This is a genomic window from Rufibacter hautae (assembly GCF_008271695.1).
In the GTDB taxonomy this organism is placed as follows: Bacteria; Bacteroidota; Bacteroidia; order Cytophagales; family Hymenobacteraceae; genus Nibribacter; species Nibribacter hautae.
Map to the genome: position 1 here is coordinate 576,714 of NZ_VKKY01000002.1, position 115,343 is coordinate 692,056.

Here is a 115,343-nt window from a genome sequence, read left to right on the forward strand (position 1 = left end):
CATTGTGAAAATCAGGTCCGGAAACCAGAATATCAAATGGGAGGTAACCACCCAAACCAATTTTGGGGTTGACCTAGCCATGCTGAACAACCGGTTGAATGTGACCCTAGACTACTTCAATAAGGACACCGAAGACATGTTGATTGATCGGCCTTATATAGCCATCATTGGCGAAGGTGGGTACATGGCCTACAATGGTGCCTCCATGAATAACAAAGGGTTTGAAAGCATCATTAACTGGCGCAGCAGCATTGGTAGCGATTTCAACTATGACATTACCCTCACCGGTTCTGTCTACAAAAACAGGATCACCTCTTTGCCAGAAGACATCTTGTATACCTGGGGTGGCGGTAACGGGCTTGATCAAAGCATTGTAGGCCAACCAATAGGATCCTGGATGGGATATAAAACCAATGGCCTATACCGCACCGAGGCAGACTTGAACGATGAAATAGACCAGCCAGGCAAGGGCTTGGGCCGGATCCGCTATGTAGACATCAACGGAGACAAGGTGATTGACAACAAGGATAGAACCTGGTTGGGTACTGACCTTCCTAAGTTCACCGGCGGCTTGAATCTGGGCATGAACTACAAATCTTTTGATGCCTCCATCTTCTTTACCGGCATGGTAAGAGATGCCTGGAACAACGCCAGGTTCTACACAGATTTCTTCCAGCTTTGGACCGGAAACCATGGCACCAGATTGCTTGATGCCTGGAACCCAGAAGAGAACTTTGACTCAGACATTCCAGCCTTGACTGCGGTGAACCTGAATGATGAAGGGCGTGGGTCAGAATACTTCATTGAAAACGGCTCCTACCTTAAATTGAAGAACCTGGTGGTAGGATATACTTTACCTGCCACAATTTCAGGGAAAATTCGGGTGAAAACGCTAAGAGCTTATCTACAGGCCCAAGACTTGTTCACCCTGACGAAATACACCGGCGCAGATCCTGAGACCCTGGGGTATCCTTACCCAATTCCGCGCACGGTCACTTTTGGGGTAAATGTTGGTTTCTAAGCATTTCAAACAATCCAAAGACTACTATCATGAAATATAACTGCATAATCATAGCATTACTTCTTGTCTTCACTTCCTGCTCAGATGATTTCCTGGAGTCAAAGCCCAAGGGAACGCTAAGTGAGGACATCCTGAAGTCACCCAATGGGGTAGAAGCGCTTTGTACGGCTGCCTACTCGGCTTTGGCCGGCCCAGAAGGGTCAGATGCTGCTTTCTTATCGCCTACCTCTAACTGGATTTATGGCGAGGTACGGGCCGAGACCGCATATAAAGGGGGAGGCGGGATTGGGGATATAGGGGAATACCATGCCTTTGAGACTTTTACCGGTGTTTTCGCCAACAACGGGTTATTAGACCGGAAATGGTACCACCTATACATCAGCGTGCAACGCGCCAACAGCGCCATCAGGGTGCTGAATGCCATGACTGATGAGCAGTTTCCTTTGAGAAATGTAAGGCTGGGCGAGATGAGATTTCTCCGGGCCCATTATTACTTTGAGCTGAGCCGCCTGTTCAACAAGATCCCTTACTTTGATGAAAATGTTCCCACTGAAGAACACATCAACATCAAGAATGATGAGTTCACCCGCGACCAGATCTTGGAAAAGATTGCAAGTGAATTTGCCGCGGCCGCAGCGGTCTTGCCACTTACCCAAACTGAAAAAGGAAGAGCCAATAAGTATGCTGCCCTGGCTTACCAGGCCAAAGCAACCTTATACCGCGCCTATAAGCAGGACGAAAACCACAACGTCATCAGTGTAGACCAAGGTTTGATGAGCCAGGTGGTGAGTCTTTGCGACCAGGTTGCCCAAGGCGGATATGATTTATTGCCCGATTTTCAGCAGTTATCTATGGTGGAGCACGAAAACGGAATCGAGTCAATTTTCTCTATTCAGTACTCCATCGGCGACGGAACCACCAACGGACGCATTAACTGGAGCAACCTGTTGAATGCCCCTAAAGGTCCTGCCTATAACGGGGATGGTTTTTACCAACCTAGCCAAAATCTGGTGAACTCTTATAAGACAGATGCTAATGGTTTGCCACAACTGCAAACCTACAACAACACCGATCTGGTGACGGTACAGGATGCCTTCCAGACTTCAGTTGATCCCCGCCTGGACTTTACCGTGGGCCGCTTGGGAATCCGCTGGAAAAACTTTACCGGTGGCCCATACAATGAATCCTGGGTGCGTGAACCAGCAACTTATGGCTACTACAGCACCAAGAAGTTCCTAGTGTCGCCGGAGTCGCCTTACATGGTGAAAGGCTGGCCTTGGGGAGGATCGGCGCTTAACCATCAGATCATCCGCTACGCCGATGTTTTGCTTTGGAAAGCCGAGGCGCTGATTGAACTAGGACGGGAAATGGAAGCAGTGCCTTTGATTAACCGAGTGCGGGAAAGAGCCAAGAACAGCAAGTATGTTCTCGCCTGGAATAATGCTGGCCCAACAGATTACGCTGCCAACTACAAAATTGAGCCTTATCAGCCCGGCACCAACGTGAACTGGACACAGGATTTCGCCCGCCAAGCCCTCCGGTTTGAGCGCAAGTTGGAGCTGGCCATGGAAGGGGAGCGCTTCTTTGACCTGGTACGGTGGGGAATCGCGGAGCAGGTGCTGAACACTGAATACTTTGCGCAGGAAAAAGATGTGAGAACTTACCTGCAAAACGCCCGCTTTGTGAAAGGCCGTGATGAGTACTTCCCAATCCCGCAGGCCCAGATCAACTTCTCTGCCGGCCTCTACACCCAGAATCCCGGGTATTAATCAGCCATCTTTGAAATCGGGCAGAAGACGTTTTCTGCCCGATTTATCAAAAAGACCCTTACATCAGCTTGATATCCTTTTCACAGGAAATACTGCAAAAATGGGAGTTTAGCTTTTGAGGGGTAACCAAAGCAGCCGTCTCTTTAGGGGCTTGGTTCCTCTCAGGGGCAAAGCACTTACTGATTTGCGTTTTGAGAATTTTTATTCAGAAATGCTTTAAAACCAAGATATAAATGGGCAATCTCAAAGGATTAGTTGCTACGTGCCTTTTAGGGATCAGTGCCACTGTTGGCTTCGGGCAGAAAGCGGCTCCTGAGGTGTATAAGGAGCCTTACCGGCCCCAGTACCATTTCAGCCCGGCCAAAGGATGGATTGGCGACCCCTGCGGTTTTATGTACTACCAAAACAAATACCACATGTTTTGGTGGGGCAAGGTCACCTCAGAAGATCTGGTGCACTACAAAGAGGAATCGCCCAAAGTAATGAAAGGCGACAGCGGAGGGATTGCCTACTTCACCGGCTCGGCCTTGGTAGACAAAGATAACACCGCCGGCTTCGGACCTAACACCCAGATAGCGGTCTACACCCTCTTCAATGAAAAGACGAAGAACCAATCACAGGGTATTTCCTTCAGCAAGGACGGCAAAACCTTCCAATACTATGAGGGGAACCCGGTGCTGGATATCGGCAGTACCGAGTTCCGCGACCCCACGGTGTTCTGGCATGCGCCTACCTCCAAGTGGGTGATGGTGGTGGCGAAAGCCCTGGAAAAGAAAATAAAGTTTTACTCCTCTCCTGACTTGAAGAAGTGGACCTGGCTTAGTGATTTCGGGCCGAAAGGAGCCCAGGAAAAAGCTTGGGAATGCCCGGATATTTTCCAGCTTTCGGTAGACGGAAATCCGGATAAAAAGAAATGGGTGATGGTGGTGTCCATTGACTGGGCCAGAGAGCAATACTTCATGGGCGATTTTGACGGGACCAACTTCACCCTGGACAAAGACCATCCGGAACATCCGCTTTATGTAGACCAGGGACTTGATTTTTACGCCTCCCGCACCTTCATGGATTTTGACAATACCCTCAAGACCACAACTTCTTTGGGGTGGGTAGCCACCTGGGATTACGCGCCCTTGGCTCCCACCAGTTGGGGGAAAGGCTTTTGGTCCATCCCCCGAGACCTGGAATTGAAAACTTTCCCGGAAGGAGTGCGCCTGGTGCAGAAGCCCATCAAAAACTTGGAGACGCTCAGAGAATCGCAGGTTTCTTTCAAGCAGAAACTGAGCAAAGGAACCGAAGCCCTGAAGAAATTTGCCCCCACGGAGAATGTGTATGAACTGGACGCTACCTTCTCCACGGAGGTAGAGAATACGGTTGGGTTCAACCTTTGCGTGGGCAGCGGCAGGAAAGTGGCCGTGAGGTATGACACCAGAACGCAGCTTTTGACCATTGACCGCACCAACTGTTCTGATGTTCCCATTGAGAAATTTGCCCGGACCACTTCCGCCAAAGTAACGCCAGTCAAGGGCAAAGTCAGGATGCATTTTTACGTGGATAAATCCAGTATTGAGCTTTTTACCAACGAAGGGAAAGAAGTCTTCACCCTGCTTACTTACCCCGCAGACACGCAGACCGGAATAGAAACTTTTGCAGAAAAGGACGGAACCAAACTTGAGTTGACGGCTTACAAACTAAAATCCATTTGGAACAACAGCAAGCTATGAGGCCATGCTCTCCTGCTAAATAGCGAACTCAAAATTCCAGAATCAAAGCCTAAAATGCATCGGTAGTTCGTTTCTACCCTCTTTCAACAAAAACAGCCTAAAAACATGAGTAATAGAAGCATTACATCCTTGACCTTACGAGTGCTGCCGCTGGTTTCCGTTTTAGGCCTCTTTTCGGCAAATTTGGTTCAAAACAGCGAGAAGGACCTCACCGCTTTTTGGGCCTTTGATGAAGGAAAAGGCAAAGTAACCCAGGACGCCAAGGCACCACAGAAAGATAGCATCCATTACATTTTCAACCAGGCCAAATTCAAGCCCAGCAGTGATCCTTTGTGGCGGAAAAGCGGGATAGCAGGAGGGGCGCTCTTATTTGATGGGTACTCTACCTGGATAGAAAGACCGGAAACCTCCTTCAAAACTCCCACCAATGCCATTACGGTTAGTGTGTGGGTGGCCCCGCGCTTCTTTGAACATGGTCAGGAGGAAAAACTATCGGCCATCGTAAACCAGCAAAACAAAGAGAAGAAGGAAGGTTTTGCCTTGGGCATGTACCGCCACGGACGCATTTCCTTTCAGGTAGGCACGGGCCAGGATTGGTTGGAAGTGTGGGAGGAGAAAAACCTGCTGCCCAGAAATACTTGGTCTCATGTGGTAGGTACCTATGACGCCAAAACCGGCCTTGCCGCTTTATACCTGAACGGGAAGAAAGTAGCCGAAAAAAGCTTGGCGAAGGACGCTGGGGAGAAGTTGATTAAACCTTCTTCCGAGAAGCTGCTAATTGGCAAACACAACCAGAATGTGAAACTCGCCCGGTACTTTGACCTGAATATGTTCAATGGGCTCATGGATGAGCTAAAGATTTATGGCAGAGCTTTGTCTCCGGCAGATGTCCAGAAATCTTACCTAGCGTACCTAAAGCCGCATGGCATGAAAGTTCCTATGATAAAGCCTCAGGATATCAACCTGAATTCCGAGGAACTTGCCGGGGATAGGCACCGGCCGCAGTTTCATGCCATGCCGCCGGCCCATTGGATGAATGAGCCCCATGCCCCTTTTTATTATAAAGGCAATTACCATCTGTTTTATCAACAAAATCCTTTGGGTCCTTACTGGGGGCAAATTCACTGGGGGCATTGGGTAAGCCCGGACCTGGTGCACTGGAAAGCCTTGCCTCCCGCCTTGTACGCCGAGAACGACACCTTGTCGCCGGACGGTATTTGGTCCGGGAGCGCCAGCTATGACGAGAAGGGGGACCCGGTTTTGTTCTTCACGGCCGCCAATGACAAAGCCTCGCCCAACCAGCGGGTAGCCATGGCCAAGCCCAAAGATATCAAAGACCCTTTGCTGGTGGAATGGCAGAAATACCCCAAACCCCTGATCACCCAGAAGAAAGGCATAGGCCTATTCGGGGAATTCAGAGATCCGTTTGTATGGCGTGATGAAACTGATAAAAAATGGTATTTGCTCAATGGCTCCGGCTTGCCCGGCAACGGAGGCACTGCTTTGCTATACAGTTCCAAAGACCAGGTAAACTGGGAATACCACGGACCTTTCTACAGCTTTAACTATCAGCAGAATCCACACCTGGGACCCATCTGGGAGTTGCCCGTTTTCCTGCCCATCGGGAAGTATCCGAACGGAGAGAAGAAGTACATCTTCCTGGTGAGCCCCGTTGGCAAGGGAGCCGATGTAGAGGTGTATTACTGGCTGGGCCGATTTGATAAAGCCCAGTTCAGATTTGTGCCGGACCAGGAGGCGCCGCAGCTAGTAGATTTAGGAGATTTCCATTTCACCGGCCCCAGCGGCATGGTTGACCCTAAAACCGGACGGGCGATAGTCTTCACCATCGCCCAGGGCAACCGGAATTCGCAGGACGAACATGCCGCCGGTTGGGCACATAACGCGGGCTTACCCGCCCATTTGTCTTTGCATGATAATGGAAGGTTAAGAGTAGAACCCATTGAGGAGTTAAAGTCCCTACGGAAGAAAGAACTCGTAAACTTCACCGGCAAAAAATTATCTGAGGCGAATCAGTTGCTCGCTAATGTGAAAGGCCCCATGATGGAAATTGAGGTGGAGATCAATCCGCTGCAGGCCCAGAAATTCGGGATGAAAGTAGGCTGCTCTCCTAACGGGGAAGAAGAGACCCTGATCTACTATGATAAAACAACGGGTAAACTCATGGCTGATCGGACCAAAACCAGCAAGACCAGAAAACAGGGATTGGAAGGCGGAAAGCTGGACATCGGGAAGGAGAATCTGAAGCTCCGCATCTACCTGGATCATTCCATGGTGGAAACCTACGCTAACTCCTACAACAGCCTCACCACCCGCATGTATCCTTCCCTGGAGGATGCTTTAGGCCTGAAAGTGTGGGCCGACCAAGATGTGATGATTGAGAAAATGCGGGTGTGGGAGTTGATGCCCATGACCGAGAACCCGGAACCTGACAAAGCTAAAGGCTTCTGATTTTTGCCTGCAACTTGCCATCTGAATCCATAGAACTAACGCACATGAAAACCAGTGTCTGGATAAGGTTCATTCTTGCTACATTCTTGCTGCAATGGCTGGCCTTATCGGCTTTTTCGCAGGGAGCCCTGAGTTATGTAGATCTGGTGAACCGCCTGCATGATTTGGAGTATCTGGCAACTCCTCCCCATAAAGACGAGAAATCGGGTAGTTTTTCCAGTTATGACCGAAGATCAAGGTATGATGCTGTCACCAACACCTATGAAGCCTGGGGGGCTAACGGCGATGGCTCAGGGTATATCAGAAAAGAAGGCAAGGACATAGTGGTGTTTGAGCAGGAAGGACCTGGGGTAATCTGGCGTTTTTGGAGCGCTTTGGCAAAAGAAGGCCATATCAAAATCTATATTGATAACCAGCCCGTACCCGTGGTGGACAAACCCTTCCGTGATCTTTTTGAAACTGTAGGGAATGAGGTTCCGCCTATGAACTACCCCAACCTTGTTATGACCTTGTCCAGGGGTAGAAATCATTACTTGCCTATTTCTTACAGTAAGCACTGCAAAATAGTGCTGTCAGAAAATTGGGGTGCCTATTATCATATAACTTATACATCTTTGCCTAAATCCACTACGATTCCCTCTTTTACAGGTACTTACACCAAGCAGGAGAACTTCGCCTTAGCACAGACAGACAGAACCTTAGGGTCGCGGGGGTATGAACGAAAACATTATGACAAGGAAGTAGTAGAGACCCGCCAGGTAAAGGCCACTCCCAACGCTGAAGTGCTCTTGAGGGAGGTGCAGGGAAATAAAGCGATATCCTATTTTAAGGTCAATTTTGATAATTTCCTCACAAAACAGGAAAAACAAAGTTTAATCAAAAACCTGTGGCTTAGCATCACCTGGGACAATGACAAGACGCCCTCCGTGTTAACTCCCTTAGGAGTTTTCTTTGGCACAGCACCAGAAGTATATTCTTATCGGTCCCTTCCGGTGGGCGTCATCAATACTTCTTTCTATTCCAACTGGTGGATGCCTTTTTCAAAATCCGCCAAGATCAAATTGATTAACAAAGGTAGTGTGCCTTATGATATAGGCTTCACCTTAGTCACGGTACCACTATCAGAATCCGCGGATAGCTTGATGCGCTTCCACGCAATCTGGCACCAGGGCCTGAACAGACAGGAACAGATCAGCACAATAAAACCGCAGGACGTTTTACTGGCAGATTTTGAAAAAGGCAACTATTCTGGCTGGGAAGTGTCTGGAAACGCCTTCGGGAAGAATCCTGTCAAAGGCACGCTGCCTAACCAAAGCCCGGTAAGTGATTTCAAAGGCTCTTACCTGGTGAACTCCTACCTGAATGGGGACTCTTCTATCGGCACCCTGACCTCCAGGAAATTCTCCATTAACAAACGATACATTAATTTCCTGATCGGCGGAGGCAGCCATTTGAATAAGACGGGCCTGCAATTGCTAGTGGATGGGAAGGTGGTACGCACCGCTACCGGAATGGAGTCAGAGCAGCTCTTTCCTGTCTCTTGGGATGTAGCGGAGTTCAAAGGGAAACAAGCCGTGCTTAAAATCATGGATCTTGAAACAGGAGGGTACGGGCATATCCTAGTAGATCAAATTACCTTAAGTGACCAGAACATCGCCCGCACCGATGGCCGCGCATTGGATTGGACTTTTCTGGATGTAAAAGGAAAAGGTCGGTTCTGCGGATTGACCTTGCATGTAGAGAACACTTGGGAAGAACCCAGGCAGGAAAGCGAAACCTGGTGGTACGGAAAATGGGATAAGAAAACCATTGACTGGTGGTGGGGCGAAGGGGATGAGAAATTTTTTGTGGACGGGGAAAAGTTTCCTTCCACCTACGGGACCGGGAGCGAGGATTACATTGGATATGCCTGGTCTGCAGAACCGCCGTTCCCCGTATTTGACAGCCCTTTTGCCAGCCAACCATTTACCGCCCTTACCGGAAACGGCCACACCATTGTGAACCGGTTCCACATAGCCGATAACGTTCCTTTCCAGAACTCCTTTGAAGGAAATCTGGAGAAGTATAAACTGAATAACTGGGGCAAAAACAATCGCTGCCTATTTGATGCGGTGGTGTACTGGTACCAGATGCCCTGAGAAAAAAGATGTATGACAAGTTCACAGCATCGGTTTTAAAGGCCGGTTTTGCCAAAACAGATCAAAAACACGCAATCAACAATAAACTAAACAAACCAAATGATATGAATCGCAAGCCCGCCTTTTACCTTTTAAGTGCGCTCCTCCTGGCCGGAGGAGCGAGTTGTAACCTCGGCAAGGAAGCAGAAACCAGAACAACCCAGGCGCAAGTTAATAAGGTGACGACCGAACAGCACCGGCCGCAGTTTCATTTCACGCCTCCTTCCAAATGGATGAACGATCCCAACGGCATGGTGTACCACAAAGGCGAATACCACCTGTTCTACCAGCACCACCCCGGCAGCACTACCTGGGGACCTATGCATTGGGGCCACGCCGTGAGCAAGGACATGGTAAATTGGGAGCACCTGCCCATCGCGCTCTACCCCGATGAACTGGGCACCATTTTTTCGGGCAGCGCCGTGGTGGACGTGAACAATACTTCTGGTTTAGGCACTAAGGAGAACCCGGCTATGGTGGCCATTTACACGTACCACAGCGAGAAACTGGAGAAGGCTGGCAGAAATGATTTCCAAACCCAAGGCATGGCTTACAGCCTGGACAACGGCCGCACTTGGAAGAAATACGAGCAGAACCCCGTGGTCAAGAACCCCGGCATCCGCGATTTTCGGGACCCGAAAGTCTCTTGGAACGAGAAAGCTGGCCAGTGGGTCATGACCCTGGCGGTTTTGGACCACATTGAATTTTACGGCTCTAAAAACCTGAAGGATTGGACCAAATTGAGCGAGTTCGGGAAGACGGCGGCGGCGCACGGCGGGGTGTGGGAGTGCCCGGATTTGTTTCCGCTTACGGTGAACGGTCAGCTGAAATATGTGTTGCTCGTGAGCCTGAACCCGGGCGGACCCAACAAAGGCTCGGCTACCCAATACTTCATCGGGGACTTTGACGGCAAGACCTTCAAAAGCGACAATCCGCTGGAAACCACATTCTGGCTGGATTACGGTACTGATAACTACGCCGGGGTTACCTGGGACAACGTACCTAAATCTGATGGCCGACGCCTGTTCCTGGGTTGGATGAGCAACTGGCTGTACGCGAACGAGGTGCCCACCGCTTCCTGGCGCAGCGCCACCACGGTACCCCGTGAACTCACCCTTCGGCAGACGAGCGAAGGCGTGAGATTGTTCAGTGCCCCGGTGAAAGAACTGCAGAAACTACGCGCCGGCACTACGTTTGTCAAAGCACAGGAAGTGAGCGGCACCCTGGACCTAAGCAATCGCTATAACCTGAATTCTCCTTTGCTGGAACTTGACCTGAATTTGGATGTAGCCCAAGCGCAGAACGTGGTCCTCCGGTTCTCCAACAACAAAGGCGAACACCTGGAGGTAGGCTACAACCCGGCGCAAAAAGAACTGTTCATTGATCGCACAAAGGCGGGCAAAACCGATTTCAAAGACACGTTCCCGGGCCGGCACACCGCGCCTTTGACGCTGGAGAACGGCAAATTGCGACTGCACCTGCTGCTGGATGTGGCTTCCATAGAGGTGTTCGCGAACGAGGGGAAAACCGTCATGACCGATATCTTCTTCCCCAACGAGGACTTCACCAAAGTGGAACTGGTGTCTACCGGAACCACCCGGTTACTAGATAGCAAGGTCTACAAACTCAAGCCCGCGAGCGGGAGCGAAACAGCCTCCACCAAGGTTTCTGACATCCGCTAAGCACCTACTTGGTAAATAATAGCCCCATCCAAAGCGCAAACTTTGGGTGGGGCTTTTTTTATTATACAAGACCAAATACGCAAGCTAAGCCTTTTGAATGGAAGAGCCGTAGCAGTAGAAACAAGTTAAGGCGCAGGGTGCCTGAAGTGGTTTAAGGCTGTTTTTGCAAAAAGGCCGCAGAAACAAACTGCCTTTGCGTTTCCCTTGAATTGAAGGCAGACCTTGTAAAAGATAACGCTCCCTTGCGTAAGTTTGCCTAAGGAGCCGTAAAGCGCTCTTATCCCTTTTACCGCCGATGTATGAAAAACAGATATAAAACGCTGACCCTGGCAACGCTCCTGTCCTGCAGCCTGCTTGGGCCCGCTTCGGTTACCGCCCAGACCAAAACTGATAAAGGAACCGACCTGGTGTATGTAGACAAGCAGGGAATTCTCCGCTGGAAAAAGAACAACCAGGAGGCCACCTTTTTCGGGGTGAATTACACGGTGCCGTTCGCGTACGGGTACCGCTCCGTGAAGGCCAGAAACGTTTCTCCCGAGCAAGCCATTGACCAGGATGTGTATCACCTGGCCCGCTTGGGTCTAGACGCCTTCAGGGTACACGTGTGGGATACCGAGATTACCGATACCTTGGGCAACCTGCAGAACAATGAGCACCTGCGTCTCTTTGATTACCTGGTGTTTAAGCTGAAAGAGCGCAACATCAGAATCATGCTCACGCCCATCGCTTTTTGGGGCAACGGCTACCCCGAGAAAGATGAGAACACGCCCGGCTTCTCCCGCCTGTACGGCAAGCAGAAAGCCCTGGTGAACGAGCATGCCTTCAAGGCGCAGGAGAACTACCTGAAACAGTTCCTGAACCACGTGAACCCCTACACCAAGCAGACGTACGGCGCAGACCCCAACATCATCGGGGCCGAGGTGAACAATGAGCCGCACCACTCCAGCCCCAAAGCCCGAACCACCGAGTACGTGAACCGCATGACGGCCGCTATCCGGGCCACGGGCTGGAACAAGCCGGTGTTTTACAACATCAGCGAATCGCCCACTTATGCAGACGCAGTGGCCAAGGCCCAGGTGGACGGCTTCAGCTTTCAGTGGTACCCCACCGGCTTGGTGGCTAACCGCACCTTGCAGGGCAATTACCTGCCCAACGTAGACCGCTACCACATCCCGTTTGACACCATCCCCGAGTTCAAGAACAAGGCCCTGATGGTTTATGAGTTCGATGCCGGCGACGTGTTGGGCTCTTACATGTACCCGGCCATGGCGCGGAGTTTCCGGGGTGCCGGGTTCCAGTGGGCGACCCAGTTCGCCTATGATCCGTTGGCCACCGCCTACGGCAATACCGAGTACCAGACGCATTACCTGAACCTGGCCTACACGCCTTCTAAAGCCATCAGTTTGATGATTGCGTCCAAGGTGTTTCACCAGGTGCCCTTGCGCAAGAACTACGGCTCTTACCCCGCCGACAGCGTTTTTGATGCCTTTCGGGTGAGTTACAAAGAGTCCTTGAGCGAGATGAATACCCCGCAGGCGTTCCTGTATTCCAACACCACGCGCACCAAACCCGTGAATGCCGCCAAACTGACGCAGGTGGCCGGCGTAGGAAGCTCACCGGTGGTGCAGTACAGCGGCTCCGGCGCGTATTTCCTGGACAAACTGGAAAAGGGCGTTTGGCGCCTGGAGGTAATGCCCGATGCCCTCCACATCCGCGACCCCTTCGCAAAAGCCTCGCCTAACAAAGAGGTGACGCGCATCCAGTGGCAAAACCAGTCTATGCAAATTACACTGCCGGAACTGGGCGAGACTTTCACCATTACCGCCGTGAACGAAGGAAACTCGTACAGCGCCACGGCCAAAGATGCTAGTTTTCAGGTGCAGCCCGGCGCCTATTTATTGACCAAAAAAGCAAAAAGCGGCGTAAAACGGGAAGCTGCCTTTGGGAACCTGTTGGTGAAGGAATTTGTGGCGCCGCAGCCGTTTGACACCAAGCTTTTTGTTAGCCATCAGCCTTTGAAGGAGGTATCGGCGGGCAGATCTTTCCCCATCACTGCGCAGGTGGTGGGCATATCACCCAACGCCAAAGTACAGGTGCAGCTCAACAACCAGGCCGCCGGATACAAAACCGTCCCGATGGAGAAATCAGGCGCGAACCAGTATAAGGCCGAGGTACCGGTAGAGTTGCTTTCTCCGGGTTTGGTCAATTACCGCATCATGGTACAAGACGGAAATCAGCACGTGACCTACCCGGGCGAATATGAGGGGGATCCCTGGGCCTGGGACTATTACCAGAACGAGGCTTACCAGACCTTTGTAGCCGCCGAGAACGGGGCGCTGTCGCTGTTCAACGCCACCACCGACCGGTCCATCTTCGTTTTCCCCAACCTCTGGAAAGCCGATGAGCGCCAACTGATCGCCGCCTCTGAGCCTGGGCAACTGATCCTGAAATTGTCTGCCAAGGACCTTCCGACAGAGAAGACCTTTGGCTTCCAGCAATTCATCGGGGACAAACTGAAGGGGAGGGAAACCGAGCTGGCAGACTTTAAGAAACTGGTCATCAGGATCAGAAGTGGCAACGCAACGCCGGCGCCCGTGAAAGTGAGCTTGATCACCGCCAATGCTTCGGCGTTTGCAACTACGGTCAACGTGGGCAATACTTTCAAGGACATCGAGATTCCGCTGAACGCATTGAAACCGGCTGCCATGATTCTGCTGCCGCGGCCTTACCCGGGTTTCCAGCCGTTCTCGTTCCAATCGGCCAAACCAGAGGCTTTCAGCCTTCAGCAGGCGGAGAAACTGGAGATTTCTCTGAGCCAGGACGCGAAAGCCGCAGCCGGTCAGGTCAGCAGTTTTGAGGTAGAGGCAGTGTGGTTGGAGAAGAAGTAGGCTCCGGAATTTAATTCAAACCAGATTATAGGCGCGCTTCTGATTTCGGCTTACTTTTACCAAAGTAGCTTGAAATCAGAAGCGCTTTTCTGTGCGCCTGATCAGGCTTAACCCTCACTTTGAAAGCGAACGAACCATGCACCATCGGCTTCCCTTGATTACCGCGGTGGCCTGCTTCCTGGGACTTCTGAGTCCGCAGGATACCCAGGCCCAAACTACCCCCACCTTCACCCGGCAAGACACCTTGCGCGGCTCCATCACCCCGGAGCGGGCCTGGTGGGATTTGGTTCATTATGACCTGCGCATGAACGTGAATCCGCAGGACAGCACCCTAAAAGGCGTGAACCTGGTGCGCTACAAAGTGCTGAAGGCGCAGCAAACCATGCAGATAGATTTGCAGCCGCCCATGCGCATTGAACAGGTGGTGCAGAACGGCCAGAAATTAGCGGTGAAACAAGAGGGCAACGCTTGGTTTATCCAGTTGGCGGCGAAGCAGGTGCCCGGTACTATGCAGACCGTGGAGGTTTCTTACAGCGGCAAACCCCAGGTGAGCACCAACCCGCCGTGGAGTGGGGGCGTGACCTGGAAGAAAGACGCGGCCGGCAAACCGTTCATCGCTACTTCCTGCCAGGGCGATGGCGCCAGCCTGTGGTGGCCCTGCAAAGACCACATGTACGATGAACCAGACAGCATGATGATCAGGGTAGCGGTGCCGCAGAACCTGATGGATGTCTCCAACGGGCGCCTCCGGAAGGTGGACCAGAACCAGGACGGGACCAAGACTTTCCATTGGGCCGTGACCAACCCCATCAACAACTACGGCGTGAATGTGAACATCGCCGACTATGTGCACTTCTCAGAAACCTACGCCGGCGAGAAAGGCCAACTGGACTGCACCTACTATGTCTTGCGCGAAAACCTGGACAAAGCCAAAGCGCAGTTCAAGCAAGTGCCCCAAATGCTGAAAGCCTTTGAGCATTGGTTCGGGCCGTACCCGTTCTATGAAGATGGCTTTAAACTAGTGGAAGTGCCGTATCTGGGCATGGAGCACCAAAGCTCGGTGACTTACGGGAACAAGTACCAGAACGGCTACCTGGGCCGCGACCTGAGCGGCACCGGCTGGGGCTTGAAGTTCGATTTCATCATTGTGCACGAAAGCGGCCATGAGTGGTTCGCGAACAACATCACCTACAAAGACATCGCGGATATGTGGATCCACGAGAGCTTCACCAATTACTCCGAGAACCTTTTTGTGGAGTACTTCCACGGCAAGAAAGCGGGGAGTGAATACGTGATCGGTACCCGGAAGGGAATCAGGAATGACCGGCCCATCATCGGGAAATATGATGTGAATTTCGGCGGCTCCGGGGATATGTACCCCAAGGGTGGCAACATGCTGCACACCCTGCGGCAGGTGGTGAACGATGACGCTAAATGGCGGAACATCCTGCGCGGCCTCAATAAGGAATTCTACCACCAAACTGTGACCACCCAGCAGATAGAAAATTACCTGAGCAAGCAAACCGGCAAAGACCTGAAAGCCTTTTTCAACCAGTACCTGCGTGATGTGCGCATCCCTGAACTGGAGTACCGGATGGAAGGGAGCACCCTGGCTTACCGCTGGAACAATGCCGTGCCGGGTTTCAACCTGCCCCTGAAAGTGACGGTAGCCGGAAAAGAAACCTGGCTGCAGCCCGTGGCTTCTACCTGGAAAAAAACGAAGCTCGCTGCCGGTGCCTCAGACATTACCGTGGACCCTAATTTCTACGTGACCCAGAAAAAGGCACAGTAAACGCTCTCCGCTCGCTAGAGAGGAAGCTCACCTAAGAACCTATTCCCAAAGCCCCGCCTTAAGGCCGTTTTCATAAAATCGGCCTTAAGGCGGGGCTTCCTTTGTAAACAAGAGAAAGAAGCTGGGCAGGAAGTCAAAAGATTGAACATGAGGCTTTGTAACCCGTACCTCTATGCAGCCTCATCACTCTATGAGCTTTTAACCTGATTTCTAATGGACATGCATTATATCCGCCGCGGCGAGGGAAAACCTTTGTTACTCATCCATGGCGTAGGCGGCAGTTCCCGCTCCTGGGATCTGATGATAGACGGCCTGGCCGATGCTGGTCGGGAGGTGATTGCGGTGGATTTGCCGGGCCATGGCGCCACGCCGCCCTTGCCGGGCGAAGTGTCCATCAGCACCTTAGCCGATGCGGTTACGTCGTTTTTGGAAAGCCAAAACTTGCTGGGGATTGATGCCGTGGGTAGTTCTATGGGTGCCCGCCTGGTGCTGGAACTGGCCCGACGCGGCGGAGTGCTGGGAGCGGTGGTGTCGCTGAACCCTGGCGGATTCTGGAGAGGCTGGGAAAAGCCGGTCTTCTATTACTCGGTGGCTTCCTCAAAGCGGTTGCTGCAACTCTTGCAACCGGTGTTACCCGCTTTGGCGGGAAGTTCTGTGGGGAGAACGCTGCTGCTGTCCCAGTTTTCGGCCCATCCCTGGAATTTGCCCTCAAAACTGGTGCTGGAAGAACTGCGTACGATGGCCACTTCGCCCTCTTTTGACGAGTTGCTGTACAACCTGGCCTACGGCGAAGCCCAAAAGGGAGCGCCGCGCGGCACCATTTCATCCCCGCTAGTGATTGGGTGGGGACGCCAGGACCGGGTGTGCTTTCCACAGCAGGCTTCCCGGGCGCTGGCCCTTTTCCCTGATGCCAGCCTTCATTGGTTTTCTAGATGCGGGCATTTCCCCCAGTGGGATTCACCGGAAGAAGCCGTTCAACTGGTCCTCACCGTCACCAGCGGCATCAACTATGAACCATTGCTCTCCGCGGAGATGAATACACCAATCACAACCACATCTACAAATTGGGCGGCTATTCTGGGCATTGGCTTGGCGGCAGCGGTAGGTACCTATTTGCTGGCTCGTCCTAAAATGAATTAAGGCTTCTGAATAGATTTCCAATAAAAAAGTCCTCTGAAAAGGCAGGGTAGTTCCCAGCATCTTCAGAGGACTTTTGCTTTCTGCCTCACCCAAACCCGGTTACAGGCTTGGATGATACCTCACTATTACTCAACTCCGCCTTTACGAGTGGGTTTGGTTTGGGGAGGCCAGATGCCGGGCTGACCGGTTCTCTGGTTTGCTGGCAATATACTTCTCTCGCGGGAGGTGGTGGTGGGATCTTCGCTGGCCATGTAGGCTAAAATAGCGGTAAGAATGGCGTTGCTACGCACATCGTCAAACACGATCTTGTCATAGGTGTCGCGGTTGGTGTGCCAGGTGTAGGTGCCGTACGACCAGCTCAGAGAACTCAGGGAGAAGGCAGGGGCACCGGCGGCCACAAACGAGGAGTGGTCAGAGCCGCCTCCGGCTGGGGAGCCCGGGAAGTTTGTTTGAATGTGCGTCCGGATGTTTTCGGGCACAGGCGCAAGCCAGCGGTTGAGGTACTCATACGAGTGCAGGAACCCTGAGCCCGCTAAGTTAGCCACACGGCCGGTGCCGTTGTCCTGGTTGAATACCGCCTGTATTTTGCTTATAATTTCGGGATGGTCTTCCACAAAGGCGCGGGAGCCGTTCAGGCCTTGTTCTTCACTTCCCCAATGACCCACCAAAATGGTTCTTTTAGGGTTGGGGTAGATCTTCTTGAGGATGCGCATGGCCTCCATCATCACCAGGGTGCCGGTACCGTTATCCGTGGCGCCGGTGCCGCCGTCCCAGGAGTCAAAGTGCGCCGAGAGGATCACGTACTCATCTGGTTTTTGGGTGCCTTTCATCTCCGCGATGGTGTTGAACGTAGGCACCATGCCGCGCTCTTTTGACTCGGCCTGCACCTGTATTTTAGGCTTCTGCCCAGAGGCGGTCAGGCGGTACAGCATTCCATAGTCTTCCAGCGCGATGTCTACCGTAGGGATTTTCTTCGTATAGGCACTGAAGATCTTGTTCACGCCAAATCCGCTGGACCAGTTAGACATCACCACACCTGCGGCGCCGGCTTTTTCCAAAGCAACGGGCAAAGTGCGGGTGGTATAGCCCATCTTGGTCATCTTCGAGCGCCAAGCTTCGGTCTGGGCGGTGCGCTCGGCTTTCATTTTCTCAAAGCTTTCCTTTGTGGCGAATTCCTGCCAGTTGTAGTCGGGGCGGCCGGTGGGTTGCGGCATGGAGATGAGCACGAATTTGCCTTTCACGTTGGGCAGCCATTTCTGGAAAGCCACAGAATCAGTCACGGTCTCGGGGAGGGTGATGGTCTCGGCGGTTACGCCTTTGCCTTTGGTGGTGGGGCTCCAGGCCAGTTGCATGCCTTCCAGCGACTTCACCCGCGGGTACACCATGTCAAGGTGGGAAACGCCTCTTTGCCAGCCGCGCCACTCGCCCCATTTCTCGTTTCGTGCCTCAATGCCCCAGCCTTTGTACTTGGCCACGGCCCAGTCGTTGGCCTGCTGCATCTGCGGCGTGCCTACCAGGCGCGGACCTATCTGGTCCATCAACTCGTGGGCCAGGGTTTCCAGTTGGGAGTTTTGGGTGGCTTCTTTTACAATGCTTTCTACCACCGGGTTCTGGGTCTGGGCAAAGCCAACCTGGGCCGTAAAGAGGAAAGATAGGAAAAGAAGCTTGGGCGTACTTCGTTTGTAGCCCGAGCGGGGAGGGGTAAGGAGTTGTATCATGCCCCTAATTTAACCACGCAGAGAACAACTGAAAGGGATGAAAATAAAATAACCCGTCGGTTTTCTGTTTAGGGGCTGTTTTCAGTAAATCAGCCCCTAAACAGAGAGGCTTATTCCAGTACGAAATCCTCAGACTGAGGAAGGCTCATGAACTTTTGGGCCAGGTCCTCGGGCAGGGCAGCCAGTTTGCGTTTGGCCAGATCCATCCAGGCACCTTCCACGTTGATGATGGCCGCCTTCACACCATCGCCGCGGTACAATTCATGGCGGATGCTCCAGCGAGACCCATCGGCGCGGGACTTGGTCAGAACCGTTTCAATCTTGATGTGGTCATTCATGCCTACCTCGCGCAGGTACTGCAACTCCTCCCGGAATAAGATGGGACCCAGTTTCAGGTGCTGGAAAACCTTGAAATCCAATCCCAGGCTGTCTAACATAGAGATGCGGGCCTGGGCGGCGAAATCGGCGTAGGCCGAGTGGCGAAGGTGCATGTTGGCGTCTACCTGCGCCCAGATCACGTGCCCTTCATATACAATGCTCATAGTTTTTATTTTTGGTGGTGTGCGATAATCGGATAATTACGCTATGGCCTTTTCATCGGCTGGAATTGACGTATAGGGCAAATTAAATTTTTTGTTTTATCCCGATGGGAAAAGATACTTGATTAAGGAAATATCCAGCCTTGTTTGAAGAAGGAAGCGCCCATTCATCCTGCCGGATGACGACGTTACAGGGTAACGTCGCTACATATCTGGTCCTGTAGCGACGTTACCCTGTAACGTCGTACGCATTCCTGAAGCAAGCCCTAAACAAGTTCAATGAAAAGGATTAGGCAGTCCATAGGCCGGTCATAAAATCGTTCCCAAACTTTATTTCTCAAAATGCGGCAGGCTATTCTGGTGCTGGGATATGAAATCTGCAAATAATCTCTAGCTTTGAATATCATGCAATTTACATCTGGTCTGACACTGAAGGGGTTATCATGGGGAAGGGAAAAAAGCTGCCAGAGAGATGTAGCAGAATGTAAATAATTTCATTTTTATATATCCCTTTGACCCTAATTTGAGTAAAATAGCTCTAAAATGACCCTTCCATGCAACAATCGTCTTCTGCATCTCCGCATCTTCTGGAAATAGCCTGGGAAGCGTGTAACCAAGTAGGTGGTATCTACACGGTGATCCGCTCCAAAGTACCCGCCATGATTGAGTATTGGGGTGATCAGTATTGCCTTATTGGTCCCTTTTTTCCGCAACAGGCCGCCCACGAGTTTGAACCCTCTGATGATTACTCAGATGTGTACGGGCAGGCGGTGCTGGAACTGCGGGCACAAGGCGTGGAATGTTACTATGGCAATTGGCTGGTAACCGGCCGACCAAGGATTGTCCTGATTAATCCGTTCAGCGCCTTTGGGCAATTGGGGGAGATCAAACACCTGCTGTGGGAAGACCATAAAATACCCACCTCCAACGAGGATCTCCTGAACCAGGTACTGGCTTTCGGGCAATTGGTGAAGCGCTTTATCTCTTTGCTGTCTGGCAAGACCCAGGTGGTAGCTCACTTCCACGAGTGGATGGTAGGCTCGGCCATTCCGGATCTGCGCCGCGAGCAGGTTCCGGTGAAGATTGTGTTCACCACGCACGCCACGCTGCTGGGCCGCTACCTGGCCATGAACGACCCTAACTTCTATGACCAGCTCACCTCCGTTGATTGGCAGCATGAGGCAAGGCATTTCAACATAGAACCGGCGGTTTCCATAGAAAGGGCCGCAGCCCACGGGGCGCACGTGTTCACTACGGTAAGCGAGGTGACGGTGCGGGAGTGTATCTACCTCCTGGACCGGATTCCGGATACCGTGTTGCCCAACGGTTTGAACATCAGGCGTTTTACGGCCATGCACGAGTTCCAGAACCTGCATTTGACCTATAAGAAACGCATTCACCGGTTTGTGATGGGGCACTTCTTCCAGAGTTTCCCCTTTGACTTGGATAAGACCATCTACCTGTTTACCTCTGGCCGGTTTGAATATAGAAACAAAGGCTTTGACCTCACCCTGGAGGCTTTGGCGCGGCTGAACTACCGCATGAAACAGGCCAAAAGTGACATGACCGTGGTGATGTTCTTTGTGACTAAGCAGCCGTTCTACTCCATCAATCCGGGCGTGCTTCATTCCAAGGCCTTGATGGAAGAGATCCAGGAAACCTGCGAGGCCATCAAAGACCAGATTGGGGAGCGCCTCTTCTACGATGCCGCCGCCAGCTCAGACCATAAATTGCCGGAGCTCAACAACTACGTAGACGATTACTGGAAACTGCGTTACCGCCGTACCATCCAGTCCTGGAAAACGCACCAGTTGCCGCCGGTGGTTACCCATAACCTGGTCAATGACCAGTCTGACGAGATCCTGCATTTCCTGCGCAGCTCCAACCTGGTGAACAACGCCGATGACCGCGTGAAAATAGTGTACCACCCAGATTTCATTTCGCCTACGAACCCGCTGTTCGGGATGGAGTACGGGCAGTTTGTGCGCGGCTGTCACCTGGGTATCTTCCCCAGCTACTACGAGCCGTGGGGTTATACCCCGCTGGAGTGCGTAGCCAGCGGAATTCCGGCTGTGACAAGTGACTTGTCAGGCTTCGGGGATTACGTGAAGAAGAACGTGAAAAAGCACACCGACAAGGGTATTTACGTGGTAGACCGGCATGAGCGCAGCTTTGATGATTCTGCCGAGCAACTCACCCGTGACCTTTTCGATTTTGTGGAGATGAGCCGCCGAGAGCGTATCACCCAACGGAACAAAGTGGAAGGCTTGTCTGAGATGTTTGACTGGAAGAAACTGCTGGTGCATTATGAGCGCGCCTACCAACTTGCCCTGAGCACAAGCCAGGAATAGGTTTAGGTTCTTGCTGTATCACAGCATAAATTGCAAAAAAAGGAAGAGTCTGTTTTGAGGGTGTTTACTTAAAAACGCCCTCAAAACAGTCTCTTCCTTTTTGATTAGCTTTTATTGTTTTGTATTTGTAAAAGCCTAGTGAACATCAGAATAAGTATCAAAACTTACCCAAAAGCTGACTCAACTTATTAGTAGAGCAGATTAATTTACACCCTTATTTCTTTCCCGTTGCTGTGCCTTGCAGTTGCAATGTTTTGAAGTCTGATGGTACTTTCAACGACAGCAGGTTAGTGTCTGCGGTTACTTCCCACTCAATTTCCTGTCCGTCCACCAAAACGCTGGAAGTTGGAGCCGGTAACCCGTGGATGATGACGTTATAGTTTTGGTACCCATCTGTCCCTGCGCCAGTCCGTTCTTGGGCTACCGTGAAGACGCCATTTTCGGCGCTAGTTTGGAAGGTTTTGTTCAGGAAATTTCCTTCGGCGTAGCCGTACCCTTCGCCACCGTCTTCGTAGAGCTCACTCACGCAGGTTTGTTGGCTGTAGTACACATGCAAGGTCACTTCCGGAACTGCCAATTCGCCCACGTATTGCTGTACGGGATAGAGTGGAAGCACCGCCCCGGCTTTCACAAACATGGGTACTTTGGTTAAAGGCGCATCAACCCAGATCTCTCTTTTGCCAAGGGCCAATTCATCGGTCCAGAAGTTGTACCAGTGGCCTTGTGGCAGGTACATGATCCTGCCTTCTACGCCCGGTTGGGTGATGGGGCATACTACCAGATTATCGCCTAAGGAGAACTCGGCCATGCGGTGGTAGCACTCAGGGTCGTTTTGATCCAACAGGGCCAAGGGGCGCAGCATCGGGGTTCCGCGCGAGGTGTACTGCCAGAAGGTGGTATAGAGATAGGGGAGGAGTTGGTAGCGCAATTCAATGAACTTACGCGCCAGGGAGGTGTACGGCTCGCCAAACGACCAAGGCTCCTGATCGCCGTGGTCACCGGAGGAGTGGGTGCGGCAGAACGGATGGAAAATGCCCAGCTGAAGCCATCGGATGTAGAGTTCCCCGTCTGGCGTCTCAATAAACCCTCCGATATCGGAACCCACGAAGGACATACCTGAGATACTCAGGCGCTGGCATTGAATGTTGGCGAGCCACAGGTGATCCCAGGAGGCGATGTTGTCGCCGGTCCAGGCGGAGGCGTAGCGCTGCACCCCGGCGTAGCCCGAGCGGGTGATGGTGAAAGGCCGGTCTGGGTAAGAAAACTGTTTCACCCCGTGGTAGGTGGCGCGGGCCATCTGCATGCCGTAGATGTTGTGCGCTTTGCGATGACTGCCGGGTTCCCCGTCAAAGTCATGGCGCACGTCATTGGGGAAGGTGCCGATCTCAAAAACGGCCGGTTCGTTCATGTCATTCCAAACGCCTTTTACGCCCGTTTCTGCAATAAGGCCCTTAAACAGCCCGGCCCACCAGGTGCGCACCTCCTCGCGGGTAAAATCCGGGAAGTGGCATAGCCCAGGCCAGACGGTTCCTTTGTACAACGGGCCATCGGCGCGGCGGCAGAAATAGTCGTTCTCCACGCCTTCCTGGTACACGGGGTACTCATGGTCTACCTTAATGCCGGGGTCAATGATCACCACCATCTTGAAACCGTCTTCCTTCAGTTCCTGCACCAGGCGCTTGGGGTCAGGGAAGTGGGTAGGGCTCCAAGTGAAGCACCGGAAACCGTCCATGTAGTCAATGTCCAGGTACAGGGCATCGCAGGGAATCTTTCGGTCCCGGAAACCTTTGGCCAGGTTCTTCACCACCGATTCTGGGTAGTAGCTCCATTTGCACTGGTGGTACCCAAGGGCCCAAAGCGGCGGCAACTCGGGTGGACCGGTAAGCGTGGTGTACTTCTCCACTACCTGGGTAAGGGAAGGACCATAGATGAAGTAATATTCCATGGTTCCGCCCTGGGCCCAGAAACTGCTTACCGTCGAGCGCTCTTTCCCAAAGTCAAACGAGGTCCGGAAGGTGTTGTCAAAGAAGATGCCATAGGCCTGCTTGCGGTGCAAACCCATGAAAAAGTTGATGTTCTTGTAGAGCGGATCGGTGCCTTTCTTGTACCCGTACGTGTCTGACCCCCAGTTCTGGAAGCGCTTGTCGCGCAGGTTCATGTTATCGGGTTTGTCGCCCAGGCCATAGAAGAACTCGTTGGGCTGAATGACCTTGCTCATCTTTACAATGTCGCCGCCGTACTTTTTGTGTTCTTCCCAGTGGAAGCCTTTCTCGTCCTCGTTCAGCACGGTACCCGACTTGTCCAGGATACGGGTGGTAAGGCCCTGGTTGGAGACGGTGCAGATGAGGTCTTTGGTTGTGATCCGGAAATGGTCTGGCAGGGCCTTCACCTTCAGCTTTACCCCCGCGGGTTGGCGGTCTGGGTTGAGCGCATAGGAAAAATCACGGGAGAACTTCCCATCTGTTGTATATTTGAACCGTAGGATGTGGTTTGAGATGGCCTCCACCTTAAGTCCCACGCGATTGTCGCACATGAAAACCGCCGAGTTTTCAGTCGTTTCAACGTGCCGGATGGTCCCCGCGAAGTATTCTTCGCGCTTGGCCCCCAGATCGTTGACCATGTAATTTGTGTCTTGAATTGTACTATCCATGATGTGGATCAATGGCAAAAGAGTAAGTAAAAAAGGGTAATCCGTATAAATTCCGAAATCGGACCGCATAATTACGGAATGTTTCAGATTAATCGCGTTTTTTGAACAAACAGGGGCAAATAATTGTGGCCTTGTCTTGGTCTTGATGGTTGGTTGCTTATCTTTACAAGACACCTCCCCCCTGATTCTTAAATGAATTGAATAAAAATAATAATGAGAAAACTGCGTGTATTAATGTTAGGTTGGGAAGACCAGCCAATATTGAATGGAGGAGTGGGCAAAGCCTGTTTTCATTTGGCAGAGGCGTTAGCAAAACAAGTTGAGCTTACCATGATTGTTCCCCAGGCAGACCATTCGGCCCTGGACCATCATGCTGAGGTGGTTGGGCTTGATGAACTGAACCTGGCCGAAGTAAAGCAAGCCCCGGTAGCGAAGACTTTTGAAAGATTTGCTACTACTCACCGGGTTCCTGCCGCGCTTTTCCCTTATGAAGAGCCCGCCGGGCAAATAGAGCCCTCCATGGATGATGAAGACGCGGTAATCAACGCTTCCTCCGCTGATGTGGCGGCTCCTACTGTCGCAGAAGAGCCAGCCAAACCTGCTGTGGTTAATTTCCCCAATGGAAAACCCCAGATAAACGTTACCCAGGGTGCCCGCGGTACCCTAAACTTTGAGGTGATCCAGTTTGCGCGCTATGCCGCCAGATTGGCGTCCCATAAAGAGTTTGACGTAGTGTACGCCCATGATTGGATGACGTTCCTGGCCGGCATGGAGATCAAGATTCAGCGGAAAGTGCCTTTGATTGTGCATGTGCACAGCCTCTCTTTTGACCGTCAGGTGGGTGAGCCCCTTGGCTGGATCTATGAGCTGGAAACCAAAGCCATGAACGAGGCCGACATGATCTTGACGGTAAGCGAAAGAACCGCCAGAATGATCACCAAACGCTACGGTATCTCTGCCAAGAAAGTGCAGGTAGTGTACAACGGTGCCGATGTGGTGATTCCCGAGCCGGTGACGCCACTGGAGCGCAAGCAGGTGACGTTCCTGGGACGTCTGGTGGCACAAAAAGGCCCTCTTCAATTCCTGAAAGTAGCCAAACAGGTATTGAAGCAAGATCCCGAGGTAACGTTTGTGGTAGCTGGCCACGGTCCGCAACTGGAGGAAGCCAAGCAGATGGTGCGCCGGTTGGGCATTGAGGATTCTGTCACCTTCACCGGCTTCCTGGCTCCGGCCAAAGCCTCGGAACTGCTGAAGAATTCCACCGTGTTCCTGTTGCCTGCGTTGTCAGAGCCCTTCGGGTTGGCCGCTATTGAAGCAACCCTGGCCGGATTGCCGGTAGTAATCACGCACCAGACCGGTGCCGCCGAAGTGCTGCCGCAAGCCAGTGTAGCCGACTGCAACGATACCGCCGGCTTAGCCGAACTCGTCCTGAATCTGCTGCAGGATACAGAGCTGCGCAAAAAGCAGGTAGAAGCAAACCAAAAGGCTGTAAAACAACTTACCTGGGGTGTTACCGCCGATCAGGTAATGGAGAACCTGCACAGCGTTCTGGAACTTCAAGACGAAAGAAGAAGCATCGTTTAGGCGACGTTTTCTTCAAAACACACCTAAAACTGAAGATTTGAGAAGGACTCTTCTATAAAAGCAAAAAGGAAGGCCGGTACGATATGTCGTACCGGCCTTTCTTTTTTTAACGACGTTTACAGCCAAATTTTGGCTTTGGTTTTACATCTGCTTTTAGGCAAAAGAAAAAGCCCGGTGTAGTTTCAAGCCTGTTTTTATAAAATCAGCTTTAAACAACATCGGGCTTTTGTATTTCAAAAGGCTTTCTAAAGGGTGGTATTTTTTGGATAACGCTTTCTGCCTGCTTTCGCAAAAACAAGATTAAAACAATTCACCACACCTCAACTAGATTTACATGCCAGCTTCTATAATTTAATCTTCTCTTCTCATCACCAACGCAGTTCTGTTGGGGAGATAGATGCTCAGTCTTGGTCCGTATTTAGTTGGTTGAGTAAAATACCTAATGGTGGTGTCTACCCGGTCATGGCCGCCGGTTTCCGGGGTGTCGGAAGACAAGACTAGGCTGTAGCTGCCGCCTTCCGTTACCGGGAATCGGTAGTCTGGGATTGAGTTTTGGGTGTGGAAGTTGAACAGGAAAATCAAATCCCCCCGCTGAAAGATAATCACGTTGTTGTGGTTGTCTTGGTGCAGTTTCACAGGGGCGCCGTGCTCCATGAGCCTGTATTGTTGAGCCAGCGCCAGCATGTCTTTCTCAAACTGCCACATATGACGGTACCGAAGCTCAGTATTGTCAACCAAAGACCATTGCCGGCGGGCGTACTGGTAACTCCAGTTGTTGCCCAGCCTCGGGAAGTCCACCCATTCCGGGTGCCCAAACTCGTTGCCCATAAAGGTCAGGAACGCCTCGCCGCCCAAGGCCATGGTCAATAACCTGATCATTTTGTGCAAGGCTACGCCTCGGTCAATGACTGGGTTCTTGTCTATGGTACGCATGCTGAAATACATGTCTTTGTCCATAAGCCAGAAGGCCAGGGTCTTGTCACCCACCAAAGACTGGTCATGAGATTCTGCATAGGCTACCGTCTTCTCGCCCACGCGGCGGTTAGTGAGCTCGTGCCAGATCTCGTCCAGGTTCCATTCCTCGTCGCGTTTGTGCTTGAGGGTTTTGATCCAGTAATCCGGAATGCCCATGCCCAGGCGATAATCAAACCCGATTCCTCCGTCTTCCAAGGGACGGCAAAGGCCTGGCATTCCGCTCATGTCTTCGGCAATCAGGATCGCGCCCGGCACAAAGGTATGGGTCAGCTCGGAGGCTAGTTGCAGGTACAGGATGGCGTCTTCGTCTACGCTGCGGTCAAAATAGCGATCATAATGCCCAAAGGCCACGCCCTCCCCGTGGTGGTGGTAGAGCATAGAAGTGACGCCATCGTACCGGAAACCATCTATGTGGAATTCCTCCAGCCAATACCGCACGTTGGACAGGAGGAAACGACGCACCTCGGGCACGCCGTAGTTGAACAGTTTGGAATCCCAGCCCGGATGGTGACCGCGTGGACCGTGGTGAAAGTACTGCCCGCCGGAGCCGTCAAAATCGGCGAGGCCTTCAGCGATGTTCTTCACGGCGTGCGCGTGAATCAAATCCATCACCACGGCGATGCCCAAACGGTGCGCCTCGTTCACCAGATATTTCAGGTCCTCGGGTGTCCCGAACCGGGAAGTAGGGGCGAAGAAGTTTGACACGTGGTAGCCAAAGGAGCCGTAGTACGGGTGCTCCGCGAGAGCCATCAACTGCAGACAATTATAGCCGGTTTCCTTTACGCGGGGCAGGATGAGGTCCGCGAACTCACGATAGGTGCCTACGCCGTGCTTTTCCTGCGCCATGCCCACGTGGCACTCGTAAATGAGGGGCTGCGTGAGGTTGGTCACGTCAAAATCACCATCGGTCCAGGTGAAGGTTTCCTCGGGTGCCCAGTACTGGCCTGAGAAATCGTAGGTCTGCGGGTCCTGCACCGCCCTGAAAGTAAAGGGAGAAATTCGGTCCCGGGCCTGTCCGGTGGCACCCACCACATGTACTTTGAAGCGGTGGCCGTGCTGGACCTGTACTTTATCAGCCGGCAGGAAAACCTCCCAGATGCCATTTTCCAGTCGCTGCAGCGGATGCGCCGCACGGTCCCAAAAATTGAAGTCGCCAATAATAGAAAGGGCCTGTGCGGCCGGGGCCCACTCACGGTAGCGCCAGCCGTTGTTCTCCGGTTCATAGTGCAACCCCATCTGGTGGTGCCAGGTGCTGTACTCAATGAGAGACCCGTAGTATTTGTCTATGTTTTGCCGGTTAGTTTCATAACGGGCCATCCGCTGTTGGAGCTGCGGGGCGTAAGGTGTTAGCCAGCTATCTGATTGTACGAGAGGGAGTGTTGGGGTGACCTTAGGCATAGGAGCGGTTTTGGGAATGGGTTAAGTTACAATTCCTTAGGGTAAGGTGCAACTGTGGTGGTTGGTTAGTTCAGGTTGATGGAAAGTTGTTAAAAAATAAATAAGGTTCCGGTTAAAAATTGATAAATTCGCAAGGAAATCGATTTCGTAAGGCTGTGGCTTTACCTCACAAATTTTAAACTGCCTATCGCATGAAGACTACGTTTCGTTTGCTTGGCTTGTTGCTGGCGTTGCTGCTGGTACAAGTAGCCCAAGCGCAGGTGGTGACCGTGGCACCCGCCTTTCCGGTACACAATGAACCAGTCACCATCACCTTTGATGCTACAAAAGGTACCGGCGGGCTGGCCAATGTCACTGAGCCCATTTACGCCCATACGGGGGTGCTCACCAACCTGAGTACCTCTGACTCTGACTGGAAGTACGTGAAAGCGCCTTGGACCACCAATACCCCGGCCGCGCTCATGACGTCCATAGGGAACAACAAGTACCAGATCACCATCACCCCCAGAACCTACTACAACGTACCGGCCACCGAGGAGATCAAAGCCCTGGTGTTTGTCTTCCGGAACGGGAACGGCACCAAAGAAGGCAAAGACACTGGTGGCAAAGACATCAAAGTAGCCATCTACCAGGCTGGGTCCATCAACGTTTCGTTTACCCAACCCGCGGTAGGCCTGAACGGCTTGTTCGTGAATCAGAATGACTACATACAGGTTACCGGAGGCGCCTCTTCGGCGGCCAAGCTCTCGCTGTTTGTGAACGGGGTGAAAGTGAAAGAGGAAGCCTCGGCCACCACACTTTCCACGCAATTGACTGCGGCCACTCCCGGCGCAAACAAAGTGAAATTGGTGGCGGAGAGTGGTACCACCATGGCCGCTGATTCCTTTACTTTTGTGGTGCGCCAGGCCGCCCAGGCCCAGGCCTTACCCCCTAACGCCAAAGACGGGGTTACTTACCTAAGCTCTACCAGCGTGCTGTTGAACCTGTACGCACCTAATAAGCAGACCGTGTATGTAGTGGGTGATTTCAACAACTGGACAGTGGGTGCCACCCCCATGAAGCGCACGCCAGACGGAACCCGTTATTGGGTGCAGATTGACAACCTGGTGGCGGGCCGTGAGTACGCCTACCAGTACCTTATTGACGAAAGCATCAGGGTAGGGGACCCTTACACCCAGAAAACCCTAGACCCTAACGAGGACCGGTTTATCCCCGCAGAGACCTATCCCAACCTGAAGGCTTACCCTACCGGTAAAGCCACCGGTATGGTATCGGTTTTCCAGACAAACCAGACGGCGTATGCCTGGAAAGTAACCAACTTTGCCAAGCCCAAGAAAACGGACCTGGTGGTGTACGAGCTGCTGGTGCGGGACTTTATCCAAAAGCACGACTACAAAACCCTAGCTGATACCCTGAACTACCTGAAAAGGCTGGGCGTGAACGCCATTGAGTTGATGCCTATCCACGAGTATGAAGGCAACCTGAGCTGGGGCTATAACTCGGTGTACTACTTCGCGCCGGACAAGTATTACGGCCCTAAGGAGATGCTTAAGCGCTTCATTGACGAGGCCCACGCCCGCGGGATGGCCGTGATCCTGGACATCGCCCTGAACCACTCTTTCGGGCAGTCGCCTATGGTGCAGATGTACTACAACAGCGCCACCGGCAAGACCACGCCTGACAATCCCTGGTTTAACCCAGATCCGAAACACGAATTCAACGTGGGCCATGATTTCAACCACGAGAGTGAGGCCACGAAGTATTTTGTGGACCGGGTGACCGAGTTCTGGCTTCAGGAATACAAGGTAGACGGTTACCGGTTTGATTTATCCAAGGGTTTCACCCAGAAAAACACCTTGGGCAGCGTAAGCAACTGGGGACAGTTTGACCAAACCCGCATTGACCTGCTCAAACGCATGGCCAACCACATCTGGAGCGTAGACAACAGCACCTATGTGATTTTGGAGCATTTTGCCGATAATAGCGAAGAAACGATCCTGGCCAACGCCGGCATGATGCTGTGGGGTAACCTGCACGGGAACTACAAGCAGGCGATCTTGGGCTACACAGATAATTCAAACTTCAACTGGATCTCCTACAAGCAGCGCGGCTGGACCAGCCCTCACGTGGTGGGATACATGGAGAGCCACGATGAGGAGCGCCAGATGGTGGAAGCCCTGGCATTCGGCAATAGTTCCGGCTCCTACAGCGTGAAGAACCTGACCACCGCCTTGCAGCGGATGCAGTTGGCCGCGGCCTTCTTCTTCACCATTCCCGGACCTAAAATGATCTGGCAGTTCGGGGAGCTGGGCTACGATATTTCTATTAACCAGAACGGCCGAACCGGCGATAAACCCATCCTGTGGAATTACTACCAGGAGGCGGAGCGCAAAAAACTCTACAACGTGTACGCGGCCCTGATCAAGCTTAAGATCAGTGAACCGGCCTTTGAGTCTGGAAACTACACCCTGAACCTGGAAGGGGCCATGAAGACCATCCATATCCAGGACCAGGACATGAACGTGGCGGTGTTGGGTAACTTCGGGGTGACCTCCGGCACCATTGATCCTAGGTTCCAGAACACCGGTACCTGGTACGATTTTGTGACCGGCGAGGCTTTGACGGTTACCAACGTAAACCAGGCCCTCACGCTGCAACCCGGCGAGTACCGCGTCTACACCACCAAGCGGATTACCAGTTCCAGCATTCTCCTGGCATCCAAAGAAGACAAAGACTTTCTGGCCAAGCAGGTGGTGGCATACCCTAACCCCAACAGAACCGGTGAATTGAATGTACGGTACCACTTGGTTTCTGCTGCCGAGGTGTCTTTGCAGGTGTATGACCAAATGGGCCGTCTGATTTCCAGCCGATCCCTAGGCAAGCAAGCCGCAGGAAACCAGGCCATCAGCCAGAAACTGACCACCAGCACCGGAAACAAACTGGCCCCAGGTATCTACCACTTCAAACTCCTGACGGGTACTTCAGCGAAGACCATCCAGGTAGTGGTGCAGTAACCGATCATCCCTTGGGTTAAGTTATTATCCTAAAGCCATTAAGCCTCGGGGTGTTTCAAGGCTGTTTTACCCAAAACAGCCTTGAAACACCCCGAGGCTTTTACTTGAGAATCCAAAAGAAAAGGGCTGGCTCTGCTTTGTACAGCAGGGACAGCCCTTTTATGATTGTAAAATTTTTGAATCGAATATAAGGCTGATCTTATAGAAGCAGCATAGCCGGTTTGAGGCTTTCGCCTCACGGAAGCTGTAAACTTCCGACCATTTGAGGCCCAAGTTGAAAACTTGTACCAGGTTTGAATGTAGCTGAATCAGCCTTTGAATATAGATAGGTAAGCAACGCTTACTTTAGCACGTATTGAATGCCGCCCAGGAGATGCCGGAGGAAAAGCGGTTCCTGGTAGCTCTCATCGGTGTGGCCGCCGGCGGTGTAGAAAACCTTGCCGCCGTCAAAAGTGTGGTACCAGGCAATGGGATGGTTCGCTCCGTTTTTGCCTCCCTTGTAGGTGGTCTCGTCTAAGGTGGCCAGTACCTTGACATTTGGGTTGATGTTCTTGAAGTTGTACCACTCATCTCTTCTTTCCCATTTGTCTGGCAGAAAAGAGGTAGAGAGATGCGATTTATCCAGAACGTTGATCGTGGCTTTCTGGATCTCTGGGTGGCTGTCAAAATACGCACCTACCAACTGGTTGTACCAGGGCCACTGGTACTCGGTATCCGTCGCGGCGTGAACCCCAACAAAACCGCCGCCGGCTTTAATGAACTGTTCAAAGGCGGTTTGCTGGGCATCGTTCATCACATCCTGGGTGGTGCTCAGGAAAACCACTGCTTTGTACTTCTTCAGTGAATCTGCCGTGAAAATAGCGGCGTTCTTGGTGGTGTCTACCCCGAACCCGTTCTCCCGGCCCAGCTTCTGGATGGCGGCTAAACCCGCTGGGATGGACGTGTGGTAAAAGCCCGCTGTCTTATAGAAAACCAACACCGACGGGAGAGTAGGGCTACCGTTATGGCCGTTTTCAGATGAACAGTTGGTGAATAAAAAAGTGGACAAGAGGAGCAGCAGGTAAAGTTGTTTCATAGAGGGTTGGTTGTGTGTTCTTGGGTAGGAATGAACTACCTGATTTAGTTTTCTGATGAGCTATAATGCTACGGTTTTTAGGCCTTATTTACAAAAACAGGCCTAAAAACCGTAGCTAAAGGATTAAGGTGAAAAAGGATGAATTTACACCAAGCAGGACGCGCAAGAAGACCCAACCATAAGGATGATAATACTTAGGCTAGAAAGTGTTCTTGCTGAAAAAATGGAGTGAGCGGGTTTAATCCAAAGGCTGCATGATTAGGTGCAGGGACTGGTCTAATTCCGGAGAATTGGGCAAAGGTAGTTTGAAAACTTCCTCTATGACCGTTTTCACCTGGGCCGGATTGGCGAGCACCTGCTTCTCTGTGATTCCGTTCCGGTGATGGATGCTGAGTTCAGAATTCCGTAGCGCGTAACGGGAATCGGGAGTGGTTCTGGCAAACATCAGTCCATTCACAAACGGGGACCTGGGGTGGGTGGAAGTAAACCAATTGCTCACCTCATAATCGGGCGCAAACTGTTCCTGCAGACTGAAACGGTACATGGGTTTCCAGGTACCCTGCACCTTGGCCTGCAACACAAATTCATTTTCCTGAGGCACCAACTTGAAGGTCTCATGTGGGGTTTGCTGGTCTCCGGTCTCCAGGAGCCTTAACGGCGAAGTCAGGGTCAGTCCCCCGAAACCAACATCTGCGATGTAGTCTGCATCTTCCAGGTGCACCAGGAGCAGCATATGGGCGCGGGCGGTGGTAACGCCTACGGGTACGTTCCAGAGCACCCTGGCCGCCAGGCCTTTCACCTGAAAACCCAGCGCGCGCATGGCCTCGGCAAAGAGTTGGTTCTGCTCAAAGCAATAGCCTCCCCGGCCTTCCTCTACTATTTTGCGCTGCAGAGACTCAATATCCAGCGCTACAGGTTGCTTCAGGAAAGGGTTAAGGTTCTCAAAAGGTATAGAGATGGCGTGCTGAAAATGCAGTTGCTGCAACGTCTCTAAAGTCGGGGCGAGGGGTCCTGAATAGTTTATCCTGGCCAGGTAACGTTCCAGGTCCAGTCCGTCTTTCTTTATCTTGAAGAATGTCTTTTCCGGCGATACAAGTGCATTTGCTTTCATCTTCTTAGGTAATAAAGGGTTATAGGATAGGTTGGTAGGGCATGGGGCATAAGCCGCATACAAGTGATAGTTTTCAATCTAGGGAAGGTAGGGGATGATCTTTTTCTCCTTGGAGTGGCCAAGTAAATCAGGCCTGAGCGCGATAAATAATCTATAATGGAATAAGGGTATTTGACTATATGGATGTCTAAGATATAAATTAAATTGGAATAATTTTAATAAAACCTAAAAAATTATAAATCAGCGTTACACCTTTATCTGAATTGATTCCCTTTTACTTTCCAACTAAACCTGAATGGAAGGAGATGGCTTTAAAATCCTTCTATTAAGAGATAGTAGACCTGCTTATCCAAGATGAAAATCAAATGGCACAAAAGCAGGACAGTAACCAAAGGGCGTTTATAGAACTACCTTGGGAGGATTGGATCAGGCTACAATTAGAAGCCAAACCAGAAAAGTTGAATAAACCAAGGAAAGCGTTTTGTCCTATTCAGGTAAGTAGGAAAACCCCGTGGGGCAGTACTTATATCATCTTTTGCAAAGTGCACGTTCTTTAAGCGTCTTTTCTTAAAAAGGGCCGTAAAACAGGTGCGGCCATTTTTAAAAGCCGTTTGGCCAAGACGCAAAATAGTAGCACACAAACCGTTCTAACTCTTACCAATTATGAAAAAAGTATTTCTTTTCGTTGCCTTTCTTTCCTTCACCAGTTTGGCGGCACAGGCCCAGGGCTTTACACTAGGCCTGAAAGCGGGCATCAGTTCGTCAAATGTGGACCTTAAAAACCCAAGTGCCAATTTCACCCAGTTCAAGGAAGAAGGCAGCATCACCGGTTTCCATGCGGGCTTGTTCACCCGGTTCAATGTAGCGGGTTTCCTGCTGCAGCCCGAGGCAGTTTTGTCTTCCTCCGGCGGAAAATTCCAGGTGCCCAACCAAGATGGAACCGGTACCTCGGTGCAGGAAATAGGCTTCACCAACATAGACGTTCCCATTCTGGTAGGCTATAAACTGCTGTTTTTGCGGGCGTATGCGGGTCCGGTGGCCTCTGTGCTCATTAACAGTAAATCTGACGTACGGGACTACAAAGAATCTTTTGAGTCTGCCGATTGGGGCTACCAGATAGGAGCCGGCGTAGACATTTCTCGCCTCACCGCCGATGTGCGCTACGAGCGCCTGAAACGGGCTTACACAGACCCAAACAACGGCAACGTAGACTTCCGGAACCGCCAGGTGATATTGAGCCTCGGATACAAACTCATCGGTAAATAACCTTTGTGCTGATTTTACCCTAATGCAAAGTTCCTCCGTTTAGGACCCGTTTTTGGAAAACGGCCTCTAAACGGAGGAACTTTGTTTTTAACGTCAAGTCTGTGCTTTACTTTAAGCCTGCCATAGGCGCAATCGAGTGACTTTGATGTGAGGCAAACCCATCAACCAAATCGCTACTCCAGAACACAGCATTTTACGCCGTTTTTGGCCACCAGCTGCAGTACTTGGGAAGTGTTGAAAATAGGGCCTTCCACCCGCAGGATTCTGTCACAGTCCTCCAGGTCAAAGTTGATGCGGCAGCCGGGCAGGTGCCGCTCCAGAACCGCCACCAATCTGTTGGCCTTGGCAACCTCCTGCACATTGGTGGCAAACACCTCTACCATTCTGTTTTCCTGCTGAGTCATCATTTGGATGGGCTTTGATATTTGAAAGTATAAATAGTGATGGACAATGACAGGTTAGCTCTGCAGGAAACCTAATTGGTTAAGAACGCAGATTTGCCAGGTAAAGAGCCAGGTTGTCCATAGTACCCCCGAAGCCCTGCTTAATGGCTTCAAGGCTGGCTTCAAACGTCTGCACCTCTTCTGGGGTGGCATTCTGGGGCTTAGCCTGCAAGGTGAGAATGGTCTGGCCATTCTCCTCAGAAAAGGTCAAGATGTTGCGCAATTCCAGCGGCCAGGTTTGACTAAACGGAGCCCTGATGGTGTTCCCTTCCTCATCTGAAAAAGAGTTGACATACACCATGCGCTCCGGCGCCGATAACTCTTCGTAAACGAATTTACCCCACATTTTAGGACCATCGCCGGCTTGCATGCTGTAAAGGAACATTCCGCCGGGTTCAAGACTGAGTTCGGCCACTTCCAAATTCATACCTTTTGGTCCCCACCATTGGGTAAGGTGCTCTTGCTGCGTCCAGACTTGGTACACCAGTTCTTTAGGCGCCTCCAAGGTTTTGGTGATGACGAGGGTGGATTTTGCTGTCTGATCTGAGGTAGCTTCTGAGCTTGGGTTTTGCATGGTAAGGTCTGTAGGTTGCTGCGTTTCCATAGGTTAAACTGACTGAGGTAATTGGGCTATAAGGTAGTGGTTTCTGCTTCCTTCTTGAGGACTTGTTCCTGTTCCTCTTTTTTAAGGTCATGGTTCACCATCCACTTGATGTTGAATTGGTCGGTCAACATCCCGAAGTAAGCGCCCCAAAATGCCTTCTCAAAAGGTACCTCCACTTTCCCACCTTGGGCGAGAGCGTTGAATAGGGTGGTCGCTTCTTCCACGCTGGAAGTATCAAGGGAAAGGTGGAAGTTGTTGCCCATGGTCACAGAATGGCCCATTGACTCCAAGGCATCGGTGCCCATGAGAAGGGTTCCCTCGCCAATGGACAAGGCGATGTGCATGATCTTGTTTAGTTCATGAGCCGGGACTCTGCCCGCATCCGGTATGTCTCCAAATCGTTGCAGGGCTAGGAACTCGCCCCCGAAAACAGATTTGTAAAAGTTGAAGGCTTCTTCGGTGTTGCCGTTGAAGTTGAGGTAAGGGTGTAAAGTGACCATGTTGCTATTAGTTTGAGGTGAGTTGATCTTTTTCGAGTATTCCTTTGAGGCTGGTAAGGCTCGTTTCCAGGTCTTTGCCCAGCAAGGGGTCCATGACTACATGCATCAGGTTAAAAGGGTAGGCGTGGCCGCCCACCATGGCCCAGGTTACTTTGGTCTGATTCTGGGAGATCGCGGTGGTGGTGAAAGGCGTGCGGGCAATGTCCTCCATTGGTTTCTGGAACCTGATCTCAATGTCCACGCTTTCTCCGGGCACCAGGCCTTTAATTTCCTGTTCGCCTTTGCCTGCCTTCTCGTTTCCTTCCCAGGCATAGATAAACCCCACTGCTCCGTCTGTACCTCGGTAGCTTTTCTTCATCTGCGGGTCTTGCATGGCCCATTTGTTAAAGTGATCCTGGTTTTTGAGGTGACTTAAATAGCTGAAAACATGGTCTTTAGGCTGATTTATGACAATCTCGCGTTCAACGCGGTATTCGCGGGAAACGAACAGGGCGCACACCAGCAAAGCAGCAATAAATAGGGCTATACCTAGCAAAAGTTTCTTCAGGATATTCATAGGAAAGCGCTAAGGGTTAGTTAACCTGATTTTCTGATAGTTCCTTGATCTTGAGCAGCGCCACGTCCCAGGCCGCCGACATCATATCAAAATACTCTGGGGTCATGTCGCCCTCAATGGCGATTTGGGTGCCGCCGGCTTTCTCCAGTAATTTATAGGTCTCCAGGCCGCCCTGCACCGCTTTAGCATCCTCGCTTTGGGTATCTTCCTTCCCGTTCACCAAAAGGCCTTCGTACCTCACCGAGAGCACCTCATGGGGCGTATGCTGTACCACTTTCCCAATCATTCCGTTCTCAGAAGGGTCTTTGAACAGGACTTTGCTGCCCAGTTGCCAATCTGTCTCGGCGTAGGCTCCTTCACTGAAAGCCGCGTACCATTGCCTGATGTACTGGTCCTGCACCAATACATTCCATACTTTCTCTTTAGGGGCTTTGATGTCAATCTCTTTTTTGATGGTGGTCTTTTCCATGGCTTTTATCTGGTTAGGTATATAATCTATATAAGAGGAAGGAATCCTGATTTAGGTCTGCTTTCTAAAAAACTGATCTAAAGCGAGTTGCTAATATCATTTGTGTTAGCCAATTCCTTTAGCACAAACATACACACTACTGCTCTTTTTGCAGGTGGGCGAATGCGACATAAAGGGGGGTTGATTACGACAATAAAGCTTCTTACTTTAAGGCTATGAAGCACATCTCTATTCTTATTCCCGAAGGTGATATTAGCTTTAGCAATATCGAGGCGACCTATAAGATGTTCACCAAGGTCAATGAGGCTTTGGAGCGGACTGGCCAGGCTCCAATGTTCAGGGTGCAGCTGGTAGGGCTCACCCAGGATACCAGGGTCACGAACGGGTTATTCAGCATAAAACCAGAGTTGGTGGTGGAGGATACCGTGAAGACAGACCTGATCATCATCCCGGCGGTGCACGGCGACATGAAGGAAGTCATTGAGGAGAACAAGGACTTTGTACCCTGGATCATTAAACAGCACAAGAACGGCGCCGAGGTGGTGTCTCTCTGCATCGGGGCTTTCCTGCTGGCCTCTACCGGGCTATTGAAAGGGCGCAGTTGCACCACGCATTGGCTGGCCGTGGAGGAGTTCAAGCAGATGTTCCCGGATGTGAACCTGCTGCCCTACAAGATCATCACCGACGAAGGCGGCATTTACACCAGCGGCGGAGCCTATTCTTCGCTTAACCTCATTCTGTACCTGGTAGAGAAATTCGCGGGGCGCAACATGGCCGTACGCTCCTCCAAGATCTTTGAGATCGACATTGACCGCAACAGCCAATCTCCGTTCATCATCTTCCACGGGCAGAAAGAACACCACGACGAGCAAATCAGGAAAGTGCAGGAGTTTATTGAGCATAATTTCCAAAACAAGATCACTGTGGAGGAACTGGCTGAGATGTGTTTCCTGGGCCGCCGGAACTTTGAGCGCCGCTTCAAAAAAGCCACTTCCAACACGGTGGTGGAGTACATCCAGCGGGTGAAAGTAGAGGCCGCCAAGATGTGCCTAGAGACATCCCGTGAGAACGTGAACGAGGTCATGTACTCGGTGGGTTACTCCGATACCAAAGCCTTCAGAACCACCTTCAAAAAGATTACGGGCATCTCACCGCTGGAATACCGCAACAAGTACAACAAAGAAGCCGTGGAACTGGCCTGATCCATTTCCTGGAAGCTAAAGATCTAAACATGGGGTGAAATTCTACAATTACAACAAAAGCCTGATGGGTAAATAAACCGGAGGTTTGCTTCCGTTTTACCGCCCATCAGGCTTTCGCATTTGTTATAAGAAATAGTTTACTTGATCACGTCAGTCTGAGGTTTATCTAATTGAAAACCATGCTAAAATCAAGCAGGAGGTAAACCTTCTTTGTAGTACATATTGGCTCCCTTGGAGATTTTCGGCCCAGGAATAGCGCACCGTCTTCAAGGCAGGTACTTCGTCGCTCCATACGGTGACCTCATTGACTATAACCTGTGGAATGTAGGGCCGGATTTTGGGCCGGATTTCTAGAAAGTAGGCTCCAAATAGAAGCCTTTCTACCTAGGTAATCTGAAACTTACACCCGCGCTGAGGTAATAATTAGGGGCTTCTTCGTTCAGGGCCAGACCTGCGGAAACATCAAACTGAACATTATAGCGGGGAGAAAAAGTGACACCAGCATCGGTTGAGTGGCTCCATTTGCCTTTCTCTGGCTTCTCCCCAAAAAGTTCTGCGTACGTGCCCCACTTGTCTCCCAGGCCTGCCGCCAGAGAAAGGGTGTAAATTCCGGCCCCATGTGGCGTATCGCCGTCCCATTCATACCCTACATTGTAGCCCAAGGAAAAGGTGTTGGAAAGGGTATGCGCAAAAGACAGCCGGAAGTCTGGGGCCACGTAGGTGGGTTTAAACTCTGAGGATCCTGAAGGAAGGGTAAGGTGCCCAATGAAAGCGATCTCGGGAAGCAATCCTTTTTCCTCCGTGACAAAGATTTTGGTGCCAATGGAAAAAGCGTCCAAACCCCTGGCATCGCCGGCATCCGTCTCGTCTGGTCCGGTGCTCCGATGGTAACCGGCAATCAGCCTCAGTTCCAGTCGGTGCAGAATCCCGTACCGGAGAAGGGCAGTGGGGTACAGGTAATCCACGGATGTTTTTCCATTTTTGCGGTCTTTCTGGCGAAGTACCCCTAACTCAACCTGCAAGGTACCCAGAGGAACCACGTTGGAGGCCTCGGTTTGATCAGGCCGGTCTGTGCTAATGGGTCCCCCGTTAGAAAGGCTGTCCGGCGCCACTTGCGCAAAGCCATAGGTTGGAAGCAACACCAAAAGGCAACTGTAAAGGAGTTTCATAGAACCAAGATTTTTTCTCCCTAACTTACAGATAAACCTAATTAAATGTTTAGGTATGTCTAAAAATAAATGGAATAGGTGTTTTCCATCTTGGAGAACAAAACAAATCTAGGGTGCAAAAAATATAAAAGGCGCTTCCCCAGAGGTAGTCCCTACCAGGTTAAAGGAAGCCTGTCAAGCTTTGGGGTGAAAGCGCCTTTTCTGCCGATTTTTAAATCAATTTGGGTAAATTGCGGCTAAAACGTAAAAATAGTATGCATGCAAACTATTTTTTAATCATCTTCGTAATCTAAACCCATCATCTTGTTGTAGGCCTGCTGCAACTCTGAGAAGGCGTGGAGTTGGCCCGACTGCCGGCTCACCTGCATGCCTTTCTGGTACGCCTGTTTGGCAAGCTCCGGCTCCTCTAGCTGCAGATAGAGACTGGCCGCGTGATAGTAGGTACCTACGTACTCTGGATGTTCGGCCAGCAGTTTTTCGTAGAAGAAGCGCGCCTTCGTGGGGTCTGTAGGGCGGTATTCCGTCGCGATGGCGTACATGGTGAACGGATCGTTCGGATCTTCTTCGTAGAAGGCCAGGAGTTGCGTCAATCTGCTGTTGGTCGTTTCCATTTGATGAATTATTCTTTTAAATTGCCCACAAAATTAACTTAATTAAGCTAACCCTAAGTTAAATGAAGATCTTAGTTTGCATTAGCAACGTGCCTGATACCACCACCAAAATAACCTTTTCGCCTGACGGCAAAGCGTTTAACACGGCTGGTGTTCAGTTTGTCATAAACCCTTACGATGAATATGCCCTTACCCGCGCCATTGAGCTGAAAGAAGCCCAGGGCGGAACCGTGACGGTACTGAACGTAGGGGAAGCCGATACGGAGCCAAATATCCGGAAAGCTTTGGCCATTGGGGCCGATGACGCCATCAGAGTTAATTTGAAACCCACCGATGCTTTCCTGGTGGCCCAGCAGATTGCCCACTACGCCAAAGAAGGCGGATATGACCTTATCTTGATGGGCCGCGAGTCTATTGACTACAACGGTTTCCAGGTGCACGGCATGGTGGGCGAGCTGTTAGGCATCCCTACCATCGCGCCGGCCATTAAATTGGACGTGAACGGCTCTACCGCTACCTTGGAGCGTGAGATTGAAGGCGGTAAAGAGGTGATTGAAGCCGTGCTGCCTTTAGTGGTGACTGCCCAGCAGCCTATGACGGAGCCCCGCATCCCTAACATGCGCGGCATCATGACGGCCCGCACCAAGCCTTTGAAAGTAGTGGAGCCGGTAGGCCAGGATGCTAAAACCAGCGTCCAGAACTATGAGTTGCCGCCTGCCAAGTCTGGGGTGAAGATGATTTCTGCAGACAGTGCCGGTGACCTCATTAAATTATTGCGTAACGAAGCTAAAGTTCTATAAGCATGTCAGTATTAGTAGTGATTGAATGCGCGAACGGCGAAGTGAAGAAGTCTTCCCTGGAAGCAGCTTCGTACGGGAGCAAAGTAGCCTCCGCTTTGGGTACCTCGGCCACCGCCGTTGCCATTGGCGATGTGCAGGCAGATGCCCTTACCCGCCTGGGTGAGCAGGGAATCTCCAAAGTATTATTAGACAATGACACCCGCCTGCATGATTTTGTAGCGGCTGCCTATGTGAAAGTAATTGCCAAAGCCGCAGAAAGCGAAAACTCCACCGTGATTGTGCTGTCCAACTCCAACATCGGGGCTGCGATTGGGTCGCGCCTGGCGGTGAAACTGGGTGCCTCTTTGGCCACCAACGTGGTGTCTTTACCGCAGATCAACGGTTCTTCGTTCACGGTGCGCCGCGGCGTGTTCTCCGGAAAGGCATTCTCAGACGTGGAATTGATCTCAGATAAAAAAATTATCGCCGTTAAGAAAAATGCGCTGGACATTGAAACGGCATCAGGTGGCACCGCTACGGTAGAGAATTTCTCGGCTGACCTGGCCGATTCTGATTTCGCGACGGCTCCAAAAGAAACCATCCGCCAGTCAGGCGACATTCTTCTGACCGAGGCTGAGGTAGTGGTTTCGGGTGGAAGAGGCTTAAAAGGCCCTGAAAACTGGCATTTGGTAGAAGATCTGGCCAAAGCGCTGGGTGCCGCCACGGCCTGTTCCAAGCCCGTGGCCGATGTGGGTTGGAGACCTCACCATGAGCACGTGGGCCAGACCGGTATCACCGTAAGCCCTAACCTGTACATAGCAGTGGGCATCTCTGGTGCCATCCAACACCTGGCAGGGGTTAACTCTTCTAAAGTAATTGTCGTTATCAATAAAGACCCGGAGGCACCTTTCTTTAAAGCCGCAGATTACGGTATTGTGGGAGACGCTACTGAGGTTGTACCTAAATTGATAGAAGCCGCCAAAGCTTTAGACAAATAGAAGAGAAACTGTGAAGAAAATTGAGCTAGAGATTCTTGGTTTGTCCTCAAGCCAGTCGCAATCTGGATCTTTTGCCCTGGTTCTGGGCGAAAAGGAGGGAAGTCGCCGTTTGCCTATCATCATAGGCATGTTTGAGGCGCAGTCCATCGCCATCCAGATTGAAAAGATTAATCCTACCCGCCCGCTTACGCATGACTTGTTCAAGTCTTTTGCCCAGCAGATGGAAGTGAGCGTGCAGGAGATTATGATTTCGGATTTAAAGGAAGGGGTGTTCTTTTCCAAGATCGTGTGCACAGACGGCGAGAAGGAGTTTGAGCTGGACGCCCGCCCGTCAGACGCCATCGCCATTGGGCTGCGATTTGGGGTTCCTATCTACACCGTGGAATCTGTCCTTTCCGAGGCCGGTATCATTCTAAGTGATATGGAGGAAGACGAGGACGAAGAGGAAACCGATGAGATTCCAACTTCCGCTTCTACCACCGTATCCACGTCTGGTAGCGGGAAAAGTAACCTCAAGGAAGTATCGGTAGAAGAGCTGAACACCATGCTCAACGAGGCCCTTGAAAAAGAGGACTACGAACGCGCCGCTAAAATCCGCGATGAATTGAACAAAAGGAATTAAGCTTGTACCGCATAAAAAGAGAGCGTCTTAGGTTTTACCTAAGACGCTCTCTTTTTATAAATATATTATCCGGTTTATCGGCCTAAAAATTAACTCAGTAGTATCCAGGTGGGCTTCTATTCTATCTCTGGTTCAAGTTTTCAACTTGGACCTAATAATGACCTGAAGTTTGCAACTTCAGTGAAGCGCTAGCCTCAAAAAAGGCCTTGAAGTTTTTTTAAATGGGCCTAATGATTTTATCATGATTTTCTAAAATCAGACAAGAATCGAACTTGTCTGATTCAACTGTTTTTCTGGTAAAACATAGGAATTTCCAGATAGAGGAAAGCTAATCTGAATTTTCGTTTTAGGCCCGATTTGTTGTAAACAAGCCTGAAACAGATTACACTTGAATAGGAAAATTCTAGCGTTTCTCCTCGCGGCTTTGCTCGTCTTCCAGGCGTTCTTCGGCCTCAATTTGGTCCACTTTCTTGGCATCGCGCATCAGGCGGTTAGAGAAGATGAAGTCATTGAGCTCCTTCACGTTGGTGTCCATGATGGTGCTGCTGTGGCCTTCCCACAGTTTATGGCCTTTGTACAGGAACATTACATTGTCGCCGTATTCCAGAACGGAGTTCATGTCATGGGTTACCACAATGGTGGTGATGTTGTACTCCTGGGTGATCTCCTTGATCAACTCATCAATGGTGATGGCGGTGAGGGGGTCCAAGCCTGAGTTAGGTTCATCACAGAAAAGGTAGGTGCAGTTAGGCGCAATGGCCCGGGCAATGCCCACGCGTTTCTTCATCCCACCGCTCAACTCAGAGGGCATCTTGTTGCCGGCCTTTTCCAGACCCACCCGCTTCAGGCAGAACTGCACCCGGTCCAGACGGTCGCTTTTGCTCATGTCTGAGAGCATCCGCAGCGGGAACTCCACGTTCTCATTCACGGTCATGGAGTCAAACAAGGCGCTGCCTTGAAAAAGCATCCCAATCTTGCGCCTAATCTCCTGTTTTATATCCAGTTTGTTGTTCGCGAAGATGCGTCCGTCATAGGTGATGCTGCCCAGGTCTGGTTTCACCAGTCCAACAATGCATTTCAGGAGCACACTTTTCCCGGTACCGCTGGCGCCCAGCAGCATGTTCATTTTGCCAGACTCAAAGTTTCCGCTGATGCCGTTGAGCACCTTAACGCCGTTGAAGGTTTTATGGATGTTGTGGATTTCTATCATGTTGGTTCAACCTGAGGGGGTTGCCTTAAGTCAAAGTGTGCTTAGAGTAATAACTGCGCACAAACAAAATCGGCGATCAGAATGGCAATGACACTGTTGGTCACGGCTTTGGTACTGGCTCTTCCTACCTCCAAGGCGCCGCCTTCAGTAAAATATCCTTGGTAAGACGAGATGGCCGCCACCAGAAAGGCAAACACCACTGATTTGATCAACGCGAAGGTGATGTTGTACGCAATGAAATCTGACCGTAAACCAGTGATGTACTCCTGCCCAGACAAAGCGCCTGATAAACTTCCGGCCAGATACCCACCGAAAATGGAAAGGAACATGGCCGTGATCACCAACATAGGAAACACCAAAAACGCAGCCATAATCTTGGGCAACACCAGGTAAGAGGCGGAGTTGATGCCCATAACCTCCAAAGCGTCTACCTGTTCGGTGATGCGCATGGTGCCTAGACCGCCGGCAATACTGGAGCCTACTTTCCCGGCTAACACAATGGAGGTGATGGTAGGCGCCAGCTCCAGGATGGTCATCTCCCGTACCATGAACCCAATGGTGGACCTAGGGATCAAGGCATTGGTCAGGTTGTAGGAAATCTGCACGCAGGTCACCGCCCCAATAAAGGTAGAAACCACCGCCACAATGAAAACGGAGTCAATGCCAATCAAGATGGCTTCATCTATGGTTCTGTTGAACAGAATCCGGGGAGACTCACCTCTTTTGACAAGGCTGGATAAGAAGAGTAAAAATGCACCAAACGTTTTCATGCAGTTAGTTCAAAGAGGTCCATGCGGCACAACCGCATTAGGTGGTGTTTAGGCCAATCTTGGTTTCAAATGCCTATATTACGTTGAAAAAAGAAAAAACATCGTTCCCATGAAAAAATATATAGTGGTTACGGGCGGTACCAAGGGCATTGGGCGAGCCATTGTAGACCGTTTCGCGGCCGAAGGCTTCCATATCATCACCTGCTCGCGGCACCAGAGTGACTTGGAAAAACTCAAGTTGGAGATGGAGGAAAAGTACACCTTCTCCAAGGTATTCTTTGTGGCCGCCGATGTAAGCCAGCCAGGGGAGGTGCAGCGTTTCCTGGATTACATTCAGTCGCTGAAGGTGAAGGTAGATGTGCTGGTGAACAACGCCGGCTTCTTCATCCCGGGCAAGATCCATGAGGAGAGCGATACCGTGCTGCGTGAGATGATCAACACCAACCTGTACAGCGCTTATGACCTTACCAAAGGCTTGGTGACAGACATGATCCGGCGCCGCGATGGCCATATTTTCACCCTTTGCTCCACGGCCAGCATCATGGCTTACCCTAACGGCGGATCTTACTGCATCGCCAAACACGCCTTATATGGCATGACCAGGGTTTTGCGCGAAGAACTGAAGGAGCACAACATCAGGGTGACGGCGGTACTGCCGGGTGCCACCTACACCGCCAGTTGGGAAGGCGTGGATTTGCCAAAAGACCGGTTCATGAAACCAGAAGATGTGGCCAATGCCATCTGGAACGCCCACTATATCTCCAAACAGACCGTTATAGAGGAACTGCTGCTGCGGCCTCAGTTAGGCGATATCTAAGCCGTTACCTAAAAGAACATCATGGAAGAAAATGAATATCAGCCGGATTGGGAGGTCTATTTATGTCAGATTGAATCCAGGCCCGCCTTCATCGGGCTGGACCTGAACCTGAGCTCGGTGGCACCATTAGAAGAGCAGGATAAAGTCGTTGAAGTCACGGTGCCATTGCTTTCTGTGCGGGAAGATGGTTTTCCGGAAGACACGGAGTGGGAGGCCTTGGGTGAAATAGAGGACCTTTTAGCCGATATTTTTGAAACTGGCCTGGAAGCAGTTTTCGTGGGCAAAACCCTCAACGGAGGTTTCCGGAAATTCTACTTTTATGCCCGGGAGGTGCTGATGGTGGAGCATTACCTTACTGAGGTGGCGGAGAAATTCCCGCAGTACAGTTTTGAAGCCGAGACGTGGGAAGACCCAGAGTGGGAAACCTACCTGGAGTTCCTCTTCCCAGAGCCCGGGGATTTCCAGAAAATCCAGAACCTGAAAGTGCTCCGCAACCTGGAAGAAAATGGAGACAATCCGGAAGTAATCCGCCAAGTGGTACATTATCTTTATTTTCCAAACGAAGCCTCTCGTGAGAAGTACTGGCAGGAGATTGCTGCTAAAGGCTACGCAAAAGAAGAAGAACGTTTTGAGCCTGATTTAGCAGAAACGCCCTATAAACTGCGGATTTCTTTGGCTTCTAAAACCCAGGAAGAACCCATACATGACATGGTGCTGTATCTTTGGAGCCTGGCCCAGGAGTACGGAGCGGAGTATGACGGCTGGGAAACCTCCATTGAAAGAGGTGACACGACCACCTAAATCTAAGTACCCCTTTTTTGACCTTGAAATCAGAAAAGAGGGCAAAAGCAGAAGCATGCGACGGAGTGATCTATTATTTCACAATTTGGGCGAGGCCTTTATAGTTGGATCGCTTAAATTGAACAATTAGAAATAGGTAATTCTCTTTTGATTAAATTTGAGCAAATTCTAAGATATGGAACTAGAAGGAAAAGTAGTTGTGATCACCGGTGCCAGCAGTGGGATTGGTCTGGCTGCCGCCAAACTTTTGTTAGAGCAAGGAGCCACGGTGGTAAGCTGGAGCCGCTCGCGCCCTAAGATTTCGCACCCAGATTTCTATTTCTTTGAGTGCGATGTGCGCTTTGAGCACTCGGTCTTGACAGCCTACGAGCAGACCGTGGAGCGCCTTCGGCAGAATATCTCCGTGCTCATCAACAACGCCGGGCTGGGCATTCAGGGCGCCATTGACACCATGAGCCCCCGTGACTGGCAGACCATGATGGACACCAACGTGAACGGAATTTTCTACTGCACGCGCCTGGTACTTCCCCAGATGAAGAAACAGTTAGAAGGCCATATCATCAACATTTCCTCTATTGCCGGCTTAACGGGCATTGAGAACATGAGCGGCTACTGCGCCACCAAATTCGCGGTACGCGGCATCTCGCAGTCCCTTTTCAAGGAAGTGCGGCCGCACGGCATCAAGGTTACCTGTATCTACCCAGGCTCTACCGCCACCAGTTTCTTCGATGGGTTTGAGGGAACCGGCACCGCCCCTGAGAACATGATGCAGCCCGAAGACATTGCCTCTACCATTCTGCACGTGTTGCAGTCGCCGCCCAACTACCACCACGTGGATATTGAGGTGCGACCGCTCATGCCCAAGGGCCGTCCAGAGAAAAAGAAAGCCTAACCCGTACGCATGGGAATTGAAATAAAAGACCTGACCAAACTGTATGGGCCGCAGGCGGCCGTAGACCACGTCTCGTTTACGGTAAGCACGGGCGAGATTGTGGGGTTTTTGGGACCAAATGGCGCAGGCAAATCCACTACCATGAAAATAGCCACCTGTTACTTGCCGCCCAGCAGCGGCACAGTACTGGTGAACGGCCACGATGTGTTGGAAGAACCCAAAGAGGTGCGCCGCCAAGTTGGCTATCTGCCCGAGCATAACCCGCTGTACCTGGACATGTACGTGCGCGAGTACCTGCACTTTGTGGGTAAACTGCACGGCCTTAACGGCAGCTTGGTGAAAACCCGCACCGAGGAGATGATCAACCTTTGCGGCCTCACACGGGAACGGCACAAAAAGATAGGGGCCTTGTCTAAAGGATATCGGCAGCGGGTAGGGTTGGCGCAGGCGCTCATCCATGATCCGCAGGTGCTCATCTTGGATGAACCCACCACCGGTCTGGACCCGAACCAGATTGTGGAGATCAGGCAACTCATCAAGGAGGTAGGCCAGGCCAAAACGGTGCTATTCTCCACCCACATCATGCAGGAAGTGAGCGCGCTCTGTGACCGGGTCCTCATCATCAACCAAGGCAAATTGGTAGCCGACAGCCCGGTTGCTGACCTCCGGAACATGGGCCGCAAGGAAACCAGGATTCTGGCCGAGTTTGAAGCCGAGGTAGATGCCGCGCCGCTTTTGTCTTTGCCAGGAGTAGCGCGCGTGGAGCCCGCCGGACCTTTGAAATACCGCGTCATCGCTGATTCCAATACTGATCTTCGCTCTGCCATTTTCCGGCTGGCAGGGGAGAGAGGCTGGCCCTTGGTAGGACTACAGCAGGAAGAAAACTCCCTGGAGAAACTGTTCCAGGACCTGACCAAAAACGGTAAGTAGGCCTAACTGTTTTAGGCTCGTTTTCGAAAATAAGGATCAAAAACACTACGATTGGATTGCCTAAGAAATCCTTCTACAAAATAGAAACCCACTGCCGCCGTTTTGGGTTTGATTTCCTGAAAACAAGTAAAAAGTAAACTGTAACGGGGGATCCAAAATCCCTAATATTAACAAGGTTCTGATGCCGGTGTCTAGCTCCCGGCATCTTACAAGATATGTTCGCAATTCTTTCTAAAGAGTTTAACTCCTACCTTAATTCGCTCATTGGCTACATTGTCATCGGGGTGTTTCTGGTGGCCACCGGCCTGTTTATGTGGGTCTTTCCAGACAGCAGCGTGCTGGACTACGGCTACGCCGATCTGCAGAGCGTGTTCATGCTGGCCCCTTGGTTGTTTTTGTTCCTGATTCCGGCCATTACCATGCGGGCCTTCGCCGAGGAGCGGAAGGGCGGCACCATGGAACTGCTGCTCACCAAACCGCTTTCAGATACCCAACTGCTGCTGGGCAAGTACTTTGCCTGTCTGTTGCTGGCCTTGTTCGCGCTGCTGCCTTCTTTGCTGTACTACGTGAGCGTGTACCAACTGGGAGACCCAGTGGGAAATATCGATTCTGCGGCCGTGGCCGGTTCTTACCTGGGGTTGGTGTTTCTGGCAGCGGTGTTCGTGGCCATGGGAATATTCGCCTCGTCACTCACCGAGAACCAGATTGTTGCTTTTATTCTGGCGGTTTTCCTGTGTTATTTGGTGTACACCGGCTTTGACCTGCTGGCCTCCATTGACGCCTGGGGCACGGCTTCTTATTACATTGCGCAACTGGGTATTTCTTATCACTACAGCTCCATCAGCAAAGGTCTTATTGACTCGCGTGATGTATTGTATTTTCTAAGCGTGATCACCATCATGCTGTTGGGTACTAAATTGGTTTTGGAGAGCAGAAAATGGTAGAGCAAACGAACCCTGTCGCGCCAAAACAAGCTGTGGAAAGCCGCCGCCGCCATGATTGGACCTTCTTTTTGGTAGCCGTGGGCCTGCTGTTGGTTCTCAACTTTGTGGCCAGCAAATATTTCTTCCGGCTAGACCTCACCGAAGACAAACGCTATTCCATCTCAGACCAGACCAAGAACCTGCTGGGCAACCTGAAGGAACCCGTACAGGTGACGGTGTACCTGGAAGGCGAGTTTCCGGCCGGTTTTCGGAGGCTACAGAACAGCACCCGTGAGATGCTGGAAGAATTCCGCCTGTACTCAGACGGCAACGTGCAGTACCAGTTTGTGGACCCCAGCGCCAACACCAATGAGCAAGCCCGCAACCAGTTCTACATGCAATTGGCACAAAAAGGCTTACAGCCTACCAACCTGTTCGCCCAGGAAGGCGACAAGAAAGTAGAGAAGATTGTTTTTCCGGGGGCGTTGGTCTCGGCGGGTAAAAACGAAACAGCCGCGGTTCTCCTGAGAGGTAGCCAGGCAGCCCCACCCGAGGAACGTTTGAATCAATCCATTGAAGGACTGGAATACGAAATGGCTTCGGCCATCAGGAAAGTGGCGTCCGTCAGCGCTGGCAGGGTAGGCGTACTGCAAGGCCACGGGGAACTTTGGTTACCGCAGGCCGCCGACTTTTTGGGCACGCTTTCTGAATATTACACCGTAAACAGGGTAGACCTCTCGCAGGTACCGGATCTGAACAACTTCAATTTGGTGGTGCTCATGAAACCCACCAAGCCGTTCTCTGAACTGGACAAGTACAAGATGGACCAGTTTCTGATGAGAGGCGGAAAAATGCTGTTCATGCTGGACGGCGTGCGTGCCTCGCTGGACAGCATCAAAGAGAATGGCTTCCTGGCTTTCCCTTATGACTTGAACCTGCAGGATATGCTGTTCCGGTACGGCGTGCGGGTGAACCCGGATTTGGTGCAGGACCTGAACGCCAGCTTTATTCCTATGGTGACGGGCTACATGGGCAACCAGCCGCAGACGCAACTGGTGCCGTGGCGCTATTATCCCCTCATCAGCAATTTCAGCGAGTTGCCACTTACCCGTAACCTGGATGCGGTGCAGACCCGTTTCGTGAGTTCCCTGGATACCGTGAAAGCCGTGGGCATCAAAAAATCACCCTTGCTTTGGACCTCCCAATATTCCCGCAAGCGCGATTCACCGGTTTCTATTTCCCTGAACGATCCGCGGGTAGACCGTGATCCTAAATTGTTCAGCCAAAACGCCATTCCGGTAGGGTACTTATTAGAAGGAAAATTCCAGTCGGTCTTCAAGAACCGTCCGGTGCCGGCGGGTACCAACATTCCGTTCCAGGCCCAAGGCAAAGCTTCCCAGTTGGTGGTGTTCTCAGACGGGGACCTGGCCGCGAACGAAGTAGATCCGCGTAACGGCCGACCGCTGGAACTGGGCTATGACCGCTTCACGCGATCCCGCTTCGCGAACAAAGAACTCCTGAAAAACGTGGCTGATTACCTGCTGGATGAGAAAGGCCTCATTGAATTGCGTGGGAAAGAAATTAAACTGAGACCCCTGGACAAAGCCAAATTGCGCGACGAGAGAACCAAGTGGCAGGCCATCAATTTAGGCATTCCTTTGGCTTTGCTGCTTTTGTTTGGCGTAGCGAAGTTCTGGCTCCGGAAACGCAAGTATGCCCGCTAAGGTAGAAATCAAAGAAATACCCGCTGCTCAAACCTGGCACATCCGGCACGAGGTCATGTGGCCCGACAAGCCTTTGGCGTTCGTGCAATTGCCGGAAGATGAAACAGGCACCCACTTCGGACTTTATGTGGACCAGGAATTGATGTCAGTGATTTCTTTGTTTATAGAACATCAGCAGGCCCAATTCAGGAAGTTTGCCACCCTGACAGCATTTCAGAAACAGGGCTTCGGCCGGATGCTTTTGGAGCATGTTTTTGCCTTCGCCTCCGGTATGCAAATTACCACGGTCTGGTGCCACGCTCGTGCTTCTGCTGCAGGGTTTTACCTAAAGGCAGGAATGCGACCAGTAGTAGAGCCTTTCCTTAAGAACGGAATTGATTACGTGCGGATGGAAAAGGCCATGTGTAACTCTTAAGGGTTGCTAGTTGGTTTCCATTCTAGTAGCAACAGATTCCGCCTACAACACTATAGGTAAAAACCACTAGTAGGCTTCTAAAAAAGAACTCCCCGTTTCGGGCTGGTTTTTCTGAAAACCGGCCCGAAACGGGGAGTTTATATAATGGGTATTTTTTAACTTAGATCTAAGCCATTAAGGATTAGGTACTCTCACAGATGATTCTCGGACCACCAATAACGGCTCTAAGATAATCTTCTTAGGTTCTTCTAATACATCGGTACCGTTTGAACCGGCTGTCTTTTTGGCCATGGCTTCCAGAAACAAGGTAAAAGCTTCTTCTCCCATGCGGGCGGGCTGCTGATCAATGGTGGAAAGGCTGGGCGTAACGTAAGGGCTGAAAGACTCATTCCCAAAACCAATCATCCCTACTTGTTCCGGCATTTTCACCCCGGCCTGTTTCAGGTACTGCAATGCACCCAAAGCAGTAAAATCCACTGCCGCAAATATGGCATCCATTCCTTTGTTCCGGTTAATGAGACGCTCGGCACTGGCCCTGCCAGACTCAATAGAGTTGCGGCCATATTGGATCAGGTCATCGTCCACCGGAAGGTTGTAGGTTTTCAAGGCATCTACATATCCAATCAAGCGGTCATTGAAAATCTTTATATGCTGCGGTCCCGAAATATGGGCAATGCGGGTGTAACCCTGCTGGATAAGGTGCTCGGTAGCCATAAAGGCGCCTTTGTAGTCATCCACCACCACAGACGGGGAGTTCAGTTCCTCTTTTACCCGGTCAAAAAGCACCAGCGGTACTTTCCGCTTCTTCACATCATAGAAATGGTCCAGGTTTGGAGAGTCTTTGGCAATTGAGACAATAATGCCGTCTACACTGGTTTGCAGCAGGGTTTCAATCCCCTCCACCTCGTACTCGCCAGTTTCGTTAGATTGGAAAAGAAGAATGTTGTACCCATTGCTGCGGGCCAGCTTCTCTATCCCATGGACCACTCCCCCAAAAAAACCGATGTCTGAGCTAGGGATTACGATACCTATAATATTGGTGCGCCCCGACCGCAGAGAAGAAGCCAAACGGTTTTGCCGATAATTGAGGTTTTGGGCTGCCGCCCTGATCAGTTCCTTCGTGGCCGCACTAATAGAAGGGTGGTCATTCAATGCTTTTGAAACCGTTGAAGCGCTTGTATTTAGCTCTTTGGCAATGTCGTGTATGGTGGTTCTACTCATGGAGGTCTATCGATTTCGTAATTAGGGGAAGGACGCTTACATTGATATACCTAAACTTCAGAAGTGCATCTACTGCAAAGCTAATTAAACATCTGTTAAAATGACGCTTTAAAAAATCTATATTTTGAATAAACCTTCATTATTTGTTCGTAATTTTGGCAAAACGTTAAAAAAAATATTCCGTTTGAAGACCAAATAGTTTGAAATGCTGTAAAAAGTTGGTAAATCGGTAAGGAAATCGATTTCCCAATTTGGAAAAACATTTCAAGTCTTTGATTGTCAGTATAGTAAGTTTTTGCTGATTTTTTAAATAGTTGTCCAAACTACTTCATTTACCTAAATCCTTCATCTATGACTAATTTATTACCTGAAAAAAAGTTGGCCCCACAAGGCTGGCTTAGTTTATGGCAACTGAGGAAGGGTTCTTCCTTGTTGTTGCTGTTGTTAGCCTTTTTGTCTTTGGGCATAGGGCAGGCAGCGGCGCAGCAAAGAACCATTTCTGGTACAGTTACCGGTGACGGTACTTCTCCGTTGATTGGTGTGTCGGTTGTGCTGAAAGGTACCACTACTGCCACGGCTACTGATGTGAATGGAGCTTATTCAATTCCGGTAACCGAGAGCGCAGGTACTTTGGTGTTCTCTTATATTGGGTACATAACCCAGGAGGTACCTGTTGGCGCGCAGTCTACCTTAAATGTAAACCTGCTCACCGATGCTAAAGCCTTAGAAGAGGTAGTGGTAGTAGGTTACGGTACGCAGAACAAAAGAGACTTAACCGGGTCTGTTGCCTCTATTGATGAAAAAGACTTTAACGCAGGGCCGGTAACAAGCCCGCTGCAGCAGATTGCTGGTAGAGCCGCTGGGGTGAACATAAACCAGGTGGGTAGCGAACCGGGCCAGAATCCTAACATCCGGATCAGAGGGATCACTTCTTTGATTGGTGGTAATGACCCGTTGGTGGTTGTGGATGGTATCCAAGGTGACCTTGGGTTATTGAACCAAATCCCACCAAGTGAGATCAGCTCTATTGAAATCTTGAAAGATGCTTCTGCCACCGCCATCTACGGTTCAAGAGGTGCAGCCGGGGTTGTTTTGGTTACTACTAAAAAGGGTAGAGCCGGAGAAACCTCTGTTGAGTACAGTGGTGTAGGTTCTATGGATGTTATCGCCAAGAAATATGATATGCTGAATGCCTCTGAATACAGAGCAGCAGCTGAAGCAAGAGGAATTGAATTCAACGATTATGGTGGAAACACTAACTGGTTTGATGAAATTACCCGCCGCGGATATACCCAAACACATAATGTAGCTGTAGCTGGTGGTAGTGAAAACTTTACTTACAGAACTTCCTTAACTGGAATTTTGCAGCAAGGGATCATTAAGAATTCAAGCTATGATAATTACATCGGCCGTTTCCAAGGAACTCAGAAAGCATTAAAAGACAAACTTAGCTTGGATTTTAACCTTAACACATCTGTCAGAAGAAACGAGTATAATAATGGAAGCAGAGTAGGGGAGGCCACTAATCGCCGACCTACTGACCCCATCTATACAGATGAGCCTTTGTACAAAGACACCGGACCTTACTTTATTGACCCTAATAGTTTTGGTTACTTGAACCCTGTTGCTCGTACTTTGGAAATTACAGATGGCGATGTAACCAATAACCTGTTTGGAAGCTTGAGAGCTGAATACAGAATCATTGGAGGTTTGAGTGGTGGTGTATTTGGCTCTTGGAGAAGAACTTCTAGAGAAGGACAAGGCTATATTTCTGCCAGAACTACTGTGGAAGGTGCTCGTAACTTAGGTGAAGTTCCTGCCAACTTAACTGGTGAAGAGAGAGACAATTTCCTTAACAACCTACCAGATGGTATAGCTACTAGATTAACTAATAATTCAGACGAAAAGCTGTTTAATGCTTTTGTGAATTATAAATCAGATTTCGGCGATAATCACCTAGACTTCATTGGGGTTTATGAGTATCAGAAGCAGATCTATGATGGATACAGCGCCTCTGCCAGAGGTTTCTTGGTTGACTCTGATGACAACTTAAGTGCTTTGGCTTCGGCAGATCCTAACCTTTTCCAGCAAGGGAACATCAGTTCTTACAAAAACGACAGAATCCTTGCTTCTTTCCTGGGTAGAGCTAACTACTCTTTCAAAGACAGATACATTCTAAGCGGTAGCTTCAGGAGAGATGGTTCTTCTGTGTTTGGTGCAAACAACAAGTGGGCTAACTTCTTCGCCTTTTCTGGTGCCTGGAGAATCTCTGATGAGGCTTTCATGCGTGACCTTTCTGTTATCAATGACCTGAAACTGAGAGTAGGTTATGGCGAAACCGGTAACCAACAAGGTCTGGGACCATTGAACTCTGTACGTTTGGCCAACAACGCCGGTACAGCCTTCTTCGGGGGTACACTTATTCCTAACTTCTCTATCACGCAGAACGAGAACGCCGACTTGAGATGGGAAGTGAAAAAGATGTACAATGCCGGTCTTGATTTCGGTTTCTTTGGTGGCAGCAGACTTTCAGGTTCATTGGATTTCTATTATGGCAAAACCAGCGACCTGTTGTTTGACTACGCTGTTCCACAACCTCCATATCCTTTTGGATCTATCAAGGCTAACATTGGTGAGATCTTAAACAAAGGCGCTGAACTTGGTTTGTCTTATGCCTTAATTGACAAAGAAGATTTTGCTCTGAACCTGGCTGGTAACCTTACCACCAACAGAACTGAAGTAAAAGAACTGAGCGGATCATTGAACGGCATTCCGTTGACTACTAATTATGTGGTATGGGGATCAGGAGGTACCACAGGTGTGGGTTCAACCAACAACGCTATCTCTCACCTGATCATTGGCCAGCAATTGGGTACTTTCTACCTGTTCAAGCATGCCGGTATTGATGAAAATGGAAATCAAATCATTGATGACCTCAATGGCGATGGTTTGATCTCAGACGGAAACAGAGAAAACCCAGACCGTTACATAGCTGGTCAGGCTTTGCCAAAATTCACTTGGGCCTTCACGCCATCTGCCAGATACAAGAACTTTGACATGAACCTGGTGTTCAGAGGTGCCCACGGCCACAAGATTTTCAACGCCAGAAAAGCTACTTTGAGCACCTTGAGCCAATTGGGTCAGGTAAACGTGCTGAGAAGCTCTCTTGATCTTGGTTTGCAGAACCTGACGTATGCTACTGACCTTTGGTTAGAGGATGGAGATTTTGCTCGTCTTGAAAACCTTACTGTTGGCTACAATTTCAACAAAGCCAAGATGGGAGCCATCAAGAACCTGAGACTTTCTTTCACGGCCAATAACCTGTTTGTGATCACTGACTACACTGGTATTGACCCAGAGGTAAGCTCTACCGGAGGCAGCGGTTTTGGTATTGATTATGGTATCTATCCACGTACCCGCAATTTTGCTGTGGGAATCAATGCAACTTTCTAGAAACCTATGAATTCAACCGTCTTAACTTTTGTTAAGACATTATTGAGATAGAAACTCTAAGTATTCCTTATGAAAAAAATAATTTATTCACTTTTGATTACCGCCTCAGTGACCTACGTGGGTTGTACTGATTTAGAGGAAGGCACGTACGGTACTCAGGTGGCTGATGAATTCTACGCTACTGATGCGGGAATCAATGCTGCCCTGGCTAGTATCTATAATGAGGTAAGGGGAGACTGGAACGGTAAAGGGATTGCCGGCGCTGACAGAGGTTGGTATGACCTGAACGAGACTTCTACCGATGAAATGATTGTTCCTACCCGTGAAGACGGAGGCTGGAATGACAACGGTATCTGGCGTGCCATGTATCAGCACACCTGGACCGGATCTCAGGAGTTCATTGGCAATACTTGGAACTGGTTGTACAGAAGCGTATTCAAAGCTAACCTTGCAATTGAGTTATTAGAGAATGCCAATGCGGACCAGTCAAGAATTGCTGAGGCAAGGGTATTGAGAGCCTATTTCTACTATATGCTCATGGACGGATGGGGAAATATCCCTTTCTATACCCAAAACAACGTGACAGTAGACCAGATTCCTCAAACACCTCGTGCTGAAGTTTTCAACTTCATTGTAAAGGAGATTCAGGATAACGTTGAATTTCTGCCTACAACTAAAGGAGGTCAATTTTATGGCCGTTTCAACAAATGGGCTGCTTACGCATTATTGGCCAAAATTTATTTGAATGCTGAAGTTTACACTGGTACTCCACGTTGGACAGAAGCTATTGCTGCCTCAGACAAAATTATCAATGAAGGTGGGTTTACCTTAACTCCTAACTTGTATAACAATGCTGGTGCAAGTGCCGTGTTCGGTGACAGGTTGGATGACCAGGAAGTGATTTTGGCGGTATATGTAGACGCCCTGAGCGCTCCTCGTAACATCATTGGTATCCGCACCTTGCAGGGACCACATGGCAATGCCTTGTTTGGTTTCAGTACCTGGAATGGGGCAACTGTTCACCAGGACTTCTTAAACAAATACAGTACAGATGACTTGCGTAGAAAGCAATGGTTGGTAGGTCCGCAGCCCGGTGGTGTAACGTACACTTCCACGCTTTCTTCTATCAACAGTGCTGGTCAATCTGAAGGCGCCAGAAACGCTAAGTTCTTGCCGGTTCCTCCCTTTGAGCCAGGAAACAGCTCTTCAAATGACTTCCCGGTTTTCCGCTATGCTGATGTTCTGTTAACCAAAGCAGAAGCCTTGTTGAGAAGCGGTGGTTCTGAGGCTACGGCCAGAGAATTAGTGGATCAGGTAAGAAACCGGGCTGGTCTTCCAGACTTTGCAGGTACTTTAACCTTGAATGAAGTGTATGACGAGAGAGGTAGAGAGTTAGCATGGGAAGGTCACCGTCGTCAGGACATGATCCGTTTCGGGACTTTCACTGCGCCACGTGCCTTCAAGGCGGCAAGCGCCGACACTTACAAGCTATTCCCGATTCCGGCTGAAGCAATCACCAACAACCGTACTTTGGTTCAAAATCCTGGTTATTAATTATTAAGATGAGCTTTATGAAAAACTTTAAATTCATTTTTACAAGTCTCAGCTTTATTCTGAGTTTGTTTGTCTTAGGATGTAGCGAGGATGAGGTGGAGCCTTCCTTCACGGAACTCCGTAACCAAGCCTATGACCTGGTAGTGGTTTCAGATGCTAATGCCCATGTACCGGTATCTTTCACCGCTGCTGGTACAGACCTGGAGAGAGTGATTGTAGAAATCACCCAGAAGGGTTCGGCAACAGTAGTAGCCACCAATAGCCTCAACAAAATCACTGCTGAGAACCTGAACAGAGTAAACATGACGGTGCCTTTTCCAGGCAACAATGTTGCTCCTTCAGGAATGTACACCGTGAATTACAGAATGATTGCTAAAAACGGTGAGCAAAGCATGGGCACGTATGACATTAACGTGATCAACAATGTTGCTCCAGTTTTGTGTAATTACACCAGTAGCCTACCTAATGGTAAAACAGTTTGGATCAGGTTATATGTGCCAGAAGGCGAAACTCTGCCAGCAAATGACAACACCATCTACCTTACCGGTAGCTTTGGAGCCAGAGAAGGCGGCGCTGACTGGGATGGCGGTGGAGGACCACATAGATTTACCCGTTTGTCTGCTACTTGCTATGAAATAGCCATGCATTTGGTAAGTGGTGATAAATTTAAAATCACTCGTGGTAACTGGGACAAGCAAATGACCAATGCGACAGGTGCTGAGTACTCAGATTTCACTTACAATGGTGAATCTACCTTCTCTGCCACTGCGTTCAACTGGAAAGATTTGCCAGTGGTAACACCTACTTCAACGGCAGGTGAAATTCTGAACATACCGGCAGAAGCGGTGAAGGCTGGAATGCTTACCGTGGTAGCAAACCTGGATAACTCCATTGACGCCACCAGCGGAAACTATTACGTAGTTGAGAAAGGGGCTACCAATGTAGCTAATGGGTACAAAATGGTAGCCTTTGACAAAAAGCTAGCTGCGGCTGTTCCAAAGAAATCTGGTGTTGAATACGTAGTGGTGAAAGATGATGCTTCTGCTACTGGTAAAAACAGATATGGCTTTGTACAGTCTGCGGTTTGGGATGGCCAAACCAACCCTGCCAGAGTAACCATTGGAACCTTTGGACCAGCCGGATTTACCTTGGGGAACAAAATCGTGATTGTAGGTGGTGCCACTCCAGGTGACTGGGGAGTATCTGCAGGTCAGGATTTCACCAAAACCGGTGAAGGCAAATATTCCATCACCATTCCTCTGAAAGCAGATAGCGAATACTTGTTACTTCCAGAGTATAATCAGTGGGGAGATAAGTGGGCTTTCGGATCAGGAACTTCTGCCAAAGGTACATTTGATGTACAAGGCAACGGAGGTAACCTTTCAACCAAAGGATTGACTGCCGGAACCTACAAAATTGATGTTGATTTTACTACTGGTAACGGTACTTACACCCTTACTAAACAATAAGATAACTTATTGGTAAGCAGTCTTAAAGAGGTTATCTCAAATTCAAAAATGAGATAACCTCTTTTCTGTTTTACCATCAGCTACTTTCAGATTTATAGTTCGGGGCAAAGCAAACTGTTTTTAAGCCCTTTATCAGGAACCATGCCCAAAACAACTTGCCCCTCGCCCAAGGTAAAAATCTGGTAAATACCTTTTAAAACGAAACTGTACCAGATGACTCAAAATCTGGTTTAGCATGTATCTAAGTTTTTCTCTCTCTTTTCCCCCTTTTACCAAATGAAGTCTTTTTTTACTTTCCTTTTCGTCTTAGTAGCGCCGCTCTGCGGGCTGATGGCCCAGCAGGTGCAGCTTACGCTCAGGGTGGACATGAGCCAGCAAACCGTTTCTGCCGGTGGCGTGCACGTGGCAGGTAATTTCCAGGCCCTGGCAGGTTCAGGGGCTGACTGGAACCCGGCATCGTTGGCCCTTACGGATCCTGATAAAGACGGGATCTACGAGGTGCAGGTATCGCTTCCTACTGGCGGTTTGTTCCAATATAAGTTCATCAACGGTAATAGTTGGACCGGAGCCGAGATCGTGCCTGCCGAATGTGGGTTGAATGACGGCGCCGGAAACTACAACCGCACCATTGATGCCACCGCCAGTGTCTCCAGAACACCTGCCTATCTGTTTGGAACCTGCGAAACAAAAGAAGCGACCGTCCCATCCACTGATTACAGCACGTTTTGGTGGAATGATGCCGTTTTCTACGAGATCTTCGTGCGCAGTTTCTATGACAGCAACGGCGACGGAAAAGGCGACTTTAAGGGGCTAATCCAGAAGCTAGATTACCTAAATGACGGAGACCCCAACACCACCACAGATTTAGGCATCACCGGCATCTGGCTCATGCCCATGATGGAGTCTCCCAGCTACCACGGCTACGATGTAACGGATTACTACGCCACAGAATCTGACTACGGCACCATGGCCGATTTCGAGGCTTTCCTGGCTGCCGCCCATGCCCGGGGCATCAAAGTCATCATTGATTTTGTGATGAACCATACCTCAGAGCAGCATCCTTGGTTTACGCAGTCTAGCAGTAATACCACTAATGCGTACAGGAACTGGTATATCTGGTCAGATTCTAATCCTAGTTATTTAGGGCCCTGGGGGCAGGGCGTTTGGCATCAGAAAAACGGGAAGTATTATTACGGCATTTTCTACAGCGGCATGCCGGACCTGAACTGGAGCAACGCTCAACTGAAAAGCACCATGTGGGACATCACCCGCTTCTGGCTGAACAAAGGCGTGGATGGTTACCGCCTGGATGCCGTGAAGTACCTAGACGAAAATGGGCAGATGATGGAAAACACCCCAGAAACGTTCAACCTTCTACATGAATTCAACCAAGTCTACAAGGCCGCCAAACCAGACGCGTTTACGGTAGGGGAGGCCTGGTCCAATTCAGCGGCGGTGGTACCCTATGTGCAGAACAACCGCCTGGATGCGGCCTTTGAGTTTGACCTGGCGGGAGCTATCCTGTCTTCGGTGAGAGACAACAATCCGGCAGGGCTCCGCAGCCAGCTGAACCTGGTCAACCGGGTGTACCCAAAACTGCAGTACGCCACTTTCCTCACCAACCATGACCAGAACAGAATCATGGGAGAACTGGGCAGCAACGTGGCCCACATGAAGCAGGCGGCTTCCTTATACTTAACCATGCCCGGGGTTCCTTTCCTGTACTATGGAGAAGAAGTGGGCATGTTGGGCTCGGGTGTGGATGAAGACAAGCGCAAGCCCATGCAGTGGACGCCAGGTGCGAACGCGGGCTTCTCAACCGGATCTCCGTGGCGCAGCATCAACTCTAATTACGCGCAGTTCAACGTGCAAACCCAATCCTCCGATGTCAATTCTCTGTTAAGCCATTACCGCAAACTGATCCAAATTAGGAATGCGCAACCGGCCCTTAGAAAAGGCTATCACCAGGATATGACTTCTACCCAAGCATCGGTGCTGAGCTACGCCAGGGTGTTCGGGCAAGAAGCCGTTGTGGTGGTTTCCAACTTCGGAAGTGAAGCAGTGGCAAGCCCTACGCTGTCTTTGGCGGTATCGTCTCTGGCAGCCGGAAACTACCAGGTGCAGGAGTTATACGGGAACCGTGCCATGGGTACTGTAACAGTGAACCAGCAAGGGGCCATCAGCAACTGGACCTTAACTGGCAATTCTTTAGCGGCGGACCAAACCTGGGTTCTGCGCCTGACCTCGGCTACGGCCACGGGTATTGCCAAGGAGAAAGAGTTGAAGAACGTAAACCTGTTCCCCAATCCCACTACGGCTAAAGCCACCTTGTCTTTGCCCAATGAAGGAAAGCAACGGGCTCAAATATCGGTCTACGATGCAGCGGGTAAACTTCTTTCTACGGAGAACATCACGGGCACCAGCCACACTTTTGAGACCCAAACCTGGCCAAACGGCACCTACTTCATCAAGGTAAGCTCCAACGGCAAGGTATCTATGAAGCGTTTGGTAGTGACGCACTAAGCGTCAGGCTGTATCAGCCTTGCACCAACACCAAAAGAAAATGAATCACGGTCAGTGATTAAGAAAAGATTACTGTCAACTTGTTAACCCAATACCCCTAATGAAAAAAACATCCCTGACAAACCTGCTCCTCTCCGGTTCCCTGTTTTTCTCGGCCATGCTGCCTGCTCAGGAAGTTATGGCGCAGCAAACCAAAGCAAGCCAATGGCCCCGGGGCGTCACCTATGAGATCTTCGTGCAATCCTTCGCTGATTCCAACGGCGATGGCAAAGGCGATATCAAGGGCATGACGTCTAAGCTGGATTACCTGAAGGACCTGGGCGTGGAAGCTGTGTGGCTCATGCCCATCAACCCCTCGCCGTCTTACCATAAATACGATGTGACCGATTACTACGGCATCCATCCCGATTATGGCACCATGGCCGATTTCAAGGAGTTCATAAACCAGGCGCACAAGCGGAACATCAAAGTGGTGATGGACATGGTCTTGAATCACTCCTCTAACAAGCACCCCTGGTTTCTAGACGCGGCCAAAAACGAGAACAGCCCTTACCGCGATTACTTTGTCTGGACCCACAAGAACGATCCGCAAACCCAGAAAGAGGGGAAAACCACCGGAGCCGATTCTTACAATACCCAACACTGGCATAACGTAAACGGAAGCGATTACCTGTATTACGGCTACTTTTATTCAGGCATGCCCGATCTGAACTTCGATAGCCCCAAGCTGCGCGAAGAGGTGTTCAAGATTGGAAGGTTCTGGTTCACCGAGGTAGGCGTTGATGGCTTCCGCCTGGATGCTGCCCGCCACATTTTCCCCGATGAGCGTCCGCAGGACAACCACAACTGGTGGGTATATTTCCGGAACGAGATGAAGAAGGCGAACAAAGATGTGTACCTGGTAGGAGAGGTGTGGGCTCCGTCAGACATCGTGGCCCCTTACCTGAAAGGTTTGCCGGCCTTGTTCAACTTTGAGATGAGCTGGGACATTGCCAAAGCGCTAACCCAGGGACGAGGTGATTCACTGGCCATCAAGCACGCCCAGATCACCAACTTCTACAAGTCCGTTAACCCAGATTTCGTGGACGCCACTATCCTGAGCAACCACGACCAAAACCGGATCATGAGCACCCTGAACAACGACATGAACAAAGCCAAGATGGCCGCTTCGTTGTTATTGACGTTGCCGGGATCTCCTTACCTGTATTACGGCGAGGAAATCGGCATGAAAGGCAAGAAACCAGACGAGCAAATCAGGGAGCCTTTTCTGTGGGACGCCAAAGCCAAAGACAAGAGCCGTACTACCTGGATGAAGCCGGTGAATACCACCGATGAAACCGTACAATCTGTGGCTGCTCAGAAGAAGGACAAAAACTCTATCTACAACCACTACAAATCCCTGATCAGCTTGCGGAACAACAGCAAAGCCCTGACCTACGGAGATGTGCAAGCCATCCAACTTGGCCAACCCGGCATAAGCGCTTTCACCAGAAACCAGGAAAACGAATCTCTGCTGGTGGTGCACAACGTGACCAACGGTGAACTTACCGTTGATTTACCTGAGAATCTGCAAAACTACAGCAAGGTGTACTTCAAAACCAATGGTGCCAAGCAGCAGAAAAACACACTGGTGGTTCCCGCTTTCAGTAGTGTGATTCTGAAGAAATAACCGGTACAGGAATAAAGAAAACTGCCTCTGTTTCAGGGGCAGTTTTCTTAAAACAACCCTAAAACAGAAGCGCCCGGGGCATTGCCTCGGGCGCTTCTGTTTTAGGGTTAGTAGGTAAAATTAAGCCACTTTCTCATCATCTACGTCCCGCACTAAAAGCGTGAGGAAACCCGCTAGGATCATGGAGCAGCCGCCCACCACCAGCACGTAGATAGATTCTCCGTGGAAGATGTTCTTGTTGATGAAGTCCAGCATAGTACCCGCCACAATCTGCGGAATCACGATGAAGAAGTTGAATACGCCCATGTAATATCCCATTCGATTGGCCGGCAGGGAGCCCGCCAGGATGGAGTAAGGCATGGACAAGATACTGGCCCAGGCAATTCCAACGCCCACCATAGACAGAGCCAGGAAATTAGGGTCTTTAATGAAGTAAATGGAGATCAACCCTAATCCACCCAAGCACAGGCAGATCAAGTGGGTGACTCTTCTGTTGGTTCTTTTGGCCAGGACCGGAAGCAAAAGGGCAAATACCGCCGATACCCCGTTGTAAATCCCGAAGCAGAGACCTACCCAGTCAGCGCCTTCGTTGTACAGTTTGGAGGTGGCATCGGTGGCTCCGTAGATGTGCCGGGTTACGGCCGGGGTGGTGAAAATCCACATGGCGAACAAGCCAAACCAGGTGAAGAACTGCACCAGCGCCAACTGCGACATGGTTTTAGGCATTTTGAAAATCCCAAGGAACGTTTCCTTGAAGCCTTGCCCGAAGGTCATCTCCCGCTTCTCGCGCTCAAACTCCTCCATGTTTTCGGGCGGGTATTCCTTTGTTTTTACCACGGTCCATAGAACCGCCAGGAAGAACACCACGCCTCCGCAGTAGAAAGCCCACTTCACAGAGGGCGGAATCTCACCGGCAGGCGCCGTATTGGAGATGCCTACCCAGTTGTTGAAGATCCAAGGCAGGAGAGAAGCCACTACCGCACCCACCCCAATAAAGAAAGTCTGGGCAGCAAAACCCGCCGTGCGTTGGTCGCTGGGCAATAAGTCACCCACCAAAGCCCTGAACGGCTCCATGGAGATGTTGATGGAGGAATCCAGAATCCAGAGCATACCCACTGCCATCCAGAGAACCGAGGCATTGGGCATGATCAACAAAGAAAGCGAGGCCAGCAGAGCCCCAATCATGAAGAAAGGCTTGCGTCTACCAAAAACCGGGCTCCAGGTGCGGTCACTCAGGTACCCGATGACGGGCTGCACAAGCAAACCAGTTACGGGTGCCGCGAGCCAGTAAAGAGCAATCTCAGTACCGCCCAGCGTTTCAAAAATCCGGCTCACGTTGGCGTTCTGCAACGCGAACCCAAACTGGATTCCCAAAAAGCCGAAACTCATGTTCCAGATTTGCCAGAAATTCAGGCGGGGTTTGGCTTGCGCCTGTACTACTTGTGCCATGGGCAAAGGGTTAGATGTGAAAGTTTGTTTGTCTGTTTGGTCAATTCTGTTTCTGCCTCTGTTTTGAAAAACCAAGCCGAAAAGGAAAGAATTAAGCGTTAAACCAATGGATTGTTAAAACCTACAGGCCTGAATATACTGCATTTATTTCTTCTGCAACAGAAACATGTGGGCACTCATCGGCGCCAAAGTGATGCTGGTTTTCACCGAGGGTTGGAAGAACAGCGGAGGCATGTCGGTGAGCAGATCCTGCAGGATAAATGCGCCTTTGTCATCCAGATTCATGGCCGCCAATGCTGGTGGCGTTAGCGTTAAACCATAGTTAGTGCTTTGGCGGTTGAAGTTCACCAAAACCAAAATACGTTCCTGGGCAGTATGGCGCATATAGGCATACACCCCGGCCGGGGCAGCATTGGGTTCAGCCGTCAAGGCGTAGAATTTACCCTGGCGGATGGCTTCGCGGCTGGTGCTAATGTTAAGCAGTTTGGTGTAGAATGCCCGCAGGTCTTTTTGGTCTTGGGTGAGCTTTCCTCCGTCAAACTTGCCATTGTTCATCCAGGCCTGATGGGTTGGTACGCCCCAATAGTCAAAGATGGTGGTGCGGCCGTCTTCGCCCTGGAAACCCTCTTGGCCTTTCCCCGGCTCGCCTACTTCCTGCCCAAAATACACCATGACTGGACCAGAACCTAGGGTGGCGCTGAGGGTCATCCCGGGGATTCCGGCCAGGGGAGTGCCCGCGAACTCAGAAGAGGCGAGGCGCTGCTCGTCATGGTTTTCCAGGAACCGGAGCATGTGGTTAGAGATGCCTTGGCTTTCCTCGCGCCACACGTTGGTGATCTCCGCGGTGTTGCCCTGGCCTTTGTTTTCCATGAGGCGGCGGACGGCGTCATACAGACCCACTTTGTCATACAGGTAATCAAAATGCCCGGTCTGGATGTAGTTGCGGTATTCTTTAGGGTTGTAGATCTCGGCAATAAAGGTGATGCCGGGGTGCTTCTCCTTTACCTGCGGAATAGCCCAGGCCCAGAACTCCACAGGCACCATCTCGGCCATGTCGCAGCGGAAACCGTCCACGCCTTTGCCCGCCCAGAACAGCAGGATGTCCCGCATCTTAAGCCAGGTGTCTGGGGTGGGTGAGAAGTGCGTGGTACGGTTGTTCTGGATGTCTACCCCGTAGTTCAGTTTCACGGTCTCAAACCAATCGTTCTCGCTGGGCGCGGCGTTGAACACATCGTTGCCGGTAACCTTGGCTGGGTTCTCTTTGAAGGTGCCGTCTTCCTGCGGACCGCGGAACGTGCCGCTCAACGGGTTATAGGTTTTGGGTACCTGCAGCGCCTGGCCGGGTATGTAGTAGAAGTTGTTGCTGGCCTTGAACGTGACAGAGTTATCATCCTGTGCCCCAAAGTCTTGTACGCCGGATGGTTTGGCGTCTGAGGTGTAGAAACGGGCCACGTGGTTCGGGACGAAATCGATGAGCACCTTGAGGCCGTTGCCGTGGGTGCGAGCCACCAGCGCCTCAAATTCTTTCATCCGCTTGCGCACGTCCACCGCCAGATCGGGGTTCACGTCATAATAGTCCTTGATGGCGTAGGGCGAGCCCGCGCGACCTTTCACCACATCGGCGTCGTCTAAAGCCACTCCAAATTTGGTGTAATCCGTGAGGACGGCGTGCTCAAGGACCCCGGTGTACCACACGTGCGTGGCGCCTAGTTTCTTAATCTCCTGCAGGGCCTTGTCTGTGATGTCGTTGAACTTGCCCACGCCATTCTCCGGCAGGGTGCCGTAGGTTTTATTCGTGGTTTTCTTGTTCCCGAACAGGCGCGTCATCATCTGGTAAATCACCAGTTTGTTGTCCTTTACCTCCTCGTCGGTCGTATTAGGATCAGCCTTGGGAGCAGGGGTAGTGGTCACGGGTGCCGATGTTTTTGCGAGAGTTCCGGTAGGATTATGGACGGTGGAAGTACACGCGCTTGCCAGTGCCGCCAGCAGAAGAAAAGAAAACAGAGGCCGTTTATTAGGTTCTTGTATCACGGAATTAGGGTCGTGGATTAAGACTCATTTCTTGTAAATCGCGGGAATTCCTGTTTTAAGACTGTTCCCGCTAAAACAGGCCCAAAAGGGAAAGCCGCTCCAGCATGAACCGGAGCGGCTTTCTGGTTATACCAATTGGTGCGCGATCTCGGCTTTCGCGTTAGCGCCAATGGTCTGCGGTTGCTCAAACACGTTCAGGGTGATGGCCTCCGGCGAGGCGTTCTCGATGGAGACGTGCTCTTTGGTCACCTTTATGTTGAGCAAGTGCCCACGGAACCGGATCTTGAATGAATAAGAAGTCCAACCGGCAGGGATGAACGGATTGAAATGCAGTTGGTTATCGCGCACGCGCATGCCCCCGAAACCCTGCACTACAGACATCCAGGTACCGGCCATGGAAGTGATGTGGCAACCGTCCTCGGTGTCGTTGTTGTAGTCGTCCAAGTCAAGGCGGGCGGTGCGGAGATAGAACTCGTAAGCACGTTCCTCGTCGCCTAACTTGGCAGCCAGAATGGAGTGCACGCAAGGCGAAAGCGAGGATTCATGCACCGTGCGCGGCTCGTAGAAATCATAATTCCGGCGGATGGTCTCCAGGTCATAGCGGTCCTCAAAGAGATAGATGCCTTGCAGCACATCGGCCTGTTTGATGAACACCGAGCGCAGGATTCGGTCCCAGGACCATTTCTGGTTCAGCGGACGATCAGCGGGATCAAGGTCTTTCACCAGAGTCTGTTCTTTGTCTAAGAACCCATCCTGCTGCAGGAACACGCCCAGGTCTTTGTCCTCGGCGTAGTACATGTGGTCAATGACATGCTGCCACTTCTCGGTTTCCTGCGCCACCTCCAGGTTCATTTTATGCACCAATTCCTGAAAGCGAGCAGAATTTGCGTTCTGCACGTGCTGCAGGGCTTTAAGCGTGTACTCCAACGTCCAAGTGGCGATGGTGCTGGTGTACCAGTTATTGTTGACGTTGTTCTCGTACTCGTTGGGGCCGGTCACGCCCAGCATCACGTACTGGTTTTTCGCTGATGACCAGTTCACGCGCTGCGCCCAAAACCGGGAGATGCCCACCAGCACTTCCAGGCCGTACTCGGCCAGGTAGCTGTCATCGCCGGTGTAGCGGATGTAGTCATGGATGGCATGCGCGATGGCGCCGTTGCGGTGGATTTCCTCAAAGGTGATTTCCCACTCGTTGTGGCACTCCTCGCCGTTCATGGTCACCATCGGGTACAAGGCCGCGCCGCCGGTGAAACCCAATTTCTCCGCGTTCTCAATGGCTTTCTCCAGGTGCTTGTAGCGGTACACGAGCAGGTTGCGGGCAATCTGCGGATCGGCGGTGGCCAGGTAGAAGGGCAGGCAGTAGGCCTCAGTGTCCCAGTAGGTGGTTCCGCCGTATTTCTCGCCGGTAAAGCCCTTAGGCCCGATGTTCAGGCGCTCGTCCTCGCCGGTGTAGGTTTGGTTCAGTTGGAAGATGTTGAACCGGATGCCTTGCTGGGCAGACGCATCGCCCTCAATCTTGATGTCGCTTTCTTCCCATTTGGCGGCCCAGGCAGCCGCCTGTTCCTGCAGCATCTGCTCAAATCCTTTAGTTACAGCGCCCGCCAATACCTGTTTGGTGTTTTCCAGCAAGTCCTCCTTCGGGTGGTTCTCAGAAGAAAGGTTGGCGGCAAACTTATACAACACCGTCTCCTGGTTTTCAGAAACCGGCAGCTCAAAGGTGGAAGCCACGTATTTGGTGCGCTCCACCGGAGTAGCCTCAACGTTCACTTCCTGGCCATTCTGCGCCACAAAGAATTTCTGGCCGGTGCACACGTGGAAGAACGTTTTCTTGGTCTCCGCGATCACGTAGCCTTCGGTGGGTTGCGCCTCCTGCAGAATCTCGTTCCAAAATTTCTCGTCGTAGTTGGAGTCGGCGTTCTTGATGTCGGCGTCTACGTAGGGGGTGAGGGTGAGCGTACCGCTGAAGTTCAAAGGCGTGATGCTGTAGCGGATAGCGCCCACCTCATCGTCTACGATGCTGGTGAAACGTTTTGCCTCTACACGCACTTGCTTGCCGCTGGCCAACTGAGCCGTAAAGGTACGCTCCAGCCAGCCTTCGCGCATGTTCAGCTCGCGGCGGAAGTCCAGCACCTGGCAGTTGTTCAGGTCCAACGTCTCACCGTCTACCTGCACATCAATCCCGATCCAGTTGGCGGCGTTCAGCACCTTGGCGAAGTACTCTGGGTACCCGTTTTTCCACCAGCCCACGCGGGTTTTGTCGGGGTAGTATACGCCGGCCACGTAATTTCCCTGCAGCGTTTCGCCGGTGAAGGCCTCCTCAAAGTTGGCGCGCTGGCCCATGCGGCCGTTGCCCAAGCTGAATACGCTTTCAGAAATCTGGTTATAGTGGGGATGGAACCCCTCTTCAATGATGGACCACTCGTCAACGGTAAGATATTGTTTCATAATAGTTCGTATCAAGTATCAAGACTCACGTATCAGGACTAATTTTTTCTATTTTATGTATTTCTGTTTTGGAGCTAATTTCAGGAAATCAGCCCCAAATCACTTTTGATTCTCAGGTACTTCTATGTCCCCCATTAAAAGGGACAATCTGCTGGCTGGTTTGGTAGCTGATGTTTTCTGTTTTAGGCTTGTTAACTGAGAAACTGGCCTAAACCGCGGGGTTTCTGCTCCAGTTCGTGCAGCCGCGCTACCGACATCTCGGTTAAGTCTTTTACCACGATATCTGCTTGGGTGAGGACTTCGGGCTGCCCGACGCCCACGCACAGCATATGTCCGTTTTTGGCTGCTTCTACGCCCGCTACGGCGTCTTCAAACACCACGCATTCCTGCGGAAGAACTTCCAGGGCCTGGGCACCTTTCAAAAATACCTCGGGGTCTGGTTTGCCATGGATCACGTGCCTTCCGTCAATGATGGCATCAAAGTAGGGGAGCAGATTGGTGCGCTCCAGAATGAGTTGCGCGTTTTTGCTCGCTGAGCCCAGGGCGATTTTGATGCCTTCGGCTTTGAGGGCCTGCAGGAAATCCACCACGCCGGGCAGGATCTCGTCTGGGGTCATTTTGGCTACATCCTGCAGGTACTCGGTGTTTTTCTGCTCGCACAGGGCCAGCATTCTTTCCTGGTCCATGGTTTGGCCACCAATCTCCAGAATGATCTCCAGGGAACGCACCCGGCTTACGCCTTTGAGGCGCTCGTTGTCGTGCTCGGTGAAATCAATGCCTAGGGTTTGGGCCAGTTGGCGCCAGGCTTTGAAATGGTACACAGCGGTGTCTACCAGTACTCCGTCTAAATCAAAAAGGCAGGCTTTGATGGTGTTCATAGGTGTATGTCTGTTTTCCCCTTGGTTTTGGGAAATGAGGTTAAAAATGGGATTGCTATTGTAGTTCTAGTACGAGCGCCGTCTTTGCCGGTACCTTGATGGTCGCCAGGTTATTGAGGGAGGCATCGGTTAAAATATTCTTGCCTTTGGTGAAGCCGTTGAGGCGCTCAGCAAACCGCTCGGTTTTCATATCTGCTTCTTTGTCAGTAGTGTTGGTCGCGACCATCACCGTTTTGCTTCCATCATAGCGGAAGTATACGTACAGGCCTTCCTGAGGCACAAACTGCATGAGCTTGCCCGAGTGCAGGGCGGGGGTGTTCTTGCGGTACGTGGCCAGTTTCTTCACAAAGTTGAAGGCTTCGTTCTCGCGGGCGTTACGGCCAGCGGCGGTGAATTTGTTCTCCTTGTCGCCGGCAAATCCGCCGGGAAAATCGCGGCGCACCTCGGCGTCTGATGGGTCTTTGAAGTTCTTCATCAGGATTTCGGTGCCGTAATAGAGCGACGGGATACCGCGCGTGGTAAGCAGCCAGGTCAAGCCCATCTTGTACTTGTCAAAATCCTCGCCGATAACCGAGAAATACCGGTTCATGTCATGGTTGTCCAGGAAAGTGACCAGCTTCATGGGATCTTGGTAAACGGCATCCTGCGCCAGGGTCTGGTGCACTTTGCTGACGCCCTCGTCCCAGCCGAATTTCTGATTCAGGGCGTCGTTCATGGCGTTGAACAACACAAAGTCCAGGGTGCCGGGCTGGTTGCTCTTGAAGGGGAAGTTGATGGTATTGCGGGTAAAGCGCGACTGCGCGATGACGTTGTTCACCCAGGCTTCCCCGAAGATGTGGATGTTGGGGTACTCGTTTAGCAGCGCCTGGTTGCAGTCATTCATGAACTGGTCGTCATTGTACATGTAGGTGTCAATGCGCCAAGCGTCAATCCCGAAGTTCTCCACCGTCCAGATGGCATTTTGGATAAGGTATTTGGCTACCAAGGGGTTGTTCTGGTTCAGGTCGGGCATGAACGGGGTGAACCAGCCGTTCATCATTACGGTCCAGTCGGCTTTTGAACCGTTAGGGTCAATCAGGGGCTGGAACTTGTGCGAGGTGTTGGTGTATGCGGGAAACTGGTGCACCCAGTCTTTGGAGGGTTGGTCTTTGATAAACCAGTGGTTGATGCCCACGTGGTTGTAGACCGCATCTTGCACCACTTTAAGGCCTTTGGCGTGGGCCGCTTGCACAAACTTCCGGTACACCTCGTTGCCGCCCAGGCGCTTGTCTACCGCGTAATGATCGGTGAAGGCGTAACCGTGGTAGGCGCTGCGCATCTGGCCGCCTTCATCGGTGAGGGGTTGGTTGTTCTCAATGACCGGGTTCAGCCACAACGCCGTCACGCCTAAGTCCTGGAAGTAGTCTAAGTGGTTCTGGATTCCCTGGATATCGCCGCCGTGGCGCAGGAACGGGTTGTTGCGATCCGCCTTAGGGTCGGCCATGTCCTTGAATTGGTCGTTTTTGGGATCACCATTGGAGAAGCGGTCGGGCAGCACTAGGTAAATAAAATCGGCGGAAGTCACGCCCTGCGCTTTGGGTTCCTGGGTGCGGGCCTTCAGTTCATATTTGCGGGAGAGTTTTTGTTTGCCGTTCTGCCCCTTGATGGTAAAAGAACCCGGCTTAGCGGATGCTGCGATGGTAAGGTCCAGGAAAGCGTAGTTGGGGCTCTCCACCTTGTGTGTTTTCACCAATTCTACGCCAGGGTAATCGATTGAATAGCTATAGGTACCCGCTTGCGGACCGTACACGAGCAACTGTAGGTTCTGGTTTTTCATGCCCACCCACCAGTTGGTTGGGTCTACCCGGGTGATAGCGGCTTTCGGCTGAGCCTGGGCAGAGAAGGAAAGAAGTAAAACGCTTAGCAACGCAAGCCCTTTGGCAAATGCAAGGGAGAGGGAGGAGTGCTTCATTTTGTTCTTTATCAGGTGTATAGAGGCGCAGGTGAAATCGCCTTTGGCAATCCGACTACTTGGTTTCCTTTAGAAGGCAAGCCTAGGTTTTGCCTTTCGGCTTCTTCCTGTTTTAAGTGCCTTTTCAGAAAAACAAGTCTGAAATACGCCTCCGGCACTTAATCTTTCTGCGATTTTTCCAATCGAGCACAATACTAATCCTGTTCAAACACTTCTAGTCCAGCAAGAAAACCATTGCCTTGACGGTAAGTTCTTCCTGTTTTGGGCCAGAGCATGGTAGCTTTATAGGATAGTATTGTTAATATTGTAAAATCAGAGAGGTAAATCTACGCTTTTTTAATTAAGAAATCGATTTCCTAGATTTAAAAATGCCAATTATGAAAAAATCTACAGGCCTGAAACTTGGTCTGCTGCTGCCCCTCACGGCCTTGGTCTTTCGCGCTGAGGCTCAGGTGACTATTGAGATCAGGAAGGTGCCGGAAAAGACGCCCGCCACTGATACACTTTTCCTGGCCGGCAACCCAAACAACTGGAATCCGCGGAATCCGGCGTTTGCCTTCAAGAAAGCTGCCAACAACCGATTCTACCTCACCTTGCCCCAAGGCGAGGGCGAATTGGAATACAAGATCACACGTGGCAGTTGGGAAAAAGGAGAGACGCTGGCCAATGGGGCGGGCCGAGGCAATCGGGCCTACAAAGCCAAAGCTGGAAAGGATACGATACGCCTGGAAGTAGAGAACTGGCAGGACAATTTCGCCTCACCCGCCAAGGTGCACACCGCCGCCTCTAACGTGCAGGTTTTGAGCAATGAGTTCTGGATGCCGCAACTAAAAAAGTCTCGGCGCGTGTGGCTGTACCTGCCGCCTAATTACGCGACCTCGGGGAAGAAGTACCCCGTGCTTTACATGCATGACGGGCAGAACGTGTTTGACGCTTTCTACTCCTACAGCGGTGAGTGGGGCGTAGATGAATCCTTGAACGAGCTGTTCAAAACCCAGGGCAAAGAAGTAATTGTGGTAGCAGTGGATAACGGCGGCGAGGAGCGGATGAACGAGTACACGCCATGGCGCAACGCCAGGTACGGCGGCGGCAAAGGTGATGCTTACGTTGATTTCCTAGCCCAGACCTTGAAGCCTTACATAGACGCGCACTATCGCACCAAATCCGAAAAGGAGCATACCGGCGTGGCGGGCAGTTCTATGGGTGGGTTGATCTCGCTGTACGCAGCCCTCAAACATCCGGAAGTTTTTGGCAGGGCGGGCGTGTTTTCCCCGGCCTTCTGGGTTTCCCCTGAGTTTTATGAATATGCCGCCAAAACCAAAGTTGCCAAGGACCTGAAGGTGTACCTAGTGGCCGGCGCCAAAGAAAGCAAGGAGATGGTGCCTGACATGGCTCGTATGCGTGATCTTCTGGTGAAACAAGGGATGAAACCTTCGGCCTTTGTCTATGAAGTGCATGCAGACGGGGAGCACAAGGAGTCTTATTGGCAACGGGAGTTCCCTAAGGTCTTCTCCTGGCTGTTTGCGAAGTAAAAAGTAGGTAAATACGAAATACCCTCCTGTTTCTGGGCTCTTTCACTAAAACGAGCCTATAAACAGGAGGGTATTTTCATGAGATTTACTGCTGTTCGCCTCCGGTGGTGGTAGCAGAGGAGTCTGGCAAGTTCAATGAATCCAAGCCGCCGTCAACGCCTTCTACCATGTCCTCAGTGTTGGTAGTGCCGGTTTTCTCGGCCGGGGCTTTCTCGCTACAGGCCGTTAAGAGGCCGCCTGCCAGCGTAAGCGCCAGCAGGTTTGTGAAGATGGTCTTTTTCATAGGTGTATGTTTTAGGAACGTTTTTTCTAAATATTAGAAGTTTTAAATCTTTGTACGAATAATTAGGGTTTGGGTAGGAGCAGCGCATCGCCGAGGTTCATACGGAATTAAGGCCACTTTTCTCAGGTGTCTTAACGCTTTCATTCAGAGGTTTGTAGTTCTCATCGCTTTTCAAATCACGCATACTTACACCTTGATTACGAAGCTGAAGGTGGGCTAGAACCTTTAGGTAGATTCGGAGTTTATCTTACTATGGCAAAGCGACCCGGTATTTTCCCCACGTTCTTTATCTCTGGCTTTGAATGCTCCACTTTCCTGTGGAAGGACAAGAAACGCCGGAATCTCATCGCAGAAACGCAGCACGACAAGTTCGCTGATAAAGATTATGAGCTGCTGCGCCGTCTGGGGATTGCGGTATCACGCGAGGGTATTCCCTGGCCCATGGTGGACAAAGAAGGGGCATATGATTTCTCGCCCATTGACCCCATGATTGCGGCCATGCAGCAGCACAAGATCCTACCCATATGGGACCTCTGCCATTACGGCTACCCCGTTGACCTGGATCCTTTCACCGAGGCCTTCACCCAACGCTTTGCCGCTTATTGCCGGGCTGTCGCCGAATATGTGGTAGACAAACTGCCCGCCCCGTACTTCTTTACGCCCATCAACGAGATTACCTTCTTTTCTTTCTGCGCCGGGGAGTGGGGATGGGTAGCGCCTTATAAGAACACGAAGGAAGACCGCTTCAAACTGAGAGTGGCTCTCTGCAAAGCCGCCATTGCCGGCGTAAAGGTCATCAGGGAAGTGATCCCTGAGGCCCGGATGATTCATATTGATCCTTTGGTACAGGTGGTAGCGCCCAAAGACCGACCCGATCTGGTGGAGGCCGCCCGCCACGAAACTTATGTAGACACTTTCCTGGCCTGGGACATCATCTCCGGCAAAGAGCAGCCCGAACTTGGGGGTTCCCCCGAGATCCTGGACATAGTAGGCGCAAACAATTACTCCTTCGGGCAGATGGAGTACCGCGAGCAGGGACCGCACGCCGCCCTTCCCCCAGAGGATGACCGCATCAAACCGCTTTGCGAACTTATGCACTTGGTGTATGACCGCTACAAACGCCCTATGATCATCGGGGAAACCAGTGGCTTGAAAGACGGGCGGGAAGACTGGCTCCGCGATGTCATGGATGAGTCTTTAGCTGCCGTGGAAGCTGGCATAGACCTGCACGGCGTCTGCCTGTTCCCCGCCGTGGACATGCCTGACTGGCACACCGGCGAATGGCTGCACAACGGCATCTGCGACCTTGAGTTACACAACGATGAATTGAGGCGAGTAGAATGCGAGCCGTACATTCAGGAACTGCGCCGCTGGCAGAAAGAACTCAACCGCGTCACCCAACTGGACGAAGACCCCTTCAACGATCCCGTAGAACTGCAGGATGTCATAGACGCTGCCAAACGCCTGAAAAAGAAACCAGACAAGAACTGGCATTGAGCAGGAGAAACAAAACGTATCTCCTAAAGGTCTGGCGCTTCCTGGTAAGTCGATGTTCCTTTTAGCGCTGTTTCCCTGAAATCAAGCCAAAACTGGGAGGCATCAAAGATTCAGTTTTCGTTTGGGAGCTTCCTGGCTCTCCTTGCATTGGTTTTCAACAGAAAAGGCTGCCCTATACATGAGCAGCCTTTTCTGTTGGGCATTAAAGCTAACAGGTTACCGGCTCACCATCATGTGTTTAGAGGCGGCGATTTTTCCGTTGACAGTTAAGGTATAGATATAATGCCCGGTAGGTAAGTTACTGGTATTCATCTGTATTTTGCCTTCGGCTGGAGCTGGTATGGTTTTAAGCAGTTTCCCGGAATTTGCCTCGTAAACGTGAATCTGGGCCAGCGATCCCTCCGGGATTCGGTATCGGAAGGTAGTGGTTTGGTCCACGGGGTTGGGGTGGTTCTGCTCCAAAATGATGCCTGAACTTGTAGGGTCTAGAGGACTTTTTCCGCCAGTCCCCGAAGCGGATTCTAGTTGGGCTATCCTTTCTGAAAGGGTAGAAATAGTTTCCTGCTGTTCCTGAATGGCTTTTATGAGCAAAGGAATCAGCTCAGTGTAATTCACCGCTTTTATGGAGATGGTTTCCTTTTTGCCTTCCTGTTGGCTGATCTTAAGGACATTATCCTGCATGGATGGGGCTTCGGCTGGGGAGGGTAGTACTGGTACCTCCTCTGGCGGTAAAACTTTATGAGACGATTCCCGAACCAAATCTGGCAATACCTCTTCCACTTCCTGAGCTAGTAAACCGTAGTGGTTTCCTTTTGGAAGGTTTAGCTTTGCATACATGGCATCATCCCTGAATTCATACTTTTTAGGCTTCAGTTGGTTTATTAGAGTAAGGGCGTTTTCCACCTCCTGAACATTTTTTTTTATTTTTTGATCGCTGCTCTGGAAGGAACCGAAACTATAGATTTGCCCTTCAAAAACTGCCGCAAAAGTGCCGTTGGTAGTGGAGGCAAACAAGCCGGTGCCGTCTAATGAAGTGAAATAACCGCCATAACCTTCGAAACTCCTTCCATAAATCCCTGCCCCGGAGGAGCTTGAGCCGAAGACACCACTCCCGAATCTGGTAATGCCATACACACCATAGACAGTACCTGAACCATAGATGCCGGTGTGTTCGGATGTTGCATATACACCATAAGCGTTACCTGCTGCACTGACTCCCGTATGCCCTGCATAGGTACGTATTCCGGTGCCATTTTTCCCTGCTATGCTGAAAACGCCAGTTCCATAATCAATTATTGACTCGGCCTGGATAGCGTAGGCAGAACCTTTGGCAAGAATTCCATTCGTGTTAGATGACCCTATGACCTGCAATCTGTAGAAAGGCGTGAGTTCTGTGGTTCCGAAGGCTACGTTTCCGTTTACCAAAAGCCCATTATGGGGAGGCGTTTGGTTTAAGCCTATACTTACGCCTCCATTTTTGTGTATCAGAAACTTGGTAGAGCTATTGACTAATATCCGAAGCGGGTCTACGCTGGCAGGGCTGTTGACGTAAAATTTGGCATTCGGGGTAGCGGAGCCAATGCTGACTAACCCGGTGGCATTGATGCGCATTCGCTCTAGGTTGTTGGTGAAGAATCTAAGGTGCACCCCATTGGTGGTCCCTAATTTAGAGCTGCTGTTGGCATTGCTGTTCCCAGACAAGTTCCAAAAGGAAGTTGCCTCCTGGGCATGGCTTTCCCCCATCATGAAGGAAAGTAGAAGACAGGATAGTAGAATTCTCTTCATAGGTGAATGATAGAAAACCGAAAGTAAAAAGTGCCAGAGTAGGGGTAGGAAAGATGGTCCCGTGTTAATAACAGGAAACGGAGGGCCGGTATGAATATACTTTAGGTCTGATTTAACCAAAAAGGCACTTCAATGAAGCAATAAGTAAGATAAGGAGAGGACTTTGCTATAACCTGAAAGCCAAGATAGCAGCTAATGGAAGGAGTGTCAATACTGTAATGTAGGTATTTAAAAAGAGCCAGGTTTTGTTATAAAAGAGGTCTTTCATATTTCCCTGAATGCAATCCTCCGCTTTTTTGATTATTTATTCAAAAGATTAAAAAATTGGTGCCCACCTTCATTTTCCAAAAAACAAAAAGCCCGAAGGTGTTTCCCTCGGGCTTTTTGTTTTTGGAAAATAAAGTAGAGTTAGGCCACAGGCACGCGCTCCAGTTCTTTCCAGGCAAGGGCTGCTGCGCCCATTACCGCGGTATTGCTTAAGCCTAAGCCAGAAGGTAAAATTTTCACCTTGCCTTTGAAGATGCTCAGGAGGTTTTTCTCCATGTGGTACCGAACCGGGTCAAACAGGAACTCCTCGGCGCGGGTCAATCCACCGAAAAGGAAGATCGCCTCTGGGCTCAGGTGCGCCACGGTGTCGGCTAGTTTCATGCCCAGCACTTTACCGGTGTACTCAAAACAGTCAATCGCGATTTTGTCGCCGCGTTTGGCCGCCTGGGTGATCATCTCGGCGTTAAGGTCGTTGAAGCTTACGCCGCGCAGTTCGCTGTAATCAGTATAGTCAGCTAAGAATTTGTACACGGTGCGCTTAATACCGGTGGCAGAAACGTAGGTTTCCAAGCAGCCGCGACGTCCGCAACCGCACACGCGGCCGCTGCCTTTCACGTTCACCAGGGTGTGGCCCAACTCGCCGGCGTTACCGTCGTGGCCGTACACCAACTCGCCGTTCACCACAATACCGCTTCCCAAACCAGTACCCAGAGTCACTACCACAAAGTTCTTCATGTCTTTGGCACCGCCGTAGATCATCTCGCCAATGGCAGCCGCGTTGGCGTCATTGGTCAGGTAGATTGGAAGTTTGAAGTAAGAGTTGAGCAACTCTACCAACGGAACAGAACCGTGCCATTTAAGGTTGGGAGCGTTCTCGATGGTTCCTGTATAGAAGTTGCCATTAGGGGCGCCTACACCTACACCAATGACGTGGGCTTCGTCCTCAATTTTCTTGAATTTGGCTTGCACCTCGCTGTAGAGAATGCGCAGGAAATCATGTACGGTCTCTCCCTCAGTGGTAGGGAGCTCGCCTTGGGTTAAAATGATGCCATCGCGGTCAATGAACCCGAATTTGGTGTTCGTACCACCGATGTCAATGCCTAAAATTACGTCCTTCATGAGAGTTAGTAGAGATTGGTGCGGGTAAAGGGCACGAGGTACAAAAGGGTATTCGTGCGGTTAGTTTTCTAATGAGGTGGAAACTTAAGAATAAACCTTCATTTTGCCAAATATTCACCTGGACCAGCCAATTTTAGGTGGCCCGCACCAAGCTGCATCCTTTATTTTCGGAATAGGTCGCCAGAATACGCTGCTATCCTACTAAAATGCGTTTTGCGGCTTTCCTATTTTCTTGATCTTACTAGTGGGTTATGGTTCTGAAAGCCTTTTATCAATAGGTGTTGTTTTAGGTCAGTTTTCCTGAAAACAAGACTTAAGAGGAGAGGTGGTTTTTATGGTTTGTTATCGAAGAATCGGCAGTAATGCACTGGATCGACCACTTCTTCATAGCCTCCAGTCTCTTATTACCTGTACTATCATCGGGGGCTTTATCTAGTATTCATCTACGTGAGAAAGGCTATTTTCGCCGAAGCAAATAGAGGAGAAGTGCGCTGGTTTTCTAAGGTATTCTGTTTTAAGGCCGTTTTCTTAAAAGTGGCTCTTTTCGGGAAATCAGTTAAAAGGAAATCAGAATGAAAATACCAGCTCATCAATTATGGTTCACCAGGAGTGTCTTGCTGGCAAGAAAAGACATCGGCAAAATAGAAGCTGGGTTTTTGAGTTTTCTATTAAAAAAAGGGCCTGAAAATACAATTATGGAAAGGCACTTGCCTTATCAGCAATGCTCAGGGTGAGTCACATAACTTGGGTGAATAAATAATTAAACTACCTCTATATTTAAGGAGCAGAAGCTGGCAAAACCCGATTAAATTTGGTATTTTTGCATGTTAATAATCCACCGAAAACTCAATGAGTGACATCGAACAAAACAACATGACCGCCTATTCCGCAGACAGTATCCAGGTGCTTGAAGGCTTGGAGGCGGTGCGTAAACGGCCCGCCATGTACATCGGCGATATCGGCATCAAAGGTCTCCACCACCTGGTGTGGGAAGTGGTAGACAACTCCATAGATGAAGCCCTGGCCGGGCACTGTGACGAGATCAGCGTCACCATCCACACAGACAACTCTATTTCTGTTTCAGACAATGGCCGGGGTATTCCGGTTGACTTCCACCAGAAAGAAGGCCGCTCGGCCCTAGAGGTGGTAATGACCGTGCTGCACGCCGGCGGAAAGTTTGACAAAGATTCTTACAAAGTATCCGGTGGTCTGCACGGGGTAGGGGTTTCCTGCGTGAACGCCCTCTCCACAGACCTGCACGTGACGGTTCACCGCAACGGCAAGCTCTATGAGCAGCACTACAACATTGGGGTGCCGGCGTACCCGGTGCGCGAGATTGGCACCACTGACAAAAGAGGAACCACCGTTCACTTCCAGCCAGACGCCAGCATCTTCACCGTTACCGAATACAAATACGAAACGGTAGCCAGCCGCCTCCGCGAACTGGCTTTCTTGAACAAAGGGATCAGAATCAATTTGACTGACCTTAGAGAAGAAGTGACGCCGGGTGAATTCCTGGCGGAGTCTTTCTATTCTCAAGGCGGTCTGCGCGAGTTTGTGGCCTATATTGAGGAAACCAGGGTAAACCTGATTCCCGAGCCTATCTACGTAGAAAGTGAGAAAGGCGGTATTCCGGTGGAGATTGCGTTGAACTACAACACCTCTTATACTGAGAACATCTTCTCCTACGTGAACAACATCAACACCCACGAAGGTGGTACCCACGTAGCTGGTTTCCGCAGGGCGCTTACCCGTACCTTGAAAGCGTACGCAGAGCGTTCCGGCATGCTGGAGAAAGCCAAAGTGGAGATTCAAGGCGATGACTTCAGAGAAGGACTGACCGCAGTGATTTCTGTGAAAGTGCAGGAGCCGCAGTTTGAGGGCCAGACCAAAACCAAGCTGGGGAACTCAGACGTAATGGGCGCCGTGGATACGGTAGTAGGAGAGATTTTGAACCGTTTTCTGGAAGAGAACCCCAAAGAAGCGCGTATCATTATCCAGAAAGTGATTCTGGCGGCGCAGGCACGTCTGGCGGCCCGTAAGGCCCGCGAGATGGTGCAGCGGAAGAACGTGATGGGCGGCTCAGGCTTACCCGGTAAACTGGCCGACTGCTCTGACTCTGATCCTGAGAACTGCGAACTGTACCTGGTGGAGGGTGACTCTGCTGGTGGTTCTGCCAAGCAGGGCCGTGACCGTAAGTTCCAGGCCATCCTGCCGCTGCGCGGTAAGATCCTGAACGTGGAGAAAGCCCAGGAGCACCGCATCTACGAGAATGAAGAGATCAAGAACATGATCACCGCCCTGGGCGTGAGCTTCGGGACTCCGGAAGATGACAAGGCTCTGAACATGACCAAACTGCGTTACCACAAAGTCATCATCATGACGGATGCGGACGTGGACGGTTCCCACATCAGAACCCTGATCCTGACGTTCTTCTTCCGTTACATGCGTGACCTCATTGACAACGGCTACGTGTACATTGCGTTGCCACCGCTGTACCTGGTGAAGAAAGGCAAGGAAGAGCGTTACTGCTGGACCGAGCAAGACCGTATGGAGGCCATTGCTGAGCTGGGCAAAGGGAAAGACGAGAGTGTGGGCGTGCAGCGCTACAAAGGTTTGGGTGAGATGAACCCAGAGCAGCTGTGGGAAACCACCATGCGCCCAGATACCCGCAGCTTAAAGCAAGTGTCGGTGGAATCGGCCGCTGAAGCAGATCACCTGTTCTCCATGCTGATGGGCGACGAGGTGGCGCCACGCCGCGATTTTATTGAACGCAACGCCAAATACGCCAAAGTAGACGTTTAAGGCCTGGTTTTTGATATTGCAAAGGAAAGCCTGCTTTATGCAGGCTTTTCTGTTGCGGTTGGGCAGAGAAAGCCGTTAATTAGCAAGCACAGAGATTCACGTAGCTACACGCAAGTACGTATAAAGAAGCACAGAAAAGTAGAAGTTGACCACCTGGTATGAATTCAATCAAGGCATCGGAGCAAATCCGGAGAAGTAACTACATCAGCCGCGACCTTAGTTGGTTGCGTTTCAACTACAGGGTGTTGGATCTGGCAAGGAATGCCAACACCTCCCTGTTTGATAGAATGAAGTTTCTGGCCATCACCTCTTCCAACTTGGACGAGTTCTTCATGATTAGGGTGGGCAGCTTGTACAACTACATTGACTTCGGGAAAGAGCGCGTGGATTACTCTGGCCTGCGGGAGCTGCCCTTCCGGAAAAAGCTGCTGGACCTTGCCCACCGTTTTGTAGGGGACCAGTGCCAGACCTACGAGGAGATAAAGCATGACTTTGACAGGCACGGGTTCAACATCTGCAATGTGGAGGACCTCACCGAATCTGAGCAGACCAAAGCGGCTTCCTACTTCAAGAACACCATCTACCCGCTGCTCACGCCCATGGTGTATGACAGCTACCACGGGTTCCCGCTCATGATGAACCAATTGCTCATCTTTGCGGTGGTCACCCGTACCTCTGAGGAAGAAAAGCAGCAGAGCCGCACCACCTTTGTGCAGATCCCCGGGAATTTGACCCGTTTTTTTGAAATCTCGCGCAAAAACAAAATCATTTTCGTGCCCATTGAGGAGATCATCCGCTGGAACATGGACAAGCTCTTCAGGAACGTGGAGATAGAGTCGGTGAACCTGTTCCGGATCACGCGGAACGGTGATTTCACCTTGGAGGAAAGCGATGACATGGACCAGGATTTTGTGCAGGAGGTGAAGCAGAAGCTTAAAAACCGGAAGAAAGGCCGTGTGGTTCGCATGGAGGTGGAGCGCACTCCGTCTCCGTACGTGATGAAGATGCTGAAGGAAAGATGGTCCATAGACAACGGGAACATCTTCTCCATTGACCGCCTCATTGACCTCAAAGCCCTGTGGCAGATTATCCGGCATCCGCATTTTGCGAACAAGATCCAGCGTCCGCCTGCGCCGGTCCCCGCGCCCAGCTTGCCGCCTGGGGCCATGGACAACATTTTTGAGTACCTCAAGCACCATGATGTGCTGCTGCACCACCCGTACAACAGCATTGAACCCGTAGTGACCCTGCTGGAGAAGGCTGCCGAGGACCCATACGTGCTGGGAATCAAGCAGACCATCTACCGGTTAGCCGATAACTCGCGCGTGACTGCCGCCCTGCTCAAAGCCGCCGAGAACGGGAAACACGTCTCGGCGCTCCTGGAGGTAAAGGCCCGTTTTGACGAAGAGCGCAATCTGCGGGAAGGGGAGAAACTGGAGAAAGCCGGTTGCTTTGTGATCTACGGCATCAGCAAGTACAAGACGCACACCAAAATGCTTATGATCATCCGGAAGGAGGGCGAGAAGGTGACGCGTTACGTGCACATCGGCAGCGGGAACTACAACGAATCCACGAGCCGGACCTACACCGATATCAGTCTATTGACCACCGATGACGTGTACGGCCACGACGTGTCTGAATTCTTCAACGTAATCACCGGTCACTCTTACCCAGAGAACTACGAGTACCTGATCACGGCGCCCAAAGATATGCGCCAGCAGCTGATAGAATTGATCAGGCAAGAGGCCCGCAACGCCGAGCTTGGGTTATCGGCGGGAATCGTGGTCAAGATCAACTCGCTGGAGGACAAAGAGGTGATAGATGAGTTTTATGCCGCTTCGCAGGCCGGGGTACAGATCAGGCTCATCGTGCGCGGGATCTGCTGTCTGCGGCCAGGCCGCGAAGGCTTGAGCGAGAACATCCAGGTGAGTTCCATTGTGGGCGAGTACCTAGAGCACGCGCGTCTGTTCTACTTCCACAACAACGGCAATCCGCAGGTATTGGGCGGCAGCGCCGATATTATGGTGCGCAGTTTTGAGCGCCGCATTGAGGCCCTGTTCTACATTGTGCACGAAGACCTGAAACGCCAGGCCACGAACATCCTGCGCTACAACCTCATGGACAACCAGAACTCTTACATCATGCGCGAAGACGGTTCCTACATCAAGCGCCAACCCGCCGAGGATGAACCTGCCTTCAACATGCACCGCGCCTTCTTCCACCTCTCCACTGATGTGGAAGTGGAAACCTGCTTGTTTTAAATTTTTAGTATCTATAAAACAGAAGGGGCTGCCATTATGAAATGGCAGCCCCTTCTGTTTTATAGAAATGTTGATTTTGGTTCAAGGTTGCAGATTTAACTTTTGTAGAAGCCTTGCAATGTGCAACCCACCCCAACCCCTCCCAGGAGGGGAGTATCAGATAATGTAAGACTCAGACTAGAACCACTAAAAAGCCCGAACTCAGCCTTATGATGTTTCAAAAAAGCGTTTAGGAATTCCCCTCCTCGGAGGGGTAGGGGTGGGTTCCAATTATCAAAACAACAACATCACCTAATTTATAACCCGTTTCAAGCCTGTTTTCTAAAAATCAAGCTTAAAATGGTGTTGCGTGGCACCTTGGTGGCGTTCGTACAAAGACTGAAGCATGCCATCCTTCAGGCCTACTTGCGGGACCAGCATGGTGTCTAGGTTCGCCCAGTTCATGGCAGACAGGTAGATCTCGGCGGCTGGCACAATCACATCGGCGCGGTCTGCGTTGAGCAGGAGCACCTTAACGCGCTCTTCCATGGAGTAGCTGGAAATCTCCTGCACAATGGCCTCAATTTGGTCACGGTAAATGGGTTTGCCCGCCAGTTTGGCCATGTCATAGATCTTGTTGATGTTACCTCCTGTGCCAATGGCCAGGTGAACGTGGTGCATGCGCGCCTTCTCCGTCACCCAAGCTTGCATAGTCTGCCACATCTCCATGGATTCCTCGCCCTGCATGTGCCGGATAGAGCCTTGTTCAAAGGATTGGGAAGCCACCTTCATGCGGTTCACGTAGATGTTGAACTCTGTGGAGCCGCCGCCCACGTCAATGTGTAGGTAGTTGCGGTCGTCCAGTTGCTGTCTGATCACCATGTTGATGAGGTCGGCCTCGGTGGTGCCGTCTATGACCTGGATGTGCAGGCCTAGCTTGTCATGGATCTCATCAATGATTTCCTGGGCGTTGGCGGCAGAGCGCATGGCCGAGGTGGCACAAACCATGAAATCCTGCACCTCGTGCACCTGCATGATCAGGTAGAGGCCGTGCAGGAGCTTGATGAACTTCTCCGCTTTGGGTCTGGTGATGATGCCCTTGGCAAAAACGTCCTCGCCCAGCCGCATGGGGTACCGGATGTATTCCACCCGCTTGAAGAGGGTGTGGTCTTCAAACCGGAAGACGTTGGATATTTGGCATCTGACCGCGTTAGACCCTATATCTATGGCGGCCAGTTTTAGAAATGGTTCGGTGGCTTCTGACATATGATTGTAAACATAGGCCCAAAAGCCAAATTTTGTTACAATCTACTCAGGGTTTTTAGCATATTTATTTAAAAACAGGTAAAAACCATCCGCAGAAATCAGGGGTGAGACCAAGTGAAAAGCGGGGCAAAGGGGGCGGTGCCTGGGAGCAAAATTATGCTTCTGATGCATGTAGTTTAGAAAAAATGTGATACCTTAGCATAAGAACGGTCTCCAGACAGGAAGGCCGTTCTTCTTTTTTAACCATTGTACTAACCCATTAAAAATATGGCAACAGTATCTTACTACACCCCAGAAGGATTGCAGAAGCTCAAGGAAGAGTTACATGAACTGAAGACAAAAGGCCGGGCCGATGTGGCGCGCCAGTTGGCGGAAGCCCGTGACAAAGGGGACCTGAGTGAGAACGCTGAATATGACGCGGCCAAGGATGCGCAAGGGCACCTGGAGCTGAAGATATCCAAACTGGAGGAAGTATTGGGCAACGCCCGTCTCATTGACGAGTCTAACCTGGATCTTACCAAGGCGCTGATCCTTTCCAAAGTGAAGCTCAAGAACCTGAACAACAACATGGAGATGCTCTACACCCTGGTAGCCGAAGAAGAGGCCAATTTAGCAGCGGGCAAAATCTCCGTGAAATCACCCATCGGGAAAGGACTGCTGGGGAAATCGGTAGGGGAGATCGCCGAGATCACGGTGCCGGCCGGCAAGCTCCGTTTCGAGATTCTTGAGATTTCCCGTTAACCAAAACAGCTATGGAAACCATTTTCTCTAAGATCATCCGGGGCGAAATTCCTGCCTACAAGGTGCTAGAAGACGATCGTTTTCTGGCGTTTCTAGATGTTTTCCCGCTGGTGAAAGGCCACACGCTGGTCATCCCCAAAGAACCCGTGGACTACATCTTTGACATGGACCCCAATACCCTGGCCGACCTGCATAAGTTTGCCCAAAAGGTAGCCATCGGCTTAAAGAAAGCTGTTCCGTGCACCAAGGTAGGAGTGGCCGTAATAGGGTTGGAGGTTCCGCACGCCCATGTGCACCTGGTACCCATGAACCAAATCTCAGACATGAACTTCAGCAACCCCAAGCAGAAATTTGAGGCCGAGGAGATGGAGGAGATTGCCGGTAAAATCAGGCAGGCCCTAAAAACGGAGGCTGGAAGCTGATTGTAGACTCCCGCGAAGGTTTCAGCCGTTTAGAGGCTCTTTTCAAGGAAAGGGCCTCTAAACGGCTGATTCAATTATAAGGAATAGAAAACCTTACGATTACTTAGACATCCGATCTGGGTTTTCGGTGAGGAAGGCTTTCCAGGATTTTCCGCCGGCTTTTTGGTTTGCTCCTTGTGAGTAGTGGTGGCAGAGGGCCACGGCCAGGGCATCGGTGGCATCCAGGAATTTAGGGGCTTCCTTTATCTTGAGGATCTGCAGCAGCATGGCGGCCACCTGCTCTTTAGAGGCGTTCCCGTTGCCGGTCACAGATTGTTTTATTTTCTTTGGGGCGTATTCCACGTAGGGGATGTCGCGGGAGAGGGCGGCGGCGATGGCCACTCCCTGGGCGCGGCCCAACTTTAGCATGGACTGCACGTTAGTCCCGAAGAACGGCGCCTCAATGGCCATTTCGTCAGGGAGGTATTCGGTGATCAGCCGCAGGGTGCTGTCGTAAATCTTTTTCAGTTTCACGGCATGGTTAGCATAGCTTTTAAGCTGAAGCACGCCGTACTGGAGCACCGTTACCTTGGAGCCGTTCACTTCAATGAGGCCGTAGCCCATCACGTTGGTGCCCGGGTCTACGCCTAAGATTAATTTATTATTGGGAAGTACTGCGGTAGAATGAATCATGAAGTGCAAAATTACAAACAATCCGGCAAAGTGCTGGTATCGCGGCGTCTTTTGGTGGGGCTGGGCAAGCTGGTTGTTTTTGGGTTAACGCTTTACTACCTACGACAAGCCATTCTGGAAGCCAGTTCCCACAGTGTCCTCTCTTTCCAAACGCTTCGGCAGATCTGGGACACCAAGAGCACGGCCTTGTTCATCGCCGCCGTGTTGCTGCCAGTGAACTGGGGCGTGGAAGCCTCTAAATGGCAGTTTCTTTCCCGAAAATTCGAAAAGATTTCCTTTTTGGAAGCATACCGGGCCGTTCTAGTAGGGCTAACTTTGGGCTTTGTTACCCCCAACCGCATGGGAGACTACGCCGGCCGCATCCTGACCATGCACCGGAAAGACCGCGCCGATGCCATTGGGGCCATTCTATTGGGCCGCTTGTGCCAACTCTTCGCTACGGTGCTCATGGGTTCCGGGGCTATCGCTTTTTTCGTGTTCAAGTATTATGTGCCGTTGGCCTCGCCGGTGGGTGTTTCTGTGTTGTTGGCGCTGTTGCTGGTAAACAGTTGGGCGCTGGCTTTGCTGTTCAGTTTCCAGTGGGCCATCGGGTTGCTGGAGCGGGTAAGTTTTCTGCGGCGCTGGGTGCATTATTTCTCTGTCATCGGCACATACTCTTCCGCGGAACTGACCAAAACTTTGCTGATCTCGGGAGCGCGGTATCTGGTGTTCATGGGGCAGTTCATTGCATTGCTCTGGGCGTTTGGGGTGCATCTTTCGGTGGAAGAATACGTGTGGGGCGTTTCGGGCACGTTTTTGATGAAATCGGTGGTGCCGTCCATCAATGCGCTCGCGGATATTGGGATGCGGGAGCTGTCGGCGATGCACTTTTTTGGGCTGATGGGGCAGGATCCGTTGTTGGTGCTGGGCGCCAGCCTTTCTCTGTGGACCATGAACATCGCCCTTCCCAGCGTGGTGGGGCTCATCTTCGTGCTTCCGCTTAAACTCTCCAATTCCCGTTGATGCTGCTGGCATTTCTGTTGGTGGGCGCATACGCCGTGGTGATTCTCCGCTGCTGGTACGCCTGGAAGCAACTCCCGGAACCCCGTCTCTCCACCGACACTCCCCCGGCGTTTTTCTCCGTCATCATCCCCGTCCGGAACGAAGCCCAGAACATCATCTCGCTGCTGCAAGATCTGGAGCGGCAGCAATACCCTGCTTCCCATTACGAAGTCATTGTGGTGGACGACCTTTCAGAAGACGCCACTTCGGAGTTAGTGAGCCAATTCCAAGCGCAAACTAGGATGCCGCTGACCTTGTTGTTTTTAGCCGATTTTTCAGGAAAGAGGCAGAAAAAGGCCGCTGTCGAAACCGGGATTCAACACGCCAAAGGCGAGTGGATTGCCTGCACCGACGGCGATTGCCGGCTCTCGCCGCAGTGGCTGCAGACGTTTAACCAAATCAAGCAGGACCAAAGCCCTAAGATGATCAGTGGTCCCGTGGCGTATGCGCCCACGCAGACGTTGTGGCAGCAATTGCAGGCCTTGGAGTTCTCGGCGTTGATAGGAGTGGGGGCAGCCTCCATTGCGGTACAGAAACCCACCATGTGCAACGGCGCGAACCTGGCCTATGAAAAGGCGGCTTTCTATGAAGTGAATGGTTTTAAAGGGAATGAACAGGTGCCCTCCGGCGATGATGAGTTCTTGCTCCATAAAATACACCAGAAGTACCCGGGGCAGATCGCCTTCGCGAAGTCCTCTCAAGCTGTGGTGCAGACCCCCGCGGCGGCGACCATTACCCAGTTTTTGCACCAGCGGGTAAGGTGGGCCAGCAAGTGGAAACACTATGAATCTTTGTCTTCGCAGGCCTTGGCTTTGGTGGTGCTGGGAGCGAATGTAGCGGTGCTTGTAGTTTTACTTGGGGCGGTGTTTAATTACTGCTCATGGGGGTTGTTGGGCATCGTACTAACCACAAAAATCGTCCCAGATGCCTTACTTTTGCAACAGGTGCTAGGCTTATTTGGTAAAAAGCGATTACTTTCGCTGCTGTGGTTTCTCCAATTGGTGTACGTCCCTTATATTTTGATTACAGCTTTTCTGGGGCTGCGGGGAAAGTACCAATGGAAAGGCCGTGAACTGAGAACCGCATGACAGACCAGGAATTCAACATCATTGATGAGCTTTACTTTGTGACTTCTTTTGAGGCCTTGCTGCAGGAACTGAGAATGCCTGACCCAGAGTTGCGAGAGGCGCTGCGGGGGCTTATCAGTATGAACTATATCAAGTGCCTTTTCCCCGACCAGGATACCGAGGTTCCCTTTGACCCTGAACACTTTGCGCGCGAAGGGCACCACTACTTTTTCCTGGCTACCAAAGAGGGGCTGCTTACCCATAACTCCAGGTAAAAACAAATTCTGGTTTTGGCCTGTTTAGCTTAAACTGTGCCTAAAACCAAAGGCGCACCATACAACAGAGCCGCTGGCGTGTGTGGGGTGCGAGAAATCAGCGGCGAATAAAAATGAATCTACAGTCTTTGCGTTTAGTACTTGAGGCCGGTTGTTTCACCTGCGGCCAGGGTCCTGAAAGTAGAGGGACCGATAATGTCTAGAACAGATGTCTGAATTGAATTTTCCTACAGTTGAGCAGGAATTGAACCTGAAGAAGTTGGAACTGGCTGCCCTGTTGGAAATCACCAAGGCCATTAACAACAACCTTCCCGAGGAGGCGCTGTACAAAATCTACCATTTCACGTTACTCGCGCAGCTGAACATCCGGCGCTTGTCCCTTTTCCTGCTGGATGAGGAGTGGGAATGCAAAGTGAGTTTCGGTACGCAGCATAACTTCCGGGAAATGGAGTTGCCCCAGGAAATCACCGAGCTGCGGGAAATCACCTCTTTGGCCAAACTGGATATTGACCGCCGCTGGCACGACTTTGAAACCGTGATTCCCATTATGCACAACAACCGCATTCTGGCGTTTGTCATGATCGGGAACGTGAATGCTTACTATACCACGCTGGGGGCGTTGAGCTTTGTGCAGACCCTCAGCAACATCATTCTGGTGGCCATGGAGAACCGGCGCCTGGAGCGGCACCGCCTGACCCAGGAAGCCATGCGCAAGGAGATAGAGATTGCCCGCGAGGTGCAGAACATGCTCTTTCCAAAATCTTTGCCCAACAACCAGGATGTGGCCATCCACGCCACCTACATCCCGCATTCATCTATTGGGGGCGACTACTATGATTTCGTGCCGATTGACAAAAACCAGTTCCTTTTCTGCGTGGCCGATGTGTCGGGGAAAGGGGTACCGGCCTCGTTGCTGATGTCCAATTTTCAGGCGGGGCTGCGCACCATTCTGCGGCAGACCACCAACCTGAGTACCATTGTGAGCGAGCTGAACGACCTCATCTACCGCAACGCAATCGCCGAGAAGTTTATTACCTGTTTCCTGGCCATATATAACCGCACCACCCGAGAGCTTAGCTACGTGAATGCCGGCCACAACGCCTCCATTCTGCTCTACGAAGACAACACCTACCGTTTGCTGGAGGAAGGCTGCACCATGCTGGGCATTTTTGACGAGTTGCCGTTCTTGCCGGTGACCACCGTGCACGTGCCACACAATTCCCTGGTGCTTTGCTACACCGATGGCCTCACCGAGGTGTTCAACCAGGAGGAAGACGAGTTCGGGATTGAGAACACCATCAAAGTGCTGCAGAACTGCCGCTACGTGAGCTCCAAGAACATCCACCGGCAATTGCTGCAGGAAGTGAACACCTACAACAGCGGCACCTCTTTCAACGATGACATTACGCTGCTTTCCTGCCGGTTCAAGTAGCCTTTGTTGAGGGTTTTGATAACTTTATTGTTATTGGAAAGTCAAGGTGGGAAACCACAAACATGTTGTCGTTTTTGGATCTGTTTTCAGAAATCGGCCTTAAAGCAGATGTTTGCCTTTGGGCAACAGATGCAGTGATTTGGCTTTCCGAATTATTTTCAATTTTTAAATACTTAAGCTTTCGGGTACCGCTTACCTTTCAGGAATAAAACAGAAAATCTAAAGTTACCACGTGCTGCGCTTCTACAGAACTCCACCCGTATTGCCCTGGCTGTTCCCGAAGGTTTGGTGGAGGCGCCCCGTTACAGACAAAACCATTTTCCTCACCTTTGATGACGGCCCCATCCCGGTGGTAACACCCTTCGTGCTGGAGCAACTGGCTGCTTTCAACGCGAAGGCTACTTTCTTCTGCGTAGGCGAAAACCTGGAGCGCCACCCAGATGTAGCCGAGCAAGTTCTGGCCGAGGGACATGTACTTGCGAACCATACCCAGCAGCACGTAAAAGCCTGGCAATACATGCCGGCAGAGTACCTGCACCAGGTATCGCAGTGTCAGGCTGTTTTGGAGAAAATAGGCGCTAAACACACAAGTAAAAAACTGTTTCGGCCACCGCACGGCCAACTGACGTGGCGACATCTGCGTATGCTTGCACCAGAGTACCAGGTGGTCATGTGGAGCACGCTCACCTATGATTTTGATGCTTCGCTGGCGCCGGAGAAGTGCCTGGACAAAGCCATCTCCATCACCGGTCCGGGATCTGTGGTGGTGCTGCATGACAGCCTCAAGGCGGAGCGAAATCTGCGGTATGTTTTGCCCCGGTTCTTGCGCCACTTCTCTGAGCTGGGCTATTCTTTCAAAACCTTGTAACTGATGGTTTTTACCTTTGGGTTTCTGGCCGTCTACTTCCTCCTCTTTCTGGGGCTGCTTTGGCTATGGTGGCATAGGAAACCCAAGGCAGCGCCTCCGCTCAGCCATTTTCCTAAAGTAAGCATTCTTATTGCCGCCCGTAACGAGGAAGAACACATCATCGCGTGCCTGGAAGCCATTGATCGGCTCCGGTACCCCAAAGATAAACTGGAGGTGCTGGTGGGGGATGACCGCTCCACCGATAAAACCCGCCAATTGGTGCTGGGCTATCAACAGAGCCATCCGTACGTATCCTGCCACGGCATCATCCATGACCTGCAGGGCACCAAAGGCAAAGCCAACGTACTGGCGCAACTGGCGCATTTGGCTACCTCTGACCTCTACTTCATCACCGATGCCGACATTGAAGTACCCCCGCGCTGGGTGGAGAGCATGCTGCGGCATCTTACGTCCGAGACAGGCATTGTCACGGGCATTACCACCACCAAAAGCAAAGGTCTTTTCAACCGGTTACAGGCACTGGACTGGCTTTTTAATCTGGGGCTGATGCAGGTGGTAGCCGACAGGAACTTGCCGGTCTCCACCATGGGTAACAACATGCTGGTGACCCGTGAGGCGTATGAAGCAGTAGGAGGGTTTGAGTCCATTCCTTTTTCTATTACCGAGGATGTGCAGCTTTTCAAGCAGGTGCTGGCCAAAGGCTATAAAACCGCCAACGTCTATGAACCGGAGGTTTTGGCCATTTCGCAGCCTGCTCCCAATGTTCTTTCGCTGCTGCAGCAACGTCGCCGCTGGATGCGCGGATCGGTGCACCTGCCCTGGTACATGCTGCTGTTGTTTGTGATCCATTCTTCTTTTTACCCCGTGTGGCTGCCCTTGTTCACCCATACTTCTCTTGGGGTTTGGTTTTTAGTCTTCTTAGGGAAAGTAGTGTTGCAAAGTTTATTTGTGGATAGGTGCGTGACCTACATCGGCCGGAACATTAAATGGACGTATCTGCTCGTCCTGGAGATTTACCTGCTCCTTTCCACAGTGGTGTTGCTGGTGCTGTTCTTTCTGCCGTTCAAGATCAGGTGGAAGGGGCGGTTATATTAGACGTTAAGGCGCTTAGAATTGTGTAACTTTGCCGTTTTAGACCTGATTTGCTGAAAACAGGACTAAACCAGACCTCGAAGAATTCTTTTTCATGACCTACATAGATTCCCACGCGCACGTATTCTCTCCCGAGTTCGCCCAAGACCGGGAAGAAATGCTGCAGCGCGCCCAGGAGGCCCATATAGCGGAGGTGTACATGCCTAACATTGACCTCGGCTCCATAGAAACCATGCTCCAGATAGAGCAGCAGCACCCCTGGTGTCATTCCCTGATGGGCTTGCACCCGTGCCACGTTTTCCAGGATTACAGAGAAGTGCTTCAGCAGATGGAAAAGTGGTTTAAGAAACGATCTTTTAAAGGGGTAGGGGAGGCAGGCCTTGACTATTACTGGGACAAAACCTTTGTGCAAGAGCAGAAAGAAGCCTTGCGTATTCAGTGCGGTTGGGCCAAAAAGTATCAGATTCCCATTGTACTGCATACCCGCGATGCTTTCCAGGATACGCTGGAGATTATCCAGGAACAGCAAGACGGCACTTTGAGAGGAATTTTTCATTGTTTCTCCGGAACCGTGGATGAGGCGCAAGCAGCAGTAGACCAGAATTTTATGTTGGGCATAGGCGGTGTAAGTACTTTTAAGAACGGCGGCCTTGAACCGGTTTTGAAGGCAATTGATCTAAAACACTTAGTATTGGAAACAGACAGTCCGTATCTTGCGCCCGTACCCAAACGTGGCAAAAGAAACGAGCCCTCCTATCTTCCTTTTGTGGCGCATCGGGTTTCTGAAATCAAATCCATGACCCTAGATGAGGTAGCCGCGGGCACCACGGCCAACGCGCAACGCCTCTTTGCCAAATAGTATGAAGTTTTTAAAGGTAAATATCAATACGGCGGCTCCCCGTGATCCAGAGGCTTCCATTTTGCTTATTTACACCGGCGGTACCATAGGAATGGTCTCTGACAAAGATGACCAGCATTTAGTCCCTTTCGATTTCAGTGAAGTCATTCACCGGGTGCCTGAGATGCGCCAGTTCAAGGTAATGCTCACGGTCCTCAGCCTTGATCCGCCAATTGATTCTTCCAACATTGAGGTGGAGCATTGGGTAAAGCTGGCGCAGATCATCCAAGTGAATTACCAGGACTATGACGGGTTTGTGATTCTGCACGGGACTGATACCATGGCTTATAGCGCCTCGGCGTTGAGCTTTTTGCTGGAGAACCTAAGTAAACCGGTCATCTTTACTGGGGCCCAGGTACCCATTGGGCGGATGCGCACCGATGCCCGGCGTAACCTCATCACTGCCCTGGAAATTGCCTCAGCGCACCGCTCAGGTAAACCAGTGGTGCCAGAAGTGTCTATCTTTTTCAATACCCTTTTGTTGCGCGGAAACCGGTCTACCAAAGTGGAAAGCCGGCACTTCAACGCCTTTCACTCCGGTAAATACCCGCAGTTGGCCAAAGCCGGCATTGACATTGAATTCAACAAATCGGTTATTCTGCCGGCTCCGGTGGAACCGCTCAGGGTTTACCAGGAACTGGAAAGCAGGGTGGCGGTATTGAAGCTGTTCCCGGGCATCAACAAAGCACTGGTTGAGGCTATTCTAAAGGCTGAAGGATTACAGGGACTGGTATTAGAAACTTTCGGGGCTGGAAATGCGCCCACGTATCCCTGGTTCCTGAAACTTCTGCGCGAGGCCGTGGATCGGGGCATCACTATTTTGAATGTGTCGCAGTGCGAGGAAGGGGAGGTGCACCAAGGGCAATACGAAACAAGTTTCTACCTGAAGGAAATGGGCGTCATTGGTGGTTCAGATATCAGTACCGAGGCCGCCGTGACAAAACTCATGTTTGTGTTGGCCCAGGATCTTACCCAGCAGGAGAAAGCCTGCCTACTGGCCCAAGACCTACGCGGCGAAATGACCCGCCGCATATAATGTAAAAATTGAATGCTTAAGGTTTGCAAATACCGTTGCTTCTGCCTTTCTTTGCATTCCGAAAAATACGGACCACGGAGAGGTGTCAGAGTGGTCGAACGAGCACGCCTGGAAAGTGTGTATACTGGTAACGGTATCGAGGGTTCGAATCCCTCCCTCTCCGCCACTACATTGATTAGAACCCTGTAAGTCTAAATCTTACAGGGTTTTTTGTTTTACTTCGGACACATATCGGACACTTTTCATGGGTGTTAGGTTCTTGTATCTACTTAGTAGAATTTAACAACTCATGGCTGGCCAGTCCTAGATCTACCTAAAAAGTAGTAGCTCGTGGTGGAAGACTTTAGTGTTCGGCTTCCTGTTTACCGCAGTTATATTTTGAAAAGCCTTCAATACCTCTTCTTGCAAGCATTTTAAATTAAGACGCATGCATTTCCAACTTCTGCTTACCTACTGAATACCATTTCTTAGAAAGTCCTCTCTGAGGGTGTGTAAGTTTTTGCGCACCTTCCCTTTTTACGCAGCATAGGGCAATGCCCCGGTGGCTTGTATTTGATAGGAGGGGGTATAGGTTCCCAATTGAATTGCCTAGGGTTTGACCGGGTGGGCCAAGTTTTGGCAGGCCTGTTTCCCTGGTTGGCCAAGTTATCCTAGCAATGGCAAGAAGTGCGATCTGCCTTGGAACCAATACTGACCAAACATTCTACAAAGTTGCATGAGCAGTTCGTATCCTAGATACGCGTTGGCCCCGACTTTACCCGATCACACGGTGGTGCTCCTGATGGATAGGACAGCAATAAAGCAAAGGAGTTAGTTAATTCACATAACGGCCGTGGCTCTTGGGTTGAATTAAATTGCAACGGCTTTGCTATAAGGTGGCGAAGCTAACTTATAGGTTTTGTTGTAGGGTGTTGTTCTTGATTTTGTCTTCCAAAAGCAACTTCATTGACCAAAAGTAATCTGATTCGAAGGCGATGGCTCTGATCTCGTCTATTTCAAACTCATGGTCGTATTCCTCTTCCACAGAGCCATCTGCACAAACCATATCGATTTTCAGTCGGTTGCCTGTAACCTGTGATATCTTGCCATAGAAAACCTCAGTCTCGCTGCTGTCCTGAAACTCAAAAAGACCATACCTCTTCTCCGTCCAATTCAACAGGTGAATAGTTGAGCCAAACATGTTAATGTCGTAGCCGAGGCATAATCCACCTGGCAATTCTTCTTTTACACCTTTCAGGTTCAACACCTTCTCTATTGCTGCAGCTCTTGAGGGACGGGATCTTCTTTCTACAAAAGCTTTCCTGTAGAGTTTGAATCCATCCACTTGGTAATCCACAGGAATATACTTCACTAGAACCCATTCATCATTCTCTAATATGACGAGACCTGTTTCTGGTTCTTCCCACGAAGCAATTTGAAATGACTCTACTTTCATAATCTCTATACCCTACAACGGCTAGTGCATGAGACGTGCGAGGCCGTCGGCCGAGGCATGGCTTATGCACCTTGTTACCTGCTGTTTTTCTTTTTTACTCTAGTTCACTATTTCTATTATCTATTACTTTTTTTAATTTAAATATTATGTCATCAATAGAAATTCTAATTTGTTTTCCTGAATCTTTCTTTTCGTTTACAGTTCTTGAATTAGTGAATCTGTTAAGTAGAATGTTTAATTCATCATATACTGCTTGAGTTTCGATTTCTGTTGTTTCCTGCAACAAAGTTCTATTTTCATTAAAACTGAAAATATAATTTTGAAGCAATTCTCCATCTTTCTCGAATTCGACACCCTTTAAACTTCCATTAGACTGAGCTATTGAGTATTTACCAAAAACCTGTTGTAAACGCTTAGAATCATGGAAAATTTGGGCTAAGCTTGTTGTCTTTTGCTTTTTTAATACAGAGTTCTTTGCATTTTCTGCAATAGTTGCTGATGACTTCGCTTTCTTTTCTGCTTTGATAGAAAGGTATGCACTGAAGACTGATACAACAGTTCCAATCAATCCAATTATTGTTGAACTATCCATTAATAAACGTGTATGTCTATTAATTCTGATACCTGCTCTTCAGTTAATTTGTAACTGTAATCAATTTTGAACTGCTTCCATTTCAAGAGCATTTTCCTATACTTAGGTATCATTTCCGAATGACTATTGTAGTAGCCATTGGTAGTTTCTTTAATTTCACCAAATCTATCTAAATCCTCTATAAAATACTTGGTATAAGCCATATACATAGTTTCATGATTCCCATCGAATCCAGGGAATTTAACTTTGCTTAGGGTAAGCTTCGTAGGCTTTTCAATTTGAAGAAACGAATAATGAAATGAAGCATACATGTCAAGAACATCTAAAACAAAGGTGCATTCTTCACTAGACAGCCCATCAGAAAGATGTTCTGTAATCCAAGTGTAGTGCAATTCATACCCATCTTCAATTGCCTTTCTATGATTTGCGTAATAATCCTTTTCTTCTGGATATAACTTTTCAAGTATTTTTAATTGGTAGGAAAGTTGTAGTCTCTCTTTGATGTCAAGTTGCATAATCAGTTTCTTAATTTTATAAATTGCAGGTAACGGACTAGTGTAAACGGCGGCGAAGGCCGTCGGCCTATGCTGGCGTTTACACGTTGTTCTCATTAGTTTTTCTTTTTTGCTTAACAATTATGTTGCAAATTCTTTCTGAATCTGGGTTCTCTGGTTTATAATAAAGGTTGTCGAAACTTATAGCTGATTTATTTTTTTGAAGTTCAGTCTTTACATAAGCTGTCAACTGTTCTTCACTATCAGGTGCTAAACCAATGTAGTCGAAATAAACAATGTTCTTTTCTTGAAACTCACAAATCACCGCAAATACTTTTTGGTGTCCAGACCCTAAGTTCTTGACTTTCCAATATGGGTTTAGTTCAAAAAATGAGAGCTTCTCTATAATTGAAACTGTGTCCAGCCCGTATTTGTCTCTCAGATGATTCCTTAACGTTTTTGGTTGAATATAATCGGAGAAGCTTCTTTTCACTCTTAATGGTGCCATTTTAGCTTTCTCGCCACTCCGTTGATTGGACTGTATCGCTTCTATTATTTTACTTGGCACCCAATATCCATCAGTATCTGTCTTTGATTGTGGGACAAACTCAATCCAGAACCTAATCATTTCTCCTTTACTTAAAGCAAATGCAGGAATCTCAAAATTCTTTAGAATGAATCCCTGATTTTGGATAAGCTTCATATTATAAATTAATGAGAACGGCCTCGTGTAAACGACGCCGAAGGCCGTCGGCCGAGGTGAGGTTTACACATTGTTGTGGCAAGTTTTTATTTGCAAAGTCAACCGATTTTATTTTACTAAGATATGAGTAAAAAAATATTGAGGCTTTGTTAGCACACTAAGTTAGTAGAAGTCTTATTTAATGTTTTTAAATTTAAATACAGTCAGAGCATTATTCATGAATTGCTCTGACTCAATTGCCTACCTTTCAAGTTCTGGGAGTTTATTTTTACTAACTTCTAAAAAGTCTTCTTTTATCTTATCCCAAACGTACTTGTCCTGCTCTATATCATATACAGATAAGACTTGAATTTTAGAGTCGAGCAACGTTTTGAAAGGCAAATTCTCGTATTCTTTTTCTATACTAAGCCCCTCTGGGCATTTAAAATAAAAAATCTGGTCAAAATCATCATATAGAAGTGTATTGCCCTCTTCAATAACTTGGCGAAAAGTTTTTGAAATTGTAATCCCATTATATTCACCAGCATAAGTTGATACTAAGTCTATAATCCCTGAATCATTTACTCTTATTTTTAAATTTTCTAGTTCATATTTGTTAGAATCCAACTTTTTAAGACTAGAGTAGAGGGGGCTATCAGTCAGTCTATCTCCTAATTTAAATTCACCTATTCTCTTTCCAGGAACTATTTCCATATTTTTAAAATTTGCCACAACGGATAGTATAAAAAACGTGCTCGGCCGTCGGCCGAAGCATGGAATTTATACAGTGTTAGTGGCTGTTATTTTTTAAAGTTATATCAATGTTTTTTACACTGCCATCACCTTTGTGAGTAAGCAGGATTGAATCTGTCTCAAATTTTAAAAGCCCGAAAGTTTCTTTAGTTTTTCCGTCTATTAAAGTTATAGTACTGTCGCTGTTGATCCAGTTTCCAACCAGCACCTTTGAGTTATTATGGTTGATGAAAAACCTTCCATTCTTCTCTAATTCTAAATTTATTTTAGTTGTCCCTTCTGAGTCTAAACCAAGAAGGTTATTAAGAATCGGGTTAATGTCATTATCTTTTTTGTTTCCATCAAAATTACAGTTGGAGGTGAAATCAGCTTTCCATCCGTCCACTGTCCACATTTCTGTATTATGTGATAAATCTTCAGTAATCTCCTTGCAGCTAATTAGAAAGAAAGTGAAGCAAATTCCCATTAACGCTATTTTCATATTCAATTGCTGATGTTCTACTTTGTTTTGCTCTTATTGCCACTAACGGCTTGTATAAACGACGCCGAAGGCCGTCGGCCGAGGTGACATTTATACCTTGTTACGCGACGTTTTTCTTGCTATTTTTCTGATTCTTTAATTATTTTTTCAAGGAACGTTTCAACCCTTGGCATTTCCAATCCGTCCGTCATGTCAAGGATTACCACTTCCTTGATTTCAATTTCTTCAGAATAGGCGGCAAATAAGGCAAACCATATTTCTTCCTCAATATCAATATCCCAAGTAGTGATTATCGAGTGCTTTGGCAAGTATGGCTTTTCTATTTCACTCTCTCTAAAAGTTATTTCCTCGTCAATTAAATCATGCACAAGTTCTGCTTGTTTTCCCATTGTGCAAACATATCCGACATCATTATTTATAATTTTATTAATGACTTCGTCGATGTATCTTCTAGGTTTGTCATTTACCACCATTGCGCACAGCCATTCCTTGTTTGGAAGTTGGTCCAACCAGTTTTTTTCTGTGCTGTATCCGACAATTTTAACTTTTCGGTTGTTTATGAGCTCTACCAAGTTCAATCTTTAAATGACGCGTAACGGTTAGTATAAAAGACGGCGAGGCCGTCGGCCGAAGCTGACTTTTATACAGTGTTACCTGTTTGTTATTTTTTTAAAACACGGAATCTTCTAAGTTCATATTCATTTTTACTTTACCCTCTCTGATAGAATAGTAAACAAATTCATCTGTTGTTTTAGACTTGTAACCAAAACTATCTTCGTCTATCCACTTGCAATTGGCTGCTATCTTGTAAGAACTGTCCCACCAGTACCAATTCTTTTTATTGAATAGTACTGATTCACTTGTGCCCCCTTCTGTTGTAATTCGTACTTTCAAGGAAGCTTTGTCTTCTGTCTTTGCCAATACTGCCACTCCACTGCTTTTCCTGTTTGTAGATTTCTTTTCCTTTTGAGGCTTCTCAAACACAAAGTCGGAGTTGAGAATAGAGCTGTAGGCTGATTCAAAAACTGATTTATCCCAACTTAATGTGCCTGCAGCCTCCATAACAGTGTTATGAATCAAATCAAGGAGGTAACGATATTGCTCTTTTTTAGTGAGTCGAAGGTACTGTTCTTCATTCATTGTGGTAGAGAGCGTGCAGATAGCTCCAAAGTACCAAGGCTCCTGTAAAAACATTGCTTCTTTAATATGAATGCAAATCCTGCCTGTTTTAGGTGGTTTGTATCCTGCTAAAGAGTTGTGATAGTAGTCCGAGATAAAATTCACCGCTTTTCTGAATTCCCAATCAAAAGGAGTGTCCTTGATTTTGGTCCCGTCGTAGTAAACTGTAATGTCGGTTAAAGGCCACATTGTTTCATAATTATAATGACAGGTAACGGCCGCGTGCATGCCGAGCCTGAAGCGATCGCGAAGGTTGGGTATGCATTGTGTTGAGTGTTGATGTTTTTTTATTCTTCTACTACTTTGAAATAGTTTGTTCCTTCAACCCGTTCAAGTTCTGTTCCTTCTTCCATTTCTAAGTATGGAATAATAGAAGGGTCATAATTTGCAATTGTATTAACGTCATAGATTGCTAAGTTATTTGCATCGTCCACATACTCCTGTGTTTCTGTGCCAGAATAGAACCTCCATCCGCAATCATGCTCAAAATCTGGTTCTTCTCGATACATAAAGACTACTGGCAAGCCTTCTACTGTAATTTTATCAGAAGCAATACATCCACCCATAGGGGTTATCAGCTGCTTTATCTGACCACCTTCCAGTTTAAATTTCTTTTCTTTCATGATTTTATTTACACTCAACGGATTGGGCTAAAAAGCGCTTTAGTGCTTTTTAGGTGTGGTTAGCGGCAGTATTTCTTTATATATTTTTTGTTGAAATGGACTGGGAATGATATTGTTCCGTTTATGGCAATTCCATCATAGGTCGCAGGTTCTAATTTAGGAAAAGTGCTTATAATCCTTAATAATTCCACTTCTGCCTCAAGATTAGCCATAAATTCTATTTTATTCTTATAAATTTCTCCGGCTTCATTTACAAACAAAGTAACATAAGGGATGGGGTAGTCCTTTATATTAAATTTTTTTATAAGCTTCTCATCCATTTCACAATAGATTAATTTAATCAAACCCGCATATCCTTTAGAATAAGTAACATCTCGGTCACCTTTACCCAATTTATCTAAATTTTTAGCTTCTAATTTTGTCCTTTCAAAAATATCTTCTCCGAATTTGATTTTGATAATAGGTATAACATAGCTACTGTAACAATCATAAAATTCGCTTGTTTTACCATCTACAACTAGGCAATGAATATTATATTTCTTCAATAATATTCTGGAAAAGGTCTTTGACTTACCTTGCCCATCATTTCTCAAAACAAGTTTGTATTTATTGTTACTAATGTCTCGTTGTGCAGCCTTTTGAGCTGTTTTGCAAGGATTTATTCCAATTACAGTTGAGTCTTCGGCATAATCGTAAACTTCTATATTAACGATAGAAGTAGATATTGTATCCTGTGCTTGGAGGTTCCAACTTATTAAAATCAAAAATACAAATTTGAATACCTTCATTTATTAATAATTGCCGCTAACGGCCTCGTGTAAAAGGTCGGCTGGGAGACTGAAACGCAGTTTCACGTCGGACGGCTGACCGCTTACAGGTAGAGATGGAACGTCGGCCGCGAGGAAACCCAGCTGCCTTTTACACATTGTTACCCGCTGTTGTTCTTTTACTTCTGCTTCTCCAGCAGATTCCTCTTTTCCTAGTTTTGCTCTGATTTCGGAAAAAGAGGTCAGAAACGCAACTCTTTCTTTTTTGTCAATTCCCGATTCTGTCGGTCAGATTCGGTGTTTTCCGTTTTTGGCCTTTTTTCAGGAAATCAGCCCGAAAACGCCCGCAGGTTCGTCCGTCCGTTTGCTCGCATTGATGATAAAATCTTCCCGCACATTTTGCGTCCGTCGGTTTGGCGTTGCTGAGACTAATCTAATTCTTTTTCTTATTTCTGAAGTCGGCAAGGTTTTCCTGCGCGATTCCAGAATTTAAATTTATCAATTGCGGGTAACGGCCTCGTGCATGAGGCGTGCTAGGCCGTCGGCCGTAGCATGACTTATGCACAATGTTGGGTGGTGTAATTTTATTTTAGTGTTAAGCTATTCAGTATTTCCTTTAATTCACTTCTACTAATCTTTACTGTGCCGCTTGTAAATAGAGCTAACTGTTTCCAGCAATGGTATTCATTGTCTTCTATACAGCTGTTTCTGTTTATCATGTATACCCCTGCGTCGTGCTTATCCAGTTCATTAGGAATGAAAACCCTCTTGAAAGTCGAATCTGTGGTTGATACGGTAAAATCATGCTGTAAAAGCTCTTTGGGTAGTCGAAACTCATATTCCAAAGTAGAATCTTTTATGGCAAAATATCGCCTGTAGAGGTCGCGGTCTATATTCAAAGAACAGGAATCACTATTGATGCATTCTCTGGCCTTATAAGTTGCTAAATAAGTGGAGTCATCCTTTTTTACTACAGATTCAAGAGTTGGACTTGGTTTTAATATGGAGAACAAGGGGCCAAATGATTCATCCATATGCCACTCTTCCAATTGAATGTACTCTTCAGGTGATAGAGTTAGCTTCGGGGAGTAAGCGCCATATTCAAAGGTAAATTCAAACCCATCACCAATTATTTTTGCTCTATAGGAATCAACGCTTTCCTGCGGTTGTACTTTGCTTCCCTTAGGTACAGTAATGGTGAACTCACCTAAATCCATAGTCTGCCAAACACCAGGCTTAGGGGATATGCAGGAAGAAAGACCTAAGAGAAGTATGGCACCTATTATTTTCATTTGTTTTTTATACCACCCAACGTCTAGTGCATGAGACGTGCTAGGCCGTCGGCCGTAGCATGGCTTATGCACCTTGTTGTGCGACGTTCATTTTTCAAACGTTATTTTTAATGTAGCATCTCTGCCAGAACTAAAGTCTATCATTAAATCATTAGAAGTGGTTCTTTGGTATAATTCGATTTCAGGTGCGATATTTTCTGTCCCTGCCCAACAAGCAACGAACTCAACCTTTTCACCACGCTCACATAAGTCTTTTATCAATGAGTAGAGTTTTTGCGTGTCTTCCGCAAAGGCATTGTCATGGCTGATTGTTTCTTCAATTTCTTCAATGTTGTCTTCATGTTGGAAGTAATCCCTGTACTCTTCTGGCACATGCTTACTTCTTTTCATAGCATTCCTTATCCCAAAGCTAATTTCTTCTGGAATAGCGTCTATGCCGAATCCACAACCGCATCCTTCTCTTCTGTGCCAACAAAATAGATATTCTCTGTAGTAAAAGTCGTAGGTGAAAATTCAGTTTTATCTGCCTTTTCTAGGAAGAACTCTGGGTTTCCTTGGTCAAACATTATTTCTGACAAAGCTACATCAGTCCCTATATAGCACATTACGCACATAGAATTCTTTTATTTTGAATGACGCACAACGGGCCGCGGCTAAATGCTGGGCGAGGCGTCGGCCGAGACTGGCATTTAGCTGATGTTGTGCGCCGGTGACCTTACACGCATTGCCACTTTCCCGTTTTTCCCTCTTTTCGGGAAAACAGAGCAAAAACAGTTTGTCTACGATTCCAGCTTTTATTTTTTCCCTTTATCCGCTTTTGGGCTAATTTCCGGAAAACAAGCCGGAAACGCAATTCTGTCTTTTCGGTCAACTTTCGCGCATTGCTGATAAACTCTACTGCTCAAACGCAACGAAAACTTAACTTCTGCCGAGCCTTTAAATTCGTCCGGAGGTCATCTTCTGGGGTAGGGATTTGGTGCTTCTTCTTTGGTTGCGGATGAAAACTCTCTCACTGGCGCACAACTACTGTGTATAAGGAGCAGTTCCGGTTATTGGTACTTTGGTTGGAGTCACGGATACTACTTCCCGCCGCCCCATTCTACCATATTTCGGCCCTAAACATTTTCGCAAAATACAACTTTCCACAATATACCTGCTAGTGAATATAGCCATTACTCACAGATTGTCCAGCGGGCTGGTTATACCCTGTAGGCCGTGGCTGGTGATGTGGGTGTAGATCTCGGTGGTCTTGCTGGACCTGTGCCCCAGCAGCGCCTGTATGTAGCGCAGGTCAGTCCCCTGCTCCAGCAGGTGGGTGGCAAAGGAGTGGCGGAGGGAGTGGGGCGTGGCCTTCCTCTCTACCCCGGATTTGGACAGGCAGGCGTTGAACACGTGGCGGATGCTGTCAGCGGTGTACTGGCCGCCCTGCGGTCCCTCGAAGAGCCATACCTTAGGCCGGTGCTCCCGGTAATAGGCCCTCAGGCTCTCCAGCAGCTTCTTGGAGAGCAGGGTGGTGCGGTCCTTCTGGCCCTTGCCGCCCCTAATCAGCAGCAGGTTTCGCTCCTTCTGCACGTCCGTTATCCTCAGGTTAATAACCTCGCCAATCCGGAGCCCTCCGGCGTAAAGCAACTGCAGCAGGCAACGGTGCTTCAGGTTCTGGGTGGCCGAGAGAATTTTGGCCACTTCTTCCTTGCTGAGGACCGTAGGCAGCCGCTCCGCTTTCCCCGGCCGCTCCACCTGGCTCAGGTCCAGCCCGTGGCGGCCCAGCACCCGCTGGAAGTAGAACTTGACGGCGTTGATGCTCTGGTTGACAAAGGAGAAGGAGTATGCCTGGCTCTGCACCATCTGCCGGTGGTAGCGGTTTACCTCCTCTGACGCGAAGGCGTTGATCTCCTCCAGCCCTTGTTCCCGATGGGTGTTCAGGAAACGCACCAGCAGGGAGTGGTAGGTGCGGATGGTGCTCAGGGAGTAGTTCAGCAGTTGCAGCTTCTCCAGGTAAGCCAGTGGGCAGGTGAGATAGCCGACGTCCTTGCGGTAGGTCTGTTCCCACAGCCGGCGCATCACGGCCATGTCCTTCACCTTCACCGTCCCGGCCAACCAGACGCACGCTGTGCTTTCCAGGCAGTCCAGGAGTCGGTGCATCTCCCCCGAGCCGGTTCCCAGAGCAAAGCACCGCTCCTCCGGGAGCCACACACAGGAATCACCAGCCTTCAGCTTCCGGTAAATACCGGCATCATAGGCAAAACTCACCTGCAGTACCTCTTTCCCTTGGTGCAGCAGTGGCTGCAGGCGCACTACCGGCAGGTCTGGCAGCTTTCCAAGCGGCTCCGCGTGCCTGCTTTCCCCTTTCACCGTCGCACCCAAGTCCGGGCGCAGCCGCCTGGGCCGGTTCAGGTAGCGCGTGTCCACCAGGGCGATCCCTTGGAAGGCCTGGTGCAGCCGCTCGACGGTCTGCGGGGTCCTTTGTGCTACGTAGCACTTGTAGGTCTTGCTGTATTTGGCCGCGCCGCACTCCTTCAGCCTTCTTGAGATGCGCGGGTTCGGCTTGTGCCAGATGCGGATGAAGGGCTTACCCGCATGCTCCAGGGGGTTGAGGTACAGGACAGGGGCGGAGGTAGTTTGCTGGTACATAGTTCTTTGGCTTTAAAGTACCAATGTAGCACCCAGCGCAGACTTAGCCGTAAACTACCCGTATATGTCCGTATGTATCCGGATAATCCGGGTATAAGCGCATATATTCGGATAATAGCGCATATGGTTGAAAAAGGGAAATTATGCGGCCACTGCGGGGAGCCCCTCGCGGGCCGGGCGGACAAGCGGTTCTGCTCCGACCAGTGCCGGGCAAGGTCTGGGAACAAACGGAAGTTGGAGGACCGGGGCGAGCGACTGATTCGGGAGGTGAACAATGCCCTGCGCCGGAACCGGCTCATACTGCAGCGGTTCAGCCCCGAGGGAAAGACCACCCTCCGGCGGGAGGCGCTACTGCAGGCGGGGTTCGACTTTCGGTATTTCACCCACCTCTACCGCACTCAGAAGGGCAGCACCTACCACTTCTGCTACGACTACGGCTACCTGCTGCTCCCCGAGGAGAAGATGCTCATCGTCAACCACCAGGCCTATATGGACAGGTAAGAAGCCCATAATCATCCATATGGTTAACTGAGAATTATTCGCATATCTTATAATGCCTCTTATGTTAATTGAAGGGTCAGAATGACCCAGAAATTGGAAGGAGGGGTATAAGTAATTGTAGCTTGTATTTTGAGGGCGGGGGGAGTGTTCCCCTGATAGAAAAGCCCTAGCTAAGAACTAGTGGGTCGGTTTTTGGATTGGCACCTTTTTGAATGAGTTCAATAGCGCAGAAAGTGCCACCTCCTCTTGAAAGTGTTGTTTGCCGGTTCATCACCCGATAAAGATGAGTAGCAGCCTTCTTTGTTAAGCGCATACGTAATGATTGAGCCATTTGTATGATTTCCTTCGCAGCTACTATTTGCTATACTTGAGGCGAATGTAGGCTACAATACCTGGTCAAATAAACTGCAAACGGGATAGCTGAAGTAGGGTTGTTTTGAAATAAAAATGCTTACGCATAAGTCTACCAAAGCTCATATCTTGAACTCAAAAACCTCGTAAAAATAGTCTGCTTGCTTTTATGACACAATCAATTCAGCATCCACCATTCTGTTGTCTTGGTTTCTCCCGGGATTACTTTCTGACCCATCACGGGGGTTAATAGTTCTATTTTGCTCTGCGCGGCCAGATCAGCCACCATCTTGATAGATTCATTCCATGAGTGTAACGCCAAATCAAAGGTAGAGAAATGGATTGGGAACAGGATTCTGGCATTTACATCCTGGCAAGCTTTGATAACCTGCTCCGGGAAAAGATGGGTGTTTGGCCATCCATTATTCCACGCATCTATCTCCATAAAAGCTATGTCAAAGGGACCGTATTTGCTGCCTATCTCCTTTAAATGCTCTCCGTAGCCCGTATCGCCGCTCCAGTACACGTTCTTCTCTTTCCCCTTTATCACATAGGAAGCCCAAAGCGTCTTGTTTCGGTCATTGTAACTTCTCCCTGAGTAATGCACCGTAGGGCAGGCTGTTATACTCAGTAGTCCATGAGTTACCGACTGGTACCAACCCAGTTCGGTGATTTTGTTTTTCGGGACTCCCCAGCCCTGTAACCTGGTTCCCACAGCTAGCGGTGCGATGAACTGAATGTCCTTATCGGCCAGAAACTTTATGGTTTCTGCTTCTAAGTGATCATAGTGATCATGGGTGATGATGACCACATCAATGTCCGGGAGTTCCTCCCTAAGCATAGGGGACACACTCATCCTTTTGGCAATCATAGGTAAAGGACCCGCATTCCCAAACACCGGATCGATCAGAACACGGTGGCCGTCAAGCTCAATGATAGCTGTGGAATGCCCTAACCAATAGGCCGCAAAAGAAGAAGGCACTTCCGGGAAATCCTTTTTCGAAAGCATGCGTTTGGGCAACTCAGACTTTGGGGCATTGGGAGAGGTTTTGAAAAATCTCGCAAAACCAGAGTTTCCTCCAGTTACCTTTTCAGCGTAATAGACTATCTCTTTGGGGCTAACGAATTCATCTTTCCCAGGTGAATAATATGGGATTTTGGAATATTCACCTTTGCGCTCCTCCTGGGAGTCTACCTTGCCCAATTGATTATTGACATAGCAACCAGTTACGCCTATAGCAAGGAGCAGTGCTATGGCTATAAAACTTAAAATATATTTCCTTTTCATTCTGAGGTTCTTGTACTTTCTGTGCTACTAAAAGAAGTGGGCGCCCAAAAGGTTTGAACGGCATTCTACAAAGTAGGATGGCAATGAATTTCAAACTTAAAAATTCATATGGTATTTCAGCCATATCAAACCATTTTGTAACAGCTTTACATCCGTTACTTGCAGATAAGTTGAGGGACTTCTTTGCAGCTATCCTCCTGCCTTACAAGGAATCGGCGTTGTCCATGGTTAAGGGAAAGTAACCTCTTTGTTTCTAAAGCTCTTTTTCAATACATGAGCCCCAGATTTTTTGTAAAACCTCGATTTGCCACTCTTAGGGATATCAGTAGAGCATTAGACCCTAACTTACTTATCTATAATAAGATGAGTAAGACTCACTTTATAATAGATAAGGGTTAACAGGTAAACTCAGAAGACCATGCTGGTTTTCTGGTTAGTTTTAAAAAACATAGGGAAAACGCTGCGACAATTTTTGTTTGTTCAAACTATCTACAAGCCGCATTGGAAGTATCACTCATCACGACGCCTACAGGATTGGCGGAATCCAGGGTGGAAGGCGGGGTAGTGCTGTCAATCTGGGGAGAACTAGAACGTTCCCCACTTTTCCCGCAGGCCGTGAAAACCCCAACCAGGGTGAGAACCGTCAAAATCTTCTCATAGAGTATGTTTTTCCTTTTGAATTTGTCTTAACCAAAAAGGTTGCCGTGTTTCACCAAATGGGTTGCCCACACCTTATCCATGTATTTGTGCTTAGCACTGTTCACTGGTTTAATCCTTTGAATACCAAATGATCAGGCCGGGATGATTTTAAAGACGGAATGGGAACGATATAGTAATCGTTCCCATTCCGCAGAATACTGGGGTTTATGTAATCCACCTAGAATACAGGATTTAGAAAACCTCTACTGTTTCCTCCTTGGTTTTCCCTTGGCTCTCCGCTTTTAGGTATAGGCGACCAAAGAGAAAAGTATTATCAAGAAGGTAGGTTTCATATTATCATAAAGGAGCAGAGACCCGGTCTTACAAAACTGATTATGGTAATTTCCTGAGGGAGAAAAGACAAACATCATTTTCTCTCAGCGGAACTTCTTTTTTGAATTGCCCCGAGGCCCCAATCTTGATTAACTCTGAGGAGAGAGGGCTTCCATCGGTTTGCTTTTTCAGGAAAGCCACCTGTTCTCTGGTTAACTGACTCGGTTTGTTCAACTGGTAATAGGCTGTGTAGGGATCATTTTGCTTGTAGCCTATTTTATAGGTTTCAAGGTAGTAATCCCCCGCAGGTATGCCGGAGAGTTCAACCGTGACTTTTCCTTTGCTTTTGGAAGGCAGGTCCTTCACATAGTAATCCTGGTTGTTGACTTTGGCAGGAAGGGTATAGGAAAAGTCCCACAGCAAGACCTGCATATCGCCGTTGCTGCTCTTGCACACCCAGGACAAGCTATCACTATTCTGTAACTCCGTCTCGCCCAGTTTGTTCATGAAAGAGAAGGCATGGTAGGCGGGCTTTTTGATGCCCTGCGTGTTCATCAAGCCGAACCCTCCGTGGAAGGGGGTGACCCTTGGCGCGGCTTCTTCGAAAATATCCGTGAAAACCCAGTAAGACATGGAGTTGGCGGTTTTCCCTACCTGCTTCATTTTCTCTAGTATGTAGGGAGCCTGGTGGTAGCTGTCATGGATCGGGTCTGAGGGTGTGTAGGAGGAACTCCATTCGGTGTAGTGGAGCTCTAGGTTAGGCATGGTGGAATTGGAGATCTCTTTCCGCGAATTAATCACATCTCTGCTCACGCTCAGCCTGTCTTTGCTTAGAACAGTGCCGGCGCTTCCGAACTCATCAAGGAAGCCCTGGTCAACCCCGTAGGAATGGGTGCTTATGAAATCAAGCGGCACGCCGTTCTTCTGGCAGTATTCTATCATCTCGGGTTCCCATGCGGCTCCTGCAGTGCCGGGACCGCCCACCTTGTATTGGGCATTCACGCTCTTGATAGCGGTGGCGGCATGTTTATAAAGTTTGAAATAGTCGGCTTGCGAACCGGCCCAGAAACCATCCAGGTTAGGTTCGTTCCAAACTTCAAAGTACCAGGTTTTCACTTCCTCCGCCCCGTACCTCTCCGTGAAATGAAGGGTCAGGTCTTTAATGAGGCCTTCCCATTTGCTGTAATCCTTAGGTGGGGTCACGTTCCCCCTCCACCAGAAAATGGTCTTATCCCCGCTGGCCAAGGCAGAAGGCATGAAACCCAGCTCCACGAACGGCTTCATGCCTGTCTCAATAATATTATCGTACAAGGCATCAATGTACTGGTAGTTGTAGACAGGGTTGCCGTTCCGATCTTCCCTGTAAACCGCCATGTCATCGGTCAGCAGCCCGTGCATTCGGATGTACTTGAAACCACATTCCTCCTTAGTCACCCGCAGCTGCTGTTGCCAGTCTGCCCTTAAGCCTTCGTTTGCCCGACCGGCACCGATGCATTCCTTGAACATCTGGCTGAGCGGGCCTTTTTCCTTCCGGAAGTCTGCCGATATGACTCTGTTTCGTCCTTTTCTTCCATTCTGGGCAAAGGCAGTTGTGTTAGAGGCTAATACTGCAAGCAAGCAGCAAATCACTAATTTAAACCTCATGCGGTAGTTCTGTTTTCCAGGTGAGGACTGTAAAATTTTCTTCATTAAATATTTATTTAGTTTTTGGGATTGTCTTGGTTAAACAGGTTGCCGGGTGTTCTGGAGGAAGGAGTGGTCATACTCCCACTTGCCTGTCGGCTTGTACAGCGCATCCGCAACCGCCGCAAAAATAGCGGGGAACAACGGTTCGCCCAAGCGGTCATATTTGCCTCATTTTTCACAAAATGGATCTCAATCGCTTCGGGCCTCGCTGTGCCGGATCAGGGGTAGGTGTCGAAGTTGAATTTCTGGGGCGCACCGTCCCGGAGGGTCATCCCGCCGTGAAGGGCATTGCCGATTCGGTCGATGATTCCTCCTTGCCCTTTATTCCAGTTCAAACGTGATGGTTACATCCCTTGATCCCAACGCAGCCGCAAGCCCTGCCGGATCATTGACGCGGCCCAGCCTAGTATAGCTGTAGGAAGTGGGGAAAGTTTTGTAGAAAAGCACCAAGGTCCTGGAGCCGTATAGCATCAGGTCGCCTGTTTGGATAGTGCCAGGATTGGCCGCGTTGGTCGGCAGACCGTCAGAGAAATCATAATACTTCTCGTTGCTGTTCAGGTCGCGCATGTTGATGGTCAGCGGCAGCAAGGCCTTGAAAGCGGTTGCCGAAGCATTATCATACAGTGTGGCCGTGAAGGTACTGGTACCGAATCTTATCTTCATCTTACTGCCTGTTGGATTAAGGGTGTCGTTTCCGTTGGTGTTTCCCGCTTCAGGAATGCTGGTCTCTGAAGGATCTTCATTGCAGGAGGCAAAACCTGCAGAAAGGAACAGAAGGGAGAAAATGATAATCAGTGATAACTTCATCGCATTTATGGATTAAAAGCCTTTGAATTAATTAATGCTGCATTGTCAACGCTGGTAACTGTGGCATATAGCTGATCATTCATCTACCCGCCTGTGAAGGAACCCTCTTCAGAATCTTGCATGGATTTGGTGTATTCTTTTACAGAAAGGGGGAGACCATCTGACCGGCTAATACTCCACCCGCGACTGTTGCAGTGCGTCATATCGATCACCAACAACACCAATTTTCTCAATTTTGCCTTCAATCTCCTTTATCTCGGCTGCGGTTAAAACGAAGTCAGCAGCTCGTAAATCTTCCTCCAAATGCGAGAGCTTGGTGGTGCCAGGCAAGGGAACGATAAAAGGGTATTTTGAAAGCATCCAGCTAAGGCATATCTGGGAGGAAGTCATACCTCTTGTCTTTCCGAATTCATTCAATGCCTCGACAATCCGGATGTTAGATCGTAATGCCTCCGGTTGGAATCGCGGCCATGCACCCCGGATGTCATTCGTTTTCAAATCAGAGTATTCGGTTAGGTTGCCACCCAGCAAACCGCGGCATAGCGGACTATAGGCGACAAACCCTATCTCCAATTCCTGCAACGTGGAAAAGATGAAATTTTCGGGCAGCCTGGTCATAAAAGAATACTCGCTTTGCACAGCCGTAACAGGGCAGACGATATGGGCCTTTCTGATGGTTTCCGCTTTTGCTTCACTGAGACCAAAGTGCAGCACCTTTCCGGCTTTGATAAGGTCCTTTACGGCACCTGCGACCTCTTCAATGGGCACGTTAGGATCAACCCTGTGCTGGTAAAAAAGGTCAATACGGTCGGTTTTGAGGCGCTTGAGTGATTGGTCCACCACCTTACAGATGTGCTCTGGTCTACTGTTCAAGCCACTTTTACCCTCAATATCAAAACCAAATTTAGTGGAGATGGCAACTTTGTTGCGGATGGGTGCAAGTGCTTCTCCTACTAATTCTTCGTTAACATAGGGCCCATAGACTTCGGCGGTATCGAAAAAGTTGCAGCCACGTTCCGCAGCATCCCTGATCAGTTTGACCATGCTCTTATGGTCGGGATGGGTTCCGCGACCTGTGTGCATCCCCATGCAGCCCAACTGAATGGCCGACACTTCTAACGGATTCTTCTTTGAGCCTAAGGTCCGTTTTCTGTTCAGGATGGTACCAAAGCCTTTTTTCTTCTCCATTTCCCGTGAGGAAGCGGCAAAACTAGTGACGGGTCCCGCGGCTAGCGCGCCTATCCCCAACAAGGTTGCGGCCTTCAGGAAGTCCCTCCGTATGGCCGCATCCGGGTTTTTATTACCAGACTGATCACCTTTATTCTTTTCCATCGCTTTTATCTTTTGTGATACACGTAAGCTTAGCCGATCACCCTCTACTCGGCACGACTGGTTGATTTTTTTTAAGGAGTTTATTTAGAACTGCCGTATTCTTCATCAGAGACAGGATGCAACCACTGCACGATGCCTTTCTCCGTGTTCGGGATGATGTACATCTGCTGCATGCCCTTTTCTGGGCTGGCCCCATGCCAATGGGTCACGTTGGGTGGGCATTTCACTACATCGCCTTTTTTGAGGGTTTGCCGAGGCTGGCCTTTTATCTGGTGGAATCCCTCCCCATCTGTTATGATCAGGATCTGACCGGCCGGATGGGTGTGCCAATTGCTTCTGGCACCTGGTTCAAAATAAACGTTGCCTACTAACGTGTTGTAGGTGCTGTCACTGGCTACTAGGCTGGTGGCATATGCTTTGCCGGTGAAGTTTTCCGCCGGTCCTGCCTCGCCTTTAGGGAAGATGGCTTGGGTTTCGCCGTTTCCTGTATTTTCTGGAGCCTGCTCTTTGCAGCCAATCGTGAAAAGTGCTGCCAAAGCAAAGGCGACTAAAGGAACTGCTGTCCTAATTCTGAATCGGTTCATATCTTGAGAGTTAGAATTCCATTGGCCAGCTATGGCGTTGGCTGGGCTGAATATTTCGGTTACTTCTATTTAATGCAGATCAATGCAAACCTAGCTTTGATACAGGCCTTCTAACGGGCTTACAGTTCCTGGGCAGTTGGCCGGAAAAGGATCTCGTTGATGTCAACATCTGCGGGTTGGCTGATGGCAAATGCAACCAGGCGGGCAAACGCATCGGGGGTAACTCCTACCTGTCCTACGTAGCTTTGGTTTGCCTCTTTGATATCATTTTCGCTGATGTGCTCCAGAAGCTCCGTCTTCACGGCGCCTGGTGAGACGATGGTAGTGCGGATGTTGTAAGGCTTCACTTCCTGCCGCAGTCCCTCAGATAAGGCCCGCACGCCAAACTTAGTAGCTGAGTAAACCGCGGATCCAGGGAACAGCACATGGCCGGCCACCGAAGATACGTTGATGATATGACCGGACTTCTGCTCCTTCATATGGGGAAGTGCGGCTGCGATGCCGTAGAGTACCCCTTTCAGGTTGACATCTATCATTTGGTCCCATTCATCTACATTCAGGCGCTCCAACGGTGAGAGCGGCATGATGCCTGCATTATTGAGCATCACGTCTACTCGGCCAAACTGCTCCACGGCAGCGTCTACCAATTTTTGTACCTGCTTACGCTTGGTGACGTCGGTGGTAACGGCAATGGCCTTGCCGCCATTCCCGTTGATTTCCTCCGCCAAGGCTTCTATCCGCTCACCACGCCGGGCCCCGAGTGCCACGGCTGCACCCATTGCGGCAAGGTGACGGGCTGTTTCCTGGCCCAGGCCACTGCTTGCCCCTGTGATGACGATTACTTTTCCTTCGATGTTATTCATGTTTTTAGATTCGGTTTGTGGTACAGGTTATGTGGTTAGATCAAATGCGACCAACTTCATTTTGGGTTCATTTTGGTTAATTTGGCTGCAAAACGCTTCCCGGTTGAAAGCTTTTCCTGAAGAAAGATTCAAGCTTGTCAAAGGGGATTTTATCCAGCCTGTCGTACAGGTCAACGTGGTCTGCCTTTGGTACAATCACCAACTCCTTCGGTCCCGAAGCCATTTTATAGATATCCTCAGAATAGTAACGGGAGTGGGCATTCTCCCCCGCAATCAGCAGGATGGGACGGGGGGAGATCATCTCGATGTTCGCGGCCATCGGGAAGCTGAAGAAGGACATGGGGGTGGTAGCGGTCCAGGCAGTGGTGGAGTTGATGGACCTGGGGTGGAAGCCGCGTTTTGTGCGGTAATAATCGAAAAAGGAGGCTAAAACAGGATCTGGATTTTTAGGCAGTGTTTCCGGAAGTACCCGGGTACCTTTTACGATGTTGCCGTTTTCGTCAAAAGGAACTTCGTGTAAGCCTAAGGCATTTTTCCCGCTTTCTGCATCGTCCCAACGCTGCTGGCTCAGGTACTCAATCACTTTTTTGCGCTGTTCCGGTGTATAGCTGTCTTTGTGGCTGCGGCTCATGCTGCAGGACATGTCATACATCGAGGCCGTGGCAACGGCTTTGATCCGGCTGTCGCTGGTGGCGGCAGTAAGGGCCATTCCGCTCAAACCACAGATGCCCACTGCACCAATGCTGTTGCGGTCTACCGAAGGTAACAAGCCGATATAGTCTACGGCTGCGCTGAAGTCTTCGGTGAAAATATCAGGCGAAGCCACGTTCCGCACCTCTCCGCCGCTCTCGCCGGTAAAAGAAGGGTCGAACGCCAAGGTCACGAATCCTCTGGCCGCCAACTCGTTTGCGTACAGCCCGGAAGATTGCTCTTTCACTGCCCCGAATGGACCACTCAAAATCAAGGCGGGCAGTTTTTGATTGGTAACACCTTTAGGCGTGTACAAATCACCCGTAATGGTAATCCCATAACGGTTCTTGAAGGTTACTTCTTTTCGGGTAACCTTATCGCTTAATTGAAAGGTATAGTGGTCTTTTTCTGTTGTCACTTTCATGGCTTTTGCCTGGCCTGATTTCACTGTCTGGTTTGTCTGTGCCGTTACTTGTCCTAACACTAGAAGGCAGGTAATAGCTAAAAGGGATATGTTTTTCATCTTTTTACACATTTAAGTTTGGTTTCATCTGGGGGAGAAACTTGTTATCCATCAATGGTTTTGATGACTTTGGCGGGAACGCCGCCTACAATGGTATTGGCCGGGACGTCTTTGGAAACGACGGCGCCGGCAGCCACAATGGCGTTTTCCCCAATGGTCACGCCAGGCAAGATGGTGGCCGCCGCGCCAATCCAGGCATTCCGTTTGATGAGGATCGGCTTGCAGATAAGGGCTCTGCGGTCAGCGGGATTTACGGGGTGGTTTTCGGTGATGAGGTTCACTTTGGGGCCTAGCAACACATGATCTTCCAGAGTGATTCCGCCCATGTCCAGGAAGGAGCAGGCATGGTTAATGAAGACGTTTTTGCCTATGCGCGTGAACCGCCCGAAATTGGTGTGGAAAGGCGCGAAGACAGTAGTACTCTCGTCCAGTGGGGTACCTATGATCTCGCTTAGCCGCTCCCGTATCTGGTCCACATCGGTATAGGCGTTGAGACCGGCAGATAGGCCTATTGTTCGGGTGACTATTTCCTGTATTTTATAATAATGCGGGTCATCCAGGCGGATCGGCTCCCCGGCTTTCATTCTGTCAAAGATGTCTCTGTCACTTTGAACCAGGACAACTTGTTCTTCCAACTTTTCCATTCCCTTTGCCTTTTATTTACCATGCAAAGGTACTCCGGCCCATACCCTAAGGGGTAAAGGAAATCAAACCGATACTTATGAAATTCAAACCTCCTGCGTGCGTAGGGCCTTGGGGTTGGTGCCGGTCATGCGCTTGAAGTAGTTGTTGAAATAGGAGGGGTACTCGAAGCCCAGGGCGTAGGCGATGTCGGCGATGTTCCAGTCGGTGTGCTGCAGCAGGGCCTTGGCCTCGCTGATGATGCGCTCCGCAATGTGGGCAGTGGTGGGCTTGCCGGTTACTTCCTTCACGGCGCGGTTCAGGTAGTTGGCGTGCACATTCAGGTTGGTGGCGTAGTCCTGCGCCGTTTTCAGCTGCAGAGGACGGTCGGCGGTCTCAATGGGAAACTGGCGCTCCAGAAGCTCCAGGAACACAGAGGT

General features: G+C 50.0%; 92 protein-coding genes and 1 tRNA gene (2 of these 93 cut by a window edge). 45 read left to right on the top strand and 48 right to left on the bottom strand.

What is annotated here, in order from left to right; translation table 11 throughout:
* From FOA19_RS11240 to FOA19_RS11280, 9 genes are all read left to right on the top strand, one after another.
* Positions 1–1,021, top strand: the final stretch of a protein-coding gene (locus FOA19_RS11240; RefSeq protein WP_149090918.1) for a SusC/RagA family TonB-linked outer membrane protein. Its footprint begins 2,009 nt before the window's first position; 1,021 of the gene's 3,030 nt are visible here — the last part of the coding sequence; the start codon falls outside the window, past its left edge; it ends in the stop codon at positions 1,019–1,021.
* A 29-nt stretch (positions 1,022–1,050) separates the two neighbouring features.
* Complete coding sequence (locus FOA19_RS11245; protein ID WP_149090919.1) at positions 1,051–2,790, top strand: RagB/SusD family nutrient uptake outer membrane protein; 1,740 nt, start codon at positions 1,051–1,053, stop codon at positions 2,788–2,790.
* Positions 2,791–3,023: 233 nt separating this feature from the next.
* Complete coding sequence (locus FOA19_RS11250; protein WP_149090920.1) at positions 3,024–4,511, top strand: glycoside hydrolase family 32 protein; 1,488 nt, start codon at positions 3,024–3,026, stop codon at positions 4,509–4,511.
* Positions 4,512–4,616: 105 nt separating this feature from the next.
* Complete coding sequence (locus FOA19_RS11255; protein ID WP_149090921.1) at positions 4,617–6,980, top strand: GH32 C-terminal domain-containing protein; 2,364 nt, start codon at positions 4,617–4,619, stop codon at positions 6,978–6,980.
* Between the two features lie 44 nt (positions 6,981–7,024).
* A complete protein-coding gene (locus tag FOA19_RS11260; protein ID WP_149090922.1) occupies positions 7,025–9,118 on the top strand; it encodes a DUF2961 domain-containing protein in 2,094 nt (697 codons plus the stop codon).
* A gap of 104 nt (positions 9,119–9,222) precedes the next feature.
* Positions 9,223–10,839 carry a glycoside hydrolase family 32 protein gene (locus tag FOA19_RS11265; protein ID WP_149090923.1) on the top strand — a complete coding sequence of 539 codons (1,617 nt, stop codon included), beginning with the start codon at positions 9,223–9,225 and terminating at the stop codon, positions 10,837–10,839.
* Positions 10,840–11,138: 299 nt separating this feature from the next.
* Positions 11,139–13,727, top strand: a complete 2,589-nt coding sequence (locus tag FOA19_RS11270; protein ID WP_149090924.1) for a cellulase family glycosylhydrolase — start codon at positions 11,139–11,141, stop codon at positions 13,725–13,727.
* A gap of 136 nt (positions 13,728–13,863) precedes the next feature.
* Positions 13,864–15,519: a M1 family metallopeptidase gene (locus FOA19_RS11275; RefSeq protein WP_149090925.1), complete on the top strand. Its 1,656-nt coding sequence runs from the start codon at positions 13,864–13,866 to the stop codon at positions 15,517–15,519.
* A gap of 213 nt (positions 15,520–15,732) precedes the next feature.
* Positions 15,733–16,659, top strand: a complete 927-nt coding sequence (locus FOA19_RS11280) for an alpha/beta fold hydrolase (protein WP_149090926.1) — start codon at positions 15,733–15,735, stop codon at positions 16,657–16,659.
* A 125-nt stretch (positions 16,660–16,784) separates the two neighbouring features.
* Here FOA19_RS11280 and FOA19_RS11285 read toward each other — a convergent pair whose 3' ends face one another.
* Both FOA19_RS11285 and FOA19_RS11290 read right to left on the bottom strand, forming a co-directional pair.
* Positions 16,785–18,377 (bottom strand): M20/M25/M40 family metallo-hydrolase, encoded by a 1,593-nt coding sequence (locus FOA19_RS11285; protein WP_149090927.1) that lies wholly within the window; start codon positions 18,375–18,377, stop codon positions 16,785–16,787.
* Positions 18,378–18,487: 110 nt separating this feature from the next.
* Positions 18,488–18,919 (bottom strand): acyl-CoA thioesterase, encoded by a 432-nt coding sequence (locus FOA19_RS11290; protein ID WP_149090928.1) that lies wholly within the window; start codon positions 18,917–18,919, stop codon positions 18,488–18,490.
* 551 nt (positions 18,920–19,470) lie between these two features.
* Between FOA19_RS11290 and FOA19_RS11295 the strand changes: the two genes are divergently transcribed.
* Positions 19,471–21,267, top strand: a complete 1,797-nt coding sequence (locus FOA19_RS11295) for a glycosyltransferase (protein ID WP_149090929.1) — start codon at positions 19,471–19,473, stop codon at positions 21,265–21,267.
* Positions 21,268–21,481: 214 nt separating this feature from the next.
* Here the strand turns inward: FOA19_RS11295 and FOA19_RS11300 are convergent, their stop codons facing one another.
* Positions 21,482–23,917 (bottom strand): glycoside hydrolase family 31 protein, encoded by a 2,436-nt coding sequence (locus tag FOA19_RS11300; protein WP_223808851.1) that lies wholly within the window; start codon positions 23,915–23,917, stop codon positions 21,482–21,484.
* Positions 23,918–24,247: 330 nt separating this feature from the next.
* Here FOA19_RS11300 and FOA19_RS11305 point away from each other — a divergent pair, with 330 nt between their 5' ends.
* The gene (locus tag FOA19_RS11305) at positions 24,248–25,501 is read left to right on the top strand and encodes a glycosyltransferase family 4 protein (protein ID WP_394344093.1); all 1,254 of its coding nucleotides are present in this window, start codon (positions 24,248–24,250) and stop codon (positions 25,499–25,501) included.
* A 351-nt stretch (positions 25,502–25,852) separates the two neighbouring features.
* Here FOA19_RS11305 and FOA19_RS11310 read toward each other — a convergent pair whose 3' ends face one another.
* Entirely contained in the window at positions 25,853–27,793 is a 1,941-nt protein-coding gene (locus tag FOA19_RS11310) for an alpha amylase C-terminal domain-containing protein (RefSeq protein WP_223808852.1), read from the bottom strand.
* A gap of 272 nt (positions 27,794–28,065) precedes the next feature.
* On the opposite strand from FOA19_RS11310, the gene FOA19_RS11315 reads away from it, so the two are divergent.
* Positions 28,066–30,888: a DUF4961 domain-containing protein gene (locus tag FOA19_RS11315; protein WP_149090932.1), complete on the top strand. Its 2,823-nt coding sequence runs from the start codon at positions 28,066–28,068 to the stop codon at positions 30,886–30,888.
* 340 nt (positions 30,889–31,228) lie between these two features.
* Here the strand turns inward: FOA19_RS11315 and FOA19_RS11320 are convergent, their stop codons facing one another.
* A complete protein-coding gene (locus FOA19_RS11320) occupies positions 31,229–31,963 on the bottom strand; it encodes a ThuA domain-containing protein (RefSeq protein ID WP_149090933.1) in 735 nt (244 codons plus the stop codon).
* A gap of 238 nt (positions 31,964–32,201) precedes the next feature.
* Positions 32,202–33,074, bottom strand: a complete 873-nt coding sequence (locus tag FOA19_RS11325) for an arylamine N-acetyltransferase family protein (RefSeq protein ID WP_149090934.1) — start codon at positions 33,072–33,074, stop codon at positions 32,202–32,204.
* Positions 33,075–33,737: 663 nt separating this feature from the next.
* Here FOA19_RS11325 and FOA19_RS11330 point away from each other — a divergent pair.
* Positions 33,738–34,340, top strand: coding sequence for a porin family protein (locus tag FOA19_RS11330; RefSeq protein ID WP_149090935.1), 603 nt, complete (start codon positions 33,738–33,740; stop codon positions 34,338–34,340).
* A 173-nt stretch (positions 34,341–34,513) separates the two neighbouring features.
* Here FOA19_RS11330 and FOA19_RS11335 read toward each other — a convergent pair whose 3' ends face one another.
* From FOA19_RS11335 to FOA19_RS11355, 5 genes are all read right to left on the bottom strand, one after another.
* Complete coding sequence (locus tag FOA19_RS11335; RefSeq protein ID WP_223808853.1) at positions 34,514–34,747, bottom strand: hypothetical protein; 234 nt, start codon at positions 34,745–34,747, stop codon at positions 34,514–34,516.
* Positions 34,748–34,823: 76 nt separating this feature from the next.
* Complete coding sequence (locus tag FOA19_RS11340) at positions 34,824–35,387, bottom strand: SRPBCC family protein (protein ID WP_223808854.1); 564 nt, start codon at positions 35,385–35,387, stop codon at positions 34,824–34,826.
* A gap of 26 nt (positions 35,388–35,413) precedes the next feature.
* On the bottom strand, positions 35,414–35,887 hold the full coding sequence (locus FOA19_RS11345) for a VOC family protein (protein WP_149090936.1): 474 nt from the start codon (positions 35,885–35,887) through the stop codon (positions 35,414–35,416).
* 7 nt (positions 35,888–35,894) lie between these two features.
* Positions 35,895–36,443 carry an SRPBCC family protein gene (locus FOA19_RS11350; protein ID WP_149090937.1) on the bottom strand — a complete coding sequence of 183 codons (549 nt, stop codon included), beginning with the start codon at positions 36,441–36,443 and terminating at the stop codon, positions 35,895–35,897.
* 16 nt (positions 36,444–36,459) lie between these two features.
* Positions 36,460–36,912, bottom strand: a complete 453-nt coding sequence (locus tag FOA19_RS11355; protein WP_149090938.1) for an SRPBCC family protein — start codon at positions 36,910–36,912, stop codon at positions 36,460–36,462.
* 215 nt (positions 36,913–37,127) lie between these two features.
* Here FOA19_RS11355 and FOA19_RS11360 point away from each other — a divergent pair, with 215 nt between their 5' ends.
* Positions 37,128–38,114: a GlxA family transcriptional regulator gene (locus FOA19_RS11360; protein WP_149090939.1), complete on the top strand. Its 987-nt coding sequence runs from the start codon at positions 37,128–37,130 to the stop codon at positions 38,112–38,114.
* A 380-nt stretch (positions 38,115–38,494) separates the two neighbouring features.
* Here the strand turns inward: FOA19_RS11360 and FOA19_RS11365 are convergent, their stop codons facing one another.
* Together FOA19_RS11365 and FOA19_RS11370 are read right to left on the bottom strand one after the other, a co-directional pair.
* The gene (locus tag FOA19_RS11365) at positions 38,495–39,283 is read right to left on the bottom strand and encodes a transporter (RefSeq protein WP_149090940.1); all 789 of its coding nucleotides are present in this window, start codon (positions 39,281–39,283) and stop codon (positions 38,495–38,497) included.
* A gap of 272 nt (positions 39,284–39,555) precedes the next feature.
* Positions 39,556–39,894 (bottom strand): tetratricopeptide repeat protein, encoded by a 339-nt coding sequence (locus FOA19_RS11370; protein ID WP_149090941.1) that lies wholly within the window; start codon positions 39,892–39,894, stop codon positions 39,556–39,558.
* 62 nt (positions 39,895–39,956) lie between these two features.
* On the opposite strand from FOA19_RS11370, the gene FOA19_RS11375 reads away from it, so the two are divergent.
* Genes FOA19_RS11375 through FOA19_RS11385 form a run of 3 tightly spaced genes read left to right on the top strand, consistent with a single transcriptional unit; the run spans position 39,957 to position 42,293 of the window.
* Positions 39,957–40,694 carry an electron transfer flavoprotein subunit beta/FixA family protein gene (locus tag FOA19_RS11375; RefSeq protein ID WP_149090942.1) on the top strand — a complete coding sequence of 246 codons (738 nt, stop codon included), beginning with the start codon at positions 39,957–39,959 and terminating at the stop codon, positions 40,692–40,694.
* Between the two features lie 2 nt (positions 40,695–40,696).
* Positions 40,697–41,671: an electron transfer flavoprotein subunit alpha/FixB family protein gene (locus tag FOA19_RS11380; protein WP_149090943.1), complete on the top strand. Its 975-nt coding sequence runs from the start codon at positions 40,697–40,699 to the stop codon at positions 41,669–41,671.
* Positions 41,672–41,681: 10 nt separating this feature from the next.
* Positions 41,682–42,293: a bifunctional nuclease family protein gene (locus FOA19_RS11385; protein WP_149090944.1), complete on the top strand. Its 612-nt coding sequence runs from the start codon at positions 41,682–41,684 to the stop codon at positions 42,291–42,293.
* 403 nt (positions 42,294–42,696) lie between these two features.
* Here FOA19_RS11385 and FOA19_RS11390 read toward each other — a convergent pair whose 3' ends face one another.
* Together FOA19_RS11390 and FOA19_RS11395 are read right to left on the bottom strand one after the other, a co-directional pair.
* A complete protein-coding gene (locus FOA19_RS11390; protein WP_149090945.1) occupies positions 42,697–43,503 on the bottom strand; it encodes an ABC transporter ATP-binding protein in 807 nt (268 codons plus the stop codon).
* A 41-nt stretch (positions 43,504–43,544) separates the two neighbouring features.
* Entirely contained in the window at positions 43,545–44,273 is a 729-nt protein-coding gene (locus FOA19_RS11395) for an MlaE family ABC transporter permease (RefSeq protein WP_149090946.1), read from the bottom strand.
* A gap of 109 nt (positions 44,274–44,382) precedes the next feature.
* Between FOA19_RS11395 and FOA19_RS11400 the strand changes: the two genes are divergently transcribed.
* The 7 genes from FOA19_RS11400 (at position 44,383) to FOA19_RS11430 (ending at position 50,775) form a co-directional block, all read left to right on the top strand.
* Entirely contained in the window at positions 44,383–45,090 is a 708-nt protein-coding gene (locus FOA19_RS11400) for an SDR family NAD(P)-dependent oxidoreductase (protein ID WP_149090947.1), read from the top strand.
* 21 nt (positions 45,091–45,111) lie between these two features.
* On the top strand, positions 45,112–45,891 hold the full coding sequence (locus FOA19_RS11405) for a DUF695 domain-containing protein (protein WP_149090948.1): 780 nt from the start codon (positions 45,112–45,114) through the stop codon (positions 45,889–45,891).
* Positions 45,892–46,066: 175 nt separating this feature from the next.
* A complete protein-coding gene (locus FOA19_RS11410; protein WP_149090949.1) occupies positions 46,067–46,783 on the top strand; it encodes an SDR family oxidoreductase in 717 nt (238 codons plus the stop codon).
* Positions 46,784–46,792: 9 nt separating this feature from the next.
* Entirely contained in the window at positions 46,793–47,713 is a 921-nt protein-coding gene (gene gldA / locus FOA19_RS11415; protein ID WP_149090950.1) for a gliding motility-associated ABC transporter ATP-binding subunit GldA, read from the top strand.
* A 215-nt stretch (positions 47,714–47,928) separates the two neighbouring features.
* Positions 47,929–48,657 (top strand): gliding motility-associated ABC transporter permease subunit GldF, encoded by a 729-nt coding sequence (gene gldF, locus FOA19_RS11420; protein ID WP_149090951.1) that lies wholly within the window; start codon positions 47,929–47,931, stop codon positions 48,655–48,657.
* A complete protein-coding gene (gldG, locus tag FOA19_RS11425) occupies positions 48,651–50,360 on the top strand; it encodes a gliding motility-associated ABC transporter substrate-binding protein GldG (RefSeq protein ID WP_149090952.1) in 1,710 nt (569 codons plus the stop codon). Before gldF ends, gldG begins: the two co-directional genes overlap by 7 nt.
* Entirely contained in the window at positions 50,350–50,775 is a 426-nt protein-coding gene (locus FOA19_RS11430) for a GNAT family N-acetyltransferase (protein ID WP_149090953.1), read from the top strand. The genes gldG and FOA19_RS11430 overlap by 11 nt, the downstream gene beginning before the upstream one ends.
* A 174-nt stretch (positions 50,776–50,949) precedes the next feature.
* Here FOA19_RS11430 and FOA19_RS11435 read toward each other — a convergent pair whose 3' ends face one another.
* The gene (locus tag FOA19_RS11435; RefSeq protein WP_149090954.1) at positions 50,950–51,996 is read right to left on the bottom strand and encodes a LacI family DNA-binding transcriptional regulator; all 1,047 of its coding nucleotides are present in this window, start codon (positions 51,994–51,996) and stop codon (positions 50,950–50,952) included.
* Positions 51,997–52,347: 351 nt separating this feature from the next.
* On the opposite strand from FOA19_RS11435, the gene FOA19_RS11440 reads away from it, so the two are divergent.
* From FOA19_RS11440 to FOA19_RS11460, 5 genes are all read left to right on the top strand, one after another.
* Entirely contained in the window at positions 52,348–55,449 is a 3,102-nt protein-coding gene (locus FOA19_RS11440) for a SusC/RagA family TonB-linked outer membrane protein (RefSeq protein ID WP_149090955.1), read from the top strand.
* Positions 55,450–55,518: 69 nt separating this feature from the next.
* Positions 55,519–57,003: a RagB/SusD family nutrient uptake outer membrane protein gene (locus tag FOA19_RS11445; protein WP_149090956.1), complete on the top strand. Its 1,485-nt coding sequence runs from the start codon at positions 55,519–55,521 to the stop codon at positions 57,001–57,003.
* Positions 57,004–57,020: 17 nt separating this feature from the next.
* Positions 57,021–58,472 (top strand): cadherin repeat domain-containing protein, encoded by a 1,452-nt coding sequence (locus FOA19_RS11450; protein ID WP_190300374.1) that lies wholly within the window; start codon positions 57,021–57,023, stop codon positions 58,470–58,472.
* 276 nt (positions 58,473–58,748) lie between these two features.
* Positions 58,749–60,995, top strand: coding sequence for an alpha-amylase family glycosyl hydrolase (locus FOA19_RS11455; protein WP_149090958.1), 2,247 nt, complete (start codon positions 58,749–58,751; stop codon positions 60,993–60,995).
* A gap of 100 nt (positions 60,996–61,095) precedes the next feature.
* Positions 61,096–62,664: an alpha-amylase family glycosyl hydrolase gene (locus FOA19_RS11460; RefSeq protein ID WP_149090959.1), complete on the top strand. Its 1,569-nt coding sequence runs from the start codon at positions 61,096–61,098 to the stop codon at positions 62,662–62,664.
* A 120-nt stretch (positions 62,665–62,784) separates the two neighbouring features.
* Here the strand turns inward: FOA19_RS11460 and FOA19_RS11465 are convergent, their stop codons facing one another.
* The 5 genes from FOA19_RS11465 to FOA19_RS11485 all read right to left on the bottom strand — a co-directional run bounded on the left by FOA19_RS11465 (position 62,785) and on the right by FOA19_RS11485 (position 71,418).
* Positions 62,785–64,113 carry an MFS transporter gene (locus FOA19_RS11465; RefSeq protein ID WP_223808855.1) on the bottom strand — a complete coding sequence of 443 codons (1,329 nt, stop codon included), beginning with the start codon at positions 64,111–64,113 and terminating at the stop codon, positions 62,785–62,787.
* A gap of 144 nt (positions 64,114–64,257) precedes the next feature.
* The gene (locus tag FOA19_RS11470; RefSeq protein WP_149091911.1) at positions 64,258–65,943 is read right to left on the bottom strand and encodes an alpha-amylase family glycosyl hydrolase; all 1,686 of its coding nucleotides are present in this window, start codon (positions 65,941–65,943) and stop codon (positions 64,258–64,260) included.
* Positions 65,944–66,270: 327 nt separating this feature from the next.
* Positions 66,271–68,589 (bottom strand): glycoside hydrolase family 65 protein, encoded by a 2,319-nt coding sequence (locus FOA19_RS11475; RefSeq protein WP_149090960.1) that lies wholly within the window; start codon positions 68,587–68,589, stop codon positions 66,271–66,273.
* A gap of 191 nt (positions 68,590–68,780) precedes the next feature.
* Positions 68,781–69,467 (bottom strand): beta-phosphoglucomutase, encoded by a 687-nt coding sequence (gene pgmB / locus FOA19_RS11480; RefSeq protein WP_149090961.1) that lies wholly within the window; start codon positions 69,465–69,467, stop codon positions 68,781–68,783.
* 55 nt (positions 69,468–69,522) lie between these two features.
* Positions 69,523–71,418 (bottom strand): glycoside hydrolase family 13 protein, encoded by a 1,896-nt coding sequence (locus FOA19_RS11485; protein WP_149090962.1) that lies wholly within the window; start codon positions 71,416–71,418, stop codon positions 69,523–69,525.
* Between the two features lie 377 nt (positions 71,419–71,795).
* On the opposite strand from FOA19_RS11485, the gene FOA19_RS11490 reads away from it, so the two are divergent.
* The gene (locus FOA19_RS11490) at positions 71,796–72,950 is read left to right on the top strand and encodes an alpha/beta hydrolase (protein WP_190300375.1); all 1,155 of its coding nucleotides are present in this window, start codon (positions 71,796–71,798) and stop codon (positions 72,948–72,950) included.
* Positions 72,951–73,035: 85 nt separating this feature from the next.
* Here the strand turns inward: FOA19_RS11490 and FOA19_RS11495 are convergent, their stop codons facing one another.
* The gene (locus FOA19_RS11495) at positions 73,036–73,233 is read right to left on the bottom strand and encodes a hypothetical protein (protein WP_149090964.1); all 198 of its coding nucleotides are present in this window, start codon (positions 73,231–73,233) and stop codon (positions 73,036–73,038) included.
* 252 nt (positions 73,234–73,485) lie between these two features.
* Between FOA19_RS11495 and FOA19_RS11500 the strand changes: the two genes are divergently transcribed.
* Positions 73,486–74,730: a family 1 glycosylhydrolase gene (locus tag FOA19_RS11500; protein WP_149090965.1), complete on the top strand. Its 1,245-nt coding sequence runs from the start codon at positions 73,486–73,488 to the stop codon at positions 74,728–74,730.
* A gap of 216 nt (positions 74,731–74,946) precedes the next feature.
* On the opposite strand, the gene FOA19_RS11505 is transcribed toward FOA19_RS11500, so the two are convergent.
* Both FOA19_RS11505 and FOA19_RS11510 read right to left on the bottom strand, forming a co-directional pair.
* Entirely contained in the window at positions 74,947–76,341 is a 1,395-nt protein-coding gene (locus FOA19_RS11505) for a tail fiber domain-containing protein (RefSeq protein ID WP_190300376.1), read from the bottom strand.
* Positions 76,342–76,923: 582 nt separating this feature from the next.
* Positions 76,924–77,901, bottom strand: a complete 978-nt coding sequence (locus FOA19_RS11510) for an ROK family protein (RefSeq protein WP_149090967.1) — start codon at positions 77,899–77,901, stop codon at positions 76,924–76,926.
* Positions 77,902–78,750: 849 nt separating this feature from the next.
* On the opposite strand from FOA19_RS11510, the gene gyrB reads away from it, so the two are divergent.
* On the top strand, positions 78,751–80,706 hold the full coding sequence (gene gyrB, locus FOA19_RS11515) for a DNA topoisomerase (ATP-hydrolyzing) subunit B (RefSeq protein ID WP_149090968.1): 1,956 nt from the start codon (positions 78,751–78,753) through the stop codon (positions 80,704–80,706).
* Positions 80,707–80,864: 158 nt separating this feature from the next.
* The gene (gene ppk1, locus FOA19_RS11520; protein ID WP_149090969.1) at positions 80,865–82,967 is read left to right on the top strand and encodes a polyphosphate kinase 1; all 2,103 of its coding nucleotides are present in this window, start codon (positions 80,865–80,867) and stop codon (positions 82,965–82,967) included.
* Positions 82,968–83,288: 321 nt separating this feature from the next.
* Here the strand turns inward: ppk1 and FOA19_RS11525 are convergent, their stop codons facing one another.
* Entirely contained in the window at positions 83,289–84,212 is a 924-nt protein-coding gene (locus tag FOA19_RS11525) for a Ppx/GppA phosphatase family protein (protein WP_149090970.1), read from the bottom strand.
* A gap of 267 nt (positions 84,213–84,479) precedes the next feature.
* Here FOA19_RS11525 and greA point away from each other — a divergent pair, with 267 nt between their 5' ends.
* Together greA and FOA19_RS11535 are read left to right on the top strand one after the other, a co-directional pair.
* Positions 84,480–84,953, top strand: coding sequence for a transcription elongation factor GreA (gene greA, locus FOA19_RS11530; protein WP_149090971.1), 474 nt, complete (start codon positions 84,480–84,482; stop codon positions 84,951–84,953).
* A gap of 11 nt (positions 84,954–84,964) precedes the next feature.
* Positions 84,965–85,375 (top strand): HIT family protein, encoded by a 411-nt coding sequence (locus FOA19_RS11535; RefSeq protein WP_149090972.1) that lies wholly within the window; start codon positions 84,965–84,967, stop codon positions 85,373–85,375.
* 99 nt (positions 85,376–85,474) lie between these two features.
* On the opposite strand, the gene ruvC is transcribed toward FOA19_RS11535, so the two are convergent.
* The gene (gene ruvC / locus FOA19_RS11540; RefSeq protein ID WP_149090973.1) at positions 85,475–86,047 is read right to left on the bottom strand and encodes a crossover junction endodeoxyribonuclease RuvC; all 573 of its coding nucleotides are present in this window, start codon (positions 86,045–86,047) and stop codon (positions 85,475–85,477) included.
* Between ruvC and FOA19_RS11545 the strand changes: the two genes are divergently transcribed.
* The 9 genes from FOA19_RS11545 to FOA19_RS11585 all read left to right on the top strand — a co-directional run bounded on the left by FOA19_RS11545 (position 86,039) and on the right by FOA19_RS11585 (position 93,922).
* Positions 86,039–87,049 carry a lysylphosphatidylglycerol synthase domain-containing protein gene (locus FOA19_RS11545; protein ID WP_149090974.1) on the top strand — a complete coding sequence of 337 codons (1,011 nt, stop codon included), beginning with the start codon at positions 86,039–86,041 and terminating at the stop codon, positions 87,047–87,049. The genes ruvC and FOA19_RS11545 overlap by 9 nt on opposite strands.
* The gene (locus FOA19_RS11550) at positions 87,049–88,176 is read left to right on the top strand and encodes a glycosyltransferase family 2 protein (RefSeq protein ID WP_149090975.1); all 1,128 of its coding nucleotides are present in this window, start codon (positions 87,049–87,051) and stop codon (positions 88,174–88,176) included. The genes FOA19_RS11545 and FOA19_RS11550 overlap by 1 nt, the downstream gene beginning before the upstream one ends.
* Complete coding sequence (locus tag FOA19_RS11555; RefSeq protein ID WP_149090976.1) at positions 88,173–88,430, top strand: hypothetical protein; 258 nt, start codon at positions 88,173–88,175, stop codon at positions 88,428–88,430. Before FOA19_RS11550 ends, FOA19_RS11555 begins: the two co-directional genes overlap by 4 nt.
* A gap of 208 nt (positions 88,431–88,638) precedes the next feature.
* Positions 88,639–89,862: a PP2C family protein-serine/threonine phosphatase gene (locus tag FOA19_RS11560; RefSeq protein WP_149090977.1), complete on the top strand. Its 1,224-nt coding sequence runs from the start codon at positions 88,639–88,641 to the stop codon at positions 89,860–89,862.
* 232 nt (positions 89,863–90,094) lie between these two features.
* On the top strand, positions 90,095–90,730 hold the full coding sequence (locus FOA19_RS11565) for a polysaccharide deacetylase family protein (RefSeq protein ID WP_149090978.1): 636 nt from the start codon (positions 90,095–90,097) through the stop codon (positions 90,728–90,730).
* 3 nt (positions 90,731–90,733) lie between these two features.
* On the top strand, positions 90,734–91,825 hold the full coding sequence (locus tag FOA19_RS11570) for a glycosyltransferase (RefSeq protein WP_149090979.1): 1,092 nt from the start codon (positions 90,734–90,736) through the stop codon (positions 91,823–91,825).
* A 91-nt stretch (positions 91,826–91,916) separates the two neighbouring features.
* The gene (locus FOA19_RS11575; RefSeq protein ID WP_149090980.1) at positions 91,917–92,681 is read left to right on the top strand and encodes a TatD family hydrolase; all 765 of its coding nucleotides are present in this window, start codon (positions 91,917–91,919) and stop codon (positions 92,679–92,681) included.
* Position 92,682: 1 nt separating this feature from the next.
* The gene (locus tag FOA19_RS11580) at positions 92,683–93,756 is read left to right on the top strand and encodes an asparaginase (RefSeq protein WP_149090981.1); all 1,074 of its coding nucleotides are present in this window, start codon (positions 92,683–92,685) and stop codon (positions 93,754–93,756) included.
* A 76-nt stretch (positions 93,757–93,832) separates the two neighbouring features.
* Positions 93,833–93,922, top strand: a tRNA-Ser gene (locus FOA19_RS11585).
* Between the two features lie 723 nt (positions 93,923–94,645).
* Here the strand turns inward: FOA19_RS11585 and FOA19_RS11590 are convergent.
* The 13 genes from FOA19_RS11590 to FOA19_RS11650 form a co-directional block, all read right to left on the bottom strand.
* Positions 94,646–95,191 carry a hypothetical protein gene (locus FOA19_RS11590; RefSeq protein ID WP_149090982.1) on the bottom strand — a complete coding sequence of 182 codons (546 nt, stop codon included), beginning with the start codon at positions 95,189–95,191 and terminating at the stop codon, positions 94,646–94,648.
* A gap of 94 nt (positions 95,192–95,285) precedes the next feature.
* Positions 95,286–95,783 (bottom strand): hypothetical protein, encoded by a 498-nt coding sequence (locus tag FOA19_RS11595; protein WP_149090983.1) that lies wholly within the window; start codon positions 95,781–95,783, stop codon positions 95,286–95,288.
* A complete protein-coding gene (locus FOA19_RS11600) occupies positions 95,783–96,298 on the bottom strand; it encodes a YfbU family protein (protein WP_190300377.1) in 516 nt (171 codons plus the stop codon). The genes FOA19_RS11595 and FOA19_RS11600 overlap by 1 nt, the downstream gene beginning before the upstream one ends.
* 79 nt (positions 96,299–96,377) lie before the next feature.
* Positions 96,378–96,980, bottom strand: coding sequence for a hypothetical protein (locus FOA19_RS11605; RefSeq protein ID WP_149090985.1), 603 nt, complete (start codon positions 96,978–96,980; stop codon positions 96,378–96,380).
* A 240-nt stretch (positions 96,981–97,220) separates the two neighbouring features.
* Positions 97,221–97,673, bottom strand: a complete 453-nt coding sequence (locus FOA19_RS11610; protein ID WP_149090986.1) for a hypothetical protein — start codon at positions 97,671–97,673, stop codon at positions 97,221–97,223.
* Between the two features lie 76 nt (positions 97,674–97,749).
* Positions 97,750–98,193, bottom strand: coding sequence for a hypothetical protein (locus tag FOA19_RS11615; RefSeq protein WP_149090987.1), 444 nt, complete (start codon positions 98,191–98,193; stop codon positions 97,750–97,752).
* Positions 98,194–98,312: 119 nt separating this feature from the next.
* On the bottom strand, positions 98,313–98,765 hold the full coding sequence (locus FOA19_RS11620) for a DUF7684 family protein (RefSeq protein WP_149090988.1): 453 nt from the start codon (positions 98,763–98,765) through the stop codon (positions 98,313–98,315).
* A gap of 97 nt (positions 98,766–98,862) precedes the next feature.
* Positions 98,863–99,561 carry a hypothetical protein gene (locus tag FOA19_RS11625; RefSeq protein WP_149090989.1) on the bottom strand — a complete coding sequence of 233 codons (699 nt, stop codon included), beginning with the start codon at positions 99,559–99,561 and terminating at the stop codon, positions 98,863–98,865.
* 98 nt (positions 99,562–99,659) lie between these two features.
* Entirely contained in the window at positions 99,660–99,995 is a 336-nt protein-coding gene (locus FOA19_RS11630) for a DUF2185 domain-containing protein (protein WP_149090990.1), read from the bottom strand.
* A gap of 59 nt (positions 99,996–100,054) precedes the next feature.
* Positions 100,055–100,783, bottom strand: a complete 729-nt coding sequence (locus tag FOA19_RS11635; protein ID WP_149090991.1) for a hypothetical protein — start codon at positions 100,781–100,783, stop codon at positions 100,055–100,057.
* Positions 100,784–101,346: 563 nt separating this feature from the next.
* Positions 101,347–102,054, bottom strand: coding sequence for a hypothetical protein (locus FOA19_RS11640; RefSeq protein ID WP_149090992.1), 708 nt, complete (start codon positions 102,052–102,054; stop codon positions 101,347–101,349).
* 87 nt (positions 102,055–102,141) lie between these two features.
* Positions 102,142–102,444, bottom strand: a complete 303-nt coding sequence (locus FOA19_RS11645) for a hypothetical protein (protein WP_149090993.1) — start codon at positions 102,442–102,444, stop codon at positions 102,142–102,144.
* Positions 102,445–103,230: 786 nt separating this feature from the next.
* Positions 103,231–104,685 carry a tyrosine-type recombinase/integrase gene (locus tag FOA19_RS11650; protein WP_223808856.1) on the bottom strand — a complete coding sequence of 485 codons (1,455 nt, stop codon included), beginning with the start codon at positions 104,683–104,685 and terminating at the stop codon, positions 103,231–103,233.
* A gap of 123 nt (positions 104,686–104,808) precedes the next feature.
* Here FOA19_RS11650 and FOA19_RS11655 point away from each other — a divergent pair, with 123 nt between their 5' ends.
* Positions 104,809–105,186 carry a hypothetical protein gene (locus tag FOA19_RS11655; RefSeq protein WP_149091913.1) on the top strand — a complete coding sequence of 126 codons (378 nt, stop codon included), beginning with the start codon at positions 104,809–104,811 and terminating at the stop codon, positions 105,184–105,186.
* Positions 105,187–105,715: 529 nt separating this feature from the next.
* Here the strand turns inward: FOA19_RS11655 and FOA19_RS11660 are convergent.
* From FOA19_RS11660 to FOA19_RS11700, 9 genes are all read right to left on the bottom strand, one after another.
* Positions 105,716–106,825, bottom strand: a complete 1,110-nt coding sequence (locus FOA19_RS11660) for an MBL fold metallo-hydrolase (RefSeq protein ID WP_149090994.1) — start codon at positions 106,823–106,825, stop codon at positions 105,716–105,718.
* Between the two features lie 1,032 nt (positions 106,826–107,857).
* A complete protein-coding gene (locus FOA19_RS11665; protein WP_223808857.1) occupies positions 107,858–109,414 on the bottom strand; it encodes a GH39 family glycosyl hydrolase in 1,557 nt (518 codons plus the stop codon).
* A gap of 390 nt (positions 109,415–109,804) precedes the next feature.
* Positions 109,805–110,290: a cyclophilin-like fold protein gene (locus tag FOA19_RS11670; protein ID WP_149090996.1), complete on the bottom strand. Its 486-nt coding sequence runs from the start codon at positions 110,288–110,290 to the stop codon at positions 109,805–109,807.
* A 168-nt stretch (positions 110,291–110,458) separates the two neighbouring features.
* Positions 110,459–111,622, bottom strand: a complete 1,164-nt coding sequence (locus tag FOA19_RS11675; protein ID WP_149090997.1) for an aldo/keto reductase — start codon at positions 111,620–111,622, stop codon at positions 110,459–110,461.
* 80 nt (positions 111,623–111,702) lie between these two features.
* Positions 111,703–112,206, bottom strand: coding sequence for a cupin domain-containing protein (locus FOA19_RS11680; protein WP_149090998.1), 504 nt, complete (start codon positions 112,204–112,206; stop codon positions 111,703–111,705).
* 119 nt (positions 112,207–112,325) lie between these two features.
* Complete coding sequence (locus FOA19_RS11685; RefSeq protein ID WP_149090999.1) at positions 112,326–113,069, bottom strand: SDR family oxidoreductase; 744 nt, start codon at positions 113,067–113,069, stop codon at positions 112,326–112,328.
* Positions 113,070–113,145: 76 nt separating this feature from the next.
* Positions 113,146–114,183: an alpha/beta hydrolase gene (locus FOA19_RS11690; protein ID WP_223808858.1), complete on the bottom strand. Its 1,038-nt coding sequence runs from the start codon at positions 114,181–114,183 to the stop codon at positions 113,146–113,148.
* A gap of 143 nt (positions 114,184–114,326) precedes the next feature.
* Positions 114,327–114,926, bottom strand: coding sequence for a sugar O-acetyltransferase (locus FOA19_RS11695; protein ID WP_149091001.1), 600 nt, complete (start codon positions 114,924–114,926; stop codon positions 114,327–114,329).
* A gap of 84 nt (positions 114,927–115,010) precedes the next feature.
* Positions 115,011–115,343 carry the final stretch of a helix-turn-helix domain-containing protein gene (locus FOA19_RS11700; RefSeq protein ID WP_223808859.1) on the bottom strand. The gene runs 480 nt beyond the window's last position, so only the last 333 of its 813 coding nucleotides appear in the window; its start codon lies beyond the right edge, outside the window; its stop codon occupies positions 115,011–115,013.

Excerpts from the sequence above, each read along its gene's own strand:
- FOA19_RS11640 (WP_149090992.1), bottom strand. The coding sequence starts at position 102,054 with ATGAAAATAATAGGTGCCATACTTCTCTTAGGTCTTTCTTCCTGCATA.
- FOA19_RS11545 (WP_149090974.1), top strand. The coding sequence starts at position 86,039 with ATGAATCATGAAGTGCAAAATTACAAACAATCCGGCAAAGTGCTGGTA.
- FOA19_RS11260 (WP_149090922.1), top strand. The coding sequence starts at position 7,025 with ATGAAAACCAGTGTCTGGATAAGGTTCATTCTTGCTACATTCTTGCTG.
- FOA19_RS11305 (WP_394344093.1), top strand. The coding sequence starts at position 24,248 with ATGATTGTTCCCCAGGCAGACCATTCGGCCCTGGACCATCATGCTGAG.
- FOA19_RS11495 (WP_149090964.1), bottom strand. The coding sequence starts at position 73,233 with ATGAAAAAGACCATCTTCACAAACCTGCTGGCGCTTACGCTGGCAGGC.
- FOA19_RS11360 (WP_149090939.1), top strand. The coding sequence starts at position 37,128 with ATGAAGCACATCTCTATTCTTATTCCCGAAGGTGATATTAGCTTTAGC.
- greA (WP_149090971.1), top strand. The coding sequence starts at position 84,480 with ATGGCAACAGTATCTTACTACACCCCAGAAGGATTGCAGAAGCTCAAG.
- FOA19_RS11325 (WP_149090934.1), bottom strand. The coding sequence starts at position 33,074 with ATGAAAGCAAATGCACTTGTATCGCCGGAAAAGACATTCTTCAAGATA.
- gldG (WP_149090952.1), top strand. The coding sequence starts at position 48,651 with ATGGTAGAGCAAACGAACCCTGTCGCGCCAAAACAAGCTGTGGAAAGC.
- gldA (WP_149090950.1), top strand. The coding sequence starts at position 46,793 with ATGGGAATTGAAATAAAAGACCTGACCAAACTGTATGGGCCGCAGGCG.
- FOA19_RS11380 (WP_149090943.1), top strand. The coding sequence starts at position 40,697 with ATGTCAGTATTAGTAGTGATTGAATGCGCGAACGGCGAAGTGAAGAAG.
- FOA19_RS11630 (WP_149090990.1), bottom strand. The coding sequence starts at position 99,995 with ATGAAAGAAAAGAAATTTAAACTGGAAGGTGGTCAGATAAAGCAGCTG.
- ruvC (WP_149090973.1), bottom strand. The coding sequence starts at position 86,047 with ATGATTCATTCTACCGCAGTACTTCCCAATAATAAATTAATCTTAGGC.
- FOA19_RS11555 (WP_149090976.1), top strand. The coding sequence starts at position 88,173 with ATGACAGACCAGGAATTCAACATCATTGATGAGCTTTACTTTGTGACT.
- FOA19_RS11330 (WP_149090935.1), top strand. The coding sequence starts at position 33,738 with ATGAAAAAAGTATTTCTTTTCGTTGCCTTTCTTTCCTTCACCAGTTTG.
- FOA19_RS11455 (WP_149090958.1), top strand. The coding sequence starts at position 58,749 with ATGAAGTCTTTTTTTACTTTCCTTTTCGTCTTAGTAGCGCCGCTCTGC.
- FOA19_RS11370 (WP_149090941.1), bottom strand. The coding sequence starts at position 39,894 with ATGGAAACGACCAACAGCAGATTGACGCAACTCCTGGCCTTCTACGAA.
- FOA19_RS11650 (WP_223808856.1), bottom strand. The coding sequence starts at position 104,685 with ATGTACCAGCAAACTACCTCCGCCCCTGTCCTGTACCTCAACCCCCTG.
- FOA19_RS11440 (WP_149090955.1), top strand. The coding sequence starts at position 52,348 with ATGACTAATTTATTACCTGAAAAAAAGTTGGCCCCACAAGGCTGGCTT.
- FOA19_RS11500 (WP_149090965.1), top strand. The coding sequence starts at position 73,486 with ATGGCAAAGCGACCCGGTATTTTCCCCACGTTCTTTATCTCTGGCTTT.
- FOA19_RS11475 (WP_149090960.1), bottom strand. The coding sequence starts at position 68,589 with ATGAAACAATATCTTACCGTTGACGAGTGGTCCATCATTGAAGAGGGG.
- FOA19_RS11695 (WP_149091001.1), bottom strand. The coding sequence starts at position 114,926 with ATGGAAAAGTTGGAAGAACAAGTTGTCCTGGTTCAAAGTGACAGAGAC.
- gldF (WP_149090951.1), top strand. The coding sequence starts at position 47,929 with ATGTTCGCAATTCTTTCTAAAGAGTTTAACTCCTACCTTAATTCGCTC.
- FOA19_RS11445 (WP_149090956.1), top strand. The coding sequence starts at position 55,519 with ATGAAAAAAATAATTTATTCACTTTTGATTACCGCCTCAGTGACCTAC.
- FOA19_RS11405 (WP_149090948.1), top strand. The coding sequence starts at position 45,112 with ATGGAAGAAAATGAATATCAGCCGGATTGGGAGGTCTATTTATGTCAG.
- FOA19_RS11690 (WP_223808858.1), bottom strand. The coding sequence starts at position 114,183 with ATGAAAGTGACAACAGAAAAAGACCACTATACCTTTCAATTAAGCGAT.
- FOA19_RS11510 (WP_149090967.1), bottom strand. The coding sequence starts at position 77,901 with ATGAAGGACGTAATTTTAGGCATTGACATCGGTGGTACGAACACCAAA.
- FOA19_RS11355 (WP_149090938.1), bottom strand. The coding sequence starts at position 36,912 with ATGGAAAAGACCACCATCAAAAAAGAGATTGACATCAAAGCCCCTAAA.
- FOA19_RS11660 (WP_149090994.1), bottom strand. The coding sequence starts at position 106,825 with ATGAAAAGGAAATATATTTTAAGTTTTATAGCCATAGCACTGCTCCTT.
- FOA19_RS11610 (WP_149090986.1), bottom strand. The coding sequence starts at position 97,673 with ATGGAAATAGTTCCTGGAAAGAGAATAGGTGAATTTAAATTAGGAGAT.
- FOA19_RS11535 (WP_149090972.1), top strand. The coding sequence starts at position 84,965 with ATGGAAACCATTTTCTCTAAGATCATCCGGGGCGAAATTCCTGCCTAC.
- FOA19_RS11340 (WP_223808854.1), bottom strand. The coding sequence starts at position 35,387 with ATGGAAACGCAGCAACCTACAGACCTTACCATGCAAAACCCAAGCTCA.
- FOA19_RS11310 (WP_223808852.1), bottom strand. The coding sequence starts at position 27,793 with ATGGCCCGTTATGAAACTAACCGGCAAAACATAGACAAATACTACGGG.
- FOA19_RS11570 (WP_149090979.1), top strand. The coding sequence starts at position 90,734 with ATGGTTTTTACCTTTGGGTTTCTGGCCGTCTACTTCCTCCTCTTTCTG.
- FOA19_RS11525 (WP_149090970.1), bottom strand. The coding sequence starts at position 84,212 with ATGTCAGAAGCCACCGAACCATTTCTAAAACTGGCCGCCATAGATATA.
- FOA19_RS11625 (WP_149090989.1), bottom strand. The coding sequence starts at position 99,561 with ATGTGGCCTTTAACCGACATTACAGTTTACTACGACGGGACCAAAATC.
- FOA19_RS11275 (WP_149090925.1), top strand. The coding sequence starts at position 13,864 with ATGCACCATCGGCTTCCCTTGATTACCGCGGTGGCCTGCTTCCTGGGA.
- gyrB (WP_149090968.1), top strand. The coding sequence starts at position 78,751 with ATGAGTGACATCGAACAAAACAACATGACCGCCTATTCCGCAGACAGT.
- FOA19_RS11600 (WP_190300377.1), bottom strand. The coding sequence starts at position 96,298 with ATGCAACTTGACATCAAAGAGAGACTACAACTTTCCTACCAATTAAAA.
- FOA19_RS11365 (WP_149090940.1), bottom strand. The coding sequence starts at position 39,283 with ATGAAACTCCTTTACAGTTGCCTTTTGGTGTTGCTTCCAACCTATGGC.
- FOA19_RS11315 (WP_149090932.1), top strand. The coding sequence starts at position 28,066 with ATGAAGACTACGTTTCGTTTGCTTGGCTTGTTGCTGGCGTTGCTGCTG.
- FOA19_RS11295 (WP_149090929.1), top strand. The coding sequence starts at position 19,471 with ATGCAACAATCGTCTTCTGCATCTCCGCATCTTCTGGAAATAGCCTGG.
- FOA19_RS11550 (WP_149090975.1), top strand. The coding sequence starts at position 87,049 with ATGCTGCTGGCATTTCTGTTGGTGGGCGCATACGCCGTGGTGATTCTC.
- FOA19_RS11615 (WP_149090987.1), bottom strand. The coding sequence starts at position 98,193 with ATGAAAATAGCGTTAATGGGAATTTGCTTCACTTTCTTTCTAATTAGC.
- FOA19_RS11645 (WP_149090993.1), bottom strand. The coding sequence starts at position 102,444 with ATGAAAAGAAGTAAGCATGTGCCAGAAGAGTACAGGGATTACTTCCAA.
- FOA19_RS11635 (WP_149090991.1), bottom strand. The coding sequence starts at position 100,783 with ATGAAGGTATTCAAATTTGTATTTTTGATTTTAATAAGTTGGAACCTC.
- FOA19_RS11265 (WP_149090923.1), top strand. The coding sequence starts at position 9,223 with ATGAATCGCAAGCCCGCCTTTTACCTTTTAAGTGCGCTCCTCCTGGCC.
- FOA19_RS11395 (WP_149090946.1), bottom strand. The coding sequence starts at position 44,273 with ATGAAAACGTTTGGTGCATTTTTACTCTTCTTATCCAGCCTTGTCAAA.
- FOA19_RS11285 (WP_149090927.1), bottom strand. The coding sequence starts at position 18,377 with ATGATACAACTCCTTACCCCTCCCCGCTCGGGCTACAAACGAAGTACG.
- FOA19_RS11590 (WP_149090982.1), bottom strand. The coding sequence starts at position 95,191 with ATGAAAGTAGAGTCATTTCAAATTGCTTCGTGGGAAGAACCAGAAACA.
- FOA19_RS11300 (WP_223808851.1), bottom strand. The coding sequence starts at position 23,917 with ATGGATAGTACAATTCAAGACACAAATTACATGGTCAACGATCTGGGG.
- FOA19_RS11465 (WP_223808855.1), bottom strand. The coding sequence starts at position 64,113 with ATGGCACAAGTAGTACAGGCGCAAGCCAAACCCCGCCTGAATTTCTGG.
- FOA19_RS11685 (WP_149090999.1), bottom strand. The coding sequence starts at position 113,069 with ATGAATAACATCGAAGGAAAAGTAATCGTCATCACAGGGGCAAGCAGT.
- FOA19_RS11575 (WP_149090980.1), top strand. The coding sequence starts at position 91,917 with ATGACCTACATAGATTCCCACGCGCACGTATTCTCTCCCGAGTTCGCC.
- FOA19_RS11560 (WP_149090977.1), top strand. The coding sequence starts at position 88,639 with ATGTCTGAATTGAATTTTCCTACAGTTGAGCAGGAATTGAACCTGAAG.
- FOA19_RS11675 (WP_149090997.1), bottom strand. The coding sequence starts at position 111,622 with ATGGAAAAGAATAAAGGTGATCAGTCTGGTAATAAAAACCCGGATGCG.
- FOA19_RS11435 (WP_149090954.1), bottom strand. The coding sequence starts at position 51,996 with ATGAGTAGAACCACCATACACGACATTGCCAAAGAGCTAAATACAAGC.
- FOA19_RS11345 (WP_149090936.1), bottom strand. The coding sequence starts at position 35,887 with ATGGTCACTTTACACCCTTACCTCAACTTCAACGGCAACACCGAAGAA.
- FOA19_RS11250 (WP_149090920.1), top strand. The coding sequence starts at position 3,024 with ATGGGCAATCTCAAAGGATTAGTTGCTACGTGCCTTTTAGGGATCAGT.
- FOA19_RS11400 (WP_149090947.1), top strand. The coding sequence starts at position 44,383 with ATGAAAAAATATATAGTGGTTACGGGCGGTACCAAGGGCATTGGGCGA.
- FOA19_RS11450 (WP_190300374.1), top strand. The coding sequence starts at position 57,021 with ATGAAAAACTTTAAATTCATTTTTACAAGTCTCAGCTTTATTCTGAGT.
- FOA19_RS11680 (WP_149090998.1), bottom strand. The coding sequence starts at position 112,206 with ATGAACCGATTCAGAATTAGGACAGCAGTTCCTTTAGTCGCCTTTGCT.
- FOA19_RS11245 (WP_149090919.1), top strand. The coding sequence starts at position 1,051 with ATGAAATATAACTGCATAATCATAGCATTACTTCTTGTCTTCACTTCC.
- FOA19_RS11655 (WP_149091913.1), top strand. The coding sequence starts at position 104,809 with ATGGTTGAAAAAGGGAAATTATGCGGCCACTGCGGGGAGCCCCTCGCG.
- FOA19_RS11595 (WP_149090983.1), bottom strand. The coding sequence starts at position 95,783 with ATGGATAGTTCAACAATAATTGGATTGATTGGAACTGTTGTATCAGTC.
- FOA19_RS11460 (WP_149090959.1), top strand. The coding sequence starts at position 61,096 with ATGAAAAAAACATCCCTGACAAACCTGCTCCTCTCCGGTTCCCTGTTT.
- FOA19_RS11580 (WP_149090981.1), top strand. The coding sequence starts at position 92,683 with ATGAAGTTTTTAAAGGTAAATATCAATACGGCGGCTCCCCGTGATCCA.
- FOA19_RS11390 (WP_149090945.1), bottom strand. The coding sequence starts at position 43,503 with ATGATAGAAATCCACAACATCCATAAAACCTTCAACGGCGTTAAGGTG.
- pgmB (WP_149090961.1), bottom strand. The coding sequence starts at position 69,467 with ATGAACACCATCAAAGCCTGCCTTTTTGATTTAGACGGAGTACTGGTA.
- FOA19_RS11320 (WP_149090933.1), bottom strand. The coding sequence starts at position 31,963 with ATGAAACAACTTTACCTGCTGCTCCTCTTGTCCACTTTTTTATTCACC.
- FOA19_RS11375 (WP_149090942.1), top strand. The coding sequence starts at position 39,957 with ATGAAGATCTTAGTTTGCATTAGCAACGTGCCTGATACCACCACCAAA.
- FOA19_RS11470 (WP_149091911.1), bottom strand. The coding sequence starts at position 65,943 with ATGATGACGCGCCTGTTCGGGAACAAGAAAACCACGAATAAAACCTAC.
- FOA19_RS11270 (WP_149090924.1), top strand. The coding sequence starts at position 11,139 with ATGAAAAACAGATATAAAACGCTGACCCTGGCAACGCTCCTGTCCTGC.
- FOA19_RS11670 (WP_149090996.1), bottom strand. The coding sequence starts at position 110,290 with ATGAAGTTATCACTGATTATCATTTTCTCCCTTCTGTTCCTTTCTGCA.
- FOA19_RS11485 (WP_149090962.1), bottom strand. The coding sequence starts at position 71,418 with ATGAAGCACTCCTCCCTCTCCCTTGCATTTGCCAAAGGGCTTGCGTTG.
- FOA19_RS11255 (WP_149090921.1), top strand. The coding sequence starts at position 4,617 with ATGAGTAATAGAAGCATTACATCCTTGACCTTACGAGTGCTGCCGCTG.
- FOA19_RS11430 (WP_149090953.1), top strand. The coding sequence starts at position 50,350 with ATGCCCGCTAAGGTAGAAATCAAAGAAATACCCGCTGCTCAAACCTGG.
- FOA19_RS11490 (WP_190300375.1), top strand. The coding sequence starts at position 71,796 with ATGAAAAAATCTACAGGCCTGAAACTTGGTCTGCTGCTGCCCCTCACG.
- FOA19_RS11350 (WP_149090937.1), bottom strand. The coding sequence starts at position 36,443 with ATGAATATCCTGAAGAAACTTTTGCTAGGTATAGCCCTATTTATTGCT.
- FOA19_RS11290 (WP_149090928.1), bottom strand. The coding sequence starts at position 18,919 with ATGAGCATTGTATATGAAGGGCACGTGATCTGGGCGCAGGTAGACGCC.
- FOA19_RS11410 (WP_149090949.1), top strand. The coding sequence starts at position 46,067 with ATGGAACTAGAAGGAAAAGTAGTTGTGATCACCGGTGCCAGCAGTGGG.
- FOA19_RS11335 (WP_223808853.1), bottom strand. The coding sequence starts at position 34,747 with ATGATGACTCAGCAGGAAAACAGAATGGTAGAGGTGTTTGCCACCAAT.
- FOA19_RS11605 (WP_149090985.1), bottom strand. The coding sequence starts at position 96,980 with ATGAAGCTTATCCAAAATCAGGGATTCATTCTAAAGAATTTTGAGATT.
- FOA19_RS11280 (WP_149090926.1), top strand. The coding sequence starts at position 15,733 with ATGGACATGCATTATATCCGCCGCGGCGAGGGAAAACCTTTGTTACTC.
- ppk1 (WP_149090969.1), top strand. The coding sequence starts at position 80,865 with ATGAATTCAATCAAGGCATCGGAGCAAATCCGGAGAAGTAACTACATC.
- FOA19_RS11505 (WP_190300376.1), bottom strand. The coding sequence starts at position 76,341 with ATGCGCATCAATGCCACCGGGTTAGTCAGCATTGGCTCCGCTACCCCG.